70 protein-coding genes, 1 rRNA gene, 2 pseudogenes and 6 CRISPR repeat arrays (1 of these 79 running past the window's edge) are annotated in these 115,343 nt (G+C 38.2%); of the genes and pseudogenes, 55 read left to right on the top strand and 18 right to left on the bottom strand.

Annotated elements, in window-relative coordinates; all coding sequences use genetic code 11:
* Together CXK86_RS19905 and CXK86_RS19900 are read left to right on the top strand one after the other, a co-directional pair.
* A protein-coding gene (locus CXK86_RS19905) for a replication-relaxation family protein (RefSeq protein ID WP_101314352.1) crosses the window boundary here: on the top strand, positions 1-544 show its final stretch. It extends 863 nt beyond the left edge of the window; 544 of the gene's 1,407 nt are visible here — the last part of the coding sequence; its start codon lies off the left edge, out of view; its stop codon occupies positions 542-544.
* Between the two features lie 8,949 nt (positions 545-9,493).
* Complete coding sequence (locus CXK86_RS19900) at positions 9,494-10,033, top strand: hypothetical protein (protein WP_101314351.1); 540 nt, start codon at positions 9,494-9,496, stop codon at positions 10,031-10,033.
* 418 nt (positions 10,034-10,451) lie between these two features.
* On the opposite strand, the gene CXK86_RS19895 is transcribed toward CXK86_RS19900, so the two are convergent.
* Positions 10,452-11,504, bottom strand: coding sequence for a PDZ domain-containing protein (locus CXK86_RS19895; RefSeq protein ID WP_101314350.1), 1,053 nt, complete (start codon positions 11,502-11,504; stop codon positions 10,452-10,454).
* 279 nt (positions 11,505-11,783) lie between these two features.
* Between CXK86_RS19895 and CXK86_RS19890 the strand changes: the two genes are divergently transcribed.
* From CXK86_RS19890 to CXK86_RS19875, 4 genes are all read left to right on the top strand, one after another.
* On the top strand, positions 11,784-12,830 hold the full coding sequence (locus CXK86_RS19890; RefSeq protein WP_144029812.1) for a hypothetical protein: 1,047 nt from the start codon (positions 11,784-11,786) through the stop codon (positions 12,828-12,830).
* Positions 12,831-13,665: 835 nt separating this feature from the next.
* Positions 13,666-21,108, top strand: a complete 7,443-nt coding sequence (locus tag CXK86_RS19885) for a fibronectin type III domain-containing protein (RefSeq protein ID WP_144029811.1) — start codon at positions 13,666-13,668, stop codon at positions 21,106-21,108.
* 135 nt (positions 21,109-21,243) lie between these two features.
* The gene (locus tag CXK86_RS19880) at positions 21,244-21,489 is read left to right on the top strand and encodes a hypothetical protein (RefSeq protein ID WP_101314347.1); all 246 of its coding nucleotides are present in this window, start codon (positions 21,244-21,246) and stop codon (positions 21,487-21,489) included.
* A 315-nt stretch (positions 21,490-21,804) separates the two neighbouring features.
* On the top strand, positions 21,805-23,187 hold the full coding sequence (locus CXK86_RS19875) for a helix-turn-helix domain-containing protein (RefSeq protein WP_101314346.1): 1,383 nt from the start codon (positions 21,805-21,807) through the stop codon (positions 23,185-23,187).
* A 132-nt stretch (positions 23,188-23,319) separates the two neighbouring features.
* Here the strand turns inward: CXK86_RS19875 and CXK86_RS19870 are convergent, their stop codons facing one another.
* On the bottom strand, positions 23,320-23,673 hold the full coding sequence (locus CXK86_RS19870) for a hypothetical protein (protein ID WP_100526668.1): 354 nt from the start codon (positions 23,671-23,673) through the stop codon (positions 23,320-23,322).
* Between the two features lie 256 nt (positions 23,674-23,929).
* Here CXK86_RS19870 and CXK86_RS19865 point away from each other — a divergent pair, with 256 nt between their 5' ends.
* The 11 genes from CXK86_RS19865 to CXK86_RS19815 all read left to right on the top strand — a co-directional run bounded on the left by CXK86_RS19865 (position 23,930) and on the right by CXK86_RS19815 (position 40,029).
* Positions 23,930-27,058: a type IV secretory system conjugative DNA transfer family protein gene (locus CXK86_RS19865; RefSeq protein ID WP_101314345.1), complete on the top strand. Its 3,129-nt coding sequence runs from the start codon at positions 23,930-23,932 to the stop codon at positions 27,056-27,058.
* A gap of 169 nt (positions 27,059-27,227) precedes the next feature.
* Entirely contained in the window at positions 27,228-28,106 is an 879-nt protein-coding gene (locus CXK86_RS19860; RefSeq protein ID WP_101314344.1) for a S1 RNA-binding domain-containing protein, read from the top strand.
* Complete coding sequence (locus CXK86_RS19855) at positions 28,106-29,251, top strand: hypothetical protein (RefSeq protein ID WP_101314343.1); 1,146 nt, start codon at positions 28,106-28,108, stop codon at positions 29,249-29,251. Before CXK86_RS19860 ends, CXK86_RS19855 begins: the two co-directional genes overlap by 1 nt.
* Positions 29,252-29,437: 186 nt before the next feature.
* Positions 29,438-29,704 (top strand): hypothetical protein, encoded by a 267-nt coding sequence (locus CXK86_RS19850; RefSeq protein ID WP_091036794.1) that lies wholly within the window; start codon positions 29,438-29,440, stop codon positions 29,702-29,704.
* 204 nt (positions 29,705-29,908) lie between these two features.
* Positions 29,909-31,141 (top strand): hypothetical protein, encoded by a 1,233-nt coding sequence (locus CXK86_RS19845; protein ID WP_091036796.1) that lies wholly within the window; start codon positions 29,909-29,911, stop codon positions 31,139-31,141.
* A gap of 676 nt (positions 31,142-31,817) precedes the next feature.
* Positions 31,818-33,311 carry a hypothetical protein gene (locus CXK86_RS19840; RefSeq protein WP_101314342.1) on the top strand — a complete coding sequence of 498 codons (1,494 nt, stop codon included), beginning with the start codon at positions 31,818-31,820 and terminating at the stop codon, positions 33,309-33,311.
* Positions 33,312-34,100: 789 nt separating this feature from the next.
* Complete coding sequence (locus CXK86_RS19835; protein ID WP_101314341.1) at positions 34,101-35,426, top strand: CHC2 zinc finger domain-containing protein; 1,326 nt, start codon at positions 34,101-34,103, stop codon at positions 35,424-35,426.
* Between the two features lie 1,175 nt (positions 35,427-36,601).
* Positions 36,602-36,781 (top strand): hypothetical protein, encoded by a 180-nt coding sequence (locus tag CXK86_RS19825; protein WP_101314339.1) that lies wholly within the window; start codon positions 36,602-36,604, stop codon positions 36,779-36,781.
* Entirely contained in the window at positions 36,732-37,520 is a 789-nt protein-coding gene (locus tag CXK86_RS19820; RefSeq protein WP_180361805.1) for a GNAT family N-acetyltransferase, read from the top strand. The genes CXK86_RS19825 and CXK86_RS19820 overlap by 50 nt, the downstream gene beginning before the upstream one ends.
* 924 nt (positions 37,521-38,444) lie before the next feature.
* Positions 38,445-38,621: a hypothetical protein gene (locus CXK86_RS32165; protein ID WP_180361804.1), complete on the top strand. Its 177-nt coding sequence runs from the start codon at positions 38,445-38,447 to the stop codon at positions 38,619-38,621.
* A gap of 604 nt (positions 38,622-39,225) precedes the next feature.
* On the top strand, positions 39,226-40,029 hold the full coding sequence (locus tag CXK86_RS19815; RefSeq protein ID WP_101314337.1) for a hypothetical protein: 804 nt from the start codon (positions 39,226-39,228) through the stop codon (positions 40,027-40,029).
* Between the two features lie 105 nt (positions 40,030-40,134).
* Here CXK86_RS19815 and CXK86_RS19810 read toward each other — a convergent pair whose 3' ends face one another.
* Positions 40,135-40,698, bottom strand: a complete 564-nt coding sequence (locus tag CXK86_RS19810; protein ID WP_101314336.1) for a hypothetical protein — start codon at positions 40,696-40,698, stop codon at positions 40,135-40,137.
* Between the two features lie 215 nt (positions 40,699-40,913).
* On the opposite strand from CXK86_RS19810, the gene CXK86_RS31885 reads away from it, so the two are divergent.
* Genes CXK86_RS31885 through CXK86_RS19800 form a run of 3 tightly spaced genes read left to right on the top strand, consistent with a single transcriptional unit; the run spans position 40,914 to position 42,232 of the window.
* Entirely contained in the window at positions 40,914-41,105 is a 192-nt protein-coding gene (locus CXK86_RS31885) for a hypothetical protein (protein WP_144029810.1), read from the top strand.
* A gap of 37 nt (positions 41,106-41,142) precedes the next feature.
* Entirely contained in the window at positions 41,143-41,862 is a 720-nt protein-coding gene (locus CXK86_RS19805; RefSeq protein WP_101314335.1) for a hypothetical protein, read from the top strand.
* A gap of 55 nt (positions 41,863-41,917) precedes the next feature.
* Positions 41,918-42,232 (top strand): hypothetical protein, encoded by a 315-nt coding sequence (locus CXK86_RS19800; protein ID WP_101314334.1) that lies wholly within the window; start codon positions 41,918-41,920, stop codon positions 42,230-42,232.
* Between the two features lie 869 nt (positions 42,233-43,101).
* Here the strand turns inward: CXK86_RS19800 and CXK86_RS19790 are convergent.
* The 5 genes from CXK86_RS19790 to CXK86_RS19765 form a co-directional block, all read right to left on the bottom strand.
* On the bottom strand, positions 43,102-43,656 hold the full coding sequence (locus CXK86_RS19790) for a hypothetical protein (RefSeq protein WP_101314332.1): 555 nt from the start codon (positions 43,654-43,656) through the stop codon (positions 43,102-43,104).
* Between the two features lie 24 nt (positions 43,657-43,680).
* Complete coding sequence (locus CXK86_RS19785; protein ID WP_101314331.1) at positions 43,681-44,319, bottom strand: hypothetical protein; 639 nt, start codon at positions 44,317-44,319, stop codon at positions 43,681-43,683.
* A 1,391-nt stretch (positions 44,320-45,710) separates the two neighbouring features.
* On the bottom strand, positions 45,711-45,857 hold the full coding sequence (locus CXK86_RS32160) for a hypothetical protein (protein WP_180361803.1): 147 nt from the start codon (positions 45,855-45,857) through the stop codon (positions 45,711-45,713).
* 251 nt (positions 45,858-46,108) lie between these two features.
* Positions 46,109-46,780, bottom strand: coding sequence for an SOS response-associated peptidase (locus CXK86_RS19770; protein ID WP_101314328.1), 672 nt, complete (start codon positions 46,778-46,780; stop codon positions 46,109-46,111).
* Positions 46,781-46,941: 161 nt separating this feature from the next.
* A complete protein-coding gene (locus tag CXK86_RS19765; protein WP_101314327.1) occupies positions 46,942-47,292 on the bottom strand; it encodes a hypothetical protein in 351 nt (116 codons plus the stop codon).
* A 531-nt stretch (positions 47,293-47,823) separates the two neighbouring features.
* On the opposite strand from CXK86_RS19765, the gene CXK86_RS19760 reads away from it, so the two are divergent.
* Together CXK86_RS19760 and CXK86_RS19755 are read left to right on the top strand one after the other, a co-directional pair.
* Positions 47,824-48,237 carry a hypothetical protein gene (locus CXK86_RS19760; protein ID WP_101314326.1) on the top strand — a complete coding sequence of 138 codons (414 nt, stop codon included), beginning with the start codon at positions 47,824-47,826 and terminating at the stop codon, positions 48,235-48,237.
* Positions 48,238-48,358: 121 nt separating this feature from the next.
* The gene (locus tag CXK86_RS19755) at positions 48,359-49,573 is read left to right on the top strand and encodes an S-layer homology domain-containing protein (RefSeq protein WP_101314325.1); all 1,215 of its coding nucleotides are present in this window, start codon (positions 48,359-48,361) and stop codon (positions 49,571-49,573) included.
* 296 nt (positions 49,574-49,869) lie between these two features.
* Here the strand turns inward: CXK86_RS19755 and CXK86_RS19750 are convergent, their stop codons facing one another.
* Both CXK86_RS19750 and tnpA read right to left on the bottom strand, forming a co-directional pair.
* Positions 49,870-50,949 carry an RNA-guided endonuclease InsQ/TnpB family protein gene (locus CXK86_RS19750; RefSeq protein ID WP_101314324.1) on the bottom strand — a complete coding sequence of 360 codons (1,080 nt, stop codon included), beginning with the start codon at positions 50,947-50,949 and terminating at the stop codon, positions 49,870-49,872.
* Positions 50,950-50,954: 5 nt separating this feature from the next.
* Positions 50,955-51,353, bottom strand: coding sequence for an IS200/IS605 family transposase (gene tnpA, locus CXK86_RS19745; protein ID WP_101314323.1), 399 nt, complete (start codon positions 51,351-51,353; stop codon positions 50,955-50,957).
* Between the two features lie 388 nt (positions 51,354-51,741).
* Between tnpA and CXK86_RS19740 the strand changes: the two genes are divergently transcribed.
* Positions 51,742-52,155 (top strand): hypothetical protein, encoded by a 414-nt coding sequence (locus CXK86_RS19740; RefSeq protein ID WP_101314322.1) that lies wholly within the window; start codon positions 51,742-51,744, stop codon positions 52,153-52,155.
* 232 nt (positions 52,156-52,387) lie between these two features.
* On the opposite strand, the gene CXK86_RS19735 is transcribed toward CXK86_RS19740, so the two are convergent.
* Positions 52,388-53,575, bottom strand: a complete 1,188-nt coding sequence (locus CXK86_RS19735; RefSeq protein ID WP_101314321.1) for a M28 family metallopeptidase — start codon at positions 53,573-53,575, stop codon at positions 52,388-52,390.
* A 476-nt stretch (positions 53,576-54,051) separates the two neighbouring features.
* On the opposite strand from CXK86_RS19735, the gene CXK86_RS19730 reads away from it, so the two are divergent.
* The 17 genes and pseudogenes from CXK86_RS19730 to CXK86_RS32155 all read left to right on the top strand — a co-directional run bounded on the left by CXK86_RS19730 (position 54,052) and on the right by CXK86_RS32155 (position 79,810).
* On the top strand, positions 54,052-54,783 hold the full coding sequence (locus CXK86_RS19730; protein WP_373888073.1) for an AAA family ATPase: 732 nt from the start codon (positions 54,052-54,054) through the stop codon (positions 54,781-54,783).
* Positions 54,784-54,955: 172 nt separating this feature from the next.
* Complete coding sequence (locus CXK86_RS19725; RefSeq protein WP_101314319.1) at positions 54,956-55,261, top strand: hypothetical protein; 306 nt, start codon at positions 54,956-54,958, stop codon at positions 55,259-55,261.
* A gap of 288 nt (positions 55,262-55,549) precedes the next feature.
* The gene (locus tag CXK86_RS19720) at positions 55,550-56,764 is read left to right on the top strand and encodes an S-layer homology domain-containing protein (protein ID WP_101314318.1); all 1,215 of its coding nucleotides are present in this window, start codon (positions 55,550-55,552) and stop codon (positions 56,762-56,764) included.
* A 1,347-nt stretch (positions 56,765-58,111) separates the two neighbouring features.
* The gene (locus CXK86_RS19715) at positions 58,112-58,273 is read left to right on the top strand and encodes an aspartyl-phosphate phosphatase Spo0E family protein (RefSeq protein ID WP_101314317.1); all 162 of its coding nucleotides are present in this window, start codon (positions 58,112-58,114) and stop codon (positions 58,271-58,273) included.
* A gap of 560 nt (positions 58,274-58,833) precedes the next feature.
* Entirely contained in the window at positions 58,834-59,130 is a 297-nt protein-coding gene (locus CXK86_RS19710) for a hypothetical protein (protein WP_091036840.1), read from the top strand.
* A 515-nt stretch (positions 59,131-59,645) separates the two neighbouring features.
* Complete coding sequence (locus tag CXK86_RS19705) at positions 59,646-60,377, top strand: DNA polymerase beta superfamily protein (protein ID WP_180361802.1); 732 nt, start codon at positions 59,646-59,648, stop codon at positions 60,375-60,377.
* Between the two features lie 39 nt (positions 60,378-60,416).
* The gene (locus CXK86_RS19700) at positions 60,417-61,073 is read left to right on the top strand and encodes a hypothetical protein (RefSeq protein ID WP_101314315.1); all 657 of its coding nucleotides are present in this window, start codon (positions 60,417-60,419) and stop codon (positions 61,071-61,073) included.
* 131 nt (positions 61,074-61,204) lie between these two features.
* Positions 61,205-62,194, top strand: coding sequence for a hypothetical protein (locus CXK86_RS19695; RefSeq protein WP_101314314.1), 990 nt, complete (start codon positions 61,205-61,207; stop codon positions 62,192-62,194).
* Between the two features lie 344 nt (positions 62,195-62,538).
* Positions 62,539-63,360, top strand: coding sequence for a nuclease-related domain-containing protein (locus CXK86_RS19690; protein WP_101314313.1), 822 nt, complete (start codon positions 62,539-62,541; stop codon positions 63,358-63,360).
* 351 nt (positions 63,361-63,711) lie between these two features.
* Positions 63,712-64,491: direct repeats of the CRISPR family, unit length 33 nt; unit sequence GTCGCACTCCGTATGGAGTGCGTGGATTGAAAT.
* Positions 64,492-65,304: 813 nt separating this feature from the next.
* Positions 65,305-65,763: pseudogene (locus tag CXK86_RS19685) on the top strand (IS3 family transposase); the annotation flags it as partial.
* A 240-nt stretch (positions 65,764-66,003) separates the two neighbouring features.
* Positions 66,004-67,515, top strand: coding sequence for an RCC1 domain-containing protein (locus tag CXK86_RS19680; RefSeq protein ID WP_165789982.1), 1,512 nt, complete (start codon positions 66,004-66,006; stop codon positions 67,513-67,515).
* Between the two features lie 450 nt (positions 67,516-67,965).
* Positions 67,966-69,474 (top strand): RCC1 domain-containing protein, encoded by a 1,509-nt coding sequence (locus tag CXK86_RS19675; protein ID WP_180361801.1) that lies wholly within the window; start codon positions 67,966-67,968, stop codon positions 69,472-69,474.
* 254 nt (positions 69,475-69,728) lie between these two features.
* Positions 69,729-76,235: a polymorphic toxin-type HINT domain-containing protein gene (locus CXK86_RS19670; RefSeq protein ID WP_180361800.1), complete on the top strand. Its 6,507-nt coding sequence runs from the start codon at positions 69,729-69,731 to the stop codon at positions 76,233-76,235.
* Positions 76,236-76,240: 5 nt separating this feature from the next.
* Positions 76,241-76,765, top strand: a complete 525-nt coding sequence (locus CXK86_RS19665) for a hypothetical protein (RefSeq protein WP_257467921.1) — start codon at positions 76,241-76,243, stop codon at positions 76,763-76,765.
* Between the two features lie 1,307 nt (positions 76,766-78,072).
* A complete protein-coding gene (locus CXK86_RS19660; protein ID WP_101314310.1) occupies positions 78,073-78,750 on the top strand; it encodes a hypothetical protein in 678 nt (225 codons plus the stop codon).
* A gap of 60 nt (positions 78,751-78,810) precedes the next feature.
* Positions 78,811-79,629, top strand: a complete 819-nt coding sequence (locus tag CXK86_RS19655) for a type II toxin-antitoxin system SpoIISA family toxin (protein ID WP_101314309.1) — start codon at positions 78,811-78,813, stop codon at positions 79,627-79,629.
* Between the two features lie 31 nt (positions 79,630-79,660).
* Positions 79,661-79,810 carry a hypothetical protein gene (locus CXK86_RS32155; RefSeq protein WP_165789978.1) on the top strand — a complete coding sequence of 50 codons (150 nt, stop codon included), beginning with the start codon at positions 79,661-79,663 and terminating at the stop codon, positions 79,808-79,810.
* A 546-nt stretch (positions 79,811-80,356) separates the two neighbouring features.
* A CRISPR array of direct repeats spans positions 80,357-81,197; the repeat unit is 33 nt; unit sequence GTCGCACTCCGTATGGAGTACGTGGATTGAAAT.
* 226 nt (positions 81,198-81,423) lie between these two features.
* Here the strand turns inward: CXK86_RS32155 and CXK86_RS32150 are convergent.
* From CXK86_RS32150 to CXK86_RS19640, 4 genes are all read right to left on the bottom strand, one after another.
* Positions 81,424-81,639: a hypothetical protein gene (locus CXK86_RS32150; protein WP_165789977.1), complete on the bottom strand. Its 216-nt coding sequence runs from the start codon at positions 81,637-81,639 to the stop codon at positions 81,424-81,426.
* Between the two features lie 108 nt (positions 81,640-81,747).
* Positions 81,748-81,909 carry a hypothetical protein gene (locus CXK86_RS32145; protein WP_165789976.1) on the bottom strand — a complete coding sequence of 54 codons (162 nt, stop codon included), beginning with the start codon at positions 81,907-81,909 and terminating at the stop codon, positions 81,748-81,750.
* Positions 81,910-82,447: 538 nt separating this feature from the next.
* Positions 82,448-82,717 carry a ribonucleotide-diphosphate reductase subunit beta gene (locus CXK86_RS19645; protein WP_165789984.1) on the bottom strand — a complete coding sequence of 90 codons (270 nt, stop codon included), beginning with the start codon at positions 82,715-82,717 and terminating at the stop codon, positions 82,448-82,450.
* Positions 82,718-84,481: 1,764 nt separating this feature from the next.
* Positions 84,482-85,813: a PIN-like domain-containing protein gene (locus CXK86_RS19640; protein WP_101314307.1), complete on the bottom strand. Its 1,332-nt coding sequence runs from the start codon at positions 85,811-85,813 to the stop codon at positions 84,482-84,484.
* Between the two features lie 392 nt (positions 85,814-86,205).
* Between CXK86_RS19640 and CXK86_RS19635 the strand changes: the two genes are divergently transcribed.
* The 4 genes and pseudogenes from CXK86_RS19635 to CXK86_RS19620 all read left to right on the top strand — a co-directional run bounded on the left by CXK86_RS19635 (position 86,206) and on the right by CXK86_RS19620 (position 91,069).
* The gene (locus tag CXK86_RS19635; protein ID WP_101314306.1) at positions 86,206-87,027 is read left to right on the top strand and encodes a hypothetical protein; all 822 of its coding nucleotides are present in this window, start codon (positions 86,206-86,208) and stop codon (positions 87,025-87,027) included.
* 731 nt (positions 87,028-87,758) lie between these two features.
* A pseudogene (cas2, locus tag CXK86_RS19630) lies at positions 87,759-88,048 on the top strand (CRISPR-associated endonuclease Cas2).
* Between the two features lie 182 nt (positions 88,049-88,230).
* Positions 88,231-88,736: a CRISPR direct-repeat array (repeat unit 33 nt; unit sequence GTCGCACTCTGTATGGAGTGCGTGGATTGAAAT).
* A 475-nt stretch (positions 88,737-89,211) separates the two neighbouring features.
* The gene (locus tag CXK86_RS19625; RefSeq protein ID WP_101314305.1) at positions 89,212-89,754 is read left to right on the top strand and encodes a restriction endonuclease; all 543 of its coding nucleotides are present in this window, start codon (positions 89,212-89,214) and stop codon (positions 89,752-89,754) included.
* A 295-nt stretch (positions 89,755-90,049) separates the two neighbouring features.
* Positions 90,050-91,069 (top strand): DUF3298 and DUF4163 domain-containing protein, encoded by a 1,020-nt coding sequence (locus tag CXK86_RS19620; protein WP_101314304.1) that lies wholly within the window; start codon positions 90,050-90,052, stop codon positions 91,067-91,069.
* 762 nt (positions 91,070-91,831) lie between these two features.
* Here the strand turns inward: CXK86_RS19620 and CXK86_RS19615 are convergent.
* A complete protein-coding gene (locus CXK86_RS19615; protein ID WP_091036871.1) occupies positions 91,832-92,041 on the bottom strand; it encodes a helix-turn-helix domain-containing protein in 210 nt (69 codons plus the stop codon).
* Between the two features lie 342 nt (positions 92,042-92,383).
* Here CXK86_RS19615 and CXK86_RS19610 point away from each other — a divergent pair, with 342 nt between their 5' ends.
* The 10 genes from CXK86_RS19610 (at position 92,384) to CXK86_RS32140 (ending at position 109,854) form a co-directional block, all read left to right on the top strand.
* Positions 92,384-92,740, top strand: coding sequence for a hypothetical protein (locus tag CXK86_RS19610; RefSeq protein WP_101314303.1), 357 nt, complete (start codon positions 92,384-92,386; stop codon positions 92,738-92,740).
* Positions 92,741-93,594: 854 nt separating this feature from the next.
* Positions 93,595-95,055: a CRISPR direct-repeat array (repeat unit 33 nt; unit sequence GTCGCACTCTGTATGGAGTGCGTGGATTGAAAT).
* A 98-nt stretch (positions 95,056-95,153) separates the two neighbouring features.
* Positions 95,154-96,065: direct repeats of the CRISPR family, unit length 33 nt.
* A 718-nt stretch (positions 96,066-96,783) separates the two neighbouring features.
* Complete coding sequence (locus CXK86_RS19605) at positions 96,784-97,542, top strand: DUF3800 domain-containing protein (RefSeq protein WP_180361799.1); 759 nt, start codon at positions 96,784-96,786, stop codon at positions 97,540-97,542.
* Between the two features lie 427 nt (positions 97,543-97,969).
* On the top strand, positions 97,970-100,426 hold the full coding sequence (locus CXK86_RS19600) for a CRISPR-associated helicase/endonuclease Cas3 (protein WP_101314301.1): 2,457 nt from the start codon (positions 97,970-97,972) through the stop codon (positions 100,424-100,426).
* Positions 100,427-100,506: 80 nt separating this feature from the next.
* Positions 100,507-101,229 (top strand): type I-C CRISPR-associated protein Cas5c, encoded by a 723-nt coding sequence (cas5c, locus tag CXK86_RS19595; RefSeq protein WP_101314300.1) that lies wholly within the window; start codon positions 100,507-100,509, stop codon positions 101,227-101,229.
* Complete coding sequence (gene cas8c / locus CXK86_RS19590) at positions 101,226-103,157, top strand: type I-C CRISPR-associated protein Cas8c/Csd1 (RefSeq protein WP_101314299.1); 1,932 nt, start codon at positions 101,226-101,228, stop codon at positions 103,155-103,157. The genes cas5c and cas8c overlap by 4 nt, the downstream gene beginning before the upstream one ends.
* The gene (cas7c, locus tag CXK86_RS19585) at positions 103,158-104,027 is read left to right on the top strand and encodes a type I-C CRISPR-associated protein Cas7/Csd2 (protein WP_101314298.1); all 870 of its coding nucleotides are present in this window, start codon (positions 103,158-103,160) and stop codon (positions 104,025-104,027) included. It begins immediately after the preceding gene.
* Positions 104,014-104,673 (top strand): CRISPR-associated protein Cas4, encoded by a 660-nt coding sequence (cas4, locus tag CXK86_RS19580; RefSeq protein WP_017690349.1) that lies wholly within the window; start codon positions 104,014-104,016, stop codon positions 104,671-104,673. Before cas7c ends, cas4 begins: the two co-directional genes overlap by 14 nt.
* Complete coding sequence (cas1c, locus tag CXK86_RS19575; protein WP_101314297.1) at positions 104,670-105,701, top strand: type I-C CRISPR-associated endonuclease Cas1c; 1,032 nt, start codon at positions 104,670-104,672, stop codon at positions 105,699-105,701. Before cas4 ends, cas1c begins: the two co-directional genes overlap by 4 nt.
* Before the next feature lie 9 nt (positions 105,702-105,710).
* Positions 105,711-106,001: a CRISPR-associated endonuclease Cas2 gene (gene cas2, locus CXK86_RS19570; RefSeq protein WP_026081267.1), complete on the top strand. Its 291-nt coding sequence runs from the start codon at positions 105,711-105,713 to the stop codon at positions 105,999-106,001.
* 193 nt (positions 106,002-106,194) lie between these two features.
* A CRISPR array of direct repeats spans positions 106,195-108,327; the repeat unit is 33 nt; unit sequence GTCGCACTCTGTATGGAGTGCGTGGATTGAAAT.
* 1,350 nt (positions 108,328-109,677) lie between these two features.
* Positions 109,678-109,854 carry a hypothetical protein gene (locus tag CXK86_RS32140; RefSeq protein ID WP_180361798.1) on the top strand — a complete coding sequence of 59 codons (177 nt, stop codon included), beginning with the start codon at positions 109,678-109,680 and terminating at the stop codon, positions 109,852-109,854.
* A 40-nt stretch (positions 109,855-109,894) separates the two neighbouring features.
* Here the strand turns inward: CXK86_RS32140 and CXK86_RS19565 are convergent, their stop codons facing one another.
* The gene (locus CXK86_RS19565) at positions 109,895-111,766 is read right to left on the bottom strand and encodes an ATP-dependent helicase (RefSeq protein WP_180361797.1); all 1,872 of its coding nucleotides are present in this window, start codon (positions 111,764-111,766) and stop codon (positions 109,895-109,897) included.
* Positions 111,767-111,801: 35 nt separating this feature from the next.
* On the bottom strand, positions 111,802-113,538 hold the full coding sequence (locus CXK86_RS19560; RefSeq protein ID WP_101314295.1) for an ATP-dependent nuclease: 1,737 nt from the start codon (positions 113,536-113,538) through the stop codon (positions 111,802-111,804).
* A 790-nt stretch (positions 113,539-114,328) separates the two neighbouring features.
* Here CXK86_RS19560 and CXK86_RS19555 point away from each other — a divergent pair.
* A 16S ribosomal RNA gene (locus CXK86_RS19555) occupies positions 114,329-115,343 on the top strand; the annotation flags it as partial.

Genomic DNA, 115,343 nt, shown 5'->3' with positions numbered 1-115,343 from the left:
ATCACTTGAAAGTTTAGTGCTGTCCTTTATAAATGAAGGAGACTTGTTTAAAAATAAACTGAATTTAAACTTAAGACCGCTCCTTAATGATCAAGCTTATATTGGACAACCAAAGCCCTCCAAAAATCTCACGAATGCCTCCTCCCTTTCAAGTTTTTGTTATCTATATGGTAACGAAATGAAGATATTAGGTTGGGAGCCGTATTTTACAGTAACTCGCCTTAAAAGCAATGAACATCAGGTTTTTCTTTATGTTAAGTTCGACGAATATGAAACTGGTGGTATTTGTAAGGCAATAGATTTCGCTTCAAAATTCGAAACTATTGAATCCATGAAAAGGATTAATGCAATTGAGGTTATCCCTGTGTTACTTTACTCGGATAAAAAGCCACATTCTCTTGATTTTATTGGTTGTGATCAGAAGGTTAAATTCGATTCTATCTTTAAGAAGTATCTTTGGCATAATGTTTCTGAGAATAAGTGGTTCGATAAAAACGGGAATCATATTCAAACCCACCCCTTAAATTTATTTCTTGTTGATTAAGTTTTTGTGTATTAAAGATAAATATAGTCCAGCTGCGTCATGATTAAATCTTCAAGTTCATATACCGAACATATTTCAAAGTATACCCATCCTTTAAGTACAGTGCTGATTTACCTTAAGTACTTTTATGATGTTTCACTTACGAACCATTCAAAAATGATCTAGATTATGTCAATCAAACAATTTTCAAAACATAATACTTTAATGAATATATTACGTAATATAAATATTTAATTTTAAATCTTCAGTATTCTGAATATATTATGTAATAGTTAATTTAGTATTGTCATTAGATCGCTACTAGTCATTTAATGGATACCCAAGCTTTTAGTGCCTTTGAAAACCCCACAGTTTAATCCATCATAAACTGTGGGGCTTGCCATATAATCAGTAATTTCAAGTAACAGTAAACTGAATACTTATATTAAGTTAGAACTCAGCATGTTTATCACAAATACGTTATAGGTACCATTGAGCTAGTAATAATATAAATCTCTGCCTCAAGTATCTTAAGTATATTCAGATGTAGGAATCTGAATATAAAACTGAATATATTTATATTATTTAAGTTGGATTTTATCCGTATCCTGCTTTTTTGTGATAGAAGACTCGGTGTAGTGTCGTAAGTATATATTGCAACGTATGAGTACTCATTGATGATATATAATCATCTAATGAATTGTAGTGTTTCATTTCAAATGTAATACTAACTGAATACTTAAATATTGCGTAATATACAAGGTAATAGATGATGTAATTTATAATTTTAAAGAAATGCTGATCTTTACTGATACAATGATTCTTCACAGTAAATATTTAATACATTACTGAATATATTATGTAATATAATTGTATTCTTATAAGACTCCTAAAAATCCGACTAAAGGATATATACTCTCGGTGGCTGTTCGAATTCTCTTATACAATTTTATCGTATACTAAAAATACATGTTCTGCCGTAACTAAACCCCCATGGTTTAATCTACCATAGGCGGTGAGGATGACTATATAATCAATAACACTGAATTAAGTCGTATATAGTAAGGAAGACTGCAGATTGTATGTTACTACTATGCTATTTATCCCCGCAGAGAAGTTAATCGGGTAAATTTCTGCTTTAAGTATATGGTTAATATTCATATGTGGCTTCCTGAATATAAAACTGAATATATTCATATTATTTGAACATCAAATACATATCCCTCTTTAACGTATGGTAATCAAGACTTATTTGGTTTTAGGCATTCAGTACTTAATGATTTGTTGTAAAAGTATTCAGTAAACTCAATATTCACATGAATATATTCAAGTTCAGTAATCTGATTATCAGTATATACGACCAGCATAAATACTTATAGATGACTTATAATCATCCCTTGAATTTGTAGTGCTACATTTTCAATGTTGTGTAATCTAAATACTTAACTGTTAAGTCATATACAACGTAATATATGATTTAACTTCAAAGAGTCTTTAATCTATCTTACACAATGACTTCTCATAGGATTTTATAATACTTAACTTAATATATTATGTAATATTAACAGTAAGTGGCCAAATTATACCTATAGGCCACAAAAAAAGAAATGTATACTTACTACTTGGCATTTTGAATTCACTTGTACTGCATAACGGTAAACTTAACATACATAGAGTATGGCGACTAAAACTCCTTTTGGCTTCATTCACATAAACGATGAGGTTGACGGTATAATCATTCCAAGTAACATGAAACCGAATACGTTTGTAACAAGCAAGAGATTAGTTGATTCATACAATTATGCAGTTTTTACCCGCAGAGAGTTAATTGAGCTAACATATATGTCTATACAGTATAAGTTCAAGTTTAGAAACCTGAATATATAACTGAATATATTCATATTATTTGAACATCAAATACATATTCTTTAACGCATGGAAATCAAGACTTATTTGGTTTTAGGCTTTCAGTACTTAATGATTTGTTGTAAAAGTATTGAGTAAACTGCAGTATATACGAGCCAATATAAATACTTATGGATGAATAATAATCATTCATTGCATTGTAGTGCTAGATTTCCAATGTAACAAAAATGAATACTTAAATATTACGTTATATATTACGTAATAGATGATGTAACTTCAAAGAGAGTCACTAATCTATCTGATACAATGTCTCTTCTTAGTGACTGTTTAATATGTAACTGAATATATTATGTAATATTAATAGTAAGTATTTAACACAAAATAGAAGTATGCACTTCTATGGCCATTAGAATCCTCCTGTGCAGCGTAATGAAGCACTTAACATACATAAAGTGTGGTAACTAAAAACTTACTGTTTATGCATAAACTCAGGAATGACGAGATAATCATCAGTTCCAAGTAACAGTAAACTGATTACGTTTGTGATAAGCAAAAGAGTAGCTGCTTCATACAATTATACTGTTGCCACCCACAGAGAGTTATTCGTATTAACTTTTATCTCTATTACGATGTATATTCACGTTTAGAAGCCTGAATATATAACTGAATATATTCATATTAATTGAATATCAAATACATTTCTTCTTTAACGTGTAGAAATCGAGACATAATTACTTTCAATACTAAATGAATTGTTGTAAAAGTATTCAGTAAACTCAATATTCACATGAATATATTCAAGTTCAGTAATCTGATTATGCAGTAAATACGAGTCAGCTTAAATCTTATTGATGACTTTTAATCATACATTGCATTGTAGTGCTAGATTTCAATGTAGCAAAACTGAATACTTAACTATTACGTAATATACAACGTAATAAATGATGTAACTTTAATGAGTTACTAATCAAACTAATACAACGACTCTTCATAGTAACTGTTTAATACTAAACTGAATATATTATGTAACACTAATAGTAAATATTTAAATAAGACTTACAAGCCACTAAATAGAAGTATTCACTACTATGGCCATTAGAATTCTCCTGTACAGCATAACGAAACACTTAACATACATAAAGTGTGGTAACTAAAACCTTACTGTTTAAGCATAAACTCAGGAATGACGCGATAATCATCAGTTCCAAATAAAAGTAAACTGATTACGTTTGTGATAAGTAAGAGATTAGTAGATTCATATAATTATGGAGTTTGTACCCGTAGAGAATTAATTGAGTTAACAAATATGTCTATACAGTATATATTCATGTTTAGAAACCTGAATATATAACTGAATATATAACAGAATATATTCATATTAATTGAAGATCAAATATATATTCTTCTTTAACGTATGGAAGACAGGACTTATTTGGTTTTAGGCTTTCAGTATTTAATGATTTGTTGTAAATTATTCACCAAACTGAATATTCACATGAATATATTCAAGTTCAGTAATCTTAATATGCAGTATATACGACCAGCATAAATACTTTTAGATGACTTATAATCATCCCTTGAATTGTAGTGCTACATTTTCAATGTTATGTAATCTAAATACTTAACTTTTAAGTAATATAAAACGTAATATATGATTTAACTTTAAAGAGTCTCTAATCTATCTTACACAATGACTTTTCATAGTGATTGTTTAATACTTAACTTAATATATTATGTAATATTAACAGTAAGTGGCCAAATTATACCTACACACCACAAAAAAAGAAATATGTACTTACTACTAGGCATTTTGAATTCACCTGTACTGCATAACGGTAAACTTAACATACATAGAGTATGGTGACTAAAACTCCATTGGCTTCATTCACATAAACGAAGAGGTTGACGGTATAATCATTCCAAGTAACATAAAATCGAATACGTTTGTAACAAGCAAGTGATTAGTTGATTCATACAATTATGCAGTTTTTACCCGCAGAGAGTTAATTGAGCAAACATATATGTCTATACAGTATATATTCATGTTTAGAAACCTGAATATATAACTGAATATATTCATATTAATTGAAGATCAAATATATATTCTTTTTTTACGTATGGAAATCAGGACTTATTTGGTTTTAGGCATTCAGTACTTAATGATTTGTTGTAAAAGTATTAGTAAACTCAATATTCACATGAATATATTCATGTTCAGTAATTTGATTATGCAGTATATACGAGCCAGCATAAATCTTATGAATGACTTATAATCATCTATTGAATTGTAGTTCTATGATTTCCAATGTAGCAAAACTGAATATTTAACTGTTACGTAATATACAACGTAATAAATGATGTAACTTTACTGCGAAACTAATCTACCTAATACAACGACTCTTTATAGAGAATGTTTAACACTAAACTGAAACGTCTGTAATAAGCAAGAGATTAGCTGCTTCATACAATTATGTTTTTAGTACCCGCAGAAAGTTCTCATGTTAACGGCTTTCGAATACCGTGAATATTCAGATTTAAATAACTGAATATATTACTGAACATATTCAAGCTTAGTAATTTGAATAATCATATACACTGGCCAGTACAAATATTTATGGATGTCGTATAGTTCTACATTTCCAATGTAGCGTCAGCTGAACAAGTATCTATTCCATCATATACAATGTAATAGATACTGTAACTTCAAAGAGTCACTAATCTAACTGATACAATGTCTCTTTTTAGTTACTGTTTAATATGTAACTGAATATATTATGTAATATTAATAGTAAGTATTTAACACAAAATAGAAGTATTCACTTCTATGGCCATTAAAATTCTCATGTGAAGCGTAACGAAGCACTTAACATACATAAAGTGTGGTAACTAAAACCTTTCTGTTTAAGCATAAACTCAGGGATGACGAGATAATCATCAGTTCCAAGTAACAGTAAACTGAATACGTTTGTGATAAGCAAAAGAGTAGCTGCTTCATACAATTATGCTGTTCCCACCCACAGAGAGTTATTCCTGTTAACGTTTATCTCTATTACGATGTATATTCACGTTTAGAATCCTGAATATATAACTGAATATATTCATATTAATTGAATCTCAAATACACATCTTCTTTAACGTATAGAAATCAAGACATAATTACTTTCAGTACTTAATGATTTGTTTTAAAAGTATTCAGTAAACTCAATATTCACATGAATATATTCAAGTTCAGTAATCAGATTATGCAGTAAATACGAGTCAACATAAATCTTAAGGATGACTTTTAATAATTCATTGCATTTTAGTGATAGATTTCCAATGCAGCAAAACTGAATATTTAACTATTACGTAATATACAACGTAATAAATGATGTAACTTTAATGAGCTACTTCTCAAACTGATACTACGACTCTTCATAGTAATACTAAACTGAATATATTATGTAACACTAATAATAAATATTCAAATAAGACCTACATGCCACGAAATAGAACTATGCACTTCTATAGCCATTAGAATTCTCATGTACAGCGTAACGGAAACACTTAACATATATAAAGTGTGGTATCTAAAATCTTACTGTTTAAGCATAAACTCAGGAATGGAATGCCGAGATAATCATCAGTTCCAAATAAAAGTAAACTGATTACGTTTGTGATAAGCAAAAGAGTAACTGCTACATACAATTATGCTGTTGCCACCCACAGAGAGTTATCGTGTTAACGTTTATCTCTATTACGATGTATATTCACGCTTAGAAGCCTGAATATATAACTGAATATATTCAGATTAATTGAATATCAAATAGATAACTTCTTTAACGTATAGAAATCAAGTCATAATTACTTTTAGTACTTAATGATTTGTTGTAAAAGTATTCAGTAAACTCAATATTCTCATGAATATATTCAAGTTCAGTAATCTGATTATGCAGTATATACGAGCTAGCATAAATACACTGATGGATGACTTATAATCATTCATTGCATTGAAATACTAGATTTCGAATGTAGCAAAACTGAATACTTAAATATTACGTAATATACAACGTAATAAATGATGTAACTTTAATGAGCTACTAATCAAACTGATACAACGACTCTACATAGTGACTATTTAGTACTAAACTGAATATATTATGTAATACTAATAGTAGGTATCAAATAAGATCTACAAGCCACGAAATAGAAGTATGCACTTCTACGGCCATTCAGGAAATACGAGATAATCACCAGTTCCAAGTGAAAGTAAACTGATTACGTTCGTGAAGCAGAGAGTTAATCGTGTTAGCATATTTTTATTACGATGTATTTTTACGTTTATAGAACTGAATATATAACTGAATATATTCAAATTAATTAAACAACAAATACATATCTTTATTACCGCATAGAAATCTAGACATAATTGCTTTTAGTACTTAATGATTTGTTGTAAAAGTATTCAGTAAACTCAATATTCTTATAAATATATTCAAGTTCAGTAATTTGATTATGCAGTATATACGAGCCAGCACGTATAGATGACTTATAGTCATTCATTGTATTGTAGTGTTAGATTTCTAGTGTGAGAAACTGAATACTTATTTATTACGTAATAGACAACGTAACAGTTTGTGTAATTTCAATGAGAATGAAACCTTATAGATTAAATGATTCTTCATTATTGATTGTTCAATACGTTACTGAATATATTATGTTGTTAAACTATCATTTTGTATTCTCCTGAGATGACTTCATGCCATCCATTGGATATGTATTCTCTCGGTAGTCTATTAAATACGCCTGTTGTAAACTGAACACGCATAAAGTGTGGTATAAAACTGCTCAGCTTAGTTCACCATTAACTGAGGGGCTGACTGTATAATCAATAGTTCGAAGTAATATTAAACTGAATACGTTTATATCAAGTAAGAATGTAACTTGTTCACACAGTTAAGTTGTTGAGACCAACAGAATAGTTAAACGAGTTAACACTACTTCTAGGATATGTATGTATTGACGGGTGAAAATCAGACACATGTTACATTAATACAGCGTATTACTTAATTCACTAAATATTATGTCTGAGTTTCAGAGATGTTCAGTAAACTAAATACTTTATTGAACTATATTATGTTCAGTTCATATGAGGTTTATACTTCGAACTAAAAGCTCCCTACTAATAGTATTAGCACATTAAGGATTTGCTATACACGATCTTTTGTATTTCATAAAATTATTCAGTTGTTTCAGTAGTATTAAAGTATTAGAACTCAAATTTTCGAGAAATATGAACATTTACCCGTTACAATTGAGTTGAAGATTAAGAGTAGGAATTAAACAAATAACCGAATCGATAATGTAATTCGGGTGCACTTAAATCTACTACCTACGAGTTTGGGCAATCTCAAGGTGAGATTATGAATCCTATACAATAACTACGAAAAACTCAGTAGTATCAAGGGTTTAGCTTGTCCATTTTTTGAAAAGGGAAAGAATAAACTATAAGAATGGTATAGATTTAAACATGAATGAATGTTATAAAATGCGATAACGTATCAATTCTTCACTTAATAATTATCAGTTAATAATAAACTCTTTATTCCGAGTTTCGATCGTTAGTAAATCCAGTGCTATCAAGGATTTGAGAGCTACTTCAGATCAAGAAGGGAAAGAATAAAACAGAAAAATCGGTAAATAATTATATGATAGGATCTCCAGATATACGATAACGTATCATTTCGTTATGTATGACAGTTCATTATCTGTTTATTCTATGTATCACGTAAGTAGCATATTCAGAGTATAAATGATCAATGAAATGAAATATCTGTTACCACCTTAAATATACATAGCTATTCATCATAAAAGTATCGATACATTGAAGAAAATGCTTTTAGTCTTCAGGGAAATTTAAACAGTTTGAACTCCGATTACTTATACAACGGTCAAAAATGGAGAAGGCGTTGGGAAGCGGTACCGATCGAATGAATTTCTCGTAGCCATCAGTTAAGAGTTTAGGCTCGTACTAACATCCTCAATCTTCATGAAATGAATTTATGCACACCTCTATATGAATGTCTAAAGTATTTCTGTATCTATTCCCACAGAATGAACAAATTTCGCTTGTTGGACCCATTGCCCCAATTAAACAAGTTGTTTCCCATACCATTTTATTTTCTCAACAGTCATCACGAGTAGACCTCTCTTATGTATGATTTTTAACCAGCATTATGATATTTAGTGTCTCTATCTATTCTTATACGTTTTTATTGCTCTGTCTTGAAGGTGGTGCAATTTCGTCGGCAGAATGCCGTGTGATGTTTTTTGCTGATTGGTTGAAGTATTATTGATAATTTTCCGTACTTTCCTATTTGAGTTCAGTAAGTTTGCATTGTGTAACAAATTTCTCCTTACTAAATTCCTTACTTTTCTCTTGTACATGAACAACAGTCAAAATCAATAAGAGCTGGACATTTCTTAGTTGTGCGATTAATAGAAGTATTAAGTTTAAATAATATGTTAATATTACTGAACAATAATACTTACTATTTTAAGCTGTAGACGATATTCTATAGAGCAAAGTGATTTAAGTATTAAGTTTTATGTTCAGTAATATATTATTATTCATTAACCATAAGATGAATTTATTCTTGCTCCGGGAAAATAATAATGCATTTAAATGTTTAGCATTCGCTTCCTTATCTCATAAAGATAATTTAATGAACCCGATTAATATACGGGAATTTGAACTCGATAAAATAGTACATAATTGAACAATTAAATATTACATAATATATTCAGTAATATAAGTATTCTATTTAACCTTTGATAAGCAGAATAAGCAGAACCCATTTTTGGGGGAAGGGTGTTGGGAGTAAGATTCTGTTCATCTCTTCACTTAGAAATGAATAGTTATATCTATTAATTATTTGACCTTCCTGATTCAAGACCTTTTCCAACATCCAGTGTTGAGAAACACATTAAATAATGTTATCTTTATGAGAATCAAATAATCCATATGCGAAGTACGCATCTACCCAATCTTGGGCAAGGTGCGTTTTTTTGTGTTTAACCATTCACTAGTTTCTAACTCAGTTTAGGGCTTAAGGAGTTGAATTCATGGACCCGATATTACGAGGCCCACAAGAGGTTCGAGATCAAGCAGAGCAAGACATCGAATCCATCTCTAGTCAGTCAATAATAGCAATACAAGATACGATGTATTATTTACGTGCAGAAAAGCTTATCCCAGGTATTCATATATCCATTAGGATTAAAATAGACTCTTATGATTTAGGATTTTGGAACCGAATGATTTTAGATCGAGTGAATTGTGCTAAAGAATGGTTGAGGTCTACTGATAATTACGATAGCCAAGAGTCTGATTTAAGCATATTCTCAACTATTTATAAGGAATTAACAATTCACAAAACTAATAGTACCTCTAATGATCTGTATCTTAGTATGTCACTCTATATAATCCATTCAGTTATCGCTGCGTTAGAAATAGAATCTCATGTGATGATGTACGATGGAAACAAAAAGGGGCATCAAACTGCTCAGAAATATTCTCAATTAATTGCTGAAGCTGTAGAACCTTATCAGTTGGTAATGAATAAAATTGATCAGGTTTTGTATGGGAAAATTCAAGAGAGGTAATAACATCTGAAGGAAAAAACGGAGGAAATAAATGAATCTTACTAATGTATGGGGGAGAGAAGAAAATACTCTTCACATGCCATGGAGATCATAGAAGAAATCCATGTTCTAATGGGTTAGAAATGTTAAGTACAAGAGGTATTGGCGAAGAAGGAAATATAGGGAGTTGAGGCCTGGTTCTGCTTGACTTGAGGGTCTACTTCATTTCTTAAGAATATCTATTTTGTACAATTGAGAAACACCATTCAGGTCTCTCAATTGTACTGAGTTATGTGACGGCTATTTCTATAGTTATATATGGACATGCAGAATCACAGATGTAAGTCACTTTAGCAGAGTTTCAAGTAATGTCAGATAATCGGTTTATTTAGCTGGATATTAACGTTCTTAATTTGGAAAGGGATTTATAACAATTCAGTTATTGACTGAGGTAGTTTATAGCCTCCTGTAAGTTTCTTACCCCTACCAGTTTAATATTTTCTAAATTGTAGCTAGTTTTTGCTTTGGCAACCTCTTGTTCTTGATATTTAGGATAGATAAAAATATCTACTTTTTCATTCTTTGCAGTCAGCAATTTGAGATCCAGGTTACTTATTGACTGAATATCACCACCCCTAGTTATGCCTCCTGTGCCAGCAATCTTTCTTCCTCTAGCCAAATCGACATTCGGATCGAGTTGCTGTATTAAACCCAATGCCAACATGAAACCCCCTGACTCGCCTGAATAGTTGTTGTCCAAATGGATAACGTCATCAACAGATAACCCTTTAAAGACAAATTTGTTTTTTAAATAAACTCCTAACGTTGCTTTTCCTTGGCGATCCAGTTCCTTTATAGTCACTGGAATCTCTACGTTGCTAGTATCACGATGAACGATTACGTTTACGGTATCTCCGATTTTAAAACTCTCCAGATAAAAATTAATATCTTCTGGCGAGTCAACTTCTATATAATCTATGAACAGAACTTCATCTCCAATCTTAAGATCTTGACCTGTTTTAAACTTCTCTGGATGAAAAACGACAACTGGCTTAGATATCTCTTCTGGTAAATCAATCTTTTCATGTACCATTGCAGCCTTTACGATAGTATGTTTCATATAGGGTAAAAGTTCTTTATCTAAAATAGATAAATCTCTCTCGGTAAAGTCACTATTGCTTTCAGAAGCTGAGGAATAGGACCTTGTAACAGAAGTTCTTGTATAACCCTCAGACCCGAGGAATATTTTCTCCCATACAGAATTAATTTGTGTTTTTTTTACGTAAGTCATGTAAAGATTAGTGGGATGTGCTCTAGCGCTTTCGCGAATTGCTTTTGCATCGATAATAGGGTCAACTGAAAGAATACTCCCAGGTGCTGTCCAAACCTCTGGCACCTTTAAAGGCTTAAGCAGCAACAAACCCAAAAATATGATAACAACAATCAAGGGAGCTATATAAAGAATAATCACCTTGTAATCTTTTATGTCCAAGAGAATCACCTCAGTATTGTAAACTAGCAATGGAACTAATATAACAAAATAACTATTTGATATAGAAGGAATGAGAAGAACCCGATTCTTCATGTCATTAATGATTAACTACATAATACTATAGATGATTTACGATATGCTTTATTAGATGAGTTTTTAACACGGTTAAGGAACAGTAAAAGAAGCAAATCATTTAACGGCTTCATTTCTTGTTGGTGCGTTTTCGAATATAATATATGCAATAGTGAACCGTAGAGATGGGGGAGATATATGCATATAATGGATGATTATGAACAACGCTTAAAAGATCTTCGAGCTACACTTGGAACCCTTATAGATAATTATGATATACTCCCGGATGCCTCCTATCAGATATTTAGTATCGAAGGAGAGATTAGAAGCTTTGAGCAGAGAAAAGAAAGACTAAACCTCAGATTTTCTCGGATAGACTGCCATTTATGCAAGCAACCTATTTGGAACGAAGATGAACCAGCTAAACTTGGGGACAAAGGAAGCCTCCTAATATGTCCAAGGTGTTTATGTACGATTAAGCAGGTGAAAGGTACTACTGAAATGGAACGAGATCTTGACATCAACAGCCCAGGGACTGTAAAACAAGATTGTGAAGGTCCCCTTAAAATGCTGCAATCGCAGTTTCTAATCCGAAAATCTGAAAAATTCTGGCTTATACACGAGGTAGTAGGTGAGATCTACTATCGAGCTGGCCGGCGTAAAACAAACCTACTACATTCTTGGATTGATGAATTGATTAATCGCTTAGATCAACTCCAAGAACAAAAAAAATTTATGGAAGGGATGCGAACCTTAATCCCAGATTTGCATACTCAAATCTTTAGCTTACAAGCACAAATTCAAGATTTACAAAGTAAAGTAGATCGAATCAAAGGTGGAAGATTACCCTTTCGTTGCTCTCAATGTAATGTCTGGTTGAAAGAGAATGGTATTCCAACGTTTTTTGGAAACTACACAATTTGTAATCAGTGCAAAAAGATAATATCAGAAGTAATGACTACATCTGAAGCAGAGAAGAAACATGGTCTACCTAAGGGAACCATACGCCGGGATAACTCAAGAGGATCCCTAGAGAGATATAAGAAATTAGGATTACTAAGACAATCAGGAAGCTTATGGTTGCTTCACGACATAGTTATTTTGGACAAATATAAAAGAATCGAAACAAAAGAGGAAGTGTTACCAGTTCACTCTTCTACAACAATGAGTGAAGAAGGAATACCTTCAGATCTTCTTAGAAGATCTGCTTCGATTTACAAACAACTTATGGAACGAAAACAATTGGAGAAATGAGATATACTGAATAATGAAGTTTAATTGAATACAACTCAAAGTTGATCGAGAATTAAAACGTTGTTCTATATTTTGTGAAGGTTCAGTTGATAGACTGTATGAAGGATGATACAGTAAAAGATAACATAATAAAATATATGCGAAGCACGCATCTGCCCATATTGGGTAGGTGCGTTTTCTTATTTCTAAAGAAAGGTAGAATTATATGAGTTATCTGTTAATGAATTTGCTTTATATCTCTTATCGGTTGATTAAGGTTTTATCGAGAGTTACCTTGTACGTACTTGGGTATGGATTCGTCTTCGCAGTGGTATTATTTTTAGTCATAAGTATTGCCAATGCAATGTAAGGCCCGATTGTTACAGAAATAGAACAATAGGAGATCCGATGAGTATCCTTGAAAAAGAATAATCGTATAATAACTCGTGGAGCCATTCATGTGTATGATGTCATAACTGCTGCTAAGTATTTTAAATGATGTAGAGTTTCAGTAGTTTCAACTATAATCACGGATATTAGTACCCAAGCATTACAAAAATATTATTGATTTTCTAAGAAAAAATGGACTCAGGTAGCTCTACAAAGCAATCTCATTTCAGAGATTTGTTAATAATCGTGTATCAGGCTGGTTGAATAAGCACTGAGATGAAGTGTTAATACAATTTCAGTTCATAAAAAACAACATGGGTTTAAGACAATATATTTACAGCAGTATGACCATGGCTTATAATACAAATAACTTAATAGTAGAAACGGGGAAGCACCTCGATATTGGTTAACCACCAATATTGAGGTGCTTTTTTTGTTTTTACAGTTAGAAGGGTAGGGAGATCTATTGAAGAAGAGAAGGAAAGTTAGGGAGGCAGCACAAAAAGCTACTAAAGTGGTATTAGCTTTAGCTTTACTTGCACCCCCATTAGTGGCAACCGGCGTATTTACACCCGCTGCATATGCAGCAGTAGATACTATTTCTGTTGTTTCCAACACGACATCATTAAAAGCTGTTCAATCTTCCGTAGTAAAAGTGGAAATGAACGATCAGGGTAATTACCGAATTATTTTATTACCAAACACCAACGTATTTTATGGCAGCAATGCCGGTAACGTTTCAACGTTCCTGGACTATAACGGGGAAAGAATCAATTTTAACTCGCTACCTTTAAATTACTTTAGAATTAATGACAATATTATTGAAATGTCACGTCAAAAAGATAATGTTGAATTTATCCTACGTGTGTCGATTGTTAATGCAACATCACAAGGTGGATACATGAAGGTTGAGTTAGAGGCAGTCAATCGAGGTAGTGGTAATCAAAATCTAGGTGGAACCTTTTATTGGGATACTATGGTGAACGGTAATGACGCTTCACCGTTTGAAGTGATTCAAAATGGATGGAGAAATTACAGTGGTGGGGTGCAGATCACTGCTTTTTACGCAAACACATACAACGTAGTAAACGCAGATCGAGTTTTTATGGGAGCTTATCAGAGTCCAGCAAACGCCAGCTTGACAGGCGGCAGTCCTCCTTCCTCTTATTACGTGGGTCAACAGATTACTGCAGGGGATACAGCTGCACAGTTTTGGTGGGATAAGCAGACCGTTTCAAGCGGCGGATCGAGGAAAGTCTCAACCATTGTGGGAATTGGCCCACAGAATACACCGCCCTCATTTGCTTTAAGTTCTCCAGCTGCTAACCAATCTTACTACAAAGGCCAAACACTTCAGATTGCCGGTACTACCAAAGATACGGATATTGGTGACCTACTGACTGTGAAGTGGTCTATAGATGGGGGGGCCGAAAATGTTCTTTCTACATTGACGGCCAATGGATCTAATCAACAATTTAGCAGTAATTATACACTGCCTTCAACCCTATCGGATGGCGCTCACTCCTTACAGGTGTGGGTTATGGATGATAAAGGTGGCGTTTCTACAGCAAACACAGTCAATTTTACTATAAGAAGTTTTGTTGTTCCGGGTCAGCCCGTAATCAGTTCAACTTCTACCAATGGTCTTACGGTCACCTGGGACAAAAAAGAGAACGAGTCAGCTGTGACCTATGAGTTACTCAATGTCACGACGAACCAAACGATTAATGCAGGTTCTGCTAATACAGCAACGGTTACTGGATTATCACCTAATACCAATTATGTCTTTAAAGTTAGAGCTAAAAATTCTAGTGGTTCTTACACGGATTATTCTACTCAAACTAGTAGTTATACCTATGCTAATACTCCAACTTCAGCAACTGTCACGCAGACAGGAAACTCACCAACCGTAAAATGGTCAGCGAATGGAAACCCAACTGGGACTACATACAAATATGAATTACGTGATGCAGATAGCAAAGTTGTAAAATCTGGGACAACGACAGCGACAACGCTGAATATTCCATTGGACGGAGTTGCAGATGGGAAATATAACGTGTTTGTCAGTGCGGTAAATGGAGGGGGAATTGCAACAGCATATACTGCGGCGGGCCAAATCATTAAGGATACCAAGGCACCGACTGCACCTGAAGTATCGGTTGCTCCTTCAAGTTGGACTAATACATCTGCAATAGTGACCGTAAAAAACGGAACAGATGACTTAAGTGGTGTACAGAAAAGTCAATACAAAGTCGGATCAACCGGTGAATGGGTGGATTATAAAGAGCCATTTGAAGTTTCTAAAGAAGGTCTTCAGGATATCTATGCTAGAACAATAGACAACTTTGGAAATACAAGCATTGTTTCCTCTTCAACAGCTCGTATAGACAAAACTGCTCCGGAAGCACCTATTTTCTCATTGGATCCTTCTAGCTGGACCAATAAAGATGTAAATGTGACGTTATCTCCTGGTACGGATAATCTCAGTGGTGTTCAAAAAATCCAGTATAAAATCGGTCCCGGGGGTGAATGGAAAGACTATACAAAAGGCTTTTCCATTACTACGGAAGGACGAAGTGAAATTTACGGACGTTCCATCGATAATGCTTCAAATATAAGTGTTGAAGCAGTGGTTGAAGCTAAAATCGATAAAACTGGTCCAACAGCACCGAAGTTAACATTGAGTGATTTGGAGTGGACCAACAAAAACGTGACATTCACTATTACCGATGGGGTAGATGAGGGTAGCGGAGCTGCTAAGACGCAATATCGGTTTGGAGCTACAGGAGCCTGGGTTGATTATGTAGCCGAAGAAACCATTTCAGCAGAAGGTGAAACTGAAATATTTGCAAGAACGGTGGACAACGTAGGTAATGTTGGAGCATTGTCATCAGCTCTGGCAAAGATTGATAAGACGGCTCCGTCAACTCCTCAAGTCTTATTGAGTGAATCATCCTGGACACAGGATTCGGTGACGTTCTCTATTAATGGAAGTACAGATCATAATCCAATCCATTACGAATATAAAATCAATGATACCGAGTTCGTGAAAGGAAGTACTGGAACAATTCGTGATAACGGTATTACTACTTTAACAGTAAGAGCACGTGATGCAGTCGGCAATGTAGGAGAAGAAGTTGTCAAAAAAGTATTTATTGATAACCTTGACCCGTCAATTTCAATTACTCCAAATACTACAGATTGGACGGACAGAAACATTGACGTTTCTATTAGTTACTCTGATTTACACTCAGGAGTGGATCCAAATCAACGATATTTTAAAATCACTAACAGTGCTGAAGAACCCGTAAGTTGGGATTCGGCTGATGAAAATGAAAAAATAGTTACGATTAATTCTGAAGGGACATGGTACGTGCATGCCAAAGTACAAGATAATGCAGGGAATTCATTCACTACCGTGACTTCCCCGCTCAGGCTACAAAGGTTGCCCGATGTACCTGAACATTTAAAGGTAACAAATGTCTCTGAAGGGACCGCAAAGGTTTCGTTTGATCTACCTGAAGATGTACTCACAGATGGGTATCAATTTGAAATTGAAAACACAACAACAGGTCAAACTTGGAGTCTAGACTACCCTTCAAATGAGATTTTAGATGAAGCTCTATCAGGTGGAAACAGGTATGAATACAGAGTGCGTGCCATGAATCATGTTGGACATAGTGACTTCTCAAGTACTGTTTCTACACTCACACTACCACTTGCTCCAGAAAATGTTGTAATTCAAAAGGTTGGAACTGATTATAGTCAGGCGAGTGTTTCCTTTGATCCCGTGACGAGTGCTTCTTCCTACAGAGTCATAGCGAGAGATAGGAACAATCAAATTGTTTCTGATCAAATCGTGCATGATACAAGTGCACAGTTAATAAGTGGACTTTCTGCAGGAACAGTCTATTCCGTAAGTGTAATTGCTATAAATGAATCCGGAGAAGGCTCTAGTCGAAATGCTGGTTTCTTATCTTTACCATCTGCTCCTGGTCATTTTGCAAGTGTACAAATAGAGGAAACGAAAATAACACTTGGTTGGGATACGGTTACTTCAGCAACCTATTACTCATTGAATAGAGATGATGAATCGCTATTTGAAGGACCTGAACTTACCTTCACAGATGCTGGTCTTGAATCAGGGACGTTATATCAATACGGACTAAGTGCTTCCAATGAAACAGGAACGGGCGAGACAGTTACTTTAAATGGGCTGATTACGCTACCTGGTAAAATACAAGGTTTACAAATCGTGAATCCGACTCAACATTCGCTGGGCTTAACATGGCAGGCAGTTCGAGGAGCTGACCACTATGTGATTGTTCATGAAGGTAGAGAGTATTTAACCGTCCCTAGTGAACAAACCACAGCTGTTGTCCAAGATCTTGCACCGGGAACATCGTATTCCTTTGAAGTTTTGGCAGTGAATGAGAGTGGACAAGGTTCATCTGTTTCGGCAAGCTCTATCACCGTACCTGATAAAGTACAAGAGTTAAAGTCAGATTCAATAAGTGAAACAAGTGCTACCGTTTCATGGCTTCCCGTACCTGGGGCAGATAGATATCGACTTAAGATTGGAGACCGTTCATTTGAAGTGGCGGGGACTCATCTAGAACTTACAGGGCTTTCAGGTAGTCATGTATACAGCTACACAGTCGAAGCAGGCAACAACTCTGGTTATAGTGATTCTGTGGGAGGCGAATTCTTAACCAATCCTCACTCGCCTAATCAAGTTGAAGTGACTGAGACGACTGAGACGACTATAAGCCTTCGCTGGGAGACAGTAGCAACCGCAACTTCTTATATTGTCTCTATGGATGGACAAATTGTCGGAACTCCGACCTCGGCAGAATTCGAAGTTAATGATCTTATTCCAGGCTCAAAGCATACATTTACTGTTCAGGCAGTAAATCAAACAGGTGAAAGTCAGAAGACTGCTTATGTATGGATGACTAAACCTTCATTCGTTACAAATGTTCAGTCCTCCCCAGCAACGTATAAAGCAGAAGTGAATTGGGAACCCGTAGTCGGAGCAATTGAATATATTATTGAGCACGACGACAACGTATTGTATCAAGGGACGGAGACTTCTCTCGAAATAACCGGACTTTCGGATGGAACGAATTATGAATATGTGATTCATGCTGTCAATGAGTTTGGTGTCAGTTCCAAAAATTCAAAATTTGGATTTAAGACGCTGCCACGAAAACCCGTTAACGTGAATACGGTAGACATCGAGAAAGAGTCACTAACGCTTGATCTCTCTGATACACAAGTAACAGGAGCTGACACATATGTGATTAAACGTAATGGGGTACTTATTGCGAAGATTCCTTCATCAGACATCAGATACACAGATAAAGGACTTCTTCCAGGTACAAAATACAGTTATTCGATTCACGGGGAGAACACTAGTGGAGCAGGAGAGGTTAGGACAGTTCAAGTTACGACAAAGACAGAAGTCGTAAATGAGAACTCTATTGTAGTTCATCCTGAAACGAATCAAATTAACGTGACTTGGTCTCCAGTCAAGGGAGCTGTCTCTTATCAAATTTTAAATAATGAAACGGGCGATAAATATTCAACTTCGAATTTGGAGAACATCATTCCTAGCTTAAATGCGGGTTCAATTTATTCGTTTACCATCACTTCTTTTAATATAGAAGGTATTGAATCCGAGCCTCTTACGTTTACAAGCTTAACAAAACCAACAGCACCATCTACAGCCACTATTAGTGGTATAACGGACACCTCCTTAACTATCGATTTATCCATGAGTGCTGTTCGTGGGGCTGAAGAGTATATCATTGAACGTGAAGGAAAAGAAGTTGGACGAATCTCGTTGAATGAAACTTCATTTAAGGAAGACGGATTGGAAGCTGGAGAAGAATACACCTATGTTATCAAAACTTCAAATAAGTCAGGTGAGAGTGTAACAGGATTTGCACTAACAGCAAGGACTGTTCCAGCTACATCTTCAAAATTAGCTGAAGTTCTGTCTGTATCAGATAATAGTGTATCGATCTCGTGGGATAAAATTCAGGGAGCAGAGGGGTACAAAGTTTATTTTGACTCAGAATTAATTACTATAACGACCGAATTTAGTGCATCAGTGGACAATTTAATCAGTGCACAAACGTACCATAATATTCGTGTCGTTCCATTTAACAATGCAGGCGACGCCATAGCATTCTCGGTAGAAGAATTTACGACGCTCCCAGTAATTAAAGGGTTGATCGTGAATTCAAAACCTAAAACAACGGAAGCGGAGCTTTCATGGACTCTTCCATTGAAGAATGAAATTATGGTCATTGAGTATCAGGGCGAGGAAGTTTACCGAGGACAAGAAACTAACTTCACTCTAACTGAATTAAGAGCGGGAACAAACGAAGAGGTTTCATTTATCACGGAGAACAGCCAAGGAGATCGATCAGAAGAATTTACTCATTCTCTACTTACATTACCTGCAGCTCCTCCAACTGTGAGTTACACATCTACATCGAATGGAGTATCTCTAGATTTTGCTTTAAGTAAGGTAAAAGGGGCTACAGCTTACATTGTTCAACGAGGTGGAGAGGAAATCGGCCAAGTTACAGTGACGGAGTCTGTATATAATGATGAAAACCTTGAGCCAGGAAAGACATATAAATACTTCATTAGAACCTTAAATGACACGGGTATAAGTGAGGAAGGTTTTGCATTAGATGCAACAACACTACCCGCTGATATGACCATCTCTCCATCTATTGATAAAAGAGATGTCGATGGAGTAGAGATTTCTTGGGAGCCTGTTATAGGTGCAACAGGATACAACCTATATGATGATGATACAATCATTACATCCACGGAGAACACATCATTCTCATTGACTGGACTTCGCAGCTCTACGAAATACGGAACATACCGAATAGTTCCATTTAATGAAGTTGGTGAAGCTAAGGGGATCGATGTGCCGATCTTTGAGACGCTACCAAGTGGAGATTTCGAGGTAAAAGCTGTAGGTAAAACCACGAATGAAGTTGATTTCACCTGGACGCTCCCATCCGCCAACGAAATTTTCGTTCTTGCTCATCATGGGACAGAAGTATATAGAGGAAAGGATCAGCACTTTACGCTGAAAAATCTTAGTGGGGGAACAGTGTATTTGATGGAAGCTTGGACAGAGAACGAGAATTCTGACCGGAGTGAAGTTAAAGAGATCACTGCTCGGACTTTGGGCTTCCTCGCACCTTCTGGAGGAAATTTCAGCGGGCAACCTGTATCAAAACCTACAGAATCAATTAAAGATGTACCTGCTGATCTTGAGGTAGTACCAACTCCGCCTGTAAAACAAGTGTTCTTTGAAGACATAGACAGTACTTTTAATAAGGAACAGATCATATTCTTGGCGCAACAAGGAGTAATCTCAGGGATTAGCGAAACTAAATTCGAGCCGCAACGTGCGATCACAAGAGCGGAATTCACTGCATTAATCGTCCGTTTAATGGGAATTGAGTCGGCAGAATACAAAGGGACTTTTAAGGATGTAAGCCCAGAAGACTGGTTTGCAGAATATATTGCAGCCGGCATTAAAAATAAGGTTATAGCCGGTATGGGAAACCAAGTGTTCGCACCACATGAACTTATAACAAGAGAACAAGCATCGGTGATCTTAGCTAATGTGTTGAGAGGAATGAACGCTTCAGGAACTAGTGAACAGCAGAAATTTGTGGATGAGACCAAAATTTCAGGATGGGCAGCTGATAAAGTAAACTACCTATCTGAATTAGGATTAGTCAACGGGTATCAAGATGGTTCGTTTCGTCCGTTGAAAGATCTCACTCGGTCTGAGGCAGCAGCACTAATTTTCAGATTGATGGAAGTGGTCCACAAGGATTTGGAGAATAATAACAAGAAGTCACAATAGGAAGGTTAACATTTCCTAATGCACCAAAAGTATGAAAATGGTAAAATGAAAATTCATTAGGTTACGACAAGGAGCACCTTGAAATGGTTTTTTCAATTTCTGGGTGCTCCACCTATTGAATTAGGAGGTAATCACTTGACCCTACATAAAGTTCCATCAAACCATAAGGAAGAACTTAGCGAAATTGAGTTTCTCCAATTAGTACTTAGTCTTCTAGAATCAGAATTGAGCTATTTTGCCTCATACTACTCAGATGATCGTATCTCATGCAATCAGAGAGAAGATGAAGAACAGTTGAACTTAGAAATACAAAATATCCAATGTAGAATTCAAACGTTAATCGATGATCAACCTATGATTAATATAAAAGTAAGGAAATAAATATTTCCGAGATTAATGTTTGACTATCTCGAGTGATATCGTTAGATACAATAGGGTCTATGAAAATAATAAATCGAAAGCAATTGCCACCTTAGAACATTCATACCTGTACCAAACGGCATAATTCCACGTTCCTCCAATTTATTTATGAGGTTTTCCCACAGAATTCTCCTTGGTTCCTCAAGTGGTGCCTTTGAAGACTATTTTGATCAGAGAGAACTTCTAAAATATGAGCATAAGTGGATGACAGTTACAGAAAAAACGATAAGCGCTATAATGATAAAATAGTGATCTGTTTGTTGGAGGATGAATTAAATGCTGGAAAGAGAGAGAGCTCTTGATCCCGAATCAGTAGGGAGAAAAATCCGTGAAATTAGGAAAAGAAAAGAATATACACTTATCGATCTCGCCAATAAACTAGGTTATGCTACAGGTAAACTGAGCAACATCGAAAAGGGTAAACGAGCTAAATTTCCCTTTGAGGAATTAGTTGACATTGCAGGTGCATTAGAAGAACCGGTTGAGTTATTTATTATAGATGAATCGGATCAATATATAACGGAACAAGAAAATATTAGACAGCAAATAAGCTTAGCGAAACATCGTCTCAGCGTAGGTTTATTGGACGGGTTGAAAACTTCTCTTCATGAACTGCAAGAAAATATAGAAATACTATCATTTAAGAAAATGATAATACACATTAACTTTCTTTGGGGAGAATACTATAGAGAGCTGTTGGATTATGACATGGCCTCGGAGTATTATAATGAAGTAATTAATGCTGAAGTCTATGATAAAGATAGCGTTGAAGTAAAGATACGCACCTATAATGCTCTTGCGTCGCTTCAGTTACAGGAGCGTCATATTAAAGATGCGATCACAACACTTAAAAAAGCTTTAAACTTCGTTGAAAAAGATGACAGGGTTCTTAGTTTAGATATTTCGAATGTACATTATAACTTAACTCTTATCTATATACACATCGGTTATATGGATCTTGCCGAATATCACGTACAAACTTGTATTGAAACAATTGAAGGAAGAAGCGAACAGGTTTATTATCATGCACTCTACCTATTATCCATAACCTATTGGCTCAAAGAAGAATATGAGAATGCTAGAAACTTGTTATTTCGTTCGATGAACTGGTTTCAAAGACAACGCGACTTAGCAAGTCTATTTAATTCACTAGAGTTCATTTTTGTAATGTATCGTGTTAAACCACATCTTATTATTGAAGATATGTTTCAATATTTAAGAGAGGTTACTGCTGTTACAGTTCCCGAAAACATTGTGTCCCAGAAAGTAAGATGTCTTTTCATGTTAGTAGAGCTGGAAATAGAAAAAAAAGAATATCTCGTAGCGGAGAGTATACTTGCCACATGTAAGGAATACATTAAGGAATATTCGTTCTCTGAAGGATACCGAGCATATGTACTAGAAGCGTTGCTTATTAGAGAAGTTAGCAAAGATGCGATAAAGGAGCGCTGTGCTCTTGAGAAGGCACTCAGCTTTTTTCAAGGGTCTGATCGCTCACCTCAAAAAGCACATATTTTATATCAACTCGGGAAGTTAAACAGTCCTGACAATAGGGGTACGATATATGAAGAGGCTCTTAGCATTTTTAATGATAATCTTCATGAACAGGCGTATTTTAGTCAGAATAGTTTTTCGATTCTTCCTCACTTACGGTATTAAGGAAATCCATTGGACTTAGTGAATGACTCAAGATCTCGTTTTTAAATGTTGGTGTACTCACTAACCAACCTAGCGGAAAAAAATAGAAGCATCTTGGTGAGATAACCCCTAAGTTGCTTCTACTGTCAATTATCATTCGTTTGATCGCCAAACTTGTGTACGTGATTTAGCACGACTTTTTTGCTTCTGTTTGTCTTCTTTAAGTTTTTGGCCAAGATAGGTAACTAATTGATTTTTCTCTTGTAGTGTAATTTGTAAATCATTGAATAGTAATTCTTCAAGTTGTTCCCAAGCTTGTTGTAGTGCTTTAACTTCAACTTCTTTCTTCTCATCCAAGCTAGCTATGTATTCAGCATCTACATTTGGATTTAGAGCAGGATTGATTTCACTATAATCCATAGGCTCACGTGCTTTTAAAATTTCAGTTAATTCGTTCAGTATTACAATTTTCCTGGAGTTATTGTTATCCATGTTACGTTCAGACATCACTGGACCGCCTTTCTAAATACGTTCCTAATGTATAAACTAACCCATTCTCTATTCAATTGTCAAAACATTGAGTAACATACTCTTGTCTATCATTTAGCAAGGGGCTATAATGAAACTAGAAATTGAATATTCGGAAACTGGAAGCACCAGTTATAGCGAGCCTTCGCTATAGCTGGTGCTTCTTTTTTTTGTTTTAACAGGTTTTCAAGGTTTCAATTTCATAATCAGAATAAGAGGTAGAAGGAGGATGCCAATGGAAAAGGTTGCTAACAACAATACAGATGAAAGAATGCCTCCCCAATTAAGATCGTTCATAAGGAAGTGGTGGATCGACAACCGAGAGCGAATGGATGAGTGGTATCGTATTTATTTTCATACGATTATAGTCACAATGATGATAGTCATCAATATGTGGCTCGGATTTTCATCATTTCTTATTTTTTTTGCACAATGGTTTAATGTGGATTCCGGGACTATGGGTTTTTTAAGTGTTTTCTTTGAAGAACCTCCTACACTGTTAATCATGTTACTTGATTTCATTTATGTTCCACTTCATCATTATGAAACGTTGTGGATACTGATCGTGTTAAATTTTCCTATCTTAACTTGGATCTATTCCACGGTAACCCAACCCATTATGCGGGGGTATAAGACTTTAATTAGCTGGACTTCCAAAAAAGGAAGAATAGCTGCAGCAATTCTGTCTGGAATACCTTTCTTATGCTCATTCACAGCTGTTTTTTCTTGGTATGTGCGAAACTACCTCTTCGACTTCTTTGTGACTGTTCAATCGGACAAAGACTATTTAGTCGTTAGGTCCATGGAGAGCTTTGGGTTTGTTCTTATGTGTATTCCTGTTTTCATCTCCCTCTTTGCAGTGTACATAGTTGCAAAAGAATTCTATCGAAATGAAGATCTCCAGCTACTGTTTTACAACTGGGAGTTTTCTTTACTTGCAAGCCAGTCCTTCACGCTGCGTGGTAAATCATCTGACGTGATTGTCGGATGGGAGAAGGATACGAACAAACCTATCGTATTGACTGAAGGCTCACGATATTTACACGAGTTGATTGTTGGTGCTACCGGTACTGGTAAAACCTCTACATCTATTCTAATACGTATCGTTCAAGACTTAATTCGAATCGCAAGAGGTAGGAAGTTAGGTGTTGTTGTTCTCGAACCCAAAGGTGATTTGATCCGAGATGTGCAAAAGCTTTGCAGAGAACTAGGGATACCTGACCATAAAATTAAAATTGTCGATCCAACCGATTTGGTAAGATCTATTAAGTTTAACCCTTTTGTTGGACCACTAGAGTCAGCTGCTGAAACGTTTAGAGGCGTATTAGATGCATTGGCAGGTGACCAAGATGAATTCTTTAAAGGTCAGCAAAGTGAAACGGCAAGTTTGTATACGATGTTAGGAAAAATCCGTTATGGAGATTTGTTTTCCATTGTACAAATGCAGCAGATGTACACGGATCCTCGGTACCTTGCGAATATCACGGAGGAAGTTCGTAAAGCAATCGATAGCGAACAAGCTGATCCAGAACTTGACCCAAACAAGAAATCTGTTCTCCAGCGCTACGACAGGATCGTATCATACTTTGAAAGTGAGGTCCTGGATTATAAAACGTTCCGAGACAAAGAACAAAACGTTCATCCGGTGACTTATCCATCAGGGCACAAATACGAAGGTAAACAAATCATTGAAAACAAAAAAGACAAGTACGTTGCCGGTGGTAAAAAGTATCTAAACGATATCGTCATGAATGAAATGTTATCCCAACTCATGGTGGCTAATGAAGGGGAAGAGGCATTAAATATAGATCAATTCCTTCAAGATGGAGGCGTGCTTCTGGTTAATACCGCACTTGGTGAATTAGAAGAATTAAGTCTATCTTTTGGACAGTTCTTTATTCGTCAATTTCAATCCTCTGTATTTCGACGTCCACCAGAAGAAAATGGGTATAAACGCTGTCCTGTTTTCCTCAATATCGATGAATTCCCACTATACATTAACGAAGCTTTTGTGCGTTTGTTAACACTTGGTCGTTCATTTAAAGTCGGAACGCTTATTGCAATTCAGTCACTGGGTCAGCTGAAAGCTGTTGTGCAGGGATATGACAACACTGTGCTGAATTCTGCGCGGAATAAGACCGTATTTGGGGGAGGGGAATATGAGGATAATGAGCGCTTCTCTAATAACTTTGGTGAAGAAGTGCAGGTCGAAGAATCTTCCAATGAGTCAATGACACCGGTCAGTATGCCTAACCAGTCCTGGGGGATGCGGCATAATATGCAAAGAACCCTTGCAGCGAGATTCACTCCAACGGATATAAAGGAGCAAGAATTCAAACACTTCATTGTTGATTTCGTTGATGCAGATGGTAGTGTGAAAGCCCCTACCCGTGCGTACGGTAAGTTTATTACCGAAACTAAATACCTTTCGAAGTTTATGAATATCGGTAAAATTGAATTCGAGACGAAAGACCACAAACCTTTGGCTATTGCAGCTCACAAACTGGCTCACATCCACTTATTAAAGCCGTTGTTCAACGATAAAGCAGCAGACGATACGGGTGAACGTGAATCTGCGGACATCTCAGAGCAGCCAGTGCAACCGAAAGAAGAAGATCTGGTGGAACTGTTACCGACTTCCCCATCCACGATGACACGTGAATACAATGAAACGGAGCAGTCCGCAGCTATGCTTGATTCATCAGTAGCTAACGTGGTAGCCATGGATGATTTCTTAAGGGATCGGGGTCAAACTACAACCAATCCTTTAGAAGAAAAAGAGTCAGAACCTGCATTGATTCCAGTGGATGAAGAGGAGACGTTCAACCTAATGAGCTCAAGTACTACACCTCCGAAATCAATCAATTTATTACTGGAGGATGAAGAGGATTATCGTTTTTATTCAGAAACATTACAGGATATTAGTATGAAGCCCATGACAGATAAGGTTGTTTCAGAAAATACTGATTCGAAAGATGATCAACAGTCCGCAGACCTGAGCCTTTCACTGCCTTCAGGTGTTGAAAGTTCATTGAATGACTTATTCATAAAACTAGGTCACAAGAACATGGATCCGCAAGATCTAGGTAGCGAACCAGAACTAACAGATTCAGATGAAGGCTGGGGGATTCAGGATATCGAAATAGATCAAGTGACTGAACAGAACGCAACTGATCAAACAAAAGAATACATTGAACATCAGTTACCCACTAGGACAGGTCAAGCGGATCAACTTTCTAACACCTTTATTGATCCGGAACTTAGCGACTTAGTTGCTATGGGGAGGGGTGCCCGAACTAAGCAAAAAGAAATAGCTCAGTCCCGAATAACCAAATTGGACAGCACTGTTATAGATGATGATTGATAGTTGACAATATGGGAGATTGTCATTACTATTATAAGTAATTGAATAAGTTCGGATCGGGGAAGCACCTCGCACACATGTCATCGACATGTGTACGAGGTGCTTCTTTTTTTGTTTTCCGGGCGAACATGTATATTCTCAAATAGACTAGGAAAGCTGAGGGGTAACTATGCGCCAAATTGAACAACGCTTTGATGATGTTGGGGATGAAAAACTAGGATGGGCTGATATTAAAGAATCGCAACGTGTGAAACAAGTTCTTTATGCTGAAGCTATCGGATTAGAAACATTGAGTTTGGGTGACAAAAAGGAAGAAATGTTAAAACTCAACTACAAAGGAGTTTTTGGTTATCTTCCTAAGTCCCGGATTGATAATTACGAATTCAAAGGACTTCATCATTTTCTGGGAAAAGAATTCGAATTTGTTGTAGAGACGGTGGATATCGAGGGGCATTGGTTTTTAGCTGATCGGATTCAAGCACTTGAGGTTTCTGCAAGGCGTTTTTGGAAGTCTGCTAAAGTAGGACAAGTTATGGTCGGATTTATTCGTGGAATTGATATGTCTCGCCTGTATCTACTTGTTGAAGGTGTTCCAGTCGTGATGAACAGGGAGGAAGTTAGTTACTCTTATATTGAAGATATGCGAAGCGAATTTGAAATCGGTGATACTCTCGATATTAAAATTACGAAACTCGAAGCTCCTACAGAGGAAAACCCAAGTGGGCTTCTTGAAGTCAACGCGAAAGTTCTATCGAGAGATCCATGGGGACAAATTGGCGACTACAAAGAAGGCGGATCATACACAGCGGTTATTACTAAAATTCACCCAGAGCATGGTGTGTTTTTGGAGCTTGTTGGTGTATCTGGTTTAACTGTTCGCACGAACTTCCCACCAAACGCGAATCCGGATGTGTTGAAGAAAGGGAAAAAAGTAACCGTTAAAATTCTCGAGATTAATCACCGGGATAGACGAATTAAGGCCATCACTATCCTTCCTCAGAGATCCATCAATGCTGGAAATAGACGCGGCGTTCGTGTGGTACACTAATGGTTACAAATTCAAGAGTTCTTCAATTTGAACAATCTGGATCCGATTTGCAGGCGAAGCAACATCCTGCTTCATTATTCCAGACAGTACCTCCAGAAATGAATCCTTATGGCCAGGATTCCCCAGGAGACATTGGAGAAATGTTACTGCCAGACGGATCTGAGTTTGGATTATTTAGCGATCCGTATGCACAGCAAGTCTTCATTAAAGCAAATGAAGGAATTCGAAATGGTCAGTACTGGTTAGAAACGAGGTTATCAGATGGCCATTTCACTGAAAAAGAAGTTAAACTACTTGATCTGCTTTCTACTATTAGAATAGCAACAAGAAGTCAGATACACAGATCCTTAAATCCAGGTCAAGAAGATGATCGGAGTACGGTTGATTTCATTAAAAAATGCAGGAAGAATGGAGTTATATGTGCCTTTTCATGGGTTTCACCTTTAACTGGTGTTCAGCAGCGTAAAAAGCCTCAAGTATATGCTTTAACTAAAGCAAGCGCACAAGCAGCTGAACTTATTTTCCAAAAGAGACTTCCAGACAAGTTCTGGCTCCAACCGATCGTTTTCCCACCTGGGCGATCTCCATCTATGGATAATTTCTTTCTGGATTTAGCGGCAAATGAATTGTATAGCGAATTGGTGCGGATTGACCGCTTGGTTGAATGGACCAGACGTCCACCTATCAAAATCCCCAATGCCCAGTCTAATCATTATCCTTATGCCTCCTTTAGAGTCATTAAAGATATAAATGATTTTAAATTGTTCTGGATAGAGGTATTTCGTCCATCTCGAGACTGGATCAACAAAGTCATTACGAGATTTCAGCGTATGGAACTCGCGTTCACTTCCTTACCCGAACATCAAAGACCAACCCGGGTTATTATGATTGTGGATGGAGATAGCCGGGTTAAGTTTCTTTCTGAATTGCAACGAAAGTATATGCCGAGTGTCGAGGTTCGCTACACTACGGATGAACGTTTACTTTCTGGCATTGGACCAGAAACGTTTATCAATTACCACCTGGAAAAGGATTCTTTGATCGGTGTTTCCATACCGTATTTGAAAGCAGGATACAAGGGGATGACGGCTTCGGAGTATTATTCAAATTTGCAACCAGATATTGAAGATGATGACGATATTTAATATAGGCGAGATAGGGTGTCTTCAAAGACAAATCATTGCTTTTTCATAACCTGATGGTTTTAGTTGACAACTTATATTCATTTATTTAGAGTGTGAATATAATTGTTATGATTTGATAATTATTACTTTTAATAATGTAGATACAAGCTGAACTATATAAATAAATTAGAACGGGGACTGAAGAAGATGAGTGGTAATTTTGAGAACTTTCCGGTTGATTTAATTATTATTAGCGATAAATTGGATACTAGAACGAAGCTTAAGTATCTGAAGATGTTTTATATTGAGGAACAAGGTTACGTGGCAGCAAGCACAAGTGATACATCATATAACCTTTTTAAAGTAGTCGAAACCGAAGGTGCATCGTCTGAGCTACATGACATTGTGGATGATTTGGAATGGAAACGAGCGAATGACCATCTTCTTACATATTATAAAGATGTATTGAACTAATAGAAGTGTCCCCACTTACCTGGCATTCAGCCAGGTTTTTTCATAATCACAATGTTTTGTACCATGAATCTTGGGTAAGTCTTGCGAATTATGTAATTTGGCAGACAGCACCAAGGTTGTACGATTTTAACCTATTAAAGATTCAGATCGGATAATAGACTTAAGGCTGCCGAGCTATTACAATACAAAGGAGAATTCTGCGGAATGAAGGTGAGTAAAGATATGTCTAAATTTAAAGACCTAATATCCAATGAGATTTCTTCCCTTGCTCAAAAAACGGTTGCCATGCAAAAAGTTGGAATAGATTCCGAGAAAATTGAGAGTCTTACTCAGAGCGACTTGCAGATTATCTCAAAAGGGTTTATGAATAGTAATCTGCACGAGTTGAAACCCCTATTGGAGAAATATAGAGATAAAGAGAGGGAGCTATTAAAGAGGTACTTAACGATACAAAGCTCCGGTCAAAAAATTACAGAAGCAGATCGCTTAGAACAGGTGCATCATGATTTGATTATCAAAGCGATTGAACTGGCAATTCAAATGAAACGGGAATATAGAAAACAATATAACTCGCATTCTCATATCTTAGAGAAAAATTTAATTAAAGGCGGACTCTTTCTTAGTGGAACACCTCACGGGATGAACAAACTTACAGGAGGGGATATCCTGGAGTTAGAACGACGTGGTTTCCGTCCTATGATATACAAGAATGATAATGGGGCTTTATTAAATACTTATGATACAAGAGTGTTAATAGGGCTATTTAAATTGTGGTTGAATCAAGGCAAGAATAAACAAATCAAGTTTGAATTTAAGGACCTTGCCGAGGCTATGATTACGAAACCTTCTGGGGGAGAGTACAAACTAATCCATAAGAGTTTAAAAAATATCGCGGCGACGTGGATCGAGTATAAGGAATATTTTGATCCTGCTATCTCTGAATACTACTCTGCTACGATTCAACATAGACCGATTAAGAGTTTAGCCTGGATTGCACGGACTCAAGAAGAGGAAGGAAAGGAACGAGCTGCAGTAATAACTTTCCATGAGGTACTACATGACTCATTACTGGCTGGCAATTATCTTTTCATTAATATGGTGATTTACAATGAGTTGCCCACCTCCTATGCAAGAATGATTTATTTAAATATTTTGGATGCTATTGAGAATGGGACTACGTCATTTTCGTTGGATCAGCTCATGGATCATATTATTCTGAAAGATGGAAATGATGCGAATTTTAATCGTGCGAGGACCATTCGGACGATCGAAACATCTTTTGCGCACCTGTTGGATGCAGATATCATCTCTGATTTCAAAATGTGCAAAAGCAAACGTAAGTTTACCCATATTGAGTTTACACCAAGTGAGTGGCTTCAGGGTCACCGAGGCAAGACAGGAGCAATCGAACTTGACTCATCCCAAAAAATGCTTTGAGAGCTGTTTGTACAGGCTCTCTAAGTACATTTCTTGCTTACTATTTATTTCTGGTCCGATGTTCAACATACATTCTACTCCGTAAAATAACATACATTTTACTCCCTAACAAACCATACATTTTACTCCGTCATGGTTTATTTCTTGTTTTTGTTTTTTACCCTCCAGAATGAAACGCACAAATAGCGAGATGGAAGTTTAAAAACTATGGATAATTCGGTCGAATATAAAATATATTTCGCGAAATTCACGGAGTAGAATGTATGTTAATGAACGGAGTGGAATGTATGTTGGTGGGAGTAAAAGGTATTTTGTAGGGAGTAGAATGTATAGTTAAGGGAGTGGAATGTATTTTTGAAGGAAGTATACATTCTACTCCGTCATTGATCATACATTTTACTCCGATTGACCAACAAAGATGGTTAATGATACTGTCGAATTAGGTAAAAAGGTAAATCATACCTTAGACTTGTGGATAGAATTAGAATCTCCATTTTAAGGGATTCTGCTTGTGGATAATCATTGTCTTACCGCGTCAGATTTCATGGTTAACTAGACCAAAGAAATGTCTTTAAAAGCTGTTTTAGTTTTTAAATTGCGAATTTTAGCGATGGATCAATCCCACTCCAGCACTTACATCATTGGAGTCCATTTATATAGAGAAAGGAGGCCCAACGTGACTGAGATTGTATTTGAAATCACCCAACCTAAAGATAAAGAATCCGGATCAAAAGACATTGCGCTAACCGATGGTTTTATTGATGCCCTTTTTTCAATCTCCGAAAAGATACACACCAGTGAAAAGTTTAGAACACGTTCTAATGGAGTTGGCCGGTTAGTATGGCATGTGACAGAAGCAGACATCATGCTCATGGTTACACTACACGTGTGTTTTAATTCAGAAGGTAAGCTTGAAAATGTATCAAGACACCAAATCTATAAAAAGCTTTATGAGCTCTATGAAGATCCGTGTTGCGATGATCAATTTTACATAGCATTTGAGAAATTTGTACGTTTGGGCCTCATTCAAGAAAAGCTATCTGGCATCACAAGTGAGTTTTCTCTTACAAACTTTATTAATCCGGATACGAATAAGATTAGTCGTCTCGTTGTCGTAAACCCTTTTGTCTTTTCTAAGGGCTTTACGGATCTTCCTATTTCTGCGCAAAAGTTAGTTTTTGATCTGCTTCGTAAACAAGGTAACGAGAAAGAGAAAGAGGTCTTTTACTGGCTCAATAAAGATAAGGGGATATTAAAACAGCTCCATAAGAAGCATGTGTACGAGTTGAAAAATATACTCCATCTTCTTTCAACGACAACAATACATCATCAGAAGCCACTCATAAAATCTTGGAACATCGAGGCTAGAAGAGGGACCACCTCACCAAAATTGACGGTAATCGTCAATGAAGCTTATACAAGCAAATATATGCCTGGAACCCAATATAGAGATGTCTTGCAAGGCAAAAAGACATATAGAAGGGTTATTAGACATCTCAAGAATCTCCTTTCTAAAAATTTGATTGGAGAGTTTGAGTATCTTAATGATGGAAATGACTTCTATCAACTAGTTCGCTTGCTGCGTGGGAAAAGTTATAAGTATATGGTTTATGTGATCGAGAAAATCAGGGAATTATATGAAAAGAACCGGATGTTCCCGATTAATATTATGGAATTCATACGAGATGAGATGCGTCACAAAGGTATGGTGACCTATCTGGAAATCGCGAAACAAACGGGGGTATATAAGTTTATATGTCCTCGTAAATTAGATGAGAATAGATTATACGAATTTGCAGCTGCAGCAAGTATGTTCAGCCAACGTGAATTTACTAAACTTTGTTTGGCTTCCGTCAGATCCTTAGAAGGTAGTTATACAAGGCCACCGGCATTTAGCCTATATGATTATAATCAATCTAATGAGTTGCAGTATTATCTTGATGTGGTAACCATGAGGAATCATGCTTTCTCATTAAGGAAGTGTCCCGACAAATATAAAGAACTTGAAATTCAAGCACTCATACGCTTGGAGAATGAATATGAAACGCGAGCAGTGCGAGAGTGGATGATCAACAAAATAGAGATGTTGCCAGCTTGGACTACAATTCCAGATGTTCCTCTCGACTTCAAACTTGAACATCATATTCTAACTAAAGAGCATACCGCCTAGCCTTCTTTGATCAGTAAAAAAAGAGGGCTATTCGTTTTGATGAAATAGTTATGTCTGTGAATTCTTACGACACAGACTATATTGTAATTGTTAAGGGAGAGAAGAGGGTAAACAACGGATCACTACGAACCGTTGTTTTTTTTGACATTGTTCATATAAATACAGAATAAAAATTGAAATCTTATCAGAAAGAAATAATTTTCCTCGTACAAATACAGAAAGATACTGTAGATAGTTTGATAAGATGTATCATCATCATATAGTTTTCATATAAATACAGAGTCACTTAGTAGATTAAATTCTGTATTGTGGACAATTGCCAAGTGTCATAAGTCAGTTATATTCAAAAGTATTTTCCTCTCCAATATTTTCTGTAATCATATGACTGATTTTTAGTTATTCCTGTATTTATCAGATTCGTATTACCATAGTTCTGTATTTATCTGTTGATAAGTCTTTACACGTATATGGGACGAGTATGTACCCGGTTCTATATCGATCTTTTATTAAGTAGATCATTTAAAAATAGTTTCTCCTACAGTCTTCACATCATTTTATTTGCTTTCTCAAAAGGATTAGCTATGGTAAAATACAGATATACCAACAGCTGTTAATGCCTATAAGTCCTAGCTTGCGCAAAAGGACAATTCTATTTCAATGCACTTCTCTTTCGAGTGACCAACTATCTCATGCTGAGATACCTATTCCTTTTTAGGATGTATTGGTCATTGGAAAGAGTTAGTGTATTTTTTTGTCGTTTTACGAATTTAGGGAAGAGGAGAAACTGTGATGGCTAAATTTATAAGTGAAGAAACGATTGATGAAGTCAAAAATGTTACAGCGTATGAATTAGCTGTACAAATGGGTTACAGCGTAAAAAGTTCAGGCAGTTCTTGGGTCACGTATTGTCCCAACCCGAATCACTGCTCAGAAAAAAGACCTAAAACATATATCTCCAAATATAAAGGTATTTTTAAGTGCTTTGATGGAGGGGGTTGTGGTTGTAAAGGTGCAGATGCGATAACCTTTTATTGTTGGAGTCAGTTCGGAGAATGGGACAGAAAACATTTTTTTGATTGTATCTTAGGAATCGCAGAGATCATGGGAATTAATGTTGTGTATGAAGTTGGTCAATCTAAGCGTTCTGATGAAGATAAAACTCCCAAATATCAGCCTCGACCTATCATTGAAGAGGTTGAACCGCAATCAGATGAAATATGTGATCGAGTGTACCGCAGATTCCTTTCCTTGTGCCCGATGTACGAAGAACATGTACATGAATGGAGATCTAAACGAAAATACTCAGATCAAGAAATTGTAGCGATAGGACTCCGGTCAGTGCCTAAGAGTTACAAGGAATTGAACATAATAATTCGCACATTATTAATTGAAGGATTCTCTTTAGATCGCGTTCCAGGATTTTCAAAGAGACTTCGGAAAGGCGGAGATCCCATTCATGAGGGAGATTGGTTCTGGACTATCTCTGCATCGGGGAAATACTTTATTCCTTTGCGAAATGCAATAGGGCAAATGATCAGATTGCGTGTATCAACCGGAAGAGAGGATAAAAAGTACATGTGGTTTTCTTCTGCTCCTAACATTGAGTATGTTGATGATGTATATGAAATGAGAAAGGCTGGTGCATCCTCTGGAGCACCATTAAACATCATCGCACCTTCTTCAATACTTCAAGCCTGGGAGACAGGAGTAGAAGTCAATAAATATCTTGCGTCAGATGTTGTTGTTTGTAGCGAAGGCGAACATAAATCCTATATATCTAGCAACATACTTCAAAAACTATTAATTGGTATACCTGGCGTAGGTATTTACAAGGATGTGATCCCCCTCCTTCGTCAATGGAGAACCCAAAAGCTAGTGATTGCTATGGATATGGATGCTCTCTTAGACGAAACGAAAGAAGCAGGAAAGAATAAGTACGTATTTGAACATCTGACAGAGTTTGCAAAGCAAGCTTTAGATGATGAGGGCATTGAAGTTGTCATTTGGTGCTGGGATCCACAATTGGGGAAGGGACTCGATGATATCTTATTGAAGTCTATTTTACCCATTGAAATAGACTTACGTACCAAAGCAAGACGTCTAGTTACTTTATGATTGAGCATTTTAAATCTATACTTTAGTATATGAGAAGGTAAGCGCTCGTTGCGACGTTTAAAGTTATTAGACGCAACCGACGGTTGGTGTCACTCAGCTACTTTCTTCGGCCTCGACCTTATCTAACTCTCATATCATGCATAATCAATGTAATTCAATATTATAAATAGCTTCCAATGAAACCAAGAAACTTTAGCAGGCTAAATTCAAGCTCGGTCATGGTAGTGATCTTTTGGTAAAAACTTTTTTCTCTGACGTATTTCTACGATCTGTGTTTTGGAGTTGGGAAGCTGGAATCTACACTCAGTACGGAGCAACTACCGTATCCCAATTTAGAATGAGTGGCAAAATACTAGTACACATTACAGACCTATGTGGGATAACTTCCATTCGTTTTCGAAAGTGTTTGAAAGGACTTGGGAAATACTAAAAATCAATTGTTACTCGATGTTGTGACGCTTTTTGTGACGTTTGAGAAATGGGACAAGCTGTTGACAGGTATGAATTTATAGTATGGACTAATCTCTTTTTGTTGTTCTTTCCTCCTTGCCTCTTATCTTATCTCATCTAATCCTATAGCCCCACTTCTTTTGGCAGAGTATAATCACTTCAAAATTGGGAAGTGAGGTCTACATATGTTGTACAAAAAGAATTTCTATCTAGTCTTTGCACTTGCTTTATATTTTCTGGGATTCGCTTCTGTTCCTTCATTGACTAGGCTTCATCCAGCTCCAAACATTCAAATCATCTCTTTATTGTTGTTCTTTGGTTTGTACGCGTACGAAGCAATGAGATCAACTGATGTTAAAGCAAAAAATGAAGAAGCAGATTTCCACACTAGAATACTCACGAATGAACTAAATAATATGATAACTCAAGAAGAATTTGAAGTTAAAAGAGATAGTCTAAATGTGCAATATGCTAGTCAAGTTAATACCTACATGAATTTCTAAGCACTATTAGAGGAGGGCATACTTTTACTTGATAAAAGTTCGCTTAACTTCAGCATTTTTAGTTCGTATAAGTCTTTGTATAGTTGGTAGAAGAGTAGCATATACATTGTATATGTTATATAATTGGTTTAGACCCACTTTTCTAATTTTGGGAATTTGGGTAATTGTCAATATAATAAATAATTAAAAAACTTAAAACACTTGTAGTAGGAGGGATTTAACATGCCAGAAATTAAAGTTAAACCCATTCGTCCAACAAAAGTTATTGTGAGTGACGAAAAAGAGTATAGTAATTTTATCGCTTTCGCAGAGGGTAGAGAAACTTCTAACATTGAAGCTATAAACAAAGTCCGTGAAAGATTGGCAAACCACCAAAGATCTCCTAAAAGAAAGCAGGCTTAACCTTTTGTTAAAATACGATGACATTTCAAAAGATTATCTGAAAAATATAGAAAATTTTAAAATGTTAGATACACCAGACGAAAGAAATGTCGAGAACTTTCTGCGAAATTATGCTTTGGATTTACATGAGAGTCAGACTGCCGTAACTCGACTTTACTTTGATGATGTAGGTAATTTAGTCGGGTTCTTCAGTTTACATAATGATTTAGTTCAAGTCTCCCCCAACCTCATTGTTGAAAGTGGCTGGAATTTACGTACAGAAGGGCAGAGTCATTTCCCTGCAATTAAGCTACATTATCTAGGAGTAGATGCTAGATATCGCGAACAGGGAACTGGGACACATATGCTTGATGAAGCTTTAATCATAGCTGGAGACATTGCTTCCTTAAGTGGGTGTAATTTTTTAACCGTAGAAGCTCTTCATAGTTCTGTATGGTTCTATATTGGACAAGGTTTCAAAATTGATAATAGAACTGATGAGTTTTATAATATGTTATTTCCTTTAGAGGCATTAGACAACCCCGACCTAAAAGAAACTCCATATTTGAGCAAAAAAAGAATACAAGAGATAAGGGATCAAATTAATAGCGCTTTTGCACAATCGGGTGTAAATCATGAAGAAATTGCTGCTTCTTCTGAAGTGAGTGAGGAAATACTAGAGCAAATTGAATATGGTTCAGAGGTTAATCTGGAGCATCTACAGCTTGTTTGTAAAGCGTTAAATATTCCTTTTCCTTGAATTTTAATGATATACCGATTTACATAGAAATTAGCATCACAAAAGCCTTATAAATAGGGCTTTTTTTATTTGTTCGAAATACTATATTGGAAATAAATATGATTAAATTAACATGCAGCCCTGTAGTCTAAATTTAACGTGTGGCTTGTAATAACTATTTAATACATTGACAGATTTACTTTTTCGAATCTGACCAACCATCCATATCCTTTATATATTGATTGGCATTAAAATTAGATGAAGCAGCACATGAACAAGTTAAGCGTAACGTTTCAACCTTCATGGCAAATTTGGATGATCACAATATCATTAGACTCTATAATTCTATCGAAGAGTACTTAGCATTCCATAGACAGCATAAGACTCGCCTACCATATAAACGGAAGAATTATAAACATCATGGAAACAAGAAATTGAAAGATCATATTGACAGTATGGAAGATATTCAGTGATGAGTTGGTTAATTATTTAGATATTAAGATTCAAAAGATTAAAGATTACCATCGAGCTGTTTTAACTCAATAATACGTAAGGATCAGAGGTATAGTTGAATGGAAAGTTGAGAATATGCGTTATAGAACAGAAGCTTATAAATAATACATAGAATATCATAGTAGAAGGCTGCCTCATGTTAGAGGTGGCTTTTTATATGCCCATGAAAGCATACTTTTACCTAGCAGCTTAGGGAATTCAACATCGTATGTGTTTTTAACACACAATTTGTATGAGACCTCAAACACATTATATGTGAGAGTCATCGCACACTCTGTTGCATATACATTGTATATGTTATATGGAAATGTTATATTATTCCTAGGAGACTAGTACTTTATTCAGCTTTCGTAAGTAACTAGTAGTCATATTATCAGGTGATCCAATCATAGAATGAACTGTCTATTCTAAATTAGATAGGAGATGATTGTATTGGCTGGCAAAAAAGTAGGAAAACGAATGGCCGTTAGTCTTCGTGAACGACCAACTCTTGAAGGAAAAGATGCAGAACGTTTTATTAGCAAAATGAAAAAAAATGAAGAGTTTATGAAAAAGCATGCTGCAAGAAAAATTAAGGAGTATCATGACAGACTTTCTAGAGGAGAATGAGAATTATACACTCACACACAAAATCATATCCATAGATGACCTAGCTCATTTAAAAAATTTTAAGGTTCTGGAGAATTAGTTACAATGTTAATAGACTTGTACGATCAAGATTTGATAGAACGATACTATGACGAATAACAAATGAAATACCAAATTTACATAGAAATTAGCTATGGAAAAGCCTTATAAACAGGGCTTTTTTTATTTGTCCAAATTTTATATTGGAGTTGATTTTGCGAGACTGCCTGTAATTTAATCATAGTGTGTTTCGATAAGTGTGTAGTATATTGTGCAGATACTTTTTTCGTCAGTCAGTCCAACAAATCATAACTTTTATCATATTAATTCACAAATAAGTAAAAAAGTATCTCTGATCTCTTCTTGGACTAGGAACTAGTTAATTTGAAGAAGATTAGAGGCTTTTGACAGAATGTCATAACTGCTGAGTAAAATACAAGATTGATTAAGAAAGCGGGGTTTGATGTGTGCCATATTGTCATTCGATGATACTCCGCTCAATTGTTTATTAATAAACTTTCGTTGTGAGTATTGTCTTTCTATGCTAAAATTCCTTGTGGCATAAAATAACAATCGGAGGTTTATAATGAAACATCGAAAATCAATATCAACACTATTGTCTGTAGCTTTACTTTCAGTATTGCTAACTGCTTGCTCAGTCAACGTTGATGAAGTAAGTAGTGCAGCAGACGAGGCTTTTAAATCAAAGAACTATCAGGTTTTTAACGAGCAATATGGTAAACTGAGTAAAGCTGATAATGATGAAGCTACGCTCTATCTAAACAAAGTGAAGGAAAACCCGATATTCTCTCCTGATACCTACGGATCTAGCACACAACTGTCTACTGGTGTTAAAGAGTTAACAGTAATCGTAGAAGAAGTGCCTAGCCTTAGCGATTACGCTAAAGAGAAGTCTAAAGAATTAAGCAACAAGTTAACTAAGATTAAGACTATATCTAGCACCATAAGGTACATAAATGATTCTCAAGTAGAGGAACTAGAAAGCATAACATCTAAAGCAAATACTTTTGTAATGTTAATGAAGGAATACGAAGACGTAAGGGAGACCATCGCGGCTCTTGAGGATCTAAGTTCAGGTTTGAATTCCCACATTATAGAAGTTGAGTCTATTGAAGAAAAAGACAATAACATTAATGGACTTTTAGATGCAATGAACAGTTTGAAAGCGAGCTTAGACTCTAAGATAAACTATCTTAAAACTAATAGTGCATTGATTACTTCTTCGAACTCTTTGACAAGTGAAGGTAATTTTTATGGGATGGTTAATGTAACTGACATATCAGTTGAAGTCGAGTCTCTTGATAGTCAAATTTCAACCTCTCTCAATAACTTGAAACAGCGCGCATCCAGCTTATCCGCCCAATACTAAAGTTAATACGTGGAATACCTTTTCTTTGGGGTATTCTATTTGTTATAAAATGCATCTTTTACTTAGGATTGGGACTCACTTAAGAGTCCCTGTTCTACATGATGCCTATGTAGCCTTTACTTTTGATTGTAATTTGCTGAGAGTTTCGGGCTTTATTTTGTCCCAGTCAATCATAACTTTGATAAGTGGATTGATCTTTTTCTTGCTTAACTTTTTCTTAATTAAGCTTTTGTAGTAGTATCGATTTAAAACTAATTGAGCTAGCTTTTCATATCTTCCCGGATCGACGATTACTATGTCTTCCCCGAGTGTCGCTCTTAAGTATTTTGGTGTGAGATGCCAAGTATAAAAAGTAATTCTTAATTTGTTTTCTACTCCAAAAACTAATGACTCACTGGCAATCGAAAGGAAGTTTCTTATATCTCCTTTTGCTGTGTTATTCACATGAATTTCCATCTCTTTAGAACTAATTAGGATTGATCTACCAGGAACATTCTTTTTTCTGGTTTTTTGTTTGCGGCGTAGATGTGTCAAAAACACGAAAATGCCGCAAAAATAAAGTGAAAATCCTAATCCTAGAAACCCCATAAGCAGTAATGCTCCACCAATTATGACCAACATAAATGAGCTGAGATTAATTTCATTTGAGCTTATTGTTCTTCTTTGCATACTTTATTCCCCCTCTTTGATTTGATAAGGGAATTGTATAACGAACTTTGAAATTGTCAAATAGCTAACTTGCTTAATAGTGTTCGAGCTATGTTCTATGTAGAATATAAGTTTGAAATAAAAAAACACCACATATGGGTGCTTAGAAGTTTCTAGTCAACAAGCGTAATGCTGATATTGTTGCCTATAAGTCTTTGATCTCTGGTTCCATAAAGTTGAAGCAAGATGAGTGCGATGTTTATTTTCAAGGACAAATATCTTTTTCTAGTTATCCTGCTATGAAAATCGCAAAACTTAAAAATATCGGCTCACTAATGATTGAGTTAGCAAGAGGTATTGCTGAGGATATTAATGAGTCTGTTGCATGTCGTTTCATTACTTTAGAAGCGAAATGTAAACACAATTAACGATAAATGATTCTGTAAGAAAGGGGATATTAAATACATGAGTTATTACGAACTAGCTGTTGAAAGAATTAAGAATATTGACGCGAATCAATACATTGGAATCTCCAACAAAAGATACGAAGAGGTAAGGTCCAGAGGTGAATATGAAGCAGATGCTAGGTTGATTGCTGAGTATTATCGAAGAGTTGGTGTTTATTTACAGTTTATTTCCAAAGAATTCACAAGTATCTATGTGGGAATGGATTTGTTATTGGGCTATAAAATGGCCGATAATGAATGGGACGAGCTATTGGTAACAGCTCCGAACTACAAAGAAGTCGATTTTTATCTTATGAAATTATTAATTATGCACTATCTACGATGGTGTAATCTGCTTGATAGTGGCAACAATATTGGACTTCAGTTTCCAGACATTTATGAACCCATGATAAAATTGTTCGAAAGAGGTGGCGGGCGGATTAGTACGCATCATCATGAGTTGGTTGGTGGATTTGGAGCTTTTTCTCGTTCAATTGACGCAAGAAGGGGAGACATGAAACCTTTTGATATAAGTGATAAAGCTCTTGAGCATATAATTAAAGAGGTAGAATTTGCAGAAGCCTATGTGGTGGAGTTTAAAAGAGGTAATTTATCAGAAAAAACATGTATTAGATGTGGGAACAGATTATTAATTCAATCCCACATAACTGAGCGTGGTTATCAATGGTACAAAATTAAATGTGAATCTAAAGGTTGCTTTGATAATAATTTCTCATAAGGTTACATAATAAAAAGAGTTTTTTTAACCATACGGAGATCGGAGATTGTATACAATGAGTCAAGGTTTGGTACGACTTGAATTGAATGAGAACAAATTAATATTCTTTGAGATCAATAAAAAAAAGGTGAAATTGATACCTGATATTATCCGCGAGGAATTTAATGAAGCGCAAGTGATTAATGAACACAATAGTGAAGAAAAAGTGATTTACCAGGTGTATCTAATTGAAAACAATATTGAATTCACAATCCGAATCATAATGTCGTTTTTCAATGATTCGATCACTATTATCGCAGATGAGGCGAATATAACAATGAGAGCATATCAAACTCTGAATAAAAACCTTGTAAGGAGCTCATCGACTTAAAATATTCGTAGTTGAATGTGTAAGTGGAGTAAGTGAAGTTAGTCTTTCATTAACCATAAGTACAGGTAATTAATGAATATTGTAATCACAAAACATTTCGAATTATTTCAATGTCTGAAATAGAGCAAACCATTGTTTATGAAAATAAAGGCTAGATCATGTTGGAGCAATTACCACTAGGAATCGCATATAAACAGAACACAAGACAAATAGGAATGCGATCAATATATCACGTTGTACTAATAGCGGAATACCTTGGCGTTCTAGCGCTGAGTTTTTTTTGTGGGCGAGTCGCACATACTTAACGAAAACCAAAGTATCCACAACTAGAAGAGTCATTGCCTCCTCTAAGGCTATAGGTGTTAGATGTATGAGCGGTTGCGCAATTGTCCGATAGAAATATTCATGACATCAGAAATGAAGGTCCAGATGTATTAGGTTCGCTGTTGGCTCTTTCTTGGATAAATCAGATGTCTACGAAGGAGGGTTTCAGTTTCTATTAGATAACATTCAAATATTTAGCAGATTCACAATTGACTGTTACATGTACCTTAGATTCTGAAAGATCAATAAAACCAAGAGATGTGCAAGTTGTCCCTGTAATTATCGATTTTGATAGATTGGCAATAACGGTATAAACAATATTAACCCTTGAATTACACTCAACTTTCATAAGGAGAGTGGAACAGGCGGGACGTGGACAACAGAAGAGAAATGAGAGCAGAGGAAACATTTGGCATTAAAGTCATAGAGACATTATCGAGTGATATCAATATCAATCGGGAGATTAGAAGACTTATTCGAAGGATTGATGATTTAACAATATTTAAAGACTCTACCAACATAGATTCGGTAGAGTCTGTTTGATTTCAGCGTGACAATTCACCTGAACCTACATATTTCTCCTTCTTACTATTCCACTTATAATGGGCTACAGCAGCATCCCATCCTCCTTCAGGCAAATGACTTTTCCACACTTGTCTGATCTCACCTGATTTTAAGATCTTAATACTTACATCACCAATTATGGAGAGTTTCTTTTTAAGTGTTCCATCATGATACTTAAAAACAAATAGTTGAGTGTTTGAAGGTGGATAATCTAACGTTACAGCAACATGTTTCTCTTTTGAGGAAATATTAAGAATATGGAAAGTAGGATCTTCTTCGTTGTAATAATTTGTATCTATAAGTACGATAACACCTTTAGAGTTGATGAGGTAAAAGTTGCCTGAGTCAGTGATTAATAAATGTTCCTTCTTATTGTCTCCGTTTAGATCTACTGATTTACTGACTGTTACACGCTCCCTAGGGAATTTCTTTTCTAACAATGTCTTTGGATTTACAGTAGCAGCATCAACCAGAGTTATTGGTAGTAACCCCAAAAAAATTGATATTGAACATATCAATAGAAAGACTTTTTTCATGTGGGTTCTCCTTTTTCACGAATATCATTTCACTTGCACAAATTCGTCAACAAACTTTTGTCGATCATTTTCATTAAAGTATTTACTACTTAATTTCGATTTCCAAGCTTCGGGATCAGAATGAAGAGTATTGAAATCTACATTGAAGTAAGTTTCGGCAACAGATTTCTTCAAATTAACAGAGTATGTCTTTCCTTCGAATGGAATAGTTATCACAATGTTATCTGCATCGGTGAATTGTTTTAAAAGGCGTACTGATTCTTCCATGAGTATCTTATTGATTTCATCATCAGTAGCGAAGTATTGAGTATAATCTTCTTCTGAGACTTCCGATTCAGGATTAGCTGACTTGTAGTTTACAAAAGTATTATGAAATTCTACATTTATGTTATGATCACCGACTAAAACTTCTTTTACAAAGGTACGCCCTCTAATGTTAGCTGTATATGCGAGTACAGCATCTTTATCCAGTGCTTGAGCCTTATCGTTAGCTTCGTTTACTTCGTCGACGCCTCCTTTATCTATTTGTTCCTCGGTCGCCACAGCTTGACTATCGAGTGCGGTTTCTTCGGGCTCTGGCTTTTTTTCCATGTTACCGATCGCTGCAATAACTACCACAATAACGACCCAAAACCACCACTTTTTGTAGAAAGGCTTTTTCAATTTTCTTCCTCCTGATATAGAAATAATTAACAACAGAACATAGTCTATCAGACCCAGGTGAAATATTCTATATAAATGTATGAGTGAGGTAGAAAGAGTACATTTATATAGAATATTTCACACAGATATAGAGTATCTCGCTGCAGCCTGAATACAATCTGGGGTAGCAATCTCGCATATATTAGACACCGAGAGCACATCGGTAACTATGTTAGACAGTAGAAGCGTATAGCACAGTATCCATTAAGATCATGGGGAAGAGGTACTTTCGAAATACATTTGAGTCTAGGGTACAAAAATAGGAGCCTTGTAAGGCTCCTATTTTTACTGAATATTCGATTAATTCAAGTATGTTCGGATAAAAAAAAGTACCTCCTCATCTTCAAAGAAGAGCTGGAGACCATAAAATGCCCCCAACAAAAATCCACATCCGGCCAATAAACAGTAAAATATAGAATTACCAGCCCTTGATCTACCGTAATGTTGCCCGCAGTGTGGGCACATGAAAGCGTCCGCAGAAATCATACTTTTGCAAGATTCGCAACGCATTAAGTTGTTAGCATTAGGTTTAAACTTTCTTTTTATATTTCTAAACATTGCTTTAAAAGCTAGGATTGCAAGTACAAACATTGCGATAATGATCCCTATACCGAATAAATTACCTATTACATTATTTATGCGCTCGAACATGACGTTCCTCCAACTATGTAATCAATCCAGCACAGTCTATCAGACCTAGATATAATTTTCTATAGAAATGAATGAATTTTAGAAAATGAATACTTATCGAGTATAAGAAAAGCATCAACTAAGTGCATAGACGGTAGGTACTTCCGTAACGCGTTTGAATTTAGGGTACAAAAATGGGAGCCTTTACTAGCTCCTTCTCACTTAATTACTTATCATTAAACATCTTCATAAGTTCAGCTAATGCTATAAATCCACCGCCAATGCAAATTACGAAACCAACGAATGACCCGAAAATTGAATTGAAAGCTCCATTAGATCTACCATAGTGGTGGCCGCAATTAGGGCAAATGATAGCTGATATTGAGATAGTATTACCACACGATTGGCATTGTTCTAACTTTCGGTTAGATCGACCTTTGATCAATCTGAAGATATTGATAAAAAATGCTATTAAACAAGCCATACCAAATATAAACAAACAAGTAGTGATGAGACCGGCAATACCCAGAAGTGAGTAAGATGCCATATTATCAAACATTTTATTCCTCCATCTATGTAATAATCCAATTTATTTTATCAAACTCGTTTATCTATTTCCATTTATTTCTTTACATCTAAAAGACTCTGTGCAAATGAGCACATATCCATGTAATTAGTTGGTCGTATATTCACTTATCTCAAAGTCAAAATATTACAAAATATCACGTAATCAGTACGCTTGTTGAATGGACCTTTGTTGTTGCTGTATTTGTTGATAGCAAACTTGGCCGGGCCAGTTCCAGCCTCGCGATCATCGTTCCAGCCTCGCGATCATCGTTCCATCTGAGGAATGCATTTACATCACTCATCGGAAGATCGTTTCTTTATCCCAACCTGTTGTCAGGGTTACTACAAGGATGGCGCGGTCTCCAGATGCTTGTACTGGATACTCTTGGCTCACTATTTCTGATAGCCCAGATTCATTACCACTAAAATCAACTGCCAGTCTATTTTTGTATAGGATTTTTCGATATGAATAAGAGTTAATTTTAAGAACAATGATGCACTTTTAAATATGAAAAAGCTTTACCGACCTAAATAAGTCGATAAAGCTTTACCACTAAACTATTTCTTTCAATAAGTCCACGCTGTTATTTCTCACATTGCCCACTTCCTTCGGCACCTCATACGCTCGCATCTCAGATGCTTGATATGGCTTAAGAAAACCGAGCAACGATTGGACATCATCATTATCTCTTCCAAGCCACTCAGCCTCATCCTCAGGGCGCAAGATGACCGGCATACGATTATGGATAACCTCCATAAGACTATTTGGTTCCGTTGTAATGATGGTGCAGGTACTCAGTCTGTTTCCATCTGGATCTGTCCACGTGTCATACAATCCTGCCAATGAAAAGATACTATCGTCTTTCATCAGAATTCGCATCGGTCGCTTTGTTGATTCTTCTTTCTTCCACTCGTAGAATCCGTTCGTGGGGATGATACAGCGTTTGGAGCTGATCAGACGTTTAAAGGACGGCTTCTCTGCTAATGTTTCTGCGCGGGCATTAATCATTTTATTCCCGATCTTATCATCTTTTGCCCAAGTGGGCACCAGACCCCAGCGCAGAGCGCCTAATCTATTACCGTTTTTACTTCCGATAATAGTTGGGATGTACTGCATGGGTGCAGCATTATAGTTAGGCTTGTACTCAAATCCATCAGCAATCGATGCATAGTACCTGTCCAAGATAGAGTCTAAAGGGTCAGTGATTGTAAATCTCCCACACATACAAAACACCTCCTGTATTGTGCTTACAATATATAATCATACACTGGTGTACGGGGTAATCTTAAATTTTGGGGATGTACATAATAACACCTCAACCTAATTATAGCGGTTTGCTATAAAGGATTGAGGAGGTAAGTTATGGAGAATACGACATGTGTTGATCAGTTCATATAAGTTCGTTCAAACCATTCAACGGACTCTGTTAGACTCGCAATTCCTAATACGAAAAGACCTACTCCAAAAAGAAAACAGATAAATATGGAATCACCTAATCCGTTCATTTTACCGTAATGTTCACCACAGTACGGGCAAATAATAGCAGTGTTTGAAATCGAACGTCTACATGTTGTACAAGCCGTCATTCTGTCTATTTTTACACCTTTTAATCTTCTATAAATATTGATAAAGCTCTTAATAATAAACATAATTGATAATACAAAAAGTGATAATGTTAAAGCACCTAAACAAAACACACCAACGTAGTCACTAATTTCGTTAATCTTTTTACTCATAGAACAGTTAACCCCTCATTCAAGTTTAAACTCTTTTAATGGGTAGCAGCATCCGGAATTCTTCCAACTGGTTGTCTACCTAGCTACCAGCACCACGATTTTCTGATGGACTTATGTATTGGATATCTACACCTTCTCAGCCATTCAAAGCTCGACCTAAATTTAATTATTCGGCAACTCCTTACAATACTCCTTCAACTGACGCTCAACGTGTATTGGCGCTTGATTTACCACTCCCTTTCTTTGTACGTTTCTCCAGAAGTGGTTACCGGTTTTGTACAGCGGTCTTTTGAAGAGAACTATGCGTAATGGTTAACTAAACCAATCATTATCGCTATCCAATAAGATCATTTGGTCCTCCGAGGCGCATTATCTCAGATGCGACAAATTTAAGTTTGAGATAAACTTAAAGGATAATGGTAGTGTGCAAAATGAAAGGAGCAGTTTGCCGTTCGCAGCTGCTCCACATTTCGTTGAGCTAGCAACATAAGTTACTTTAGGTGCGTCTGTGTAGCAAAAAGGAGGAGGAACATGAGGAAAAAAATATGTATTCTACTAGTGCTACTCATGGGGGTTGCGATCGTTGCTTGCAGTAAACCTCAAGCTGAGAAGCTGACCACAATGACATTGCAAGAACTTTATCCGGGGGATATTGCGAATGTGGATTCCATTGAGATTACGGATGGTAGCTCAGGAGAGCGGAAAATGTTCTCTAACCAAAAACAGATCCTAGAGTGGATTGATCAAATAAAAGATATGAAATTCGAGCCTGATTCGAACCAAGAAGAGAGAAGTGGCTTCCTGTACTCGGTATCTTTGCGGGAAGGTCACATGAGTAAGTTGGGATTCACTCCGAATTCGCAGGGTGGACATAATTACATCCACAACGAGGAATTGACGTTAAAAATTCAAGAGATGTTTGGAAACATGGATTTCCATAAATGAGAGGTGAAGGCGTGTCACAAGTCTTGAATCGGTGCTATTTTACTACTATTCTATACATAATAAGCCAAGCACCCGATAAATAATTATAGTTACGATTAAATCCTAGAAGGACGGTACAATAATGAAAAGTATTACACGTATGACTGCTTGTTTGGTTTTAGCCGCATCACTATTGGGTTCTACAACTGCAGTAGCCGAATCCGAGATGCAGGAGCAGAATGAAAAAGATATAGCCACTTTGACGTGGAGAGGAATTCCAGCATTAGACATGAACGAGCACTGGGCCAAGCGTCTCTTTCAATGGGGTATCTCTGAAAATATAATTAATGGATATTCCGATTACAACCTTAAGCCTGATCAAGTAATCACAGAGGCTGAATTCCTCAAGATGTTATACAGAGCAGAGGGTATGGCCATTCCAAATGCAAGTGCAAATAGTGCATATCTACCCAGTGAGAGTTGGACAGAAGGTCTCTACAGGGTGGCTAAACTATATAACCATCCGACAACGGGAGAAAACAACTTTGCGATGAGAATGCAGCCCATTACCAAACTACGTGCTGCAGAAATTATCAGTGCAACTCAAGGCGTTCATTATACTGGCCAATATGCTGTCGCCTATCTGATCGGACATGGATTATCCAACAGTGAAGCTAATTCTCCAGAGCAGTTTGATGAAGAAAGTACGCTTACGAGAGCAGAAGCACTTCAATGGATACGTCAGCTTGCTTTTCATGGAAAACTTAAGATCGACGTAAGACCAAAAGTTCCTACAGATCTTAGTCTTCTTCCTGATCTAATGGACATAAATTCTGAAGTGATTCCTGATTTTAGTACGGAGCCCGTTACTGATGAGGATTTTAGTTTGTACATTCTTGGCGATGTTCCAGAACTTAGATTTGGAGACTCGAAAAAATCAATTGATGAACAATTCGGAGAATCTAAAGGAAAGAATATATTTGATTCTGATACATATCCGTTATTCACCGCACACTTTAACCAGAGTGGAGAGTTAGATGGTTGGAGTATTGACTCATACATGGATGGTTCCCCTAATACAGCTTCTTCACTACTCACAAAAAAAGGGATTGTGTTGGGTGAAAGCACCTTGTCAGATATTATAGATCGATATGGGTCAGCTGGAGTGAGCGGCAAAGGGATCATAGAGTATTTTTATAAAAGGATGAGCGATGGCACATATGAGGATATTTCAATTTATGATCCGATCCAAAATATTGAAGACGTGTATACGATCTCGTTTATTGTCGATGATGAAACCCAAGTACTCTATCATGTAATGGTGACCTCTTTTAAGGTTGCTTTCGGTTATACCTAAATCCTTGTGTTATTAAAATCACGGAAAACCAAAGAAGCAGCTGATGAGTATAATCGGCTGCTTCTTTGATTCAGCTAACAGGAAGATTAGCGTAACTCACCATTATTTGTTGGGGTTTAAGAGATGGAGCTCATAAAGAGTGAAGAGCCATTGACACTCCCACCCCTAAAGGGGCAAGATCACTAAAGTGATTGGGATTCTTAGCTAAGCTTAACGTCCTCATTTCATTTCTGCTTTGGACAGATGCTAAGATTAGGGTATGCCATTACCCCTCCTAAGACAGTGCATATAGCACCTTAGGCTGATTGACTGTTACCGCCAATCACAGTTGCGTAGCGAATATTCATCGCCCCAACGATATCACGATGTTTCTTGAATCCACATGGGCACTTATATCTTCTATCTTGCGCCTTGTTCTTTTTTGAACATGCTGGACAGGTTTGACTTGAATATGCAGGGTTCACATATTCCACTTTGATCCCTGCCATATTTGCTTTGTATTCAATGAATTGTGCCAAACGGTAGAATGACCAACGGTGTAGATTCTTTTCGTTTTTACGACTTGTTCTTGTCGTCTGCCTAATATTCGTTAGTTGTTCTAAGCGAATGACAGAAGTCTTATTTTCGACTGCGAAATTAACGATTTCACGACTGACTTTGTGGTCTTTGTCTTTCATCCATCGTTGTTCTTTATCATCTAACTTGCGAATAGCGTTCACTTTCTTTTGTTTTCCTAGCTTTTGACGAACACTACGAAACTTCCGTTTCTTGTATTTGTTTTCTCGCCCATTCCCAAAGAAGCGAGCGCGATCATGATCTGTGATGGCTACGGCAGGGATTTTCAGCCCTAAATCAACGCCCAAAATTCGCATCCCCGTTTTTTCAGTTGTTGGCATGGTGACAGCAATTTGGGCTATCCACTTACCTGAGCTTTTCGTGACACGGAGCGTACCAAGTTTATGCTTCAAAAGGTCAACGTTTCGATGGACTTTGTCGATGAACAATGCACGAATTTTTAAACGCTTAGATTTTCCCTCTACCATGAATGGAATGGAAATGTGCGTGAAGTCCAGAGAATAGTTTTGGTTATTCCATACGCAAATCGGTTTCTTTAGGATCGGTATGATTGCGTATTTACTTTTCTTAACTTTGGTAGAGAAGACACTATTCGCATCTTTAATCGCTTGATTTTTTACTGCACTTGGTAGATTAGCAGGAATGTCTTTAGTTGTCTTCTTCAACCTTTTCTTTTCTTCTACCATCTCGGCCACGAGTGTATTAACAACTCGGATATATTCATGACTACTTTGTTGCAATAGTTGGATCTGCTCTTTAGTCGGCAGCAGCTTTACCTTAACCGTTATGGTCTGAGACAGTTACTTCACCCCCTTGTCTTTTGTTGTTCAACATAACGCTTGATGGTCTCACTTGATACATTTCCAGCGGTAGAAACAAAATAGGAACGTGTCCACAAACTGGGCAAATGCAAAAGGTGTGGAAACTCTTCTCGTAGTTTTTTTGATGTGACTCCTTTTATTTTGGCCATGATATCAGCAGGGCTTAATGTTGGAAGTGCATTGAGAAACATATGTGTATGGTCTTTGTCGCACTCCATGGCAACAATCACAATATTAAGCTCTGCACATACCTCATGCACCAGTTCCTTGAAGCGCTGTTCTACCTCTAATTTGAGAAATATCTTTCTTCTGTATCGTGGGCAGAACACAAAATGATAGTTCAACAAAGTTACGGTTGTGTTTGTTCTTCTATATTCATTCATATCTATATTGTATCAGTTTAATAGATGAATTGAAACGAGCTAAAAAATTAAGAACGCAGACATTTCGGATACTTGAAGCATCACAATAGTGATACTCCGTATCCGACCTCACTTTTATCCCACATCTAAAGAATTGGGCTTTCTCGTTCGGGGTTTCTGTAAGTATACGAAGTGAACACTTGTGAAGATGTATTCTAAAGGAGTCATAATAGTAATTTTGTGGTTATTATGATTAGTGTATCGGCTAAGCCTGTTCTATCCCAATTTACAAATGCTAATGATACGATGAATCAAAGCCATCGTGATATAATTAAGAAAATTCAACGCTATTACTGAGATATACATATGGAGTGCAGCCAAAGATGAATAAGAATCTCAAAGATATAATTTGCAGGTTAAAGATAAGCTTGAAGAAGATCCAAATGGGATAATAGTTGGTGAGTTAAATGAGGGGATCTCTGGTATTGAGTTTGAGTTTAATTCTGTTCACCTCACTCAGTACATTTCATTTCTAGAAAAAACAAATGGTGCACGCTGTGGGGCGATTGATTTTTGGACCTATGAAGAATTACCTGATAATCAATATAGGGTAAGCGAATTCCCTGAGTTTATAAATAGGTGGCTTGAGATAGGACAAGTAGTGTATAAACCGCTTTTTATAGACAAGTTTTCTGGTTCGTTGATTCTAATAAAAGATGAGGGGAGATTCCAAGAATTCGAAAGTTTAGATACGTTTCTTTTGAGTTTTGTTTTCGGCAAGAACTATGAGTTAATAGTTCCGTATGTTGAAAAAGAAGAATAGTTTCAGTTTCTTATAAGAAATGAGACTATGAGTTTTCTCTAGTAGCCTTATGACAAGACAGCATGGCTACATACAGGTTTAAAAGTAGATATCGTGACTAAACGTTCAATTTTTGGCGGCTAAAATTACACCTCAGAGTCGAGAAAATCAAACAAAAACAGTTACGGGCGAACTAAGCTCCGAATAATTCGGAATCATAGCTCCCTGTAACTGTTTTTGATGTAGAGTACTTTTATTGACTTGGTTGGAGTATTTTGATGTCTGGCTCCATCAGCATTTTGTTCAACAATGGGCCGTACACATTGTAATGTGCCAATGAACGTCCTGGAAAATAAGCTTCTAGAATTTTCATCGTATCGTGCTCTTTCCCTCCTGAAATGTAGAAATCTCGCCTAACCTGAGATATTAATCCATCATTTTCAGCTTCATATATAGTACCATCCATGCTTTTTGCAAACCAGTTCGAGGCTTGGAAACTTGCATAAGGTATCCCTGCTTCTACAAAGAGCATATGACTTCTGCTTATTGGATATGAAGGAGAAAGTACAGAATACTTTACGCCCGGAGAAGGGTTTGAGCTTGTCCATGGGTTGGTATATATCGTATTTTCGCTAATTTCGGGACCTTTGCCATGTGTGTTGTAATATCCATCTAGCGCCTCTGTATCAAATACATTAATTCCTAATTCTAAAGCTTTGGAAACCGCTAATTTATATGCTTCCGTATGTACAACAGAGTTATTATTTGGATCGGTTATGCCTCCATAAACATTGGGGTAATCACCACGTGCGATATTGTCGATATTGAGTATGAAAAGAGTATTCTTCTTATCTGCTGCAGTCATTTTCTTTGCATAGTACTCTGATCCCTTATTAAATTGTTCAATATCAAAAAAAACAAATTTTACGGTATACGGCAATTTAACTGCGTGAGGAGATTTCTTGTCTACTAGCTCCTTGATTTGAGCGAGCATTAATGCTACCCCCGAAGCGTTATTCGAATAGCCTGATCCGTCATAATGGGCACTAACAATGATTTGTTTGCTAGGATCTTTCCCTTTCAGTGTGACTTCAATATTCGAGCCTTTAAAAAATACATGATGTCCCCACGGCGCAGAAATTACGCCAGTAGTGTCTTTTTGTGTGTTGAAATTTTGCTCATAAATATATCGAGAGTCTACGCCAATTTCTCTTAGCGTGCTCCTAATCCATCGTTTTGTCTGTCCATGAACTTTACCATTTCCCATGGAATTATCTGTAGGAGAGGCTGAACTATCTTTAAGGTGTTCACCCATATACTCCAGATATGTTTGTGCATTTGTTGCGATGGAAGAAGAGCCTGAAGCCAATGCATTTCCAGGAACCGCAATAACCAGCAGAATAGCCAATAGAATACCCTGAACCTTTAAAATATTTTTCATATTTCCTCCTCAAATCAATTCGTTCTTCAAGTTCTACAAAAGCCTTACACCGTACGTTCTATTCATACTTAATTACCGTTAATTTTTGAGAGCGGCCTCCCAAAAACATACTCTATGTACTAGCAATGTTTAGTACCTAGCTTGTTACTCTGATAATTCACCTCACAATTTAGAAAATGTAATTCATCTTTTCATTAAAGATATCCATCTAACACTGGTAGGATTAGGAATATTGTATCACATATCATAGTTCTTAAGAATCACTGAATAACTAAGAAATGGGGAGGACGGTGGAGAACTATATTAGATAGGCGATACTTGTTAAGCTAACGGGCAGAGTAGTTTCGGTATGTGGTATGATTTGATTGATGGAGTAAACTAAAGGTGCGACATGAGTCAGCGTCGGCCAACAAAGGTGAGGATAACGATTAAGGGAGTGAACTATATTGAATGTACAGCATGCCTATTTACGCCAAATTCAGCTCAAAAGGCACGAAGTCCCCACTTATAATCGTTACCCCTTTAATTTGGCAGTCATTCGAAGTCTAAATACTCTTGATTTTCACCCCAAGGTAACCTATATCGTAGGTGAAAATGGGATGGGCAAATCAACACTGATGGAGTCCATCGCTGTTGCATGGGGATTTAACCCGGAGGGTGGGACCACCAACTTTTCCTTCTCAACCCGGGCTACCCACTCGAGCTTATATGAATATATACAATTGATCAAAGGTCCGCGACGCCCGAGGGATGGCTTCTTCTTCCGGGCAGAAAGTTATTATAATTTAGCCACGACGATCGATGAGTTGGACAGCCAGCCTTCATTCGGTCGCCCTATTAAAGATTCGTACGGTGGCAAGTCCTTGCATGAGCAATCGCACGGAGAGTCGTTCTTTTCCACGTTCATTCATCGATTCGGGGAGAATGGATTATATATACTGGATGAGCCTGAGGCTGCACTGTCTCCCCTTCGCCAAATGGCGATGCTGACACGAATCCATGAACTTGTTTTGCAAAACTCTCAATTTATTATTGCGACCCATTCCCCAATCCTTATGGCATACCCAGATTCGATTATTTACAATCTAAAGCCAGATGGTATCGAGGTTCAAGTATTGGAAGAAACCGACCATTTTATGATGATGAAAGAGTTTGTGAATAACAAGGATAGGATGCTCAGAGAGTTATTCGAAGAAGGTCAAGATTAAATCCACTGCTATACCATGGAAACCTACAGCCTAAGAGAGGTCGCTTTAAAGGAAAAGATCTATTGTGAAGATTAAGCAACAGGCAGTATAGTTCTAGTTATGTGGTATATTTCGAACTAAGGTATGACTCGTCATGCTTGAAAGACTATTGTGTTTCAGGAGGGTCATTTGTATGGGAAAGACATTCCGCAAGAGAGCTAAAAAGATAATGGTAAATGGTTATCAGTTTCACTGTGTCATTAATGAGATTCCTAGTAATACGTTTGTTAATTTTAAGGTTTATTTATCTAAAACCTCATATTTTGAAGTGTTATTTACATGGGAAGGTAGTTGGCACTTTAACCCACACAAACCTAGGAATTGCGAACTTTTAATAAGGCACGCGAATGAAATTGGTTGGGCGTTTAAACAAGAAAAGAACTCATTGAAAATAGAACAAGGTGATTTACTTATTAGTAAGCTTGGACTAACTGTATGAATGCTTAATTCCTATTTAATTTATCGAAACGTTAACTTAATAAAACTTAAGAAGGCAACACCGAGATCAACTACTGTTTTCAACTAGCGGACTGACAATAGGGATCGTTGCGGAAATGCTCAAGATCTTTTTTTTGTGTACCTTTAGGAATCGTTTAATCGAAGTTTTAGATACATAAAATCCAACTTGGTTTTTGCAGGTATTTAATCGCTAAGCCTATGGTGACGATAATGAATATTGAGGAGTTTTCTCCTAAATCAAGAGCGCCGAATCAAAAGGAGAGAGTTCATGAAAAAACAGTTTATCAAAATCGCAGGAATCACACTGACAGCAGCGCTTATGTTAGGTACGATGAGTATCACAATACCTAACGCGCAAGCCGCTAAAACTCCATTTTCCGACGTTCAATCGACCCACTGGGGCGCCGGTGCTATTACTAATGGCGTTTCCAAAGGTTATGTCGATGGATATACGAATGGTACCTTTAAACCAGACGCCAGCGTCACGCGCGCTGAATTCATGAAGATGGTCGTCTCGGCCATGGAGCTTGAAACCACCCCATCCAGCGGTAAATGGTACACGGAATACGTTGATACCGCAAGCAAAGCAGGTCTTTTCGCAACTGACGATTTTAACGATAACGAAGCGGCTTGGGCGAAAGTGATGACACGCGAAGAGATGGCCCGTGTTGCAGCTCGTGCGATCGGGGAAACAACAAAGGAAGATGACAAATGGATGTATCTCGCTACGAAAGCCGGTCTCATTAAAGGGGTAGGTATAGGGCAGATCGCTCCGAAAGGACTGACCACGCGTGCGCAGGCAATCGTTGTAATCGAACGTATTCTTACCAAGAATACCGGCGCTTCCCTTGACGTCGACAGGTATGCGGTCGGTAGTGCAGAAATCGCATGGCATGGTACCAACATCTTCACCGTGATGCCAGAAATGTGGGTTACTCCGGAATCCGATTGGAAACAAGCCGGTAAGTCTTCGGTCGAAGAAATGTGGAACGAAAAGCTTATGACCATCACATCGAAAGATGGACTGTACCAAGCTAAACTGGACGCTCTTATCGCTATCGACTTGGCTGATCCTAACGACCCGAACCTTGGACTGATTGCGCCTATCAATACGCTTAAGTGGTATAATAACCGCCCTTCAATCACTAATTTGATGGTCAAAGATCAGAAAAACAGTTACGTTCTTTATTTCAAGGGTGGGCCGATATTTAACAAAGATACTAAAAGATATAATCCTAACACAAAAATTCAATTTTACGTCGATGGATTTGATAGTCCCGATCGGGATGCCTTTTTCCAAAAAGGTGTGCTGAATACTGCTGCAAGGGTTTATCGGAATAGCCGAACCGATACCCCTGCTGTGATTATCCCTAAAACAGGTACTGTACAAATAAGCGGCAATTTGGAAATTAGGATTCAAACACCAGCAGCTGGATGGTGGTTCAGCGAAAGCATTCCGCTCCGTCTCAGAGGTATCCAATAAAGAAAAAACACCCAATATACTGCTCCTAATGAGCGTATGATGGGTGTTATTTTCGGTTTAGTTATCGCAAACAAAGGCCACCTGCAAATTGCAGATGGTCTCTTAAATACATTTACGTAAGTAATTAAGTGAATGTATTTAGCTGGTTGTGCCGTAGGTTCGGCAAAATGTTTTTTGGTATCATCACAATTTAATGTGTAGCGTTACGTCTCGATTTCGATCGTGCTGATATGAGCCATATATGGATTGGAATTGATGCTAAAGAGTACACGATGAACATTAAATTGAATAACGTCTTATGCTGGAAATTTTGTGCTTGGATATAGTTGCAAGATAAATACATAAGTATTGCCTTTACGAAAACATATTTGTTATATACTTCTCGATTCCTACTAATCCGTATAATTACCGCATGAAGACACGTCATAAAAGATAAAATGGCTATAGTGATGAGGCAATCATTCCTCACACTGTCTTCTAGTAATTGTATAGCCAATATTGATGTTGTAGCTCTGTATACATACCACCTCTTCAGATTCAAGGTCAGGTCAGATTAGTAGTTTAAGAGTACATTTAATTTCAATTAACAAATACCAGGGCAAGCTTATTTACACATAAAGCTAAGAGATGTAGATATAGCCGGGGTATTCCCGCAGTTCACCGTCCCTAAATCCCAAGCGAACCCAGATAAGTCGTCCGGGTTCCATTGGAATTCTTAACGGGAGTAGCAAGGAAGCTAAAGACTTGGGGGCAATGCTCATACATCATGGGCATGGCTTCGCTCCGTTTCACTCCACTTCACAATACCCACCATGTACTACGAAGCAAATAAGGAACCATGACTCCATTACGCTTCGCTTCATTCCTTCATCGTTCCAAAACCGTCCGGGTAGACCTTTTGAAGCAAAACCCTTGTTTGCATAATCGAAGAAGAAAAACAAGGCACGTTCGCATACTTGTGTGCAGCCTTACCATATTCCGTTTTTCAAAGAGATCATTCGTATTCCGTAGCCATCTAACCGCATGGGATCATATAGAACCTCTCCGGGCAAGGCGACAAAATTATGTTGAGAAAATCATTCCACCTAATTTTGTCGTCCCTTCGGGCAGCCTTGCCCTGCGAGAACCTATATGATCTTAAATCTGCGACGGCTACGGTATACGAATAATCTGTTTCTTTGAAAACTTCATAAGGTAAGGCAAGTCAGCTAGTAAGATAACTGCTCATCAACCTTAAAAGATTCCGCTCATCGCCGCTAGGGCTAGACAGGCAAACGGTGCCGAATGAGGTTTAGGGTAAAAAAAGTCTGTTCTAATTAAAGGATTTATAAAGGAGATGAGCTCAACATGGGTACGGAGGCGTTGGGTATTCAAATTGAGGTGTTGCGACAAGAGCTTATTGATTTAGCGCAGCGGATGGGTTTAACAGCAGTGGAGGTAGTGGAGAAATCGCAGAAGTTGGACAACATACTGAATGAATATGATCGACAACATCAACGAAAAAAATAAAGCCCGTTTGTTTAGGAAACAAACGAGCCAGGGCGAAGATTTGGACCCCTTCGCCCCTTGATTATACCACATACAGGAGAGCTTAATACGAGGGGGGATTAATGAATTAACGATAACCGTATGGTTTATCGTCCCTCTAATGAAATGGGGAGCAATGGGGACGGCGATACTTTGAAGAGTGGAGTGCCTGGCAATTGTCTATAGCCTATGGATAAGACTGATGAGGGCGGTTAGTTACGCAGGTTTAAAGATGAAGAGAAGGTAGTCATATAAGCAGCAGGACAGGTAAAAGAAGTTGCAGTACTTAAATTAGGCATACTATTTCAAGACGCCTTTACGAGTAAATAGTACGATCTCTGTATTTCTTTGTATAAAATTATTTTGATAAAGTGCCATATAACGGAATATGCACGTACAATGTACGTTAAAAGGAAAAACAAGTGATTCCCATGTATACCCATAGCATGTTGAGAAATGGTAGACTATATAAGAACCCGTTGGGGGTATAGGATTCGGTGTGGTTGATTTAATCGAATCTATTTAATAGGAGGTTTGGGTGAATGGAAACTATAACAGAACTTTTTAAGAGATTGGAAAAAGAAAGAGAAGAAGGATTAAAGCTAAACCCTAGATACGATATTGATAAACTTGCAGATGAAAACGGCGAAGTATCTATCTACTTTCATTCAAGTATAGAGTACCAAATGTACTTGGATGGCAAAAGTGTCATTGGCTCAACGGAGCGTTTTCTCCATTCAGATATATTTCGTAATGTACATAAAGATAGAATTGAAAAACTGACAGATGGAAGAACTTTGGCGCATATTCCAGCTTTATCTGCTAATGATGAAGTGTGAGCTTGTGATAAGGAGTGTACGATGAGTTCGTATTGAATGAACGTGAGTTAAGATTGGTGTTGAGAACGATGGAGAAAATGAGAATGTGAAGTGTGGTATGACAATGATATTCCAAGTATCTATATCCAGCACTAAAAGCTATTGAATCAGGATTCTCTTGCAGATTAGTCACAGACATTGGGGAGTACCGCAACAGCCCGTTACAACCCGTTTTGATTGGGACGAAGGAATGTTGAGCGAAGGCGGGCAAAACGAAGTACATAGGAATTTGATTTCAATCGACTAAGGAGCGGGTGGATATATTAAAAACACATTGGGGCAAATATGTAATGCTACTAGCCATTATTTTACCGATCTCCATTGTTGCTATTTTTACGCTCCCTTATGATAAACGCTATATGGCAGTAGCTATATTTCCGTTACTATTCTGGGTATCGTATTATTCGTGGATCGCATTCGAGAAGAGAAAGAAAGATACATAAAACAAGGCTTTCTTTGGGAAGGGGGGAGGAATAGTGAAGATACATCATCGGGAAGCCGTATTGAAAACCGTTTCGGGAAGCATAAACCGCAACTTAAATGATGAAGCATCAGATAGGGATGTCAAATACTTTGTGTTACCGAATTTCAATGATTTGTATACAGGATCTCTATATAAGAACTTTCAAACTTCAACGACAGAAGATATCGAAATTCATGATGTTAGAAAGTTAGAAAAACTACTGACCAACTCAAACCTCACCTTTCTCGAACTACTGTATTCCGTAGAAGTAGATACCTTTGGATACGCTGAGATTGAGCAACTTCTTGAATACAGAGATAGGATCTCAACAATCAACTTAAAGAGTCTGTTCAATAGTTGCTTTGGCATGTATAGAGGACAGATGAAGGATCTTACCAAACCAAACTCTGAAACACAAAAAAGCATGATCGCTCAATATGGATATAACACGAAAAAGGCGATGATGTCCCTATACTTTTTGCTCTTCTTAATCCGATTCCATAAGTCTGGGTTTGAGGATTTTAAAGGTGCGATTACATATGAAGGAACGGATAGAGAATTTATGCTTGGATTGAAGCATGGTGAGCTTTCACTGGATGAGTTCAAAAAAATCACTAGTTTAAACGAAGAAAAAGCTCTGAAATTGGAGCAAAGTTATTATGAAGTTCCGCTTGATAAGGAAGCGAATTATTATCTGAAGACTCTCTTACAAACTCTTGTTAAGAATCACATTAAAACAATGTGAAGAAAGTCTACATTTACAAACAATAAGGAGTGCCAAGGAATGAATTTTAACCAGTGGGCTTCAGAGAATATCAACATCTTTGGCGTATTTAATATTACACTGACTATCCTATTGACTGCTCTCAACGTATGGTTTGCTAGAAACTCTCAACGGTACAGTGCTGAATCGTTAAAGCAAAACGAAAGAATCCGTCAAGAAAATAACACGCCAAATGTTATCGGTTATTTTCACTCAAACGATCTTCAGCTGGTTTCATTTTTGTTGACCAATAAGAGTGACAATGCAGCCAAGAATATTAAGATACATTTGAAACCAAGAAATGGGGAAGAAGTTCCTAAAGATTTGATAAATGCATATATGCTTAATGAAGGCGTTGCATTTTTAGCCCCAGGTCAAACCGTAAACGCTTTGGCAGGTAGTTTTATAGAAATCATGGATGAACGTAAAAACTTCCCTATATTTGATATTCAAATTGATTATCAAGATATTGATTCAAATAGTTATTCAAGATCATATGTACTAGATATGAACATGTATAAAGGAAATTTCATGATTAAAGAGAGAGGACTAAAAGATATCTATGTTCAGTTAGATTTAATGGAGAAACATATCAGAAAAGCTGTTCGTCTTTATGAAATGCAGGACAAAAGAGAACAAGAAAAATTAAAAAATAAGCCAAGAAGAATTAGAAGATAAATAAACCTGAAATCTAACGACACGTAGAATATCAGAGAATACTAATTAAAAATGGAAGTTCTAGCGTGCTGGATGAGACAAGTTAATCGGATTCAAGTTTAGATTATATCTTTCAAAAGGGTGGAATCAGGGTGGAGGACTGGAGGTTAAGTAAGGCAGAATACGATATATTACTTTCCTACATAGGTTGTGGTGATATTCTTAATGCAGATATTTTAGTTTTCGGAAATGAAGAGGGCACGGGTGGTTATACAGTAACAGAAAATGTTAAAGCCAGGACGCGATTGATTACAACGGATGAATCTTCGGATGTAAGGAATTATTGTATTGAAGCAAATAACTGGCGAGAGGGATTTTATTATCCAGATTTTGAGGGATTGTTTACTGGTTATGAAAAAAAACACTCTAAGGGTTTTACAAAAGGCGTTTTTAATGCAGCTATTGCAAGGCTTTGTCTAGCTCATGAACGAAACAGCCAATCCAACTGGTTTGAAGGTTCTCCGAAGGAAGGCACATTTGGTGAAATCAAAAAATACATTGGCTGCAAGCTCTACAAGCCAAAAACGGAGGGAATTCAAACCGCTTTAATTGACTGGAGACCGCTTCCCAGATCAACAGAGAGAAAATGGTATCCAAATGAATATGGAGCAGTAGCACCATCTTCTGAATATAAACCAAATCAAGACAACCCTTATTTAGCAGCATTCAATAAACCAAAAGGCAGATTCAAGCCCCAAAAATACTCCACATCGAGTTTTAGTGACTTCAAAGAAGATACGAATCTCAGAGCTAGAATCATCAAAAATGCTCTAACAAAATCTAGTGCACAAATTCTCCTCGGAATTGGCGGAGCTGCTGGCTTTAAGAAGGATGCTCTTGAATTAATGTTTGGAAAAAATCTATTCTCATCCATCCCATTCTCTTGTGATATGAGGAACAGTAAGGGGCAATTACAAAAATCCTTTAAAGCAGAAATTTCATTAAACAATAGGATTTTATACATATTCTTGATACCCTTCCCTTCTGCAGGACTCGGGTTCGTTTCACAAGAGAAAGCATTAGACATGCTAGCGGAATTATCGGACAAATATCTTAAACCAATATTAATGAATAAAAATTAATTTTCTTAATTAAATGTTATCGTGATGTGATTTGCATAATAGAGTAGAACATGAAAAGAAGGAGATGATTGATTATAACAACTAATCCATGTTTAAATCGGGCCTAGGAACATAATGAATGATTGAATTCACGATATATTTAATATATATCCCTATTGTGTATGTAATGTGTTTTGTACGTACAAAACAATGAAGCGAATACTTCCTGATCGTAGAGCTAACAATTTCAAATAGCGAGATGTGGTTTCTATAACTCGGCTTATGTAGGAAGTAAGTTTAATTCGATGTACAGAACCATTCTATGAATAGGTCAAACTAAGTTTCTAAATGAGGGTGATAGATAGGTGTATTTACTAACAAGAACTGCAACCATTGTGACGTGGATTTTTGATCACCTTGGACTTGTTGTCGGGATTTTGTTTGGAATCGTAGCTTTAATAGGCTTACTTAGTGGGATTTTCTCAAGCCGAACCCCCATGAATCGCTCGCTTACCCATGAAGAACAGGAAAGAAGCATAGACCGGAGTTTAGGAAAGAAAGAGGCATGGGAAGGCGAGCAAAGTAGCTCATTTGTAGATACGCCAGCAGTCCTTTTAGATAAGGGGCAGCAGGGAGAAGCGATTGTACTTGATGATGTCTTAAAAAGTCATCCCCATATCAAATGTCTTTCATCTCTTTATGTACCAACGAGCGGTGGACAATACACTGAAGTGGACTTGGTTGCCATCCATAGTACTGGAATCTATGTAATTGAATCCAAGAACTATCGGGGAGTAATTGTTGGGAATGAAGATGAACGCATATGGAATCAGGCGTTTATTGAGGATCGAAATGAATTTTACAATCCAATTATGCAAAATGCGGGGCATATTCGAGCTATTAAGCTTTTTTTGGGTGAACGCTATAAAGGCATACCGTTCCATTCCATTATCGTATTTAATAACGACTCAAATATCGATTTGATCAAAGTAAAATCAAAAGGCATTGTTATTACGAAACATATGAATCTAACAAGCCAATTACAGGGTTTATTTCACATCCTTCCTGATGTTTTAAATGAGGAAAGTACGACAGTCGTTTATGAATCTCTGCTGCCACAAACAGAGGTGTCAGAGGACATAAAAAGGAAGCACTTGGAATTCGTCCAACATCGTAAAGATGCGTAGTGTAAAGTTGAATCAACTTGAATCCAGTTGCGAAGGATTCACATGATCGGTTCGAAGATATGAAATATTATGCGGTGAGGAAGTATGCTTTCTATTGTTTGGCTCGAGCGAAGCTATGTTATTAGCTATTTGGACACTGGCCAGGTAGAGGTGCGAATGCCAAGCTCACATGATTTCCCCGGGAGATTCGCACCTCGAAATTTGTCGAACACTTCAGTTTTGTGACCTTTTGGTAACAAGGATATTGAGTTTATATGTTGTTGTGGGATATAGTGGAGCTAATATGTGGAAAAAGTATCGGAATTACGTATGAAGGTATTTTAAACATAACTTGATACGTGTATCTTCGCTGTCGCACTCCGTATGGAGTGCGTGGATTGAAATTTTATGTGACGACAAACTTGGAGAACGCGAACTTGTCGCACTCCGTATGGAGTGCGTGGATTGAAATTCTGAACAATCTGACATATGGCGTTCGCATTTATAGTCGCACTCCGTATGGAGTGCGTGGATTGAAATCTGATGACGGAAACCCTGAAACTAAGATCCAGATTGTCGCACTCCGTATGGAGTGCGTGGATTGAAATCAGTAAGCGTGGAGCCGGGGCCGCGGCCTCTGTGAGTCGCACTCCGTATGGAGTGCGTGGATTGAAATATAACTCTTGGTTCCAGTATCTGAACTGAAAGTAGTCGCACTCCGTATGGAGTGCGTGGATTGAAATACTTGCCAAGAAACGTGATGCCGCTCATGCATTAGGTCGCACTCCGTATGGAGTGCGTGGATTGAAATATGCCCTCAAAAATATCCTGATACTGTCCGGTGATGTCGCACTCCGTATGGAGTACGTGGATTGAAATACCTAGCAAGCTCGTTAAATTGCAATGGGTGTTTTAGTCGCACTCCGTATGGAGTGCGTGGATTGAAATCTCTGACTGTACCAGAGCCTTGACGATAAATTCTCGTCGCACTCCGTATGGAGTGCGTGGATTGAAATTTCTGAATTTGAGGGATAGTGGTGAGGCCTTGATCGTCGCACTCCGTATGGAGTGCGTGGATTGAAATGACGACACAGCTGAGGGTTTCGGCGGCAGCGTATCGTCGCACTCCGTATGGAGTGCGTGGATTGAATTAGTTTGAATCTCAGAAAAGTTATCTTGGGCGTTTTTCGCACCCCTCTTGCATATATTGAAATCAGGAGGGATTAAGGAATTATTTGGAATTAACTCTGTATTGAGACTGTGGATTGATTTGATGAGGATCTAGGAAGCTGAACCCAGTAATCATGTCGCTCTTCGGATAGAGTTACCTTCACCCAGCCGGTGGGAATTAACCAAGGAGAATAGAAATGGGAAGGTAGTCACTATTAATAGGTAGTGTTGTTTTCGTTACTTTTTACCATTTAGTACAGCTTCAGCAGTCAATAGTAAAGTCACCTTGAAATCTTACAATTATAAGGAACAACCATAAACATGAGCCGGTTGCTAGCGTAGATCGACTGAAGGAACTGGAAGCAGAGCTCCAAGAGATGATGCACCGGTTGTTTCAAGAGAAAGAGCATACGCTTGCGGATACACAAGAAGAACTGGCGATTGTAAAAAAAGCAGTGCACATCTTTAGCAAACCAAAGAGCTAAGATTTCAGTTTGTGGAAGACCATCGCTCCGAGTTTCCTTTAGATGTGCAGAACCTTTCAAGTATCACGGAGCGGATATTACAAATGGCGAATGGCCCGAACTAGCAAGCGGCAGAACCGCAAAGACGAGGTCATGAAGCGTATTCGGTGTCATTTTTACGACCATCAGATGCGGTCGGCAGCCCTATATTACGTATCTGCTCCATTTAAAAGAGTTGCGAATCTCTTCACTTACCGTCAGTATATACATGCGTCAAATGAATCTAAGTTCTGTGGTCATGCCCGAATATCGTGTTTAGACTACGGATTCCAAATACGATCATCCCCTTGCGCCGAAAACACTGAATCAGCAATTTAAAACGTCCAAACCGAATACGGTATGGGTTACCGACATCACCTACATTCCTTGCCGAGGAGGTCGTCTATGCCTCGCCAGCGTTCTGGATTTGTGCACACGTGAAATTGTAGGCTGGCGTCTGTATAATCATATGAAAACCAGTTTGGAGATGGGTGCATTGAAGGATGCTTACAAGGCCAAACGTCCCGCTCCGGAATTACTCCATCACTCGGATCACGGTTCTCAATACACGTCAAAAGAATACGTGGAGCAACTGAAATCATACGGAATGGAATCAAGTATGAGCCGCCGAGGAAATTGTTATGATAACGCCTGTATTGAGTCGTGGCACAGTATTGTAAAGAAGGAACTCATTTACTGCAACCCTCGTTTTAAGACGCCGGAAGAGGCCTATACCGTCATCTACCAGTAAAATGAGTTCTACTACAATCGCAAGCGAATGCATGGTTTGCTAGAGTAACTTTCCCAATTCGCTTTGCGATGAATTTTACGGACAAATCCGCAGCATAGTGTCTACTTTTTTGACATAGGTCCAAAATACATGATAATAGATAAGCATTTCAAAAATTCAAGTGAAAAGAGGTTATCTTAGAGAAAATTATTATATACGCAGATTAAATAATACTAAAGTTAGAGAATGGGGTTATGCAATTTGAGTAAACAATTTCTTTTTTGGAATAAAATCAATGTTATTTTGATAGTTTTTTTGAGTTGCGTGTTGTCTGAGGATACTTCTCTGTTTGCTGCAGAATCTAAAAATGACCAAATAATAAAGAAAATATCTATAGGGAACAATCATCTTCTTATGCTAGATGAGGAAGGTTCGATTTGGTCAGCTGGTAGTGGCATGTTTGGCGAGTTCTCTCCAATGATGAATAAAGTAGTAGAGAATAATCCATTAGCAACAAATATAATGGCGATTTCTGCAGGAGAAGTCCATAGTCTAGCGTTAACATCAGAAGGATCAATTTTAGAGTGGGGTTACGATTCTAGACCAACTCAAATAATATCCAATTTGAAGAAAGTAGTGGATATAGCAGCAGGATATGAGATGAATTTAGCATTGGCTGAAAATGGAGATCTTTGGAGTTGGGGGACCTTTAGTAATATAGAACCTCTTGGCCAACTGGCATCTGTAAAACTTGCTGACGTGGTTGACATAGCAGTAAACACAGATGCTGCTTATGCTGTAAGGAAAGATGGAACTTTGTGGGCATGGGGCGATGATAACAGTTCTTATCAACTGGGTTCAAGAGATATAGATCCTTATACAAGTAATATCCCTCGTAAAATTAGTATCCCGAAAGGAATTACTAAAGTCTTTGCAGGTAAGGGCTACGCTATGGCTATAGATATCGATCAAAATGTATGGGCATGGGGAAGGAATGATTTCGGGCAACTGGGCGATGGTACGCTCATTGACCAGTACATTCCTCAAAAAGTAAAAAGTCTAAATTCGATAACACAACTTGCACTCGGAGATACTTACGTTCTCGCTTTAGAAGATAGTGGTACTGTATTATCTTGGGGAGATAATACGTATGGCACTTTAGGCGATGGTACGACTACTGATCAGTTAAAGCCCACAATACTTTCAGGGCTGTCCAATATTAAATATATTGAAGCAGGAAATAGTACTAGCATGGCAGTTAGTAACTCAAATCAAGCTTATATTTGGGGTAATAACCTACTGGAACGGTTTCCTAAAGCTCTGGAAAAACCGAAACTTATAGAGGTTACTGTACTTAAAGGGAAAGAGGAATCAATAGAAGCACCTACTGGATTGAATTTAAAAGCTTTATCCAGCTCCTCTGTAAGACTTATGTGGAATAAACCTAAAACACCTAGTACTGGTTTAGGTGGATTCATTGTTTATCAGAACGGGTTGAAAATAGCTGAGACTAACGATGAGACCTTTATTATTAAAGGGTTAAATCCTAATGAAGAATATAAATTTATAGTTAAAGCTACTAACAGTAACAAGAAGAAATTTTCGAAAAATAGTGAAACTGTGACTAAGAAGCCTGTAAAAAAAGAAAAGTCTAGTTATGTTTATAATTCTTCCGGCCAATTAAAAAGTATCATGTATGAATCAGGGAAGATAGTAAACTATGAATATGATAAAAACGGAAATCTTAAGAAAACAACGGTTGTGAATCCTTAACCCTATTAGACTTCTTAACTTATTACTTCATAAATTAAGACTATTATTTTACCTGCACCCTTGCGAATAAAGTGTTATTCGTAAGGGTGCTTTTTATTAATCTGCTAATTCAAATTTCGTGAGTCTTCTATTCATAGTTCTTTGTATAGGTAACAGCGAGATAAGTGAAGCTAGTTTTTGGTAGCGCAAAAGATTGCTTATTATACATATATAAACTTTAACAAAAGTACACTGGTAATAAATCGACAAAAATATCTATAATTCGACAAAAAAAGCCTATTTCTTAAAATTGCCAAATAAACGATAATAGGAAAGCTGTTTTTGAAAACCGACAAAGCTAAATGTTAAAGAGAGGGTGGAAAGTACAGAATGATCAAGATTTAGTTGATATACAAGATGGATTTCCAATTATCGCACAGGCAAAAATGTACACGAAGGGGAAACATGCATATGAAGTTACGGGGAATATCGATTATTGTGCTAATTCTAATACTTAGTATTGGGAATTTCACAAATGAAAAAGTGGATGCAGCTGAGAAAAAGAAGCTAAACGAAATAAATAAAGTCTCAGTTGGGACCCAACATCTCTTTTTACTAGGTAGAGATGGTTCAATATGGTCAGCCGGTATGAACCTTCCTGGTTTGCTGGGGCGTTCGGGAAATGCATTTGATGGCATCGGAGTGATCTCATCTGCCTCGAACGTTGTTGATATTTCTGCCGGAGGTTTTCGAAGTTTAGCTTTGACCTCTGATGGAACGTTACTTTCTTGGCCAGGAACTACAGATGTTGAGATCCCAGATCTGATTACCTCAGTGAAAAACATAAAGGCAATAGCAACAGGTTCAAACTTTAGTGTATTACTCACTAACGATGGTGGGGTTTGGACATGGGGCTCAAATTCTTCAGGCGAACTGGGGTTGGGTGATACTCAATCACGTACCGTACCAACTCAGATACCAAATTTTAAAAGTGTTGTTGAAATAGCCGCAAGCTATTCGACAACGTACGCTTTGAAGAGTGACGGCTCGGTATGGGGTTGGGGCACAAATGCCACTGATCAACTTGGAAATGAGACAATGGATTATTCCCTCAATCCGATAGAGATTAAATTTGCTACCAAAGTAAAGCATATCTATCAAAAGGCAGGGTATGGGGCAGCAATTGATATAAATGGCGATGTGTGGTCATGGGGTACTAATTCTTTTGGGCAACTGGGAGATGGAACACAAACAAAAAAAATAACACCGTCCAAGATTGAAGGATTACAGGGAATAAAGGAACTAGCTTTAGGTACCAGTCATGTACTTGCTTTGAAGGAAGATGGCACTGTAATCTCGTGGGGGGCTAATACCAGAGGTAAATTAGGTGATGGGACAACGACTAATAGCCTGGTGCCGGTTAATGTGAAGGGTTTAACGAACATTGTCTCCATCTCTGCTGGCGCAAATACCAGCGCAGCCATCAGTAATTCCTCTAAAATTTACTTGTGGGGAATGGATGTAACGAGCAATGGAACAACGACATCTATGCCCAAACGCATATTGGTCGATGATTATTCATTGGAAGTCCCCAAGGGATTGAAATTAAAACTCACCAATCCCTCTTCTGTGCATTTAAAATGGGCATCCCTCACTGCAGATGATGATAGCCTAGATGGTTTTAATATTTATCACAATGGTGTCTTAATTGGGAACACGCATGAGAGAGAATATGTCATAAATAACCTCAATCCAGATCAAGAGCATCGTTTTTATATTACGACTAGAGGATTGTTAGGTAATGAGTCTGAACAAAGTAGCGTTGTAGTTAAGAAGAAGAAACAAAAATACAGTTTTACTTACAATTCGGCAGGTCAATTGATAAGCATTATATATGATTCCGGGAAGAAGATAGTTTATGAGTACGACAAAAATGGAAATTTAAAAAAATTAAATATCATTAATCCACTCACTCCCTAACAGATTAACGTTCAACTGATTGACAGAGTCTGTTCTTCTCACTAGTAACTGTTGAAGATACTCTTACAAATTCCATAATGACGTTTGACAATTAGTCATCTCAGAGAGTAGCTATTAACTCTCAAATGGACAGAAGGATGCATGAGTACGCCTAACTATTCATTCCAAGCTTGCTACTTTTATGTTTACACGTTCAACCAACATATAGCTATTATTTAATTTGAAACGGAGAGAAACAACTTTTGAATTATTTTATGAAGAAAACAATATCCATCATTTTAATCGTAGCCGTGCTGTCAGGATTGATGGGAAACGCCTTACCTACGAAATCATATGCTCAAGATGAAGCTCCTTCACCCGAAACGATCCAAATCCTCATTGATGAATTCGGTACCACGGCTTCATTCATCCAGCGTTATTTGGATCAAGGATACAATTTGAATGAAATAATAGCTGCATTTTACAAAGCCAGAGAAAGCGCAATGTCCTTCGATGAGGCGCTTCGGGCAATTCACCCTGAGGAGGTCAACGAATCAGCTACCGTAACCAGTGATGTATATGCTGACCCTACTATTGAAAATGAGGCTTCAATTATCAGTGTCGAAGCTGAACAATCTGGAATTATGAAGCGTTATGAAACTTATGCGGTGACTGAGGAGGTCTACTCTAATTTACCGACAGATCCAATCACGGAGACCGATGACGAGGAAGAGTCGAACGTGAAAAAGGAAGAGCCCTCGGAACAAACACCTGATGAGTCCGTGCCTGTCCAGGAAGAGAAAGAACTTGAAGACGAACAAGTTGATGCAAATGACAAAGACAACCAAGAGTTAGAAACAACTCCTGATTCGGTTTCTACGGAAAACAAAGAGGAGGCAACAACGGAAGAAAGCGATTCAAAAGAATTGAAATCCATTCAGCCGCTTGCTGCCTCAACAAGTGTCCCTGACCCAGGGAAGCATGTGTCAGAGAAAGCACCCGTATTTGATCGAAAATCGTTTAATGAAGCGCCATATAGTGTGGGTGAAAATGGCGAAACCATCTCTACACTCAGTGGGGGACTTATTCTCGAACATGCCGATGCCACTTTACCTGGACGAGGAGGCATGTCGTTTACCCTCGAACGGCAGTATAACTCAACCTCAGCACAATTCTATGATATGGACGTAGGCTATAATACGTACGAATATCCAATATATCAATACTTTGTAACGTATAATGCAGTGAAGAAAAAGAAAATTCCTAAATATCACGTTAAGTATACGGAAAATATGTCGATTCAGTGGGATAACAATGGGGATGGAGTAGTCGATTCCGAAACGGCAATCATTGAAACGAAAACGATGAAGAAGGGAACCTACACAACTGAATCCGAAGCCAAAGAAGTGGCTAGTCATCGAATCGTGTACTTTACCGAGCCTGAACCACTTTTTGTACAGAAGACTCAATACAACAATCAAGATAACTTTCCTACCACTATGGCCTATAACGAGGGTGGATTCATTGGAACATTAAACAAATCTGGAAGCGCAAAAGTTATCTCTGGACAATACACACCAGCTCAGACAATCACAGCACCGCAACAGACATGTATCAATGAAATTTCGGGAAAATATGACTCTAAAGGAAATTGGGTACAAACTGGAGCTGGGAGTCCATGTCCAGATACCAAAACAGCGACGGTACAGGGTAAAACCATAACATTGACCCGTACTTCCGTGACAAATACAAAGGCCTGTCTTTCACCCAATAAAGCGGGGGCTAATTATCCGTGTACCAAGTCTTGGACAGCCTATTACAATGGATCTGTGACAATTCCGGCTTCGGATACACGTAGTTATTCGCAATCTTATGCAGGCACAGTAGAAAAACCTGGATCCTACTCCTCACGGAAATATGATTCCTGGGTAAGTCTGGGGAACGGTGCGAAACAACGTAAAGTATACAACGTGAGTGAAAAACCTTGGGTGGAAACTGAAATCACGGAGGGAAGCGCAGTCGCAACCACGCTAGCTACAGATGCCACTGAATTATGGTCTGAAGCTAATACTTGGAAAGAAACATTTAATGCAAATCCCGGATATCCTATACCCTATCCGTTTGACGATGGTTATAACTACTATATCGCTGCACAACCTGCTGGGGAAACTCGCGCATATCAAGTAGGAAGCAACATGGATGTAACCTACTTTAACAAAACGGTGCCTGCAGCAGCGGACAAGCGTACGCCGCTAGGAAAAGGTTGGTCTTGGAAACTACCATATATTGAAAAGGATAACGAGAAATCATTTGTGGTAATGGCCGATGGTGGCCGATATGAAATTGTTGGCAGCAAGCTTAAGGGTGCGGATTGGGAAGGTACCAGCGTAACCCAGGACACGTCGGTAACTGTCAATGGAGAAACATCGCAACAAGTTATCATTTCGGCCGATGGACTCTCAAAACAATACTTCACCGCCGACGGACGCTTACTTCAACTTTCCGATTCCCGGCAGAACGACATTCAATTCATTTATGAACAAAATGCAACCTATCAGAGTAAATTACTAACTCAGGTCAAGGATGCCATTGGAAATACGATCCGGATTGATTACTCACCTTCGGCCGTGACGATTCGGCAAGGAGATCGTACCGTTACGTATCAAAAGAAAACCCAGAATGGGATTGAATTACTGGATTCAGTCATCGACCCGCTAGGTCGAAAAACGACCTATTCCTATAAACTAGCAGATGCGAAGTTTAACTTGCTTGGCTTTAGCCCAGAACGCGCGGTATCCAATCCATACGCTTTGCTGACCTCCGTTCAGCATCAAACTGGAGCAAAGACCTTCTATGAATACGAGAACTCTGCAGTGAAACGCTATATCGGAGCTGACTCACTGAACGAAGCATACCGCGTACTAACACGTAAGGATCAGTTAACCTATGAAAATGGCACAACTGAAGATTACAACCGCCAAACAGTAAGCTATACTTCAGACCTGGGAGCAAGTTATGGGCAGAAGGCTACATTTGGGGCTACCATCCGTGATGGACTGAGAGAGACGAAATATAATTTCCGTAAAGAGGTCATTAACGCAGATACGCCAACTTCTTTCTATCTCGACCAGATGGTCGTTAGCGCCGAAGGGCAGAACCTTACAACAGCTTATACGTATGGAAAAGTATTGAAAGGCCGGAGCATTCCAGCAACCGAACCGACTACAGTGGCTGTAACGGATAATCAGACAAAGGACACCTTGACTACAACCATACAGTATGACGATTATGGCAACGTAACTTCTCAAACAGATGCTAGTGGAAAAACCGTTACCAGCACATATGATGAAACTCGGCACTGGCTAACCAGCATAACCGAAGCAGTAGATGCCGCCAATAAACAGGTTGCTGTTCTCACACGCAACACAAATGGAGATATCACTCAAATTGTCATCCGTAAAAATAGTGCCAGTGGTGACCTTATCAGTCAGGCTGATTACACGTATGACACATTTAGCAACCTGCTTACACAGCGATTGAAGAACGGCGCTCAGGAACAAGTAACGACATTGGAGTTTAACGCACTCTATCAACAAGCTTTTCCGATGAAAACGAGTACATCAGTAACAGATGTTGACGGAAAAAAAAGCACCGTGGTGACTTCTAGAACCTACCAACCTTCTAATGGGACCTTAATGAGTTCAACGGATGCATCCCAGCGGACGACATCATACGGATATGATGCGCTTGGACGAACTATTCGGGTTACTCAGACGGATGGCAGTGTCCTGAGTGCTTCTTATGATGATGTGGGAAACCGAATTACAGTAACCGATGAAAACGGACAGAAACGGATAACAAAGTGGAATTCGCTCGGCCAGGAAATTGAATCCGGTTATTACCAGGGTGGAATCTATGTGGTCGTTTCACGTACGGGATATGATCCGTACGGACGTGCTATTTGGAGTGAAAATGGTCTGGGCAATCGGACACATTTGGAATATGATGCATGGAATCGAGTTGTATCAACAACAGGCGCGGATGGTTCAATAACAACAGTGAAATTCAATGATTCAGCCCGAACAGCGACAACGACTGACGCTGAAGGATATACACAAGTTCAAACCTCCGATCGGTGGAGACAAATAATTCAAGTCGCAGAGAAGGCACAACAAGAAAATGAACTTCGAGTGCTTAAAAAGATGACGCATGATCCGATAAACGGTAATTTGCTGGAAGAAACGGATGGCAAAGGCCAGGTTACGGAGTACAGTTATGACGTCCAGGGACAGTTAACTGTGGTTAAAAGTGCGAACGGTGAACAAACACGCTACGCTTATGACATGCTGGGCAATCTCGTGCAAACGACTGATGCAGCTGGGAATGTAAAACAAAGTCGTTATGATGAGCTGGGGCGTCGAATTCAAACAACCGACAAGCAGGGGAATACCACAAAAAGTTATTATAATCCAGACGGTTCCTTAAGCAAATTCATTGATCGAAACGGCAATGCTTTTCTTTTCAATTATGATGTACGGGGCAATTTGCTTGCTAAGAGTAGCCCTGAAGAAACGATCCAATTCACTTTCGATCGAGTGGGTAATCGTACCAGCATGATCGATCAAACGGGAACTACGTCATATGAATATGACACTGCAACAGAACAGTTAAAGCAAATGACCTATCCAGATGGTAAGCAAACGACGTTTGAATATGATAGCTTTGGTAACCGCACATCCATGACCGGTCCGTTTGGAACGAAAGTGTACTATGGATATGATACGATGAACCGGCTTGTTTCAGTAGGTACGTCACAGGATACTCCGGATAAGCAGTACAGTTACTACATGAACGGTTTAAGCCGCGAAGCTAGCGCAAAAAACGGGGTTCAGGATCTTAAAACGTATCAGGGCTTGGATCTGATTGGCTCGAATCAGGTAAAGGATCAAGTTCTACTGAACAGCTATTCCTATGAATACGATAACAATAAAAATATTGTGAATCGGATACATGGTGATTCAATCGATACATTCTCATATGACAAGCTCGACAGAATTTTGACATCTAATGTAAATCAAGAAGAGTATACCTATGATCAACAGGGGAATCGTTTAACATTATCTAGTGATGCGGAAATCGATGTTAAAGACAGTACCTATACGTATGATATGAGAGACCGCCTGATTTCCGTGAATAAGAAGGGTACTCAGGTAAACTACAAGTACAATGGTGACAACTTGCTGGTGGAACGTACGGAGAATGGTATCATCACTCGTTATTATTATGATGATAACGCACAGATCATTGCCGAAGCTGAAGTTCAAGACGGTACGTCAACGCTAAAAGCGAACTATATCAGGGGAGCTCAGTTGGAAGCTATCCAGTATCCAGATGGTAGCAAAGCCTATGTACAGTCTAATGCACATGGGGATACCACCGAACTACGAGATGAGCAAGGGGAAATTTTGAACCAATATGAGTATGATATTTGGGGTAACATCCTGACCAAGGAAGAAACGGTTCACAATCCATTCCGATATGCTGGTGAGTTGTGGGATGATACAACAGAACTTCAATATTTGCGAGCACGCTGGTACGATCCGGCAATGGGACGATTCATTAACGAAGATTCTTTCGAGGGTGAATTAAGTGACCCGCTGAGTCAAAACTTATATGCTTACGTGAGCAACAATCCCTTAAAATATGTTGATCCGAGTGGGCATATAAAAAATTCAACGTACTACGAGATTGATCTTATGTTAAGAGACTCTATGTCGTTTAAAAGTAAGTCAGATGCTTACTGGAGTAATCGTAGTCAACTTGGGGTAATCTTCCAAAAGGTTTATGGCGATCGTGATAATATGACGTTCAAATTTCGATATGGAGTTTTAACTCAAACCAGTCCTTACTCTCAATTTAATACAAAAGGAGGAGCAGATTGGGCACGAAAAGCCCTATTGGCAGATCTGGATGCTTTTACTGATCGTACTTGGACTACGGCGAAGTCTGTTGAAGCTATACTTGATAGCGCCGTTGGCCTAACAGGAGCGGCAATAACTAAAGGGAAAGGCTCATCTATTACGTCGAAAGGGTGTAATTGTTTCACAGCTGGTACTAAGGTACAGACTGACAAAGGTGAGAAAAATATTGAAGACATTGAGGTCGGAGATAAGGTTCTTTCTAAAAATGAGAATAATCCTACTGGAAATACAGCATACAAGGAAGTAACAGGCTTATTCCGTAACCAGCGTGATGATATTATTAAACTGTATGTTGGTGAACAGGTTATTGAAACGACAGACAATCATCCGTTCTGGGTTGAAGGTAAAGGGTGGCTGTTCGCTGACGAACTGTTATCGGGTGATAAACTTCAAAAGGCTGATGGAAGCAATCTAAAAATTGATAGGGTTGAGTATACTAAACTTGATGAACCAGTTACGGTTTACAACTTTACTGTTGCTGATTATCACACATATTATGTAACGGATTTGGGTATATGGGTGCATAATACAGGTTGTGAGTTTGTGGATGTTAGTAAATACAAGAAATGGACAAGTGTAGGGAATCAAAAGAAATGGTTAAAAGGGAATAATTTCAAAGAAGGTACTCAATATACAACCGATATAATGAAGACTGATGTGACAAGCAACGGTAAAAAAATTGGAGAGATTCATTACTTCCAAAGGGATGTTATTAATCCAGACAAATATGTTCCAACACATTTTCAATTTATTGACCCTAAGACTGGAAAAACTAAATCGGATCATTTTTATTTCGAATGAATAGGATGATGAAATTGGAAATAAATCTTAAACAGACGTATGGTATGATTAAGCATAATTTGTCGTCAGAGGAAATTGCAGACTTACTGAGTTTTTTTGTTATAGGAGATTCGATGATATTATTTTCCTTTTACGAAAGGAATATAAATCTATTTGATTTGAGCACACAGAAGTTTATTTTAGAGAGAAGTATTTTTGTGAATTCGGAATGGGTATTACCCTGGGGGGAATCTATACCTCATTGGGATGGACCAAATCAGACACCACCAGCAATCATATGGTTCTCCGCATCAACAAAAGAGGATATGATTAAAGCGATTGAAATTGATAATTTATTTAGATGTGTTGTTATTAAGCGAAGCGAAAGTTTCGGAGAATATTCAAACGTACTATTTCATCAGGAATATTATTCGTCCATTGATGAAGAAGAAGACTACGATTATTATTTAGGTTTCACAAATAAGGATTTATTTTTTGAGGATACTCTGGATAAGATTAAGAAGGTATTTAAGGCATCATTAATAGAATAACAAATTTAAAGGCCTTGGAGATATTATGTCTTCAAGGTCTTTAATATTGTGTTCATTGTATAAATGAACACAAAGGAGTATTTATTGTCTAAAGTCCGGTTATCTGAAATACTAGTGTCCTTTTCGCAAATCGTAAGAAAAGAATATGCTGTGAATGTGAATGTAAAATTACTAAATGTCTAAACAATTCTAACGTTCTTTTTTATGAGATAATTACTTCTCTTGAGGATGGGAATACGACTGACTTTTTTGTAAATGGGCATTTAAAGACAAACTATATAATGCTTGGGATAATAATATGGAGTGGCCAGATAGAAGAGATAACCAGGATATTGTTTTTGGTTTTGGAGATAATTTCGAAATTTCAAACACAGCATTTTATATTACAAAAAATGATGATTAGATTGAGAGTGCTAACCATATAAACCGAAAATATTTTGGCATGATTCTTGACTGAAGATAAAAGAGTTGTACGTAGTATAAACCAAAAGAGCAGATGTTAAGCCGTTGGTGGCTTAGATGTACCAGGATAACTAATGGTCAACGAATACAACAATTATCTTCTTATTTTTTTCATAACTACAGAAGATGATGAAAAACCTCCTGAATTAGATGGAGATGATTCTTGTCAGATGATTTATACTTAGATGAAGAGATACGAGTAGTGTTTGGAACTCTTTATCAAATTGTGCCGTTTAGCCATGGAAGATTATTATGATTTTCATGACAAATGCTTTTGCTTATAAGGGAAAAGTAGGTTTGCATTATCTATTTGTTACAACATGTAAAGGCTGGTAAACTTAATAACACCGAGTATGTAGAAAGGCTTTTGGATCTGGCCTATAGAATTGGTTCAGATTGTTGAATAGGATAAAGTGTTATGTGGCGGGTGCGAACCTCAAGCTCACATGATTTCCCTGGGAGATTCGCACTTCGAGTTTGTCGAAAGTATCTTTTTCGTGACCTTTTGGCAACGATAATTTAGAATGGATGCTGATTTTCTTAATTGAATGTTGATCTTATTGAGGAAGAAAGCGGAAATACGTAGTAATGGTCTAGAAATGAAGTCTTGATACGTCTTTTTTCGCTGTCGTACTCTGTATGGAGTGCGTGGATTGAAATCTTGCTGACCTTGATCCCAAAGAAGTTGTTGTATTTGGGTCGTACTCTGTATGGAGTGCGTGGATTGAAATCAAGCCCCTTTCCATGCTGCTGAGCGCCTTGTCATGTCGTACTCTGTATGGAGTGCGTGGATTGAAATATAGACAACCCCGTTATATGGGGGAATTACCATCGTCGCACTCCGTATGGAGTATAACAATAAGAAAGATGGCACCTCCATAAGTGCCTCAGAAAACACTTTAAAGAAAAGAACTGATTATGAGTCTTCCCAGGTTGAACGCGATAAAGAAAATGGGAAAATAACAGTAACTGTCACAAGACTATCCTACATACCTATTGCAGTTTATAAAGCGTATGTCAAAATGGCCTTAACTCTAATGGATAAAGAAGATTTTAAACATTTTTCTAAAACAGTAGATTGGATAAAACAAAGTGATCACACAATAAATACGTGGTTCACAAGTCTATGCGTCTTAACTAAAACCGTACCTGGGCTACATGTGTTTCCTTACCCCCAAATAGACATATTGTTTAGACTTCCAGATGCGCCTACTGATATGCCCTATGCTTTATTAATTCTTTGCACAGTGAACCAAGTGATCCAGCTTATAGTTCCTCACAGTGATATGGAAGAAGGATTTAAAAGATATGTAACAGAAGTTAAACGACTGTTCCTTATACCTCATCCAAAACTGTTAGGTCCAGGTAAAATAAAAGCTTATAATTGGTCTGGTCATGAAATTGTTCGTGATGAAACGTTTCAGCAAACTATAGCGTCCGACCAAATTAAAGAAGAAGTGCTAATAGAGGGATTTAATGAAGTAACAGGAGAATGGGATGTTGTATTTAAATATGATTCATGAATTCAATAGAGTTTATATGTTGTATACCATTCTGAAGTCTACAGTGTTTGGAGGAACCTCATGTTTTATTTCGGATGGATGGCTATTGGCTTTATGGCCATAGCGGGACTCGCAACGGCAATACACTGGTACAATCGTGGTTGGTATGAAAGCAATTTGTTGAACATCCGTAAAACGTCCTATGCCATTATGGCACTTATTTATTTTGGGATGATTTTAGCCGGTCACATTCTATTAAATGATTGGGTGCAAGCCGTACAATTCGCCAGTATAGCTATCTTTATTGACCTGGCTATTTTAGAAACGCCAAGTATTCAAAAGATCGGAAATACGGAATTCAAAAAAAATGATCAAATTATCGAAAACACAATACGGGATAATGAACGGATCATTCTCTCTAGTTTTCAAAAAACAGCTCAGTTTACTGCAGTTCTTCAATACTCACAACATCATCTAACCGAGCTCACAGATGAGCAGAAGGATCAGTTGCCAGAGTGGGATGTGTACTCGTCTATGTTAAAAGAGTATCTTCGATATTACACGGATACCTTCGGCTTACAGATCTCTACTACATCGATTCAATTCGACAGCGACATAGAAATACGCATGACTAAAATAAGGAGTTCTCTCTCTCAGATTGAAAGAAGCAACAGTATCCTGATCCCTGAAGAGAACAAAGATGAGATGAGTAAAGAATTAGCAGAAGCAGCAGTTTACGTAGTAGAGGAAGGAAATACGATTTGTGTACCTTTCTTCGGATCTACCAATAGTTTCATTATCACTATTCAAGCAGAGGAATCTGGAGCCATATTGAATGGGATTGATGCTAATAATATTGTTAATCTAGTCCAGATATTTGATTGGTTCATAGATGGGTAGTGTGGTATATTAAGTATATGAGGTGATATTTATGACACTTTTTAAACAGTCTAAAAAAGTTGATGTAACCCCGGATAAGGTTGTTGTTCGTCGGCCTAAGACCACGATTGAGAAGAATATGGGCCTAGAAAAAATCTTGAAAGCAAACGATAACGTGCTGAATATCCTTAAAAATAGATAATTACTATTTATGTGCTCCAAGATGCTCTATGAAATTTCATAGAGCATTTTTTTTATTTCTTCTTCTGAATAGTTTAAAAGTCTACAATAATGCCAACCCTTGTTAACAAAACGATAGGGGAGCTGGCTTATTGTGAGAAAAAAAATACTTATAAAACCTGCAGGTAATCATAAACCTAACACCACAGTGCCCAACTGGGGAATTAAAAAAATATTAGACCAAAATAAAAAAGTATTGGATCTTCTCAAGAAACGAAAATGAGAAACTTGTAGGACGGGGGGATAGTTCATCCTTGATCCATTGGTAGTAATGAATTGCGAAAGGCCATGAAGTCAGCTGAAGGAGGTGCGAACCCGAAGCTCACATGAATTCCCAGGGAGATTCGCACCTCGAAATTTGTCGAAACCTTCAGTTTTATGACCTTTTGGCAACAAGGATATTGAGTTTATGTGCTGTTGTGGGATATAGTGGAGCTAATATGTGGAATAAGTATCGGAAATACGTATTAAGGGATTCTAAACATAACTTAATACGTGTATTTCCGCTGTCGCACTCCGTATGGAGTACGTGGATTGAAATACCGGGATTGATCGAATATGATCTTGAGCTGAAGTCGCACTCCGTATGGAGTACGTGGATTGAAATTTCGGCGTGCCTCCACCAGACGTGGTATCCACCTGTCGCACTCCGTATGGAGTACGTGGATTGAAATTTGTCTGTTACCTGGATGGAGAGGTCCAATAGAATGTCGCACTCCGTATGGAGTACGTGGATTGAAATTATCCAGGAGCGCGAAGACCTCATCAAAGAGGTTGTCGCACTCCGTATGGAGTACGTGGATTGAAATACGTCGTACAAGTCGAACGTATCGTCTATCGAGGTCGCACTCCGTATGGAGTACGTGGATTGAAATTGCGTAACCGCAAGCAAATCCGCTTGAGTGTCCGGTCGCACTCCGTATGGAGTACGTGGATTGAAATATCTTGCCGCAATGCCCAGTGTTGACCCAAGCGCAGTCGCACTCCGTATGGAGTACGTGGATTGAAATCTTAGCCAGCCCGTTTTAATAACGGATGGTTGCAGTCGCACTCCGTATGGAGTACGTGGATTGAAATACGCTCCAGGTGAGACGTTACCGCCGTTGTATCGAGTCGCACTCCGTATGGAGTACGTGGATTGAAATAAATCCATTTAATCCACACTCCCGTTGGTTTTTTTGTCGCACTCCGTATGGAGTACGTGGATTGAAATACCTTCCGTATCCCGGTAGATTTGTATCCCATGTCGTCGCACTCCGTATGGAGTACGTGGATTGAAATATCTGGAGTCAATTCAACATAAATAGATTGATCCGGTCAAACTCCGTATGGAATGTATGGATTGAAATTCTCCAAGTATGCTTCTGACAAAGCGCTGTTCTCATAATAGTCTCTGAAATTGTATTGTACCAATCTGAAATATGACATATCTAACCCCTTTGGTATTTATTAATTACCAAAGGGGTAGAATACTTTCTTTAGTTTTTAGTAACTCTTTTCTTATAGTTAAACAAAAAAAGAGAGAGCATTTTCGCTCTCTCCTATAGGATAATCTCTGCATAGCGTTAAAACATTTTATAAATCTTCCTTATGTAGTTTCCCGATAAAACCTCTTGGAACAATAATTCTATTTTTTCTTACGGGATCTTGTTTAACTTCTGACTTAAGAATCGTTGTTGGTTTGGACGTTCTGACCTGAGAAGGACTTTTTAGTCCGGCTTGTTGCCAATATTTAATCTCAACATCAAACTCATTTCTCGCGTCCGTCCTTGTTACAAAGGTAATGATCATTACCAACAATCAATATTGGTCTTGGGACATTTTTATCCTCCTGTGACTCCAGATCGATGCAACCCACAAACTTCACTGTTTGATCAGGTTTTCAGGCTCATAACTTTTTCAAATGTAGTCCCTGAACTCCTTATCATATTCGTTATTTTCCCCTTCGAATAGAAAGTCATAAGCAGAACCAAGTAATACTCCCATATCCTCAGTTCCTTGATCTGTAGTTCCGAAATCTTTTTCGTTATCTGCGGCGATAATGGAGCGATTTTTCGTCATAACGCACACTCCTTACTTCGTATATTCTCTCAGAAGATACTGCTATTTACTAAATATTATAGCATCATATTTAAATGGATCAACTTGTCAATGATGCATCAAGCAAACGATTATCTCAAATAAAAATCAGGGTAATCGTATAATTATTTTATATTATGATTACCCCGATTATCATTATTTATTTACCTTTTTCAAAGAAATTTCTAATTGCTTCTAGATTTATACCCGTCACACTTTCAACCTCTTTGCTCACATCGTCAAGTAAAATCAAAGTCGGCGTACTTCGAACACCCAGATCATTGGCAAGAGCAAACGCCTTCAACCCTAGCAAGCTCTCTAAATCATTAAAGTCTGTGTCAGTTGTTCAACAGACACTACATATGAACCTGTTCTGTTAAAGAAATCTTGAGTCTTAGTTGCTGTATCAATACCATTCATTACAATTGGATTCACATTTACTTCTTCGAAGTAAGCTTCTCTTACTAAGTTAAACAAAGCCTTATTGACATTATATTTCAGAAACTCAATAACATCGTCTTCAGACTTCCTCGTAAAGCATTTGAGTGAACTTCACTTCCAGTTCGAATATCTTGTCTAACACACGATACATTTCCACGTCAACGTAATCTTGATCTGCTTGATTCATCAACTCATATTCTTCTTTCGCTTTGAATCCAATAAACGCTCCACGATTTGCTTCAACTTTCAAGATTGCTGTGATAATATTGGCGCTGATTTGCATTCGTTTAATACCAGCAAGATACAAAGGACAGTGGAAGCCAGAGTAAAAACTAAATAACTCCGAAATACCGAATGAACTTTTTCCATATACTTTTCACTAGAGTCGGTCTTGGTTTAGTCTAGGGTGACCGGAGAATAGACGAGCTGCTTGCCCAAAGAATTGCATAACCCAAGGAGGCTACGTTACCCCATTGTTCATGACATTTTACGTGGGTAAGAATGAGTTTACCCAGACAATAATGCAATCACAGCTAACATCTTAAAAAAATGAAAGAAGCGTTTTTCAGAAGTTCATAATGTTTTATTAGGCCTTGATTTACGTGTACTATCGATTACCTTCACTCCCAAACCTCTCCTATGTAATGAAGCAACTCTTTTTTTGTGGACCTCCGACGTGAGGTCATATCATTTTCGGTATCAAAATCAGTATTAGATATTCGTAACTGAGGTAATGGCCCATGTAGGTGCTCTTTGCAACCTACATAGGTCTTAGTTGTCTTGTTCACAATTGAACGTGGTACTTATAAAAGTGAAGATCAGCTTGCCCTATAAATGAGGCAAGCCCTAGCTCATAGAAGCAAAGAATAATTAGATAGGTGTATTAAGTAGGAATGCGTCCCAGATCATCTGGGCTAGTATGAACTTCATCAAAACTACTTATTCTTGCATTAAATTGTTGTAATAGAGCAGTCATGACTGGCCTATGTAGAATTGAAATGTTGAACGAACAACCTATTATCACATATTGAAGGGAGTAAATAATTGGCCATCTATGACCTTTAAGTTTGGTAAGTTAAAAGCCTAAAGATTCTGCAAGTAGCAGTAAATCTTTGAGCTTTTTTTGTATCCCCAAAAATAGAACGGAACAGTATCAGGAGAAACTCTCCAGTGCTCTTTTGTGTTCAAGCGAAAAATTAATAAATGAGTAATACTGATTCGAGGGGAATTCCGGCAAGCAGGTATCTTTTCTTGAAAGATAAAGTGCGGGCCAACTACAGACCGGGGAAAGAGAGAATATATCGGGGTCGAAGCAAAATAGGGTAATACTATCATAAAGACAGCTTACATGGAAAAATTGAAGTTTATGATCGTCTGGGTAATCATATTGGTGTTTTAACTCCCGATTGAAATTTACATCCAGTGAGAGGAGAAGCGATATCTGATAGGAATATTAAAGATGAACTGAAATAAATACTGAGGTAATACCTCCATACCGGTGGGAGAAGCACTATATTGGGTGAATTTCTAACGGATTTCGGGGGTTACTTAATACCAAAACGATGTTGATTTCAAGTACCTAGTGTATAGTATAAATTTAAAAGTAATGTGTAAGTGAATTAATGGAAACTTTAATCATATATGAAGCTTATCAACCGGGGGATACTCTGAAAGTTCGAAGCTGTGGATCACGAAGCAGCATTAATAGTTGTTGCTGAAATAGGTCTGGAATAGGTTGTTCATGGGGGAACGTTAATGCTTGATGGCGTTAAACTCACTGAGAAGAGGGAAGTTGGGGCTGAATGGTTTTAACAACTGCATAGCTGGCTGCCATCAAATCCAATGAACATGAACAATTCGGTACATTCGTTATTTGAATTTCTTTATGATCGACTTAACGCAGCTGCTGCAGGCACTCCTTCATCTTAAAAAATCTTCAAATAAATCGAAAAATGAATGCCGATCCGATAACCAGATCGGCAAATGTAAAAGGAAATTACTTTTTCGTAGCTCCTATTGAATGAAGGTAATCAACGGCCCGAAATTCCTAACAAAAAAGCTATTCACAATGATGAATGGCTGAAAGCTCAAAATATATTTGAGAGCTCCTTTGTTACAATGCTAGAATTGCTGTTTCTAATAGTTTAATAGCATGCTCAGCATAGTACAATCCCAGGTCATCACTAATATTATTATGTATTTCTTTTATTTCTTTCGATTTATTTAATTTATAAGGAAGACTGAACACCACGATAAGCATTTCTCCAGTATACTCAAGTTCAACTACTTCTGATTCGCGAGATAAATCTTTGAGAATCTTTCGGATCAAAATGGGGAATATGGCTTCCTTCTTTTCCGATTTAATAAATTCATCACTCACGTTAAAAAAGAGTTTGTAGAAGATATGCTGGCCCTTCTCAGTACTGTTATTTCTTGTTGGCCTCCCTTCAATTATTTCCAGCAGTCTATCTTGTTTTTTATTTTTGTTCAGAGCATCTTGAATAAGTTGATCATTCAACCGCAGTGTATTAATCTGCTTAATCGAATCCTCCTTTCTATAAACTGTTTCAATTTCCTCAATAATCTCACTTACAGTAGCACTGCTCTTAAACTCTAAAAACTTCCCTGACTGAACTATAAACTGTACTGAATTAAACGAATTGAATAACTTTCCTCCACTCAAATTATTAAATTCATTTATCAGGTAGGGATGAATTCCTTTTTTCTGACCATTCACTTCTAATATCCAATCTTCTTTTCGATCATCACTGATCAAAACAATTGATTTCACATCTTGATTTGTAGCATATTTTAAAATCTGTTTCCAAAAAATCAGATCGCCATAGGCTGCTTGGTACTTTAAACCATTATGAAAATAAGAGTGGTTTTTCTTACTGTCCATAAATCCAGGTGGGACTTTATTTTCGTACCGCTCATTACCTTCGGAAAAAATTTTATTTAGGTCATCTTGTGTAAATTCTTGTCCAACATTATCACCTATTAAATCATTAATTCTTTCTTTTATAGTAAGTAGATCAGGTTGTTCTTCCCTTTGGCTAGATAACTCTTTTTTTATTAAATCTCTACTTTGTTCCAATGACTCAACCATCTTGTGAGTGCTAATATTTGAATGTTTCAATTTTTTTAACTTTGAAATAAGTTTTTGAAGTTCATTTATATATTCTTTTTCCAGTGTCTCGTATTCGTTTTTTTGTTCATATAACACATTCTCTAAATTTCTATGGTACTCTAATGCTACTTGGTGTGGAATCCAAATCCTTTCTTTTATACTTTCAAGTATTTCTAACATTGCGTCCCTTGATTCTTTTGGATATCTAAAAAGGTTAAGAAGGGTATTAGCATCAAGTACAAAAGCGCAGTTCCCCCATAGATATGTTTGTTCATCTTCAGTTAGCTTGTAATATCCAGGAAATTGTTTTCTCACCGTTATTGTCCTCTCCTTATGTATATTTACTTCTCTTGTTTCGACATAATTATTCTATAACCTTTATCACTATAATTATTGGCTTCTAAAATAAGGGATTCAATCAATACCTCTCAATAATTGAAACGATTGATAATTTATATTTATAAAAGAGAAGGCAGTGATGATTGTACTCATCAAATCAAGTGAAGAGATCCGCCTGCTGGGGGGATGCGCTCCAGCCAGGTGGCCGTTTTTTATCGTAATTATCGATTGGAATTAAAATCTATAATTAACATTAAGTTTACACAATGAATACAATTATGCATATTTAATGTTATAAAATAGAAAATATAGTCATTTAGGGAGTGTTTCTCAACTAAACACTTGAAAGTCGAAGGGAGATTCTATCTGTGAAAAAATTAATTACAGCTGCATTATCCATCGCACTGTGCCTTGAAGTTGTTGTTCCTACGGTGATGCTTGCAGCTCCAAATGCATTAGAAGCTAGCGTAAGTCAACTTTCACAAGAAAAACAAGACTTTATTTTCTTAGAAGGAAAGCCGGGAGACGCATATCTTGTATATACGTACGAAAGTAATGGAGATACGTATAAAGTTGAAGAAAGAGCTAATAAGGATTTTACTGAGGTTAATAGTACAATATATGTGAAGAACGCTGAAGGGGAATTTGTTGAGCATGCAATTCAAACTGCTATTATTGATACCCAAAATTCTCTTTTCCAAGTTACTACTAATGAGAATGGAGTAATTGAAACAGAAACACAAAATTTTGGTGTCGATACAACCGATCTCTCAACTATCCCAAATATTCCTGTGCGTCCTGATAGAGGCGATTTGATAACCCCTTTTGATAGCTATATGGGAGGTGCAGTATCTGCCTGGTACTATGGTTCCTGGACGAATGGTAGCAGCAAAATAGAAAGATATACTGTCACTGCCGTGACAGCATTACTTATTGGGCTAGCAACCGCTGCAAACCCTTCCGCTGCAGTGGCGACATCAGTTATAGGTACTATGGCTCTTACCATTGTTCAAGATCAATATCCACTTGTATATTATAAACGGCGGTATGCAGAAAAAAAATCCTTGGTCGCTACAACTGTCATTGTTGGATCTAAATGGGATACTATTTTTTATAGTGATTCATCCCGTACGAATGAATTAAATCGTACAACCGCAACAAAATTTTTGAACGGGTATGTGGCGGATTAAAATGAATTTAAAAATTTTCCTTCAAAACTTCTTAGGATTCTTCATACTCTGCAGCTTAGTATTTATTGGATTCAATATGTTAATACGACATAAATCGTGGGATGAAATCGATCATATGTTAAACTTATTCAGCGCAATTATCATTAGCTTAGTAGTAGGTCTTTCAAAGGCAAGGAAGTAATTTTCTCTACGTAATCTCTCTAAATGACTATAAAACTCGTGACTTCACTCATTTATTATGCGCCTTCGGCGCTTTTTTATTTTATATGTGGGCTGTATGTATGGATACTTCAGTACTCGTATGCCACCTCTACTAGTGATATGTTAAAATGGAAGGACATGCAATACCAAAGAAATTCCACAATGAACATATCCTCACTCTAAGTGGCTTATTTTATAAACCAAGGATAAACAAATTATTTAATCGCTTGCAGACATAACTTGAAGTCATTAGATGGTTCCGTAAACAGCGAATAGATTAATGAACACTTTTGATAAAAATACTGCTGCATTTATGTACTTTAAAGAATACAAAATGATAATCAATCGATATGTGTGGAATAAGGAAATAAATGGTAATTGTGGTAGGCCTTCCTTTATCTATTGGGGCTTCCCGGGATTTCAAGTGGCTAAAAACAACTTCCGTAATTAGCTGCTCCTATTCAGCCATTATTATTTGCCAGATATATACGCGGGGGACATCGATGAGTATGTGGAAGTAGGTGCAATGATTGCATATCTTGATTAAGTACGATGTAAACACGATAGATAGTGAGGGCAGAAGACGGCTATCTAAAGTGGCAAAGAAGTGTGTAGATCACGGACAACGTGTACAGAATTCCGTATTTGAATGTATATGGACGTTACCCAGTTTAGACGATTAAGATTTGAACTGGAAGAATTGATTGATAAGGATTCAGATAGTCTTCGATTCTATAACTTAGGTGATAAGTACAAAAGTAAAGTCCAACAGGTTGGAGCCAAAGATTCTTATGATATCGATGATCTATTAATACTCTAGCAGGTGCGAATGCCAAGCTCACATGGTTTCCCTGGGGGATTCGCACCACGAAATATGTCGAAAAGGTCTTTTTTGTGACCTTTTGGCAATGATTCTATGTCATAAGAGTTTTAAAGTAGTAGGGATATCGAAAATACGTTAATAGCTATCCTTGAAAACTAGTTTTTACGTCACTTTTCGCTGTCGCACTCTGTATGGAGTGCGTGGATTGAAATTTGTAAATCTCCACGCAATCATACTTTATATCTTGTCGCACTCTGTATGGAGTGCGTGGATTGAAATCATGATCGAACCGAGAACCTTTATCTCGGCCTCGGTCGCACTCTGTATGGAGTGCGTGGATTGAAATCCCATACCGCTAGTTCTAGTAGCATCAGATCGTTGGTCGCACTCTGTATGGAGTGCGTGGATTGAAATCAGAGCGCATCTCTAACCGCGCGGTCAACGTGCGTGTCGCACTCTGTATGGAGTGCGTGGATTGAAATAGTTTCCTTTTGTGTTTGCTGTAGTAGCGACTTCGTCGCACTCTGTATGGAGTGCGTGGATTGAAATCAGGATGGCAAGCTCATCAAAACGGTATACACCAGGTCGCACTCTGTATGGAGTGCGTGGATTGAAATTTACCCTTGAACATTCCTTTGAGTTTGGTCATCCCGTCGCACTCTGTATGGAGTGTGTGGATTGAAATTGGTAAACCAAGCTGATGAACTTCATGAGTGATATGTCGCACTCTGTATGAGTGCGTGAATTGATATTTGAAGTGATACCTGTACTCCCCGTACCACTGCAGGAGACAGTAGGGATGAAGGAATCTGATCAGTGGAGTCGGCTACAGTATGTGAAATGTACTTTCAAACTATCTTATCCTTTTTGGATTAATTTGTTTGTACCGATGAGATATAACCCAGACTACATATTTAGTAAATTTGCTTTATCACTTCCATTAACAATTTTGCAGAATACCAACACCTCGTCAATCCTCACGCATTAGCCGAAGTCAAGGGTATGTCATTTGCTACATTATTTTATACTCATCCACTATCTTATATGAGGAAAGTGATTCGATATGATAATGTCTTTTTAGCAAATTGGACGATTATTTATAAATGAAAAATTTAATGTTATTGGTTAGAAGCTTTTAAAAATGAATGGGAGGTAACAATGTGGCTGAGTCAAAGGGGAAAATGTACGAAGAATACATTAAATCGTTCTTTGAAAAGTGGGGAAACTCCCTAAGTATAGTGCTTTCTAAGGGGGAGCTTGAATGGGTGGAGAAACAGTACAAAATAGTCGGAGCTTCTGGTATGAAATGGTCGTTTGACATTGCCTTTTTAGTAAGGGATGAAAACGGACAGGAATATAAATTTATAATAGAGGCAAAAAACTATAGAACGTCAAAATTGACTCCAGGGGAAGTCTCAGAGCTAGCAGGGAAAATTTCTGAAATAAACGATATAGCTGGAGTAATTCTTATTTCCAGCAATGATTTGAGTAAAAACTCTGAGTTAGTCGCTTCGCATCATAATTTTGAATGCTGGAAAATGCCTTTTAATGAAGGGGATACTAGCTATCTAATAATAAACAAAGAATTGAAATTGATTCAAGCTTTTGACGAAGAATCCTATAATACCCTAAATAGAGTAGAAGAAGAGTACGAAACAATAATTACTTATGCTGATGGAAGGATTGAAAGGCTGAATCTTTAAAATTTGTTTTGAATTACAGAATAGAGAGGGAATCCTGTTTTTTTATATAAAGGAAAAATAGGAAGTCTTCATCGAAGATCTCCTCTTTTTTAGTCTTTAGAATTGTATATCATTAAAGTGACTATGGGGTTACTGAAAGTTTTATAATATGAATTCGCTGTACCGTATAAAGGGAAGGCGCATTCTACCGTTTCATAAGAACAAAAAACTTGTCTGGTTTTGTGAACGATGGGTCGCACTCTGTATGGAGTTACTATTACCGCAGCCGATGCGGAGTTAACCGAGGAGAATAGAAATGAGAAAGTATTTATTATCTATACTAGTAGTTTTGTTTTCGTTATTCATCGTTTTTCCGTCCAGCACAGCTTCAGCAGCCAATGGTAAAGTCACCTTGAAATCTTACAGTTATAAGGGACAACCATATGTACAAGTTGTAAACCACCCAAACAAGAATGCTGCATCTAAGATGAACAAAGCATTAAAAGCTCATGCTGTTAATGCTGCTTCTGTAGCTAATAGTAGTGATATCAAGCAAAACAAAGATTACTATTACAAGACGAGTGTCCAAACCGCTTACAACAAGCAAGGTGCCTTGTCTGTTGTTTATTATTCTTACGTCTATACCGGAGGTATACATGACATGCAATGGGTAGAATCTTTCAACTTCAATTCCAGCAATGGTAATAGAATATACATGAAAGACTTCTTAGACAGCAGAACAAAAATAGTAAGAGCGAATGTGTACCTCCAATCAATTCTTAAAAAAAGAAGTCAAGCTAACCCTGGATCAATTTTGTACACAGATACGATTCTTGACATCCAAAAGGGGACGTTTTTCTATAATGACAAAGGATTCACAGTAAGATTCAATCCATATGAGGTTGCTCCCTTTTCAGAGGGTTTTGTAGATGTATACATCCCTTATGATATTATCGTAAACGGACAAAACACAGCACCAGTAAAACCGCAAAAGCCACAGATTACTCAGGTTTCCGGAGTGTTAGCATCTGATATACACGTATACTCAAACGACCTCAAAACTTTCTTAGGAACCTTATCAACCAACACTTATGACAGAGACTCTATCTTCAATGAATATGGAACTTACGGAAGCCAGTACAACAGATTAAGCATATGGAACAGTTACGGAAATTACGGGAGTTCATATTCATCAGAGAGCGCGTTTAACGAGTACACTTCTACTCCGCCAGTGCTCGTCTATAAAGGAGAAGTCTTTGGATATGTAACATCAAATACGTATCTCACTAATGGGATTTCACCTTCAAAACTTTTAACGTTTGCTAAATCGTTATAATTCGTAAGCACCCTTCTGGGTGCTTTTTTCATCCGTTAAAATTCATTTACAGTAAACAGCATAACCGTATAGCCCTGGCGGTCGCACAAGTTTCCGCGTTTTCTAAGTGCAGGGAGAGGTAACCTAACTACTGCTCCGATGGCGCTAGGTTGGGCAGTTTGATTGAAATCCTTCAGGGGCTGTATTGCACTTTGTATGTATGTGTAAGATGAAATACACTGGCCATTTTTGCAAGGAGATAGAAAGACTTCTATTTTTCGAATCGAATAAGGATAACATTTATAAAAGTTTGGGGGCATTGTATTTGTAATCCGGGCGGCTGGGGAAAATAAAAAGACACTAGCCGGAGTATCTGTATATGGGTACAATTTATATTTTTGTCCGATTTTTGGTGAGTGATGTCATCTGCTGAAAGGAGGTGATCGCTTGAACTTCATTTCCGCACAAGTTGTTTCATTTTATTAAAAACTATTGCCCAATTGGGGGGATTTAATACTAGAGGAAGATTGAATCTTAAATAGAATTAAGAGAGGTTCTTTTATCAATAATTATTCAAAAAGCAATTATAGGAACTCTTGCAACATGAACATAAAATTATTTTATTGGAAAGTAGAACCGGTTTGTGTTTGTAAATATCGTAGATCAATGTGAAATGTAGGAAAGTTAATCTCTATAAAGTAAATCCCCCCCAAAAAACACCTTTTTCAGATTCACTAAAAAAGTATAGTCTCGCATCGTATAGCTTTGAGATATCCTCTTTATCTACTCCTCTATAAATTCAACAACCTCTTCTATTCGGCATTGAAGCTCTTCGCAAATTCGTGCGATTACACTTAACGCAACGAACTCTCCATTAGACATTTTCGCTAGTGTAGAAGGAGAAATACCTAGTTGAGTACGCAGATAAGTTTTAGTTTTGTCCTTTTTGATCAGAGTTATTTCCATTGGTTTATAGCTAGGTTTTAATGCCATCATTAACCTCCAAGAAAGCATGTATATACGTGTATTTTATTGAATATGGACTATAAATACAAGAAGGCGAACTTTTTGTACGAATAATTATTGAACAAAAGTTTGATTTGTTGTACTATATGTATAATAAATCAAACTTTTTGTTTTATAAAACGTATTAAATGTTTTTGGTATGGAGGCGATACCTCAGATGAAGAGTTACTATGCATGAAATATGATTTTAATTTAAGTATCAATGAAGATTGTGAGGTTGCAAGGAAAAGCATGTAATTGTACATCTCTGATAAGTTAAAAGAGATAAGAGAGTTTATGACGATTTAATGAAAAGAGGTGTTCCTGAGTATGTCAAACCTTATTGAATTAGCTTCTATAGTGGTAGGTCCTTTAGATGACGGCCAGGATTTTGATATTTATCAAGGCTATGTTATGAATGAAAGTTATATCTTTTTCCTTGACGAAGGATCGCTATGGCTGCGCCATGTGCATAAAGTTGCGCATGTAGAACACTTATATATTAATGGAGATAGCGGAGGGATAGTTCTCGCCGAACACACACAAGGAAATATAAAAGAACTGATAGAGTCAATCATGAATAGATTGTGTGGCATGGATGCTTTGACTTTTCTCACGGAAGTCTTATTGTGGACCCCAGAACGCGTTGATATGAATTTAAGGCTTGATCGATTTCAAAAAAATTAGATACGATGGTCATATTAGTACCATATAGAATGAGATCAAATACATTGGATATTTTTTAAAATGTTATTTTATGAAAATGAAAGCTCTAAATCAACAAAGATTAGACCTATAAAAAGCGCTACTTTAATGGTATGAACGTAAAGCTCACATAAAAAATCTCTAGGAGATCCGCACATCGAAAAATTTCGACTAAGCTTGTAGCGCTCCTTTGGCGACATATTTCTTGAGTTAAATAGATTATCTGTATTAATATGAATTTATTATCATTTAATAAAAGACTAAATAATGTTAAAAATATCTTTTGAGAAACGTCTATACTATACTTTCTGCTGTCACATCCTAAATGAAGTGCCAGGATACGATTAATGCATTCACATGTAAATGCAAAAATTCCTTGGGGTCTTTAACCACATACCCAAGCTTTATTGTTGGAAAGACAATTCGTGTGAATAAGGATAATATACTTCGATGCTCTGGAAGTAGGTGTAATGATTGCTTATTTCGGTAAGTTGTAAGCACGAGAGACATTGGGTTATCAAAGTGGTAAAAAGAGTGTAGATTACGGATAACGATTACAAAAAAATTGGTGTTTGAATGTTTACTGGAAGCTGCTAGTTTGGACGACTCAGATTCGAACTGGAATGGGAGATCCATTAATACCTGGTGCGAATGCCAAGCTCACATGATTTTCCTAGGAGATTCGCACCTCGAAAATTGTCGAAAACGTCTGGTTTGTGACCTTTTGGTAACGATTTCATGTTAAAGTGATTTGAGTAATGGACATAAAGAAGATGTAATAGCGAAAAGACGTATATATCTTCTCATTAAATAGGGGGATTACGTTGTTTTTCGCTGTCGCACTCTGTATGGAGTGCGTGGATTGAAATCTTTTTTGGTCGGTCGTATAGTAGAAACCGCCATCGTCGCACTCTGTATGGAGTGCGTGGATTGAAATAATTCATTCCCCGCGATTGCCGCCCACGTGACCGCGTCGCACTCTGTATGGAGTGCGTGGATTGAAATATCAGCTCTTGGAAGATGGGGTTTTGATTGGGATAGTCGCACTCTGTATGGAGTGCGTGGATTGAAATTGCATGCAACGACCGAAGTACGTCTGTGTCTTCGGGTCGCACTCTGTATGGAGTGCGTGGATTGAAATAATTTCGGATATGCGCCTTTTTCGCGGGCCAATCCAGTCGCACTCTGTATGGAGTGCGTGGATTGAAATATACAACGTGGTTTAACGAGATCGTTCAATTTGAAGTCGCACTCTGTATGGAGTGCGTGGATTGAAATACGCAAAAGTACTTAAAAAATCAGTCATGGTTATGGTCGCACTCTGTATGGAGTGCGTGGATTGAAATACTGTACCCCATCGTGGTAATCCGCGTATGAAGCGGTCGCACTCTGTATGGAGTGCGTGGATTGAAATAGCAACTGGGTGAGACTCTTATTGAGCGTTGTTAGTCGCACTCTGTATGGAGTGCGTGGATTGAAATTGGAGCATGTCCACACCTTGTTTACCAAGTGTAATGTCGCACTCTGTATGGAGTGCGTGGATTGAAATGCCCCTGTAAAAGCCTGGTTGGAACATGGTGGTCAGTCGCACTCTGTATGGAGTGCGTGGATTGAAATTCCCATAAGAGCGGCACGCTCGCCCTGTACCGAGTGTCGCACTCTGTATGGAGTGCGTGGATTGAAATGGTTCGATGTTTCCGCCTGCGTTGATCACTTCAGGGTCGCACTCTGTATGGAGTGCGTGGATTGAAATGTTTCGCAGACAACGTATGACCGGGGTTTGAATATGTCGCACTCTGTATGGAGTGCGTGGATTGAAATAACGTATCGTGTATGTCTACGACTGGAACCTCTTGGTCGCACTCTGTATGGAGTGCGTGGATTGAAATCTCATCACGTTGTAACATGGTGTTCTGTACGGCGAGTCGCACTCTGTATGGAGTGCGTGGATTGAAATGACCAAGAACCATATAACGGTTTTGGTGAGTTGGAGTCGCACTCTGTATGGAGTGCGTGGATTGAAATTGGCAGAAAGTAGAGGCCAAAACGTGCCCGGAATGGTCGCACTCTGTATGGAGTGCGTGGATTGAAATAATGATCCAACCCTCACGAATTACTGCCCCTGGTTGTCGCACTCTGTATGGAGTGCGTGGATTGAAATTACTGGAAGAGTAAGAGAGTATACACGTTGAGTGACGTCGCACTCCGTATGGGGTGCGTGGATTGAAGTATAGACAACCCCGTTATGTGGGGGTATTACCATCGTCGCACTCCTTATGGAGTGCGTGAACTGAAACTAGTCTTTCATGTTCGCATATGTAATGGGCACCTCGTCGCACTCTGTATGAGTGCGTGAAATGAAATAGGTATTGGAATGAATGAGGGAATTTGATTGGGTGGCACTCCGTATGGAGTGTGTGGATTGAAATTATGACGGTAATCAACGATGTGATCCGGGACTATGTCGCACTCCGTGTGGAGTGCGTGGATTGAAATATGTCCGTTGGTAAAACGTAATCCTCGGAAGTCCAGTCGCACTCCGTGTGGAGTGCGTGGATTGAAATCAAGAGGTTGGAAAAGAGGGTCGCCGTCAGACAGAGTCGCACTCCGTGTGGAGTGCGTGGATTGAAATTAAATCCGTGTACACATGCAGCATGCCATTCATGGTCGCACTCCGTGTGGAGTGCGTGGATTGAAATCGTGAATGGACCGTCCTCCTTTATGCGGGTATGGTCGCACTCCGTGTGGAGTGCGTGGATTGAAATAATCAACTTTTGGTTTTCTGGCGTGTCGGCTGCAAGTCGCACTCCGTGTGGAGTGCGTGGATTGAAATACGTTTTCGCTTGTTTCATTCATAAAAAGTGTTGTCGCACTCCGTGTGGAGTGCGTGGATTGAAATAATCCCTACTACCTTTGTCATATCCGTTTCGCTCCTGTCGCACTCCGTGTGGAGTGCGTGGATTGAAATGATTATCCATAAAGGGTAGGGGAATCCGGTACCAGGTCGCACTCCGTGTGGAGTGCGTGGATTGAAATGGCTTGAGAAGCTATTAAAGCGAGTAGACAATCCGGTCGCACTCCGTGTGGAGTGCGTGGATTGAAATAAACGCAAATGAAAACCAAAGCGTTAGCATTGACAGTCGCACTCCGTGTGGAGTGCGTGGATTGAAATAGTGAAATTGAAACGCAAAAAAGAGCCCTCCGCAGTCGCACTCCGTGTGGAGTGCATGGATTGAAATCCCTGAAAATATCGCTACCGCTGTGCCATCTGCTGGTCGCACTCCGTGTGGAGTGCGTGGATTGAAATTTGATTAGCGAATTGCTAAACAAAAACCTCCATAAAGTCGCACTCCGTATGGGGTTGCGTGGATGAAATCAGTTACGTCCCCGAAGCGTCTGGCCCCTTGATACGTCGCACTATTTAAAGAGTGCGTGTGTTGAAATGGCAGCATCTGACATGTAAGCTCTGGTATAATTAGTCGCCTAAGTATGAAGTGCCTAAATTGAATATGTCTAAGTCAATAGAAGCTGGACGATTGAACGGGGCAGGGTTAAATGAGTGAGTGGATTAAATCTGCGTGAATGTTTGAGAGGATCCAATGAGTCGTACGCCATATGGAGTACAATTCCAATCCCCAAAGTCTTTCCTTTCTCTAAGCGACACCCTAAAGTAGACTTGAAAAGTTATATAAGGGGGTATGTTTTTGTGCTAAAATTTAGCAAGATGACAGCAGATAAGTAAAATCATTTTCGTGTGAATTACTTCCATTACGAATAGAAGTAAATTTTTTTGCGCAAGGATTTGATATTATATAAATCTTCTGCTATATTGTAATTGTAATATGTCGCACTTCTCTGAATTGCGCGGATTGAAAATGCTAGATTGTCATTGTAAGTTTTGTTGCAAAAAGGCGCACCCTTTAAAAGGGTGCGCAAGTAATTATCAAAATTGTGAAGTATATAAATTTAGAACACAAAAGAATATACGGTTTACTATCCTATTAAGATATCAAGGAGGGAAACATGTGATAAATGGATTTTATTTAGATGAGTCTGGAAATAATGGATTTAAAGATATGAAAAAACAACCTGTGGTTTGTTATGGTGGGATTTTAGTTCCTAACGCTAATGTTATAAAGCTTGAACGGGATTTTGAAGCATTGTCCTTTAAAGCCGCTTTACATATCAAAGGTGAGATAAAAGGGTTGACAATAAAACAGGTTAATACATTACCATTTTTCCAAAAGTATGAAATTCACAGTAAGTCTTTCTTTGACGGGGACGATCTATATTCTAAAATTCCGATGATCGATCGGTTTAAGCTTGCTGAAGAAATGTTAGAGCTTATTGATAAACATGGGGGTAAAGTGATTGCCTCTGTAATTAATAAAAATACATATAAACAAAATACAGGCGATACAGGTCATACTAACATGCACCAGCTTGGAATGAGTAATTTAATTCAATTAATAGAGAAAGAACTCATTCAAAGGAATGAAACAGGAATTGTTATTCCTGACGAGGGGCGCGACGACGAGAGAGAGCTTTTAATTCAAGTTATCCGACAGGAGACTACGAGTGATCGTATATATTATAGCTCTTTCCTTCAGAACTCACACCACTGCCAGTTAGTACAGTTAGCTGACATCATTGTATTTCTTACAACTATCTTTTTTCGATACGAATACGGGTATGCACCTCGTAAAGCAAATAATAAAGAATTAATAAACCTATATCAAAAAAAGATAGCTCCTTTATCCCCCACAGTATGGGAGTATAGGTGATTGCAATTAAGGGAGCGTACCAATGTACGCTCCCTTAAAGTGGTCGAACCAATGTGCGGCCACTGATAATAGTATACCCAATATTGGGCTTCATTATGCACGATGCAAAAAGGGGACCTTCAAATTAGGTCGGACCAATGTACGAGTTAACATGAAGGTTCCCTTTTAGAAAGTTAATTAGGTCGAACCAATGTGCGAGTCAATTAACTTTATATATTCAATATTATACGCTGTATCTGAATCTAAGTCAATGAAATAACAAGTTCAACACGGCTTAGTGGAGATAAAAACCAAGAATTTTTCGGAAAATAAAAAGGAGTTTGTCGCCTGAAGTCGAAATGTTAATAATAAGTATTTTTCCTAATTAATGAGTGTAGAGAAGGGGACGAATTGGGATCTCTTTTCTGAAAGGAAGAAGTGAACTTGTATGACCTATATTGCCCATATCCGTCAGAAAGATGGAGAAATTCAGACCGTTCAAGATCATTTGGTTGAAGTGCAACAAGGAGCCGAGCAGGCTGGAGAGAAAATAGGTGTCAGATATTTGGCGGGGATTTCCGGCCTTTTACATGATATGGGGAAAAATACAGATGCTTTTCGAAATTACATTCTGGAAGCAGTAGCTCATCCCGATGCCCCTCCCCGTAAAGGTTCTGTAGATCACTCAACTGCCGGTGGCAAGTTGCTGCATTATCGTTACCATGTCAGTGGTGCAACTGCTCAGGACAAGTATACCGCAGAATGGATTGCCAACTGTATTATCTCACATCATCAGGGTCTAAGAGACTACATCTCGCCTGATAAAACTTCACCATACCTGGAGCGTGTTGTTTCCAAGGAATTAGAACACTATGAGCAAGCCAAAGAAGAGTTTTTCAAGCTGAATCCTCCTGAACGTTTGGATAAGTTATTCGAATTAGCCACCTCAGAGCTTCAACAATACATACAAATTATCAATAAGCATAAACTTCCACGCATTGCGGGTTCACTGCTCATTAAATATATCTTTAGTTGCCTGATCGAGGCAGATCGAACCAATACAAGACAGTTTGAAGAAAATGAATCATCCTCAGATAAAGTAGATTATAAGTCGTTTTTTCAAACAAGCCATGAGTTGTTATCTCAACATTTAACCGGCCTTGAGCAAGGAAGTAAAGCAAACACACCCATTAATCGATTACGGCGGGAAATGTCCAGACAATGCGAAGAATTCGCACTTCGTCCTTCCGGCGTATACACCCTTTCTATACCAACGGGAGGGGGGAAAACACTTGCGAGTATGCGTTACGCCCTAAAACATGCCATTGAACATAACAAGCAACGGATTATATATATCGTTCCGTATACGACCATTATTGAACAGAACGCGGCAGAGATTCGCAGCATTTTGCAGAACGATGACATGATTTTGGAGCATCACTCTAACGTTGTAGATGACATGGATGATGAACGCAAAGAGGGCGACGAAGGGGAAACCTATGATGCGCGCAAACAGAGTCTTAAGCTTGCACGTGATCACTGGGATCGGCCTATTATTTTTACGACGATGGTCCAGTTCCTGAATACTTTCTATGCGAAAGGAACCCGAAACGTACGAAGATTACATCAGCTTTCCAATGCAGTCATCGTATTTGATGAAGTGCAATCCGTTCCTGTTCGATGCATCTCACTCTTCAACGCTGCACTGAATTTCCTGCATGTGATTGGACGCTCCAGTTTGTTGCTCTGTACAGCTACTCAACCCGCGCTTGATTTTGTGAAGCACAAACTTCATTTTTCGGAGCAACCTGAGATTATACAGAATTTAGACCGCGTTGGACGCAGTTTCAAACGAGTCGAATTGCATGATCTTACACAAGATACAGCCTCAGGCTGGGACGCAGAAGAATTATCTTCTTTTGTACAGGAACAAATGAGAGAAGTAAACAGCGTACTGGTCATTTTAAACACAAAAACGGCAGTCCGTAAACTGTTTGAACACTTGAATGAAGAGGAATGGCTACAAGACAGCGGGGTTCAAATTGTTCATCTAAGTACTAATATGTGTGCTGCACATCGTAAAGAAGTCCTATCTGGAGAGAATGGCGTAATCCAACGACTGGCCAAGGGAGAACGAATCATCTGTGTGAGCACACAGCTTATTGAGGCAGGGGTGAACATCAGCTTCGAATGTGTGGTTCGATCATTGGCTGGTTTGGATTCCATAGCCCAGGCGGCTGGTCGATGTAATCGGCACGGCAAAGATGAGATTCGTAATGTATACATTATCCGATCGTCGGATGAAGTATTGACCCACTTACCTGAGATTAAAATTGGTGCCGAGAAAACTGAGCGAGTGCTCCATGATTTCAGGGAAGATCCGGAGTCACTGGGGAATGATTTATTATCTTCTGAAGCAATCGCTCGTTATTTTAAATATTACTTTCACGATATTCAAGAAAAAATGCATTACCCCATTCCTAAGCTCGAACAGAACTTGTTTGATCTGATGGACCGGAATCGCTATTACGTGGATGCATATCAAAAGAAACATGCTACAAAACCAGAGGTTGTTAATCATTATGCGATCGCTACAGCAGAGAAATATTTTGAAGCAATATCGACGAATGCCACTGCTGTCCTTGTTCCTTACGGAGAAGAAGGCAGGGAACTGATTATTGACCTGAATGGTGAGTTGGAGCCGAGTGAATTGGGGGATCTGTTGCGAAAAGCCCAACAGTATACGGTGAACATCTATGATCACGAACTCAAGACATTAGAAAAAAGTGGGGACTTGTATCCATTGTTACATGGTCACGTCCTTGCTCTACGGGAACCAGCATACTCTGAAGACTTTGGTGTGGAATCCAAAGGGGAGGGCGCTTGGGAAACAATGATGGTATGAAACGGTCAGGCTAACGTAAAGTGGGGAGCTTCATGACACATGTTTCTCCCTCCTATATCCAATAGAAAGGAGCCGAAAAATTGAGAAACCAAATCGAGTTTGAGGTGTCGGGAAACTATGCGTTATTTACCGATCCACTCACGAAACTTGGAGGAGAAAAATTCTCTTATCAGATTCCTACATATCAAGCCCTCAAAGGGATCGTTGAATCCATTTACTGGAAGCCAACGCTGATCTGGATTATAGACGAAGTCCGCATCATGAATCCAATTCAAACAGAATCGAAGGGCATGCGTCCGATTGAATACAGCGGGGGAAATACACTGGCCTATTACACCTATTTAAGAGATGTTCGATATCAGGTGAAGGCTCATTTTGAATTTAATCCTCATCGTGAAGATCTGGTACATGACCAAAACGAACACAAACACCACAATATCGCTAAACGAGCTGTCCAGGTTGGAGGACGAAGAGATATTTTCTTGGGAACTCGTGAATGTCAGGGCTACGTCGAACTTTGCCAGTTCGGTGAAGGCGAGAGCTTCTATGATCGTATAGGTGAGCTTGATTTTGGCACGATGATACATGGAATCAATTACCCGGATGAAACGGGAAGCAATGTGCGAGAGGTTCGTCTGTGGAAAGCGAAAATGCAACATGGTGTGATTCGTTTTATCCGTCCGGATGAATGTACATTGGTACGCAAAGCGGGAGAAGGTACAGCTAAGATATTTGGCTCAGAGAATATGCAGTCTGTTGATGATTTACACTCAGAGTGGTTTGATAATGAGGTGAGTAAATGAGCTGGCTTGCTAATTTAAGCAAAACGTATGATGATCACGCCGAGGTCGTAGGGCAATTTGAAATGAAGAAAAGCGGCAAGGAATACGCCTTGATTCCAATCTCGCACACAACCCAGACCGCGCATATTGAAGTGCATCTGAATGAAAAAGGAGATATCGTAAATGCCAAAGTAGTAGAAAAGAATGATGGCAGCACGATTATCCCTTGCACCGAAGCTTCCGCAAGTCGAACGAGTGCGCCTGTACCGTATCCGCTTTTTGACAAGTTAGCCTATGTTGCAGGAGATTACACTCAGTTCTGCGGAGAAGCCAAAGGAACACCGTATCAAGATTATTTGATCCAACTGAAAGCTTGGTGCGAATCTCCCTTTAGTCACCCTAGAGTACAGAGTGTGCTTCACTATGTCAGCAAAGGCACACTCATCGCTGATTTAGTAAGCAGAGGCATACTTCATGTGGATAGCCAAGGTAAGCTGCTGGAGAAGTGGATCGCAGGGCCTGGCGACCAGGAAGGGAAAAAGCCTGACATCTTCAATGTCATTGCTTCGGATCAGAGTGGTGCATTTGTCCGATTTGCTGTAAATATTCCAGGAGAACCCGAATCCAGACTATGGCGGGATGCTTCGGTGCAACAATCATTTATCCAGTTCTACGAGATGAGTTTGCAGGACAAGGATATCTGTTTCGTGACAGGAGATTACCTACCAGTTGCTGATAAACATGCTTCTCGCATACGTCACTCAGGGGACAAGTCCAAGTTGATCTCCGCCAACGACTCTAGTGGATTTACGTATCGGGGACGTTTTCGTACCAGTCGTGATGCAGCGGTAGTCAGCTACGAAGCTTCACAGAAAGGCCATAACGCGCTGAAGTGGCTTATTGATCGACAAGGAACCACTATAGACGGCAAAGTTTTTCTGGTGTGGGGTAGTACAAGTCTGGATATGCCAGAACCTCAAGAAGATTCTTTTAGTTTATGGGAAGATGAAGATGATCAGGAAGCTCTTGCTGGTGGAGATACAACACATAAGGATTTTGCCTTGCAAATCAGGAAGGCGATTGGTGGCTTTCGATACGATGGGGAGTATAACTCCAAGCATGAAGTGACTTTGATGACACTGGATGCGGCAACACCAGGACGAATGTCGATTATGTTTTATCGGAGTTTAGATCAGAACGAGTATCTGGACCGGATAACAGCTTGGCATGAGAGTTGTTACTGGATACATCGCTATCGTAAAAATAAAAACGACAAACCCGTCTCGTTTATTGGAGCGCCCGCGACGAAAGACATTGCTTTTGCAGCCTATGGCCCACGAGCCAGTGACAAGGTAGTTAAAGGACTCATGGAGCGGATGCTTCCATGTATCATTGATCAACGTCCCATTCCGCTGGATATTGTTCGCAGTTCTATCCAACGTGCATCCAACCCGGTAGGCATGGAAAATTGGGAATGGGAGAAAACGCTGAGTATTACTTGCGCACTTGTTAATAAGAAGGAGGGGTACGGAGTGAGTCTGAATACCGAAACAACGGATCGTAGCTACTTATTTGGCAGAATGCTTGCCATTGCAGATGTATTAGAGAGAAGTGCTCTGGGAAAAGAGGAAAAACGAGCAACAAATGCCATTCGATATATGAACGCCTTTGCGCAACGACCAGGCAGAACTTGGAGCATTATTCAATCTAATCTCCAACCTTACCAAGCGCGAATGGGGACGAGTGCCAGATATTATAATTCGTTGCTAGATGAAGTTGGAGCCAAACTTCAATTAGAAGATTTTACAGACAAGCCACTCACGGGATTATACTTATTAGGATTTTATAGCCAGCGTAACGATTTATATACAAGTAGAAAAGATAAAGAAGCCGCGGCTGCACTTGATAAAGACGATGAAAACCAATTGAACGAACAAGGGGATAACTAAATGAGTATACTTGATCACAAAATCGATTTTGCTGTTGTACTGTCTGTTCGTAATGCCAACCCGAATGGTGATCCCTTGAATGGAAACCGCCCTCGTCAGAACTATGATGGTTTAGGGGAAATCTCGGATGTATGTATCAAACGTAAAATTCGTAACCGTCTGCAGGATATGGGAGAGTCCATTCTCGTACAATCCGATGAAAAACGTAATGATAGTCACCGTTCTATTAAAGATCGTGTTGATGCCAATGAGAATGTGCAAGAACATGCCAAAGGCAAGAAGGCAAACAAAGATCTGTATGCGGAGGCTGCTTGTCAATCCTGGATAGACGTACGTAGCTTTGGACAAGTATTTGCTTTTAGCGGTACCGATGTCTCTGTGGGTATTCGGGGTCCAGTATCCATCCACACTGCGGTAAGCTTGGATCGGATTGATATTTCCAGCATGCAGATTACGAAGAGTGTAAACTCGGTCACAACGGCTAAAGATCCGGACAAAAAAGGATCTGATACGATGGGCATGAAGCATCGCGTAGATTTTGGAGTATATGTATTCTATGGCAGTATCAACACGCAACTGGCTGAGAAGACCGGCTTTACATATGAAGACGCAGAGAAAATTCGTGAATCACTGAGAACGTTATTTGAAAATGATACGTCTTCTGCCCGTCCTGACGGTAGTATGGAGGTGCACCAACTGTATTGGTGGGAGCATAGTTCCAAGATGGGGCAATATTCATCTGCGAAAGTACATCGTTCTCTGCAAATTCAATTGAAGCCAGACGTAGCAGAAGCAAAGTCCTACGATGATTATAACTATACGGTGGTGCCACTGGAAGGCTTGGCAGTCCAAGAATATGAAGGACTATAACGAAGAGGATTATCTGCTGCTTTCGGGTATTCAGCATTTTAACTTTTGCAGAAGGCAGTGGGCATTAATTCATATCGAACAGCAGTGGGAAGACAACGTGCGCACCATTGAGGGTGATCATCTGCATCGAAAAGCAGATCAACCAGCGCTTCGTGAGAAACGAGGCGATAAACTGGTGGTTCGTGCGCTTCCGGTGCAATCGAGGGAACTTGGGATCACAGGCATCTGTGATGTGGTTGAATTCATTCGTGATCCATCTGGAGTTCCACTTGCGGGAGAGGAAGGGTTATACCTTCCTTATCCTGTTGAATACAAACGTGGGAAGCCCAAACGAAATGATTCGGATCACTCCCAATTGGTAGCACAAGTCATATGTCTCGAAGAAATGCTCGTATGTGATATTCCCAAGGCCTATTTTTATTATGACGAGATCAAACATAGGGTTGAAGTCATCATTACTGCGGCAGATCGGGAACGAGTGAAGGCAAGTATTCAAGAGATGAGACATTATTTTGAGCGGAACCATACACCCAAAGCCAAAGCCGGGCCACATTGCCTGAGTTGTTCTTTAAACAATATTTGTGTACCTGATATCTTGAACAAACGCTCCGTTTCAAGTTACATCGAAAGCAGGTTGAATGAATGAAAAAGCTGCTGAACACCTTATTTGTAACATTACCCGATACATACCTTGGACTGGATGGGGAAAACATTGTGGTGAAGCAGGAGGAAGAAATTCTTGCTCGCTATCCGCTGCATAATTTGGAGGCCGTTTGTACCTTTGGCTATGCTGGAGTAAGTCCAGCATTGATGGGGGCTTGTGCTTCACGAAATGTAAGTTTGACATTTATGACACGAACGGGGCGATTCCTCGCACGGGTGATTGGTGAGGATCGAGGAAATGTGGTTCTTCGCAAAGAACAGTATCGTATCTCGGACGATGAGGTGCGTAGTGCGCGGGTTGCTCGTAATATGATTACAGGCAAGTTATACAACAACAAGTGGATTTTGGAACGAGCCACACGGGATTATGCATTACGCATCGAGACGGAACGAATCAAGAAGGTTACGGAGTCGCTAGGCGAAACGATGAAGCTGTTGCGCGAGGTGGAGCAATTGGATATATTGCGCGGATTGGAAGGATCGGCTGCCGTTCAATATAACTCTGTGTTCGATGATCTGATTCTCCAGCAAAAGGAGTCATTTTACTTTTATGGACGCAGTCGGCGACCTCCCTTAGATAAAGTAAATGCGTTATTATCCTTTGCCTATACCTTGCTCGCTAATGACATGAAGTCTGCACTTGAATCTGTCGGACTTGATGCATATGTCGGTTTTTTGCACAGGGATCGTCCTGGCAGAGCTTCTCTTGCATTGGATATGATGGAGGAACTTCGAGGAGTGTACGCAGACCGATTTGTACTTTCTCTCATTAATAAGAAGGTAGTTAACGATAAAGGTTTTTATGTGAAAGAAAATCTCGCAGTGATTATGGATGATGAGACGAGAAAGAAAGTGTTAAAAGCATGGCAAGAACGCAAACAGGAAAAGATTATGCATCCGTATTTGAATGAAAAAATACCTTGGGGGCTTGTACCCTATACTCAAGCATTGCTATTGGCCAGGTATATACGAGGTGATCTGGATGAATATCCTCCGTTTCTGTGGAAGTAGGTGTGATGATTGCTTATTTTGATTACGTATGATGTAAGCACGATAGATAGTGAAGGCCGAAGAAGACTATCTAAAGTGGCGAAAAAGTGTGTGGATCACGGTCAGCGAGTGCAGAACTCGGTGTTTGAATGTATACTGGATGCTGCCCAATTTAGACGATTAAGATTCGAACTAGAAGAATTGATTGATAAGGATACAGATAGTCTTCGATTTTATAACTTAGGTGATAATTACAAAAGTAAAGTTCAACATGTAGGTGCCAAAGATTCCTATGATATGGGCGATCCGTTAATACTCTAGCAGGTGCGAATGCCAAGCTCACATGATTTCCCTGGGGGATTCGCACCTCGGAATTTGTCGAAAAGGTCTTTATTGTGACCTTTTGGCAATGATTTATGGTCGAAAGTTTGTGATAACCGGTTTAAAGTAGTATAAATATCGAAAATACGTTAATAGTTATTCTTCAAGCATAGTTATTACGTCACTTTTCGCTGTCGCACTCTGTATGGAGTGCGTGGATTGAAATCTTTCTTGGCAGGCTGAGTGGTGTACTTCATAATCGTCGCACTCTGTATGGAGTGCGTGGATTGAAATCTCTTAGCTTTTATGTGGCTAACAGGGTTAAAGGTGTCGCACTCTGTATGGAGTGCGTGGATTGAAATAATGAACCGTTTAATGTTGTGTAAGTCAACGTCTGTCGCACTCTGTATGGAGTGCGTGGATTGAAATTTAAGATGTTCTGGAAGTCTATGACGAGGTATCCGGTCGCACTCTGTATGGAGTGCGTGGATTGAAATCCTAGAGCCACTAACAAATCATGCAACTTATCCTGTCGCACTCTGTATGGAGTGCGTGGATTGAAATCCTGAAAGAGCACGTCCGCTGTATAACAAGCTCTAGTCGCACTCTGTATGGAGTGCGTGGATTGAAATTTTAACTCTTTGGAGATGTGAGCGAACTTCTCAGGGTCGCACTCTGTATGGAGTGCGTGGATTGAAATCGGCAACATCTCTGATTTGGGAAGTTGCAGCAATGGGTCGCACTCTGTATGGAGTGCGTGGATTGAAATTCTGAAGCAGTAGAGGTACGGGTGTGGCACACCAACGTCGCACTCTGTATGGAGTGCGTGGATTGAAATACCAGTGTTTGGGTCATACATGTCATAACGGAAAGTCGCACTCTGTATGGAGTGCGTGGATTGAAATTAATAATGCAACGTAAAAACGTCGCTCGCCGTGGGGTCGCACTCTGTATGGAGTGCGTGGATTGAAATCTGCAGGGTCAAAGAGGGCCGTAGCCCTCCCCGTCGTCGCACTCTGTATGGAGTGCGTGGATTGAAATACCCTTCTTACGCTTACCATAGAACTCAAGCAGCGGTCGCACTCTGTATGGAGTGCGTGGATTGAAATACATAAGCCATAGGGCTTGCGTTACTGATCGAAGTCGCACTCTGTATGGAGTGCGTGGATTGAAATCCTGAGCCTGACCTGGAATTACGGTGCGGATCACGTCGCACTCTGTATGGAGTGCGTGGATTGAAATATAATAGACTCACTATCGAACCGATCACTATTAACGTCGCACTCTGTATGGAGTGCGTGGATTGAAATCTTCAGGGCGAATGCTGCACCCTCTATTCCGTTACGTCGCACTCTGTATGGAGTGCGTGGATTGAAATTTAACATTGACTTTCAGGTTTCCACTCTCAAGTGGTCGCACTCTGTATGGAGTGCGTGGATTGAAATCTGATGTCCGGTAAACAAGCTTTCATGTATTCGGGTCGCACTCTGTATGGAGTGCGTGGATTGAAATAGTATCACAATGTTAGCCTCCTCGATCCTCGCCAGTCGCACTCTGTATGGAGTGCGTGGATTGAAATTGTAATCTCCTAATACGATCGTATTCTTGGCGTTGGTCGCACTCTGTATGGAGTGCGTGGATTGAAATAAACCTCCCCGTTCTAAATCAACCGCACAAGTTACATGGTCGCACTCTGTATGGAGTGCGTGGATTGAAATAAACTATGGGAATTGGGTGCACAAGACGCATTCCGTCGCACTCTGTATGGAGTGCGTGGATTGAAATCTCGAATGGATATTAACGCTCATCGGCAGATCCCCGTCGCACTCTGTATGGAGTGCGTGGATTGAAATCGATAACAGAACTATCCATGTCCCTTCCTCCGTTCGTCGCACTCTGTATGGAGTGCGTGGATTGAAATATGGGATGCCGCAATCGGGTTAGCCTTTTCCCAAACGTCGCACTCTGTATGGAGTGCGTGGATTGAAATGTTTGTAATGCCGCCTGTGGGAATCGAACCCACGAGTCGCACTCTGTATGGAGTGCGTGGATTGAAATAAACCGATTTAAAGATAAAGACGGGCAACTGATGGTCGCACTCTGTATGGAGTGCGTGGATTGAAATGTCATATCGCGGCGGCTATGGCTCATGCAAACAGTCGCACTCTGTATGGAGTGCGTGGATTGAAATACATCATCCGTGGTTAACATCTCATTTAACGCCAGTCGCACTCTGTATGGAGTGCGTGGATTGAAATTCTAACAAATTAATCTTTTGATCGGAAAAATTCCGGTCGCACTCTGTATGGAGTGCGTGGATTGAATTGGTACAGGATAAACAGTGGCATCCTCTAAGGCAAGTCTCACTCCGTATTTTATAGATAAGTGGCCAATTCGAAAAAAGTTGTCTAACAAATTCATTCTTTTGGTGACTTATAGAAAAAGAAAGTGATTTGAATACGTTCATGATTGAGCTAATAACCCGGAAATGCCATTCTAATAATCCAGTCACTGGAGACATTTTGAGTAACATGCATCATGTTAAATCTGAATAGTTCCTCTGTCCATCGTTTGAAACAATAAGCCCTAGTAGCACACCTACCACGTCCTGGCTTTCATATGATTCGTAATATGACTTAGCTAGAGAAACCTTAGAGTTGAGAATGTCTGTTGTATGTTTAATATATTGATAGTGGATGAAGCATGAATCCAGATGGACCGAAATAATTGAATTAGATGAACAAACCAAGCACTTGCGGACCACGGTTCCAGGTACACATAAAGAAGGGACGTTTAATGGTTTATCTTTGTTCACTTGGCTTCAAATTGATAAGAAATTTGTTTAGAATCAGGGCATGTGGAGGAAGTAAGGTCAGATTACGTGATTTATATTTGATACTGACCATAATATGTACCACCCAATTAAACTAACGGTTAAGAAATCAGGAACAGTCTGCCATCTTGGCAACTGTTCTTTTTAATCCATTAAGTTATTGATAGTTCTTTTTACTTAATGTATTGTGGTTGAATCGACCCGGTACACCTTCCCCTCCGAGTAAGTTTACAACGATAATTGTCATGCTGATCGAATAAAGGAAAGTTGAAATACTGAAAAGATGTCAATATCATTTGTGTAATAGAGATGACACGTCTTTTTTGATGTCGCACTCTCTATGAGTGCGTGGATTGAAATATCTCAGGTAGTTCCTCAGATCCAATAGAAATTGGGACGCACTCCGTATGGAGTGCCTAAATTGAATTAGCTGTTATGTCTAAGAATTCAATGAGCGGGTTATGCTGTACTCCGTTTGGTTGATTGAATGTGTAGGTGAAACAAAGCAAGCCGATGAATGGCTGTCTGTAGCCATGAAAACTAAGGGTTTAGTTTAATTACGATTTTAATTCATACGAATTACACGATTATAAAAAATGATATTTAACAACGCCTACCTCAAGAGAATGGCTTACCTTTTTCGCTTATTTCAGTTGCTTTTTTTATGTAACGCCCTTGATGTGGATCTCCTTCAGGAGTCAACACTCCGATATGATTTCCTAAGTGAGTGTAGGTTTAGCTTTTCTATGTAATCCGTCTTTTAGATAATAGTTCCCTTTTTTTATTCCGGCATAACCATTCATTCTACCATTTAAGGTTGGTAGGCACCCTTAGTTATCATGAATGGACATTGGTTTTCCGGAATTTCACTCGAATCTGCTTCTCATTAACGATTTCTATGTGGAACGTAAAAAAGCGTCGGGGAAAATCTCCGGCGCTTTTAGCGTTGGTACGGACCTTGGTTTTAACCTAAAGGAAATAATATTAGTTAAAAAGGGTGTGGTCAATGCACCATTTTGAGAACAAAATCCCTGAATTTTTAAACACTCACATTTACCATCTATAATAATTTCATCTCTTTAAGGAAGCGGGAAGGTTGTCTATAGCTAGCACCCATTTTTAATGAACTTGACTTGATATAAGATAGATACAAAAGTTTTCTAGCACGACTTATGGCTACATATAATACTTGTCTGTCTTCTTCTACTGTAAGTTCGTTCATCGGGAAGACTCCTTCATTTATTCCGAGTACATGCACGACATCAAACTCAAAACCTTTCGAAGAAGATGGAGTTAGTAACCAAACACCACCGGAACCGGTTGTTCTTGATAAGGAGTTAAATTTGTTCTTAAAGGAAATCAAACTGTATTCATTGGTATCCCGAATATACATATTCCAATTATCTCGCCACATTTTCAGATCACTCATAAAAACATTTGTTTCCTCTACACTTGCAACAGGTTTTTCAGACATGAAGTACTTTTCTAAAACGAGTATTGCATCTGAAAAATTCATATCAGGTCCCCATAAATATGACCATGCATCTAATAATGCTTTATAGTTATTTTTCCATTCCTTGCCGACTATTGACTCGAAATGTTTAAGTAAAGCAATTCCGTTTTCAGTGCTGTTGTAATTGATCGAATTTTTATTTTCCACCCCAATTAAACTTTGAAAGAGGTCAAGATGATACCTATCATTGTGATTAATCAAAAGTCTAAAACCCGATTCAAATACTTGCATAATAGTTGATTCGCTCTCTAATATACCAAATGTTTTGTTGATAAAGGGTATATTATCTTCTGAAAATTGTTTTTCGATTCTTCGGAGCGATGAACGGTTTCTTGCAATTACAGCAATATTGTCCCAATGAATCTTCTCATTTAATTCAGAATGTCCTTGTTTGACCAGATTTGAAATATTTTCTGCAATCCATATTGCTTCTTTCTCCTCATTTTCTAATTCTTTAATAATCACCGAGCCATTTTTTGAAGAACTGGATGAAAAACTTGATTTTGAAATTAACTTATCTATAAGAGATGCAATCTCGGGTGAGGAACGGTAATTATTTTTTAGTTTAACAATAGTCGGGTCATAATAGGTTTCGAATTGTTCCATAAAAGAGGTACTAGCACCTGTGAAAGAATGTATGGCTTGGTTTTTATCACCAACGAGCATAATATTACTGTTATGTTTAGGATATAATGTTTGCAAAAATTGATATGATGCGTAAGTTAAGTCCTGTGCTTCAAATATATAAGCAAATTTAAAAATTCTTTGGTAAATTTGATTAATAGAAGGCTTTTCATTAATTATTCTATATGCAAGTAAAATGAGATCATCTAAGTCCATTAACGACCGGGCCTTTAAATATAGATCATATTCATAATAAATAGAGTCGTAGAATCTTTTATCATCATCATCAATGTGTTCTTCAAAAGGGAGAGGAAGTTTCAGCTCTCTTTTTTGACGACTGATATAATATAAAATCTCTCTTACTATATTTACGTTATTTGTTTGACTTAAATTTTGAGAAGGTGAATTAGTATTTGAACGGGTGATGAGTATTTCTTTAAGAATATTCTCTGATTCTGAACTATCTATTAAAACGATTTCTTTAGTTTTAAGACCTAAAACATCCCCTCGAGTTTCAACAATATCTTTTGCAAATTGATGTATGGTTCCGACAAAAAATCTCTCTAGAATATTTTTATCATCACTTTGAATTTCATTTAATATTCTCTCTTTGAACTGTTTAGCCAACAAACGATTGTAAGTTAAAATTAGAATTTTGTAATTTCCTTTAACATTCTTAAGTATATGTTCCAGCCTCTTTATTGAGGTTGTGTGTATTCCAGTTTGAGGTCCTGCATTAACTAATATGGGACCATGAATATGTTCGATCACTTTTTGATGATCCTCAGAGGTCATATAATCCAAAATGAATCACCTGCCATTTTATAAAATTATGTTTTGATTTGTAGAAATAATTGTCTGATTTTCTCTGGAATTTCTATCTCAGAGTCTGCCATCGTGACAATTGTTTCAGCAAGTACAGAAGCATATTTAGTTTTTCCACTTTGTAGTTTTGTCAAAACATCTTCATCAGAGTATTCCTTTTCTTGCAATACTGCCTTATGCTGCTCATTTACTGCATCGTACTCAATAATAGCACTAATCGCTTCTTCACGATAATGAGCTAATATATATTGTTCATAGTTTTGATGATTCTCAAAATAAATGACTCTAGGATCTTGAAGGTTAGTATCAACGAGTAAGAGAGCCTCATTAAGTTGATCTAAAACGTCTTTTTCACCATCAGAGAAAATAAGCCAATCAATATTTAATCCTTGTGCAACATGGAGAAAAGGAAGGTACTTCTTTCCTTTTCCGCCCACCCCAATAATATTAATTCCAAGTTCAAATGGGTTACAACCGAAATGAGCCTCAAAAAAAATAGGTAATGCTTGTTCTTCTGTTTCTCCTTCACAAAGAATAATACATTTTGAGAAGAGTAATTCACCGCGGCTGTTCATTACTTCTCTATTTATTTTTCGAATATCATCCCTATGCATAGTAGTCATATTAATCTCAGAAACCGCTGTTCGTGAATCATGTTTGCTAAAATGCCTAATTGATTCTAATGGTGCAAAGCTAGCAATGTAGGGTGAATGAGTACTGATTATTTTCTGACCATTAAATGATGCCATTTGTTTTAAAATGTTTCTCTGTGCCTGAGGGTGTAAGTGTGATTCAGGCTCCTCCAGTGCTAAGATACTCCAAAAAGGTAAGTTCTTTTCTTGGTTAACTCCCTCAATCCATGAAGCATAACTACGAAATGCGAGTAAAGTTGCCCAGCTCCTTGTTCCCATGCCATGATATTCAAGTGGAAAACTATCGTCACCTGGCTCACTAAAGAGAACGTCAATACCTCGATATATATCTCTGATCTTTCTTACTATAGGTGTTATTTCAACGCCATTGTGTTCTCCCGATGAAAACAGATTTAGCTCTTTTAAATTCTGCTGTAAATGTGCCAAAATGGTACTGTTGCTAACAATCTCTGTGTTTAATCTTAGAAGATCAGCTTCGATGCGTTCCAATTGATCTTCATTTAGATTAATGTCGGAAATTAGTTTACCCCAAAAGGAATGAGGATTTCGCATTTCTCTATGGATATCTCTCTGTGCGTCTAGATACAACAAAGGTAGTTTTTCCATGATACTTAGAGGAATTTTATCTAAAAGAGCTGATGTCCACCATTCGTCAGGATTCTCGTCCCAATCGGATAGAAAATGTTGTTCCAATGAGAAGTCTCTTTTTAATTCATCAAATCTAATTGTGGTTCTAATTGCAACGTATTCTAAATCATTCTCATCCGTTCGTATTGCGTTTGCTCCCCAGTGGCTCGACCAAGTTTCATCAAAAATTGGAACTCTCTTTGAGTCTTGTCCTGTAGGTGTAATTAAAGTATCTATAGTAGAACTCTGTTCAGTCGCTATCAGTTTATCTATAGTGGCATGAAAGTCTTCTTTACGAATAAGTTTGCGATCTAACCCGAATACAAGCTCTAACGCTTTTAAAAATGATGTTTTACCTGAATTATTCGTCCCGACTAGTATCGTGAGAGGGGACAATTTAACTTTAATGTCTTTCAATGCTCTAAAATTTTTTATTCTGACTTCGTGCAAGATTATACTCATTGTTGCCTCCGGTAGTATCGTTTAAACTAGATAAGCATATGATATTCGACACATTCTTAAATACACCTGTAAGCATGGATAAGTGATATTACTATTATTCTATTTTTACTTGTTGAGAGAGTCAGCACTAATTTATGTATTAGTATTAAACATTCACTCTTGTTTAAGATAGATTATATCGTTATGGAAGCTCTTGGAGATGATGAAGGAATTAATGTTTGGATCGGTAAGAACGGAATAAGAGAAATACAACAATGAAACTAGGGGATTTAATAGGATTTACTAAGTAGTAGCTAATACTTATTGTAATCTCAACAATGTTCGTAGATTATCATTAACAAAAATAGATATACACGTTACACGCATAGGGGCTGCCTGGAGGAATGGATTTTGATATTTCGTACGTATGAGCTTTATAACTCAACAAGGGAGCTAAAAGAAACGAATATACATACTTGGAGCCGGAAGTATGGTTAATAAGCAATCTGATAATTTACATCATATTAATTAGGGTTAAGTCTGGTGCATTAAATCTTCTGCCGTAAAGAGCTGATAAAAAAATAAAAAGACTTTACAAACAAATCCTATTCATGATATATTATTTATCCGGCCAAGAAATGGTCGGCAAAACAAGTTTGATCTTTGAAAACTGAACAACGAGTGAGTAAACATTCTGCTTGCAGAATGAACGCAAAAGTTTGAGACAAGCCTTGGCTTGGATCGACTGGAGCACAAATGAGATTTTTAATCTCGTCAGATTCAAAATGAGCTTATCGCTCTTTTCAATACTTTATTGGAGAGTTTGATCCTGGCTCAGGACGAACGCTGGCGGCATGCCTAATACATGCAAGTCGAGCGGAGTTGATAGGAAGCTTGCTTCCTTGATACTTAGCGGCGGACGGGTGAGTAACACGTAGGCAACCTGCCCTCAAGTTTGGGACAACTACCGGAAACGGTAGCTAATACCGAATAGTTGTTTTCTTCGCCTGAAGAGAACTGGAAAGACGGAGCAATCTGTCACTTGGGGATGGGCCTGCGGCGCATTAGCTAGTTGGTGAGGTAACGGCTCACCAAGGCGACGATGCGTAGCCGACCTGAGAGGGTGATCGGCCACACTGGGACTGAGACACGGCCCAGACTCCTACGGGAGGCAGCAGTAGGGAATCTTCCGCAATGGGCGAAAGCCTGACGGAGCAATGCCGCGTGAGTGATGAAGGTTTTCGGATCGTAAAGCTCTGTTGCCAGGGAAGAACGCTTGGGAGAGTAACTGCTCTCAAGGTGACGGTACCTGAGAAGAAAGCCCCGGCTAACTACGTGCCAGCAGCCGCGGTAATACGTAGGGGGCAAGCGTTGTCCGGAATTATTGGGCGTAAAGCGCGCGCAGGCGGTCATTTAAGTCTGGTGTTTAATCCCGGGGCTCAACCCCGGATCGCACTGGAAACTGGGTGACTTGAGTGCAGAAGAGGAGAGTGGAATTCCACGTGTAGCGGTGAAATGCGTAGATATGTGGAGGAACACCAGTGGCGAAGGCGACTCTCTGGGCTGTAACTGACGCTGAGGCGCGAAAGCGTGGGGAGCAAACAGGATTAGATACCCTGGTAGTCCACGCCGTAAACGATGAGTGCTAGGTGTTAGGGGTTTCGATACCCTTGGTGCCGAAGTTAACACATTAAGCACTCCGCCTGGGGAGTACGGTCGCAAGACTGAAACTCAAAGGAATTGACGGGGACCCGCACAAGCAGTGGAGTATGTGGTTTAATTCGAAGCAACGCGAAGAACCTTACCAGGTCTTGACATCCCTCTGA

Source organism: Paenibacillus sp. BGI2013, from assembly GCF_002843485.1.
In the GTDB taxonomy this organism is placed as follows: Bacteria; Bacillota; Bacilli; order Paenibacillales; family Paenibacillaceae; genus Paenibacillus; species Paenibacillus amylolyticus.
Note: the sequence above shows the minus strand (reverse complement) of the source record. Positions and strands in the feature narration are given on the sequence as shown.

Excerpts from the sequence above, each read along its gene's own strand:
- CXK86_RS19670 (WP_180361800.1), top strand. The coding sequence starts at position 69,729 with ATGAAGAAAACAATATCCATCATTTTAATCGTAGCCGTGCTGTCAGGA.
- CXK86_RS19890 (WP_144029812.1), top strand. The coding sequence starts at position 11,784 with ATGGATGATTATGAACAACGCTTAAAAGATCTTCGAGCTACACTTGGA.
- cas8c (WP_101314299.1), top strand. The coding sequence starts at position 101,226 with ATGAGCTGGCTTGCTAATTTAAGCAAAACGTATGATGATCACGCCGAG.
- CXK86_RS19845 (WP_091036796.1), top strand. The coding sequence starts at position 29,909 with ATGAAGGTGAGTAAAGATATGTCTAAATTTAAAGACCTAATATCCAAT.
- CXK86_RS19855 (WP_101314343.1), top strand. The coding sequence starts at position 28,106 with ATGGTTACAAATTCAAGAGTTCTTCAATTTGAACAATCTGGATCCGAT.
- tnpA (WP_101314323.1), bottom strand. The coding sequence starts at position 51,353 with ATGAATGAATATAGAAGAACAAACACAACCGTAACTTTGTTGAACTAT.
- CXK86_RS19620 (WP_101314304.1), top strand. The coding sequence starts at position 90,050 with ATGAGAAAGTATTTATTATCTATACTAGTAGTTTTGTTTTCGTTATTC.
- CXK86_RS19875 (WP_101314346.1), top strand. The coding sequence starts at position 21,805 with ATGCTGGAAAGAGAGAGAGCTCTTGATCCCGAATCAGTAGGGAGAAAA.
- CXK86_RS19835 (WP_101314341.1), top strand. The coding sequence starts at position 34,101 with ATGGCTAAATTTATAAGTGAAGAAACGATTGATGAAGTCAAAAATGTT.
- CXK86_RS19720 (WP_101314318.1), top strand. The coding sequence starts at position 55,550 with ATGAAAAAACAGTTTATCAAAATCGCAGGAATCACACTGACAGCAGCG.
- CXK86_RS19755 (WP_101314325.1), top strand. The coding sequence starts at position 48,359 with ATGAAAAGTATTACACGTATGACTGCTTGTTTGGTTTTAGCCGCATCA.
- CXK86_RS19565 (WP_180361797.1), bottom strand. The coding sequence starts at position 111,766 with ATGACCTCTGAGGATCATCAAAAAGTGATCGAACATATTCATGGTCCC.
- CXK86_RS19765 (WP_101314327.1), bottom strand. The coding sequence starts at position 47,292 with ATGAGTAAAAAGATTAACGAAATTAGTGACTACGTTGGTGTGTTTTGT.
- CXK86_RS19735 (WP_101314321.1), bottom strand. The coding sequence starts at position 53,575 with ATGAAAAATATTTTAAAGGTTCAGGGTATTCTATTGGCTATTCTGCTG.
- CXK86_RS19660 (WP_101314310.1), top strand. The coding sequence starts at position 78,073 with ATGGAGTATAACAATAAGAAAGATGGCACCTCCATAAGTGCCTCAGAA.
- CXK86_RS19825 (WP_101314339.1), top strand. The coding sequence starts at position 36,602 with ATGCCAGAAATTAAAGTTAAACCCATTCGTCCAACAAAAGTTATTGTG.
- CXK86_RS19760 (WP_101314326.1), top strand. The coding sequence starts at position 47,824 with ATGAGGAAAAAAATATGTATTCTACTAGTGCTACTCATGGGGGTTGCG.
- cas4 (WP_017690349.1), top strand. The coding sequence starts at position 104,014 with ATGAAGGACTATAACGAAGAGGATTATCTGCTGCTTTCGGGTATTCAG.
- CXK86_RS19790 (WP_101314332.1), bottom strand. The coding sequence starts at position 43,656 with ATGAAAAAAGTCTTTCTATTGATATGTTCAATATCAATTTTTTTGGGG.
- CXK86_RS19805 (WP_101314335.1), top strand. The coding sequence starts at position 41,143 with ATGAGTTATTACGAACTAGCTGTTGAAAGAATTAAGAATATTGACGCG.
- CXK86_RS19715 (WP_101314317.1), top strand. The coding sequence starts at position 58,112 with ATGGGTACGGAGGCGTTGGGTATTCAAATTGAGGTGTTGCGACAAGAG.
- CXK86_RS19865 (WP_101314345.1), top strand. The coding sequence starts at position 23,930 with ATGGAAAAGGTTGCTAACAACAATACAGATGAAAGAATGCCTCCCCAA.
- CXK86_RS19710 (WP_091036840.1), top strand. The coding sequence starts at position 58,834 with ATGGAAACTATAACAGAACTTTTTAAGAGATTGGAAAAAGAAAGAGAA.
- CXK86_RS19800 (WP_101314334.1), top strand. The coding sequence starts at position 41,918 with ATGAGTCAAGGTTTGGTACGACTTGAATTGAATGAGAACAAATTAATA.
- CXK86_RS19870 (WP_100526668.1), bottom strand. The coding sequence starts at position 23,673 with ATGTCTGAACGTAACATGGATAACAATAACTCCAGGAAAATTGTAATA.
- CXK86_RS32155 (WP_165789978.1), top strand. The coding sequence starts at position 79,661 with ATGACACTTTTTAAACAGTCTAAAAAAGTTGATGTAACCCCGGATAAG.
- CXK86_RS19560 (WP_101314295.1), bottom strand. The coding sequence starts at position 113,538 with ATGAGTATAATCTTGCACGAAGTCAGAATAAAAAATTTTAGAGCATTG.
- CXK86_RS19615 (WP_091036871.1), bottom strand. The coding sequence starts at position 92,041 with ATGGCATTAAAACCTAGCTATAAACCAATGGAAATAACTCTGATCAAA.
- CXK86_RS19600 (WP_101314301.1), top strand. The coding sequence starts at position 97,970 with ATGACCTATATTGCCCATATCCGTCAGAAAGATGGAGAAATTCAGACC.
- CXK86_RS19860 (WP_101314344.1), top strand. The coding sequence starts at position 27,228 with ATGCGCCAAATTGAACAACGCTTTGATGATGTTGGGGATGAAAAACTA.
- CXK86_RS19725 (WP_101314319.1), top strand. The coding sequence starts at position 54,956 with ATGGGAAAGACATTCCGCAAGAGAGCTAAAAAGATAATGGTAAATGGT.
- CXK86_RS19610 (WP_101314303.1), top strand. The coding sequence starts at position 92,384 with ATGTCAAACCTTATTGAATTAGCTTCTATAGTGGTAGGTCCTTTAGAT.
- cas1c (WP_101314297.1), top strand. The coding sequence starts at position 104,670 with ATGAAAAAGCTGCTGAACACCTTATTTGTAACATTACCCGATACATAC.
- CXK86_RS19850 (WP_091036794.1), top strand. The coding sequence starts at position 29,438 with ATGAGTGGTAATTTTGAGAACTTTCCGGTTGATTTAATTATTATTAGC.
- CXK86_RS19815 (WP_101314337.1), top strand. The coding sequence starts at position 39,226 with ATGAAACATCGAAAATCAATATCAACACTATTGTCTGTAGCTTTACTT.
- CXK86_RS19675 (WP_180361801.1), top strand. The coding sequence starts at position 67,966 with ATGAAGTTACGGGGAATATCGATTATTGTGCTAATTCTAATACTTAGT.
- CXK86_RS19700 (WP_101314315.1), top strand. The coding sequence starts at position 60,417 with ATGAATTTTAACCAGTGGGCTTCAGAGAATATCAACATCTTTGGCGTA.
- cas7c (WP_101314298.1), top strand. The coding sequence starts at position 103,158 with ATGAGTATACTTGATCACAAAATCGATTTTGCTGTTGTACTGTCTGTT.
- CXK86_RS19900 (WP_101314351.1), top strand. The coding sequence starts at position 9,494 with ATGGACCCGATATTACGAGGCCCACAAGAGGTTCGAGATCAAGCAGAG.
- CXK86_RS32140 (WP_180361798.1), top strand. The coding sequence starts at position 109,678 with ATGGACATTGGTTTTCCGGAATTTCACTCGAATCTGCTTCTCATTAAC.
- CXK86_RS32160 (WP_180361803.1), bottom strand. The coding sequence starts at position 45,857 with ATGAGTGATGTAAATGCATTCCTCAGATGGAACGATGATCGCGAGGCT.
- CXK86_RS32145 (WP_165789976.1), bottom strand. The coding sequence starts at position 81,909 with ATGACGAAAAATCGCTCCATTATCGCCGCAGATAACGAAAAAGATTTC.
- CXK86_RS19665 (WP_257467921.1), top strand. The coding sequence starts at position 76,241 with ATGATGAAATTGGAAATAAATCTTAAACAGACGTATGGTATGATTAAG.
- CXK86_RS19770 (WP_101314328.1), bottom strand. The coding sequence starts at position 46,780 with ATGTGTGGGAGATTTACAATCACTGACCCTTTAGACTCTATCTTGGAC.
- CXK86_RS32150 (WP_165789977.1), bottom strand. The coding sequence starts at position 81,639 with ATGATCATTACCTTTGTAACAAGGACGGACGCGAGAAATGAGTTTGAT.
- CXK86_RS19810 (WP_101314336.1), bottom strand. The coding sequence starts at position 40,698 with ATGCAAAGAAGAACAATAAGCTCAAATGAAATTAATCTCAGCTCATTT.
- CXK86_RS19655 (WP_101314309.1), top strand. The coding sequence starts at position 78,811 with ATGTTTTATTTCGGATGGATGGCTATTGGCTTTATGGCCATAGCGGGA.